Here is a 100,829-nt window from a genome sequence, read left to right as displayed (position 1 = left end):
GCGTCAAGCATCTGCTGGGCTAAGTCGATACCGACCACACTGCCGTTGGCGCCGACTACCTGGGCGGCAAGAATGGCCGGATAGCCCGTTCCCGATCCGAGGTCCAATACGCGAAGACCAGCGCGAAGTCTAGCATCGCCGACGAGCCGATGATTGAGAAAGGCCATCTGCTCGTCGAAGAAACGATCCCATTTCTCCCAGCCACCGGCGACGCGGTTCCAGTCTTGGCGCTGGCCTTCGATGACTTGCTCAGGCGATAGTGATGCCACAGCAGTTACCTCAAGGTGTGTAACGTCTCGCGTAGCTCCGTGAGTTCCGATACGAGAAGGTCTAGATGCTGATCTCGTTGCGGTTGATCGTCTTTGAACTTCCACAGGCGCTTAAAGATCGCCGTGAGTTCCTTCTTGTGGGTGACGGCTAAGGCATAGCCTGGCCGTTCTCTCACGGATTTCTCAACGCAGCAGATGCTGTCGTTGATCGCATGAAACTGGTTATGGAGGTCGTCAAAAGCTTGATCGACGCCTATACCTCCCTTGGCGGCTTTTGCAGAAGCTTCGGCCATACCGGTCAGGTTAATGACCGTGTCGAGACCGGTTGCCCCCTTTGCTTTCTCGGTAAAGTCCTTCGCATGGGGATAAAATAGATAGCTGCAGCCGCTGGTGCTGAGCAAGAGAATCGCTGCTAGTGGGAGTAATGTCTTCCAACCCATATGCCCTCCTTGGTCCGGTCTGTCAGCCCTCGGCTTGCAGCGACGCAGGGGCCCTCCCTTTGTTGTCGGAGAGGAGAGGGCTCCTGCCGCATACTCAGAGGCTCACTAAACAGCGATTGTGACGGTCTTGACCGCGGCTTGTACTGCGGACACCATCTCCGGTGGGATCGTGTCCAGTTTGTGGCACTGCTTGGCGTGGGTCGCGACCAACTGCATCAGTTCCGCTTCCGTCTCTGCCCGCACCTGGAATCCGCAGCCGCCTCCCGGTTGAACATCCAGACATCCCAGTTGCTTGTACTGTTTGTCCGCCATGAGTTCCTCCTCTTGTTGGGGGTGAAAAGTGAATACCGATCGCTGGTTGTACCAGAGCTTATCCGTACCGTTGAATCCTACAGACAGACCTGGAAAAGGCTTCTATCGGGTCAGACTGCAAGTCTTGTTATCCCAGCGCCTTCACGAACTGTCAGCGATCAGATCGTAGTCGATCGGTTCTGTCAGATCAACCCTCTTGTGTGAGTCGGTGTGCGAAGGGACGGATTCTGAAAAGGGATCGTTCTTATGCAATCGGTGCAGCCCGATGACTGAATTTGGTGAGGTGTCGGAAGATCAAAAATCAGAGGCGGAGGAGATCTTTGTAGTTGAACAACGAAGGAACGAGGAGACCGCACCATCTGTTGGGTCATTCAAAAGCAGATCGACACCAAAGAGGGGCAAGAAGAATTCCGTCAGACCTCTCTGCCGGTTTCACTGCGCTGCAACGAAAGAGGGCACACCTCAAACCCTGAGTTTCTGTCAAACCCAGATTGATGAGGATGTGGGGTCGTTCGTTACGCGCTCTGATTGCTGGCACTCGGCCAGATCGACAACGAGATAGCAACGACCAGGTATACGACACCCGCAACGATTGCTCCGAGATTGACCTCGTACCAGGCATTGATCCCGAGGAAGAGCTCGTTGAGAAAGAGACCGAGCACCAACATCGCGACTCCGAGCCAATTCCAAAAACTCATACCCATGGGTGATCTCCTTTCTTCAGATGGCCTTCTCACTTCAGTGGATGACCTATATCGATCAAGGGAACGGCACCATGAAAACGACCAGAAAAAGGAAGCTTGCCTGTGACGCTCGATTCAGGTCATGGATTGCCATGTGCAGAATGTCAAGCTTCCTGGAGGCGTGAACCTCCCCAGAGTGAAAGCCATACCGCACCTATGTAATAAACAGCCGCAACAAAACCCAGGAAATAGTTGGCACCGTACCAGATATTCAGAAAGACGAGCTCATTGAGAAAGAGGCCAGCAAATAACATCAGAAATCCGACAAAATTAAACCAACGTAAACTCACGATTGGCTCCCTTCACTTAATGATGACGAGTGTTGGATCTATGAACCTCTTGAATGGTTACCTTTCGAGGATTACCCTCGGATTCTACGCGGTCTCTGTCATGAAAATCTACTGGCAATTCTGGACGAAGTGCAGGAGGTTGTTCCGTTTCTTACAATCAGCCTCAGCGGGTAATCGGTAGGCCATTTCGATAGGCTCGAAGGTAAATATGTCTCGAATTATTGCTCACTTAGATATGGATGCGTTCTTCGCGGCCGTTGAGGAACGTGACACTCCTGCGTTTCGTGGGGTTCCGCTGGTTGTGGGGGCAGACCCGCTCGGTGGCAAGGGGCGTGGAGTCGCCTCCACATCGAACTATCTCGCACGGGCCTATGGGATTCACTCGGCCACTCCGATTTCCACGGCGTGGCGCTTGTCGGAAGCGGCTCGTCGTGCCGGCAAGCCTCCGGTGACCTTCGTGTCGGTCGATATGCCAAAGTATGCACGGGTGTCTGAGGAGGTGATGCAGATTGTGCGGCGCTTTATCGCGAAAGTCGAACAAGCCAGCATCGACGAAGTGTACGGTGATCTCAGCGAGACGGAATCCTACGAAGAAGCGGAACGGATCTGTCGCCGCTTGAAAGAGGCGATTGTCTCAGACGTGCGGCTGACGGCTTCTGTCGGGATCGGACCGAATAAATTGATCGCCAAGATTGCTTCGGGATGGCAGAAACCCAATGGGCTCATGGTTGTGCGTGAGGAGGAGGTCGAAGCCTTTCTGTCTCCGCTGTCGGTCCGCGTCGTTCCTGGTATCGGTCCTAAGACGGAGGCAGTACTCCGAGAAAAGGAGATCAGGGTCGTCAAGGATCTGCGGGATGCATCTCTCCAACAACTCACGCATCTGTTGGGAAAGCGGGGGGCGGTCTTCTATGACAAGGCTCGCGGGTACGATGACTCGCCAGTCGAAGAATACTCCGAGCCACAATCGATCGGTGAACAGGAAACGTTCGAGTCCGATACGCTCGACAGCCACACACTCTTCACTCAGCTCGACAGCCTGGCTCGAGGGGCAATGGACCGTCTGACCCTCGAAGGGTTTAAGGCGTTTCGCACCGTTGTGCTCACGGTTCGTTTTGCGGACTTTGAAACGAAGTCGCGTGCCCACACGTTGGCTACCGCAACGGGTGATCCGGGCGTATTACAGCGTGAGGGGTTGAAATTGCTGATGCCGTTTCTCGACCGCCGTGAAAACCCACACCGAAAACGTATCCGCTTACTTGGCGTCCGCTTGGAAAAGTTGGTGTGATTAGCCTGGCTGATGAGCCGATTGCCAGGATCGTAGGGAAGGAAGCCGTGGCGTTTGCTCGACCTATATGTGTCTATGGGAGGTGGAGAATGTGCCTGGTGTAGGTTTCTGCGAGGAGAAACCGCTCCGAACCGTATGCTTTTGAATACACATTTGGAATTCCTGTGAAATTAACGACATACAGTATTTATCCATCGGAGGAGTGAATCAATCTCCCTTCGCTTACCAAATTCATCGGAATACTGGCTTGAAGTAGTGGAAGCATATTCCTAAGGAATTCGTATAGGTGCGGGGAGGGTAGCCCAAGGGCATGACCCTTGCTGTCATCTTATCCATAACTCGATTTCAATATAATATATGGATGGCGGAGGAACACATGGAACCAAGTACCGGCACAAAAGTTGTTCGTGGTGAGATTTCTCGATACCGACCGGGAAATCTCAAAACCCAGAGAACCATGGCTGGTATAGCCCATCAAAACGTGATTCCATTTCCTTCTCGCCGACGCGAAGCTCGGTGCGAGGAACAAAAGGTCTGTGCCTATGGGCTCTGTGAATCAACCGACAAACAGGCACTCACCATTGAACAGGGTGAGGCCTACTGTCTTAACCGAAGTGAGCACGGGATCTTGATTCTGATGGGGCGACAACCGCGATTCCGGCAATATATCGAGCTGGATGTCGCGGAAACTCGGTGGGAACATTCCTTGAACCTCTACGAGGTGCAGTGGACAAGGACCATACCTGTTGAATCGCAGGGCGAGCTCTTTCTGGTCGGATGTCGGCTTGTGTTGGGAGCGTCGCGATACTGGTCGTTCTAGAGGGTGGTTCAAGGGCGATAGCTCGATCTCATTCATCCCGGTTTTGTCCACTCGCATCTCATCTCCTTCCTATACAGGATTATGAATACTAATTGATTGTAGGCCGGGTTGGCTTTATCCTGCCTCGCGTGGTCCTCTGGTTCGTCATTCTCTATCTCATCCTGTCGGTCGGTATCGGACTTTTCGCCGCGACTCGTGTACGGAATTCAAAGGACTTTGCCGTCGCCGGAAGGTCCCTCCCACTTGCCATCGTGATAGCCACGGTATTCGCCACCTGGTTCGGCGCTGAGGCCGTCCTTGGCATCTCGGCGACCTTTGTGAAAGAAGGTCTGCGAGGCGTCGTGGCCGACCCCTTCGGATCGAGCATGTGCCTGATGCTTGCCGGACTGTTTTTCGCGCCACGATTGTACCGACTCAACATGCTGACGGTGGGCGATTACTACCGGTATCGCTATAACCGCACCATCGAGGTTCTCTGCACGCTCTGCATCGTCGCCTCGTATCTCGGTTGGGTTGCCGCCCAATTCAAAGTGCTCGGTCTGGTGCTCAATGTCGTGACGGAGGGGATGATCAGTCAGTCGGTGGGCATCGTGATCGGCGCCGCCATTGTGCTGACCTATACGACGTTCGGAGGCATGTTCTCAGTCGCGATTCTCGATTTTGTACAGATTTCGGTGATCATGGGAGGACTGCTCTATATCGCCTCAATCGTCGGGGAGATGGCCGGCGGAGTTCCTGCCGTCATCTCACACGCGGCCGCAGCCGGGAAATTGGACTTGTTTCCACCGCCCACCGTTGCGGCATGGATTCCCTTTATCGGAGCATGGATGACCATGATGCTCGGGTCGATCCCACAGCAAGATGTGTTCCAACGGATTACCTCTGCGAAGAACGAACAGACAGCTGTCAGGGGTTCGTTACTGGGGGCAATACTCTATTTTGCGTTCTGTTTTGTCCCGATGTTTCTTGCGTACGCCGCGACACTGATTGATCCAGCCAAGTTTGGAGCGCTGTTGGAGCAGGATTCCCAGCTCATTTTGCCGACACTTATCCTGGAGCACACACCGCTCCTGGCACAGGTTATCTTTTTTGGAGCGGTGCTGTCTGCGGTGATGAGTTGTTCCAGTGCCACTCTACTCGCTCCGTCGGTCGCGTTGAGTGAGAACGTCATTCGGCCGATGTGCGCACCTGTCAATGATGCGGAGTTCCTCCGTTTGATGCGAGTGGTCCTGCTGGTATTTGCTTCGGTGGTGTTGACCATCGCATTGTGGTCGGAAGCCACCATCTATACGCTCGTGGTGAGTACCTATAAGGTGACTCTTGTGGCGGCCTTTATTCCGTTGGTCGCAGGGCTCTATTGGAAGAAGGCCACAACACAAGGAGCGCTGGTCGCCATTATCTCCGGCCTGACGAGCTGGTTGGTGGGGGAATTATTCTATCAGCCAACCGATGTCTGGCCACCTCAACTCATTGGGTTTCTGATGGCTGGAATCGGTATGCTGGTAGGGTCGTTATGGCCGTTACAAGCCTCAGAACCTAAAAGGCCAACGGAGAAGTAAAGGCGGTAGGACGTTCTCTCTCCCCCGGACGAGACCTAGAAGGTCTTGCAACTCAGGTCTATGCATGTGGCCTGCTTAATGGTCGAGCGTGTACTGTACGGCTCGACGGATGTCGTCCGGTGTGAAGGGCTTCCGAAGCACGCGTCGTGCGCCGAAGAGTTTCGCGACGTTGAGAAAGTTCTGATCACCCGTGGCCCCTGTGATGGCAATGACTCTGGCATCGAGAAATTCCTGTGTCAGGGCGAGCGTGACTTCCATCCCGTCTCGCTCCGGCATCAAGATGTCGGTGATGACGAGGTCGGCAGGGGCTTCCCGGTAGAGCGTAAGACCGACTTCACCGTTCGGGGCCTCCCGAATTTGATGGCCATCCTCTTCAAGGATGTGACGCAATAGGGTTCGAATTGGGGCGTCATCATCGACGAGCAAAATGGAAGCCATAGTTCTCCTTTTCTTGATCACTGCAGTTGTGACAACGGTGTCCCCACGGCCCACTCAGGCCGCACGCAGAATGACGGTTTCAGAATCAGGGATGGATTCATCCTCTTCGGCTTCGTGTTCGCTATGCTGGAGGGTCAGCGCCTGGTGTCTTCTGGCTCGGCGATGTTGTTCGATGACCGGATCGTGCACATTTCCGCAGTTCATGCAACGGTATCCATTGGCCCACATATGGCCAATGGTACCATCAAAGTCCATCAAGTGATCTTGGATCATCAGGCCTTGGCAACGTGAGCAACTCATGTCGGTTCTCCTTGCGAAAGGTTTGTGGCTTCATGCGTACAGTGAGAAAGATAGCCGCAGAATTGAAGATGAGCTACATCTGGAGGAGGTAACTCTGAAGGAGGGGAGCCAGGTCTGCGAGGCGAGTATCCCGCCTGTTTCTGCTCTGTGAAGAGCTCACCCACAGCATGAGGCCTCTATTCATACCTCCAGAGGTCAGCCCTCATTCCTTTTCGTGTGGAGGAGTCCGGCCCGAAGGTGGGCGAAGACCCCGGGGTCCGTCTCCGTACTAACTCCGCATGGTTTAGCCCTGTTCATGCTCATTTGATCAAGTTCTTCCTCACCTCAGCCGATACTGGTACCGGTAAACCTTGTGTGAGGAACGGAGTCTGCCATAGGGGCCATGATTGTACTCAGGCATAGGCAAAATGTGACGGCAGTCGTGGTGTTGCGGGTTGTCGCGGTTTCGGTATCGCTGCTCGCGCTGAGTGGGTGTCTCATTAAACCGCATGCCTTGAGCAAACAGGAAGTAGTGGCTCGAGCGGTGAAAGATTTTCAAGCCATTTCATCCATTGAAGAGCCGGTCACGGGGCCGATTGATATCTACGAGGCCGTCGCGCGTACCTTGAAGTACAATCTGGATGCGAAGGTCAGTGCGATTCAGGTGCAACTGGCTCATCAGCAGCTCAACATTGCACACTATTCTTTACTCCCCCAAGCGTCCGCCAACGCCGGGTTCGACGGGCGTAACAATTTCAGCGGCGGTGTGGGGCGATCCCTCGTCACTGGACGTCAAGCGGTAGAACCCTTTACGTCGTCAGAAAAAAACGTCTATTCCAGCAACCTGGCGCTGAGTTGGGATGTGCTGGACTTTGGATTGTCGTTCGTGCGTGCGCAGCAGGCAGCCGACAACGTCATGATTGCAGAGGAAGAAAAACGGCGGATTGCCGTTCGTCTGGTTCAGGAGGTCCGAAGCGCCTACTGGAAAGCAGTGAGTGCGGAACGAGTACTCCCGCGGATCCAGTTCTTGAACGACTCGGTGGCAAAGGCGTTGGTTAGTACCCAGCAGATCGTCGATCGCAAACTGCAGGCTCCGTTGACGCCACTGAACTACCAACGAGACCTCCTGAATGTCCAACGGGAGGTGCGCCGGATCTATCGAGAACTCAGCACGGCGAAAACACAACTGGCCTCTATGATGGGACTGCCTCCTGGAACGCTGTTCGACCTGGTCATGCCACCGCAGGAGACCGCTATCCCGGTGGGTAACTTCGATACGCAGAAAATGGAGGAGCTGGCACTGCTGTTGAGGCCTGAGCTGCGAACGATCGATTACAAAAAGCGGATTAATGCTAAGGAGGCGAAGGCCGTGTTTCTGGAGTTGTTCCCCAGTCTCAAACTCTCATTCGGCGGATATTATAACAGCAACAGCTTCTTGCTCTATCAAAACTGGCTCACCTATGCCGCCCAAGTGAGTTGGAACCTGCTCTCGGTCTTTCGAACACCGGCCAAGCTTAAAGCAATCGACGCGCACGGTCAGATGTTGGATGCGCAAAGTTTGGCGTTGAGCCTCTCCATCTTGACGGAAGTGCATGTCAGTGCGGTGCAGTTCGTTCAGGCTCGGGAAGAATATCAGGAGGCTCTGAACTACCAGCGAGCACAGGCGGAGATCGTAAAGCAGACCAAGAATTTGTGGCTGACACGCAGTGCGACGGATCTTACGATGATCCGAGAAAGAGTGCACGACGTCGCGGCAGAGGTACGCTTGGATGCCGCACGTTCAGGGCTGGAAACAGCCTATGCCACGATGCTGTCGTCACAGGGAGAGGAAACGCTTCCCGTCAGCGTGGGTGAGCAAAGCGTCGCGCAACTGGCGAAGTCGATTAGAACCTATTGGGAATCCAGTCAGCTCACAATGTCGAATGCAGAAAGGGGGGTCGGAGCTCATGCGACATTGGTGGCGCAGTAAAGAATTGGTGCTGATGACTTTCATGGCTTTCGTGGTGGGAGCCTCTTCCGCTGGTTGGGCGAAGGCCGAGCGGGCGGCCCAAATCGTCCCAGTACAAGCTGGTCTTGTGCGCGGAATCGTCAAGCCGGCGGCGCAGGCGGTCCTGCATGCTCAGGTTCAGGGCCGGATCAGCGAGCTGCCGTACAAGGAAGGGCAACGATTCAAAAAAGGGCAGATGCTGGTCCAGCTCGACTGCGACAAGTACCGCGCAGAACTCGCGGCTGCGGTGGCCGAGCATGAGGTGAGAGACAAAGTGTATAGGAACAACCTCGAACTCGGCAAACTCAACGCGATCAGTAAGGTTGAACTGGACACGTCGGGAGCCGAAGCCAAGAAGGCCGCCGCTGCGATCCGTGTCGCCACGGTCAACGTGAAAGGGTGCACGATTGCCGCCCCATTCGGCGGTCGTGTGGTCGGCGTGATGGTCAATGCGCATGAGAATGTGTTCCCGAACGACAAGCTCATCAGCCTCCTCGATGACAGTAGCCTCGAAATCGAGCTGGTGGTGCCCTCCTCGTCCCTGTCCTGGCTCAAGCGAAGATCCCCGTTCACGTTCAGGGTGGATGAGACCGGCCTGAATTATCCAGCCCTGGTCAAAGAAATCGGAGCCGAGGTGGATGCGGCGAGTCAGACGATCAAGGTGATGGGGAGGTTTGAAAAGTTACCGCCGGAAGTCTTGGCGGGTATGAGCGGGACGGCACAATTTGAAAAGTAGTCGGACACGATGACAACGACGGTTGAACCCACGGCACAACAGATCCCCACGTTGATCCATTTAGCGGCCCTCACGCATCTGGAAGGGCAGATCCGCGCCGCAAAAACCATCCAAGAGCTGCAATTTCTGTCCGTCAATGAAACCAGACGGCTGATTCCCTACGAACAGGCCTTCCTGTTGAGCAGTGCCGGACAGCAGGATGAGGCCTATCGCGTATTGAATGCGTCGAGTGTGGCGGTCGTCGATCGTGATGCGCCGATGATCGTGTGGCTCGAGCAGGCGGTTCAGGCCTTACGCCAAGCTGGAGCCGCCAGTGAACAGCCGATGGTCGTCACAGAAGACCTACTCCCCAGTTCGCTGCGCAGTGGCTGGCGAGAGTTTGTGAAGGGGCATGTGTTTTGGTGCCCGTTGCAACATCCAGACGAAACGCTCCTTGGAGTGTGGTGGTTCGAGCGGGACTTTCCCTGGCAGGAAAATGATGTCGCCATCGTCCATCGGTTGGCCGGCAGCTATGCCTATGCGTGGAAGGCACTGTCGAAGAAGGAGCGCAAATGGTCGAAGACGATCAAGAAACCGACCTGGTGGCTGCTCCCGGCGGCCCTCGTCGCAGCACTCTGTTTCCCGATCCGGATTTCCTCCGTCGCGCCGGTCAAGGTCATGGCCACAGACCCTGTCGTCGTGAGCGCACCGATCGATGGAGTCATTGCCGACGTGCTCGTGCACCCCAACCAAATAGTGCAGGCCGGGACGGCGCTCTTCCGCTATGAAGACACCACCCTTCGCAACCAATTCCTTGTCGCAGAGAAGCAATTGACGGTCGCCCGAGCCGAGCACAGCCAAGCCATCCAAGCGGGATTCGGCGATCCGCAACGAAAGGCGGACGTCCCACTGAAAGATGCCGAGGTCGATCTCCGACAGACCGAACTGAACTACGCAAAGGACATGCTCGACCAGGTGGAAGTCATCGCGCCCCAGTCGGGCTTGCTGCTCTATTCGGACAAGGCCGATTGGATCGGTCGACCGGTCACCGTCGGGGAGCGGATCATGGAGATCGCCGACCCTAAACGGATCGAACTCCGCATCGATCTGCCGGTTGCGGATGCCATTGTGCTCAAGGAGGGAGCCGAGGCCCTCGTCTTTCTCAATGCGCTGGCGCTGGAGTCATTTCCAGCGACCATCACGCATGCCAGCTACAATGCGGAAGTATTGCCCGGTGACGTCATCGCCTACCGCGTGACGGCGCAACTTACGCAACCGGATCCTCGCATCCGGATCGGATGGCAAGGCACCGCCAAGGTGTACGGCGAGCAGGGCCCGCTCGCCTACCTGTTGTTGCGCCGTCCCTTGACCGCGCTTCGCCAATGGGTGGGGTGGTAGGCGATGAGACCGCCGGGCGGACCGGGCGCCAAACCGCAGGAACGCCAACTCCCACCGCTTCGAACAAACCTCCAATTCAACCGAGGCACGCCCACCCCCGAGGGTATCCCGACGTGGACCATCGTCGATCCGGTTCGGAATCGCTATTTCCAGATCGAATGGCCGGTCTATCAGATGATCCAACGATGGAAAGCCGGGTCGATGGAAAAGCTCCATGCCGCGATGGAGCGAGAGACGACCTGTCGTACGACTCTCGAAGACGTGGAAGACCTGGTGAAGTTTCTCTACACGAACAATTTAACCGAACAATCCGCCAGCGGGAAGCACACCGACTATCAGACCCAGGCCCAGGCCGGCAACCAGAACTGGCTGATGTGGTTGGTCCATCACTATCTGTTCGTGAAGATCCCGCTCGTGCATCCACATCACTTCCTGCAATCCACCTTGCCGCTCGTGGCTCCGCTGTATACGGCAGCCGCCGGTATGGCGTTCGGAGCCCTCGGACTCATTGGGATGATGCACGTCATTCGCCAATGGGATGCCTTCGTCTCGACCTTTCTCTACTTCTTCACCTGGCGTGGAGCCATCCTTTATAGCCTCTCGCTCGGGACGGTGAAGGTGGTCCATGAGCTGGGGCACGCCTACACCGCGACGAGGTTCGGGTGTCGTGTGCCGACCATGGGTCTCGCCTTCATGGTGATGATGCCGGTGCTCTATTCCGACGTCTCAGATTCCTATCGCCTGACGTCAAAGCGCAAACGGTTGTTGATCGCCGCAGGCGGTGTCATCGCCGAGCTGGGGCTGGCCGCGGTCGCCCTCTTTGCCTGGGGCTATCTGCCGGAGGGCACCCTGCGCAGCATCGCATTCATCGTCGCCACGACCAGTTTGGCCATGAGCCTCGTCGTCAACCTGAACCCGCTCATGCGCTTCGACGGCTACTATGTGCTCGCGGATGGGTTAGGGATCCCCAATCTCCAGGACCGATCGTTTGCGTTTGGACAATGGAAGCTGCGGGTCCTCTTGTTCGGCCACCAGAACGCACCACCCGAGGCGGTGTCGGCCGGTATGCGGCAGACAATGGTCGTCTATGCATGGGCGGTCTGGGCCTACCGCCTCATCCTGTTTACCGGCATCGCGCTCATGGTCTATCACTACTTTTTCAAAGCGCTGGGCATCATCCTCTTTCTCGTTGAGATCGTGTGGTTCATTGCGCTCCCGATCGTGCGCGAAGTGTCGGCCTGGTGGCAGAATCGAACGGTCTATGCCGCTTCGCCACGGACGTGGGTAACGACCGCGTGCGTGAGCCTGGTACTGGCACTCGGCTTTGTGCCGTTGCACATCAGTATCTCGATCCCTGCCGTACTCCAAGCCTCCTCCTATGCCACGATCTTCGCGCCGACTCCTGGACGGATCCAACAGGTGCTCATCCATGATGGGCAGATGGTGAAGGCAGGAGAAGCGCTCCTCGTGTTGGAGAACCCGGCATTGGAGAAGGAGGTACGGTTGGCGGAAACCAAAGTGGCGATGTGGGACTATCGGCTTGGCCGCCAAGCGGGCTATGGGCAGGACCGGGATCAGCGGCAAGTCATCGGGGAATCACTACGGGCGGGCCTGGCTGAGCTCCAGGGGTTGGAGGCCAAACGAGACACCATGGCCTTGAAGGCACCCATCACAGGAATCGTACGGGATCGAGCCGATTCGCTGACCGTCGGGCGGTGGATCGATCAGAAAGTCCCCCTTGCCTATCTGGTCGATGAGCGCCACGCTGAGATCGACAGCTTCGTTCCGGTCGATGAGCTTGCCTACGTTGAGGTGGGACAGGCCGCACAATTTATCCCCTTGGACCTCACCAGACCCTCGGTGAGGGCCCATGTGACCCACATTGCAGAGGTCGATGAGCGGGAGTTCATGGTGCCGTACCTGGCCTCCGTCTACGGAGGTGACGTGCCGGTGCGAAAAGACGACAAGGGGCGGCTCAAACCGGAGGTCTCTGTCTATCGCGTGCGGTTGAGTCTGGATGACCCCTTGCAGCCTGATCAGGTCTTGGCTGGTCACGTCCACATCGAAGCACAACCCTCCAGCATGGCTAAACGGGCCTGGGACCAGGTGGTCGCCACCTTGGTGAGGGAGAGCGGGTTCTGACCAGTAGAGAGGTCGGTTCCTTAGGTTGCCGCTTTGTGTCGTCAAAACGCATTCCGCACCTACATCACAGGCTCACGAGCCGCGTTCTGGTCGTTGATAGTGGTTCGTGCCCATTCGTGCCGTCTCTAGAGTTTCCTCACAGGACCAATACCTGCAAGCGTTGAATCGGATCTCCAGCCCTTGCCGTGAAAAACCGATGAAGACCTGAAGCGCCATCTCTGCCATAAAGACGGGCCACGCATGTTTGGACGAAAAAACGACAAGCCCCACAACAAGATCGCAAGCCCAAGGCGACCCCACCGGCTCCGAGGGCGTCTCGAGTCAAGGCGTCGCTCCTCTCCCTTGAATCCCGCCTCATGTTTGACGCCGCGGCTGCCGCCACGGCAGCAGAAGTGAATCAAGAACAGGTTGCGCAGGAGCAAGCCGAGTCAGCTGTCTCCTCAGAGGGGAGCGGAGGCGAGCCGACTGCAGCGGAGACGGAGTCGCAAGACCTGCTCCAAGCCATTGCCTCCTACAGCCCGGGTGAGTCGACGACCGAAGTGGTCTTCGTCGATCCCACCGTGCCGAACTATCAGGAGCTCCTCAGCGGATTGGATTCGAATATCGAAGTCATCATGCTCGACAGCGGGCAGGATGGGGTCGAGCAGATCGCGGCAGCTCTCTCTGGGCGCACCGGCATCGATGCAATCCACCTCATCAGCCACGGAGCGGAAGGCCAACTGAATCTCGGCACCGGCACACTCACACAGGAGTCCATGACGGGCGAGTATGCTGACGAACTTGCAACCATCCAGCAGGCCCTCTCCCAGAAGGCCGATATTCTCGTCTATGGGTGCGACTTTGCCGAAGGCCAAGTCGGACAAGACGCAGCCACGCTGCTCAGTCAGCTGACTGGCGCCGATGTCGCAGCCAGCACCGATGACACCGGCTATGCCGAGTTTGGAGGCGACTGGGTTCTGGAGACGCATATCGGCACTATCGAAACCACGATCGTGGTGACGGATGAGGTTCAAGCCAACTGGAAAGGGTTGCTGGCAGAAACATGGAGGGATGCTGCGACCGGGGCCATTATCAGCGGTCCATCATCGGGCAACCAGATCTACATCGGAGATTCTGCCAACAACTCTCCCAGTTCTGCGGGTGGTGGAACCGACACGATGTACGGCGGTGCGGGAAACGATGTCTTCTATGGAGGGTCCGGGAACGATACGCTCATCGGAGGCGAAGGCAACGACACGCTGACCGGAGATAGCGGGGATGATGTCATCCTCGGTGGGACGGGAGACGATCAATTGTTTGGAGGGAGTGCGACGATCGCCAACGTCCTCATCAGTGGCGGCGGGAACGACACGATGACCGGTGGCACAGGGTCCGATATTTTCCGGTTCACCGGTGCGCAGAGTGGAGACGTGATCACGGTAAATGGAGACGCTGGGACGGATACCATCGACCTGTCAGAGTTTGCCTCAGCGACGATTACGAATAATGGCAGCACCATCACGGTCGATCGTGGTGGAGGGGATGTCTTCACCATCAACTATTCCAATATAGAGAACGTTATTACCTCGGTCAGCGGCGGGAACCACGGACCCATCGCCGATGCGGGGCCTGATCAAACCGTCGGGACCAGTTCTCTGGTGACGTTATCGGCGGCCGCGAGTTCGGACCAGGATGGGAACACGCTGACGTATCAATGGACTCAAGTTGACGGAAGTACCTGGGTCACATTGAATAACGCCAATACGGCGAACCCAACGTTCACCGCCCCGACTGCGACCGGGACATTGAGCTTTGTGGTGGTGGTGTCCGACGGTACGACGAGTCATGCCGATACCGTGACAATAACTGTCGGCGATGGTCCGATAAATGTGGTGCCGAGTGGTCAGACGACGAACGAGGACACGAATCTGGTCTTCTCGTCGGGAAATGGCAATCAGATCTCCATCACTGATCCTAATGGCAGTAGTGTAACCACTGAGGTCACTCTCTCGGTCACGAGCGGGACGTTCACCCTAGCGGGGACGACCGGCCTGACGTTTGTTGTTGGCGATGGGACAGCCGATACGACGATGACCCTACGCGGCACCGTGACCAACATCAATAACGCGTTGAACGGGGCCAGTTTTACTCCCACTGCCGACAGCAGCGGGAATGTGACCCTGACGATTGGCACTCGTGACAGTACGCTGGTTTCGCTGGATATCGATGCCAATCTCCAAGGGCGCTACACCTTCGAAGGAAATGCCAACGATGTGGCGTCCGGTACAGCCCAAAACGGGACACTGGGGGGCAATGCGACCTACGTGACAGACACCACTCGCGGCCAGGTGCTCAGCCTTGATGGCGCGTGATTATCGAAGATTTCCGGAAAATTCAGTAACCCGGCGAATGTGACGCTGGCTGCCTGGGTGAATGTGACGGGGACGGATACCACGGGTTCGGAGGTGATCTCCCTCGGTGACAGCGTGAGCTTGCGCGTCAGCAGCGGGGGCAATCTTGAGGCGTTCATGTACAACGGGAGTAGCTGGAACTTCACCACATCCAGCGTTTCATTAACCGGCACGGGTTGGCATCACGTGGCGTACGCGTTCAATGACGCTGCCAACAGCGCCACGTTGTATCTGGATGGCGTCGTTGTCGCAAGCAGTACGAACACGAGTTCGATCGCATACACCCTGGGTGCGAACACATTCATTGGTAAACATGGCAACGGCAGCACGACGGCCGACTTCGCCGGGAATATCGACGACGCGCGCATCTACAACCGCGCGCTCAGTGCGACGGAGGTTGCGACTTTAGCCAATGATGTGAATTTGACTGATTCGGACACCGTAGCCATAACGGTCACGGCGGTGAATGATGAGCCGACAGATCTGACGCTCTCGGCAAATACTGTGGCGGAGAACGCAGCGAACGGCACGGTGGTGGGGACGGTCAGTGGCACCGATCCCGACAGCGGCGACACGAAAAGCTACAGCTTTACCGACAGTGCGGGAGGCCGGTTTGCGATCAACAGCAGCACGGGCCAGATCACCGTGGCCGATGGCAGCCTGCTGAACTATGAGAGCGCCACCAGTCATATGGTGACGGCCAGAATTACTGATTCGGGAGGCCTGACCTATGACGAGACGTTTACGATTAATCTGACGGACCTTAATGAATTGCAAGCCAACGATGATTCAGCGATCACGATGGTGAACACTCCAGTGACCATCGGCGTAGCTGCAAATGACACCGACGCAGAGGGCGACGCCATTACGGTGTTGGATTACACCGTTCCAGCGAATGGGACGGTGACGGACAATCTCGATGGGACGGTGACCTACACTCCTGATACCAACTACCAAGGCGCTGACAGTTTTAACTATCTCATTGCCGACTCATCTGAGGCTCCAACACACTACTGGCGACTCGACGGCGATGCCACGGACCTCATCGGAGGTTCGACTGGGGTGGTCAACGGGGCAACAACGGTGGAAGGCCGTTACGGTAGTGCGTTGTCATTTGATGAAGTCAACGACTACGTAACGCTTCCGGATGTCACCTATACCTCGGACTTTTCTCTATCCTTCATGCTCAAAGTCGATGATTTGAGCGGTACATCGTATCAGTACCTCTACAGCCATGGCGTGTTTAATACACAGAACAGCATCAATGTCTTTCTTGGTGAAACGGGAGGCACGGGGCCACTGCTCTACACGCGCGTACTTGATACCAATGATTCTGCACCAGCGACGACGAGCTTCGATGTCAGCAGTATCGTTGGTGACGGACAATGGCACACCTACACGCTGACGATAAGTGCGAGTGCCGGTATGAATGTCTATCTCGATGGCGACTTAAAATTATCGGATTCAGCACGTGGAAAGGACGGTATCAATCCGAGTGGGGATGCCTATCTCGGTGCGAGACAGGACCTGGAATCTACCCGATTTTTCGGCGGATCCTTGGACTCAGTTGCCGTCTATGATTATGCGCTGAGTGCTTCCCAGGTTACGAATCTGCATAGTCCTGGAGACGCGCTGGCTACAGTCACTGTGACGGTGGAGCCAAACAGCGCTCCCACCGATTTGAGTCTCTCAGCCAACACGGTGGCAGAGAACGCGGCCAACGGGACCATCGTCGGCACAGTCACCGGGACAGACCCCAATGTAAGCGATACGAAGAGCTACAGTTTCACGGATAGCGCGGGCGGCCGGTTTGCGATCAACAGCAGCACAGGCCAGATCACCGTGGCCAACGGTAGCTTACTGAACTATGAAGCGGCGATCAGCCACACGGTGACCGTGCGGGTGACGGATAGCGGCGGGCTCACCTACGACGAGACGTTTACGATCAATCTGACCAACGTGAATGAAGCCCCGACCGGGGCCGATGCCACCGTGACGATCAACGAAGACTCGTCACACATCCTCACCACCGCCAACTTCGGGTTCAGTGACGTGGATGCGGGTGACAGCCTGAACGCCGTGCGGATCGATGCGCTGCCGGGGGCCGGAACCCTGACCCTCTCGGGTGTGGCCGTGACAGCGGGGCAAGTGGTGACCGTGGCGGATCTTACAGCGGGCAACCTCGTGTTCACCCCGGCGGCGAATGCCAACGGTACCGGCTACACCAGCTTCACGTTCTCCGTGCGCGACAGCAACAGCACGTACGATAGTGCTCAATACCCTCACCGATCACCGTGACGGCGGTCAACGATGCCCCGACGGATCTGTCTACCGGTATCGAACTCAATACGGATGGCGGAAATGATGCCTATCTGATCTCGGATACCGGGTTATCACAGTCGCTGAACGCAACAACGGTAGAGATTCGTTTCGCCGCAACTGATACGCCGCTTGAGACGGTGCTCATGTCCTTCAACAACCCCGCCGGCGATGAGCTCAGCATTCAGCTTGACGACCCGTCAAATAACCTTGAGATCGATTTTGGTGCCGGTACCGTGGCCTATGCGAGTGCGATCGATTACCGGGCAGCCCTGGTGGACGGTACCGTCCACACGCTGTCGGTGACGTGGGATAACACCGCCGGTAATTGGTCTGTTTACATCGACGGCGCACACATCGAATCGGGTACCGGGCTCAGTGTGGGAACCGCGCTGGACACGACCAATGGTCAGTTCGTCTTTGGTCAAGAGCAGGATGGCCTCGATAGCGGGTATGATTCGTCTCAATGCTTCTCCGGCACCATCTATGACGTCCGCATCTGGAACGATGTGCGATCCGCCGGTGAGATCGCCCAGCACTATCAGCAACAGCTCGACCTGACACCGGCCGAAGCCGCTGCCGTCGGCCTGGTGGCCAACTGGCAAATGGATGGCTTCGATGGCTCTAGTCAGGTCGTCGATATCGTCAGTGGCAATAACCTCAGCATCGCGCATGCCAGCGGGACGGGATTCACCGCAGGTACCGTGAATGCGCAACTGTCGATTGATGAAAATAGCACCAACGGCAGCTACGTTGGTTTTGTGACGGCACAAGACCCCGATGCCGGTGAGACGTTCAGCTTCAGCCTCACCGATTCTGCCGGCGGACGGTTTGCCGTCAATACGTCCACAGGGGAAATCACGGTGGCGAATAGTTCACTGCTCGACTACGAATCGTCCGCGACTCACAACATTACCGTGCGGGTGACCGATTCCGGCGGGCTGACCTATGATGAGGTCCTGACGATTCAAGTCAATAATCTCGAGGACGTGCCGGTCAACCAGGTGCCGGGGGCGCAGAGCACCAACGAAGACACGACGCTCACCTTCAATGCCGCCAACGGCAATCTGATCTCCATTGCCGACGATGCCGGTGAACCCTTGGTCGTCACCGTAGCTGTCAATAACGGCACTGTGACGTTGTCGGGCACGACCGGCCTGACCTTCACAGCCGGTGACGGGACGGGCGATGCCACCATGACCTTCTCAGGCACGGTAGAAGACATCAATGCTGCGCTGGATGGTCTGCAATATGATCCTACAGCCGACTACAGCGGGAGCGATACGTTCACCATCACGAGTTACGATCAAACACTCTACTCCTTGGATCTTGATGCCAATCTCCAAGGCCCTCTACACCTTCGACGGCAACCCTGCAATGACGCAGCCCGGGCACGCGCAGGACGGCACCTTGGATCAATGCGGCCTTGATCACGGATCCCACTCGAGGGCAGGTTTTCAGTCTGGATGGGGTCAATGACTACGATCACTCTCGCGCATTACGGGGACTGCTGCCCGATTCTCAGACACGATTAGCGGCTGGGAATCAAGGCTACGGGCGCGTCAAACCATTTGATCCATCTCCGGCTTCCAATGTATCCTTACGCCGCCCTGGTTCACCAGGGCGTTCAGGGTATCTGACTAGGTCTGGGAAACGGCGTGCTGCAACTAGCGGTCTACAAGAGTGATGTCGCCATCAACGACGGGAATTGGCATCACGTCGCAGTGACGATCGGCTCCTCCGGTAACAGTCTCTACGTCGATGGAGTTCTCGCTACGGCTGGGCAGTTGAGCTACGACACCGGAAATGCTTCGACACAGGGCTTCTTCAACAGTGTGTCAGGCCTTGACTCCATGGCCATCGGGCGTAACCAGGATTCCTCAGGCGGCAAATGGTACGCGACGGGCAGTCTCGACGATGTTCGGCTCTACGATAGAGTACTGACCACGAACGAGGTCGCCAATCTTGCTAATGACCTGACACTCGTCGACACCGATACGGTGGCCATTACCGTGACTCCCATCAATGATGCGCCGACGATTACAAACCTGAGCGGCGATAGCCTGAGCTACAGCGAAGGTGACGGGGCCGTGGTGATCGAGCAAGGCGGCAATGTGTTGGTAGCGGATGTGGATTCAACCAACCTCGATACCGGCACCCTCACTGTGTCGATTTCCTCCGGTGGGGACAGTGCCGAAGACGTGCTGAGCATTCGGAATCAGGGGACCGGGGTGGGCCAGATCGGCGTGAGTGGATCGAACATGACCTATGAGGGCGTGACCATCGGGACCTTCACCGGCGGCAGCGGCGGGAGCAATCTCGTCATCACGTTGAACAGCAATGCGACGCCCACGGCGGTGACAGCGCTGGTGAAAAACATTACATACGAGAACACGGATACCGACGCCCCCACGACTGGAGCCAGGACCGTGCGGTTTGTGCTGACTGATGGCGACGGTGGGACCAGCCCTAATTATGACACGACTGTCACGGTAACCGGCGTCAACGATGCACCGACGGACTTGGCGTTGTCGGCGAACACCGTGGCGGAGAACGCGGCCAATGGGACTGTGGTGGGCATCGTGAACGGAACGGACCCGGAACGCCAAGCCAAGATCACGGAACTACTCGCGGCCGATCCTTCACTGCACTTCAATGCCACGACTGACAAGTTTTATAAGGCAGTCACCGGCAACTTTACCTGGGCTGCTGCCAAATCCGGCGCTGAATCGACAGCGCTCAATGGCACCACCGGCCAGCTGGTCGTCGTTCGCTCTGCATTCGAAAACGACTTAGTCAAGACGATTGGATTGGTGACGGGAGACGATAGCGTTTGGCTGGGAGCAACCGATCAAACGCTCGAAGGCGATTGGCGGTGGGGGTCTAATGGAACCGACGGGGACTTGTTTTATCAAGGGATGGCCGGAGGAACGAGCGTCAACGGTGCCTGTACTAATTGGGGAGTCCACACAACCCAACGACAATGGCGGGAATAATGAGGATGCGGCGAGGCTTAACCTCTCCACAGGGCTCTGGTGGGACTCGGCAACAACAGGTCGACTGGAAAGCTATGTCATCGAATGGGATGCCACTGAGGTGCTCGACCAGACCGACCTTCTAAGCTATTCGATCCAATCGCAGACCGCCACAGGTGCGTTTGCGATCAATGCGAGCACGGGCGAACTCACCGTCGCCAATGGCAGCCTGTTGAATTACGAAAGCGCGACCAGCCACAGCGTCACGGTGCGGGTGACGGATAGCGGCGGGCTGACGTATGACGAGACGTTTACCATCAATCTGACGAATGTGAATGAGGCTCCGACCGGGGCCGATGCCACGGTGACGCTCACCGAAGACACGGCCCAGGCCCTTACCCCCGCGAACTTCGGCTTCAGCGACGTGGATGCTGGGGATAGTCTGAGTGCCGTGCGCATCGACACCCTCCCCGGAGCGGGGACCTTGACCCTCTCCGGCGCAGCGGTCACGGCAGGCCAAGTGGTGAGTGTGGCGGACCTCACCGCGGGCAATCTGGTTTTTACCCCGGCGGCCAACGCCGCTGGGACGGGGTATGCGAACCTTACCTTCTCCGTACGCGACAGCAACAATGCGTATGATGCGGCCCCCAACACCCTGACCATTGATGTGACGGCGGTGAACGACGAGCCGGTCGTGACAGTCGATCCAAGTGATGTGAACTTCACGGAACAGTCACCGGTTGGCATCGATGTCAACTTGACGATCAGCGACATCGATAGTGGCACAATGACCGGTGCAACCGTCCGGATCAGTACCAACTATGAGTCGGGTGCCGATGAATTGACCTTCACCGACCAAAACGGAATCAGTGGGACCTGGAACAGTACAACCGGCACGTTGACACTCTCCGGCACGGCCACAGTGGCCGACTACCAGACCGCATTGCGGTCGATCGCGTTTTACAACGGCAGCGATACCCCCTCCACCCTCACGCGTACCATTGAGTGGATCGTCACCGACGGCACAGATCCCAGCGCCGCCGCATACAGGAATATCACCGTGAGCGGGGTGAACGATGCCCCGGTGAACACGGTGCCGGGGGCGCAAACGGTGAACGAAGACACCTCCTTTCCCGTGAGTGGGATCAGCGTCACCGATGTGGATGGTAACCTCTCGACGGTCCAGCTGGGCGTGCTGAACGGGACCGTGACGGTCACGCTCCAAGGCGCGGCCAGCATCAGCGCGGGCAGCAACGGGACGAATACCCTGACGCTCTCTGGTAGCCAAGTCGACATCAACGCCACCTTGGCTACGTTGGTCTATCAAGGGACATCGAACTATAGCGGCAGTGACACGCTCACGGTGACCAGCACCGACAGCAATGCCGTGACCGATGTGGACACGGTCGCGATCACCGTCAACGCGGTGAATGATCCGACCGTGGTGACGGGGGGCACGAGCGGGACGGGCAATGAGGATACGACCATCACCAACACCTTGACGGCGACGGATGTGGACGGGCTCGCCGACGGGACGGTCTTCACGGTAAGCACCGCGGCGACGAACGGCGTGGCGAGCATTGATCCGGCGACGGGCCTGTGGAGCTACCAGCCGACGGCGGACTGGAATGGGACGGACAGCTTCACCGTGACGATTACCGATGATGCGGGCAACAGTACGACGCAAGTGATCAGCGTGACGGGGACGCCGGTTGTGGACCTCACCGACGATAGCCTGACCACGAACGAAGACACGGCGATCAGTGCGAACGTGCTGACGGGGACGAATGGCGCCACCGCGGATAGCTTTGAGGGCACCCCGGTGCTGACGGGGGTGACGCAAGGGGCGAACGGGAGCGTGACGTTTCTGGCCGACGGGACCGTGACCTACACGCCGAACGCCAATTTCAATGGCACCGACAGCTTTACCTACACCATCACGAGCGGGGGCGTCACCGAGACGGCGACGGTGACCGTGACGGTTAATGCGGTGAACGATGCGACGGTGGTGACGGGGGGGACGAGCGGGAGCGGCACTGAAGACACAACCATCACGGGCACCCTGACGGCGACGGATGCCGAGGGGTTGAGCGACGGCACGGTGTTTAGCGTGACGGGGGCGGCGACGCAGGGGACGGCGAGCATCGATCCGGCGACGGGCCTGTGGAGCTATACCCCGACGGCGGACTGGAATGGGACGGACAGCTTCACCGTGACCATCACCGACGACGCGGGCAACACCACGACCCAAGTCATCACCGTGACGGTGACGGCGGTCAATGATGCCTCGGTCAATACCGTCCCTGGCGCCCAGACGGTGAACGAAGACACTGCGCTTCCCGTGAGTGGCATCAGCGTCACCGACGTCGACGGTAATTTGAGCACGGTGCAGCTGGGCGTGCTGAACGGGACCGTGACGGTCACGCTCCAAGGCGCGGCCAGCATCAGCGCGGGCAGCAACGGGACAGCACCCTCACGCTCTCCGGCAGCCAAGCCGACATCAACGCCACCTTGGCTACGTTGGTCTATCAAGGGACATCGAACTATAGCGGCAGTGACACGCTCACGGTGACCAGCACCGACACGAACAGCGGGACCGACGTGGATACGGTCGCGATCACTGTGACGGGGGTCAACGATGCGCCGGTGGTGACGGCCGTCGGACCGACGGTGACATTTGTAGAAGGGGGATCGCCGCAAGTCATCGGTCCTCTGATGACGGTGACTGATGTGGACTCAACGAATTTCGACACTGGTGTGCTCACCATCTCGTTGACGCAGAACGGCACAGCCGACGATCGTCTTCTTGTTGGTAACTTTGGTACTGGCCTCGGTCAAGTCGGCACCTCCGGCAGCAATGTCAGCTATGAAGGCGTCGTGATCGGAACCTTTACCGGAGGAACGAGCGATAGCGATCCTTTGGTGATCACGTTCAATGCCAACGCTACCGTGGCTGCCGTGCAGGAGGTTGTGACGAGCATTCAATTCCGGAATGTCAGCGAGAGCCCGTCCACCGCGACTCGGCAGGTCACCTTCGAGCTGACCGATGGAGATGGGGGAACCGCGACACCAGCGACAAAACTCGTCAACGTTCAAGCGACGAACGATGCACCGACGGACCTCTCCCTCTCATCGAATACCGTCGCGGAGAATGCGGCAAACGGGACCGTAGTGGGGATCGTGAGCGGGACGGACCCGGACAGTGGCGACACGAAGACGTATAGCCTCACAGATACCGCAGGTGGACGGTTTGCGATCAACAGCAGCACAGGCCAGATCACCGTGGCCGATGGCAGCTTGTTCAATTACGAAAGCGGCGACCAACCATACGGTGACGGTTCGGGTCACCGATAGTGGCGGTCTGACCTACGACGAAACGTTCACGATCAATCTGACCAATGTGAATGAGGCCCCGACGGGCGTGGATGCCACGGTTACGATCAACGAAGATACCGCTCATACCTTGAGCACGGCGAACTTTGGCTTCAGCGACGTGGATGCGGGCGACAGTCTGAGCGCCGTGCGGATCGACACGCTGCCCGCAGCCGGGACCTTGACCCTCTCCGGCGTAGCGGTGACGGCGGGGCAAGTCATCACGGTGGTCGATATCACCGCTGGCAATCTGGTCTTTACCCCGGCGGCGAACGCGACCGGGACGGGGTATGCGAACCTCACCTTCTCCGTACGCGACAGCGGCAATGTCTATGATGCGGCCCCCAACATCCTGACCATCGATGTGACTGCCGTGAATGACGCGCCGGTGAACGCCGTGCCGGGGCGCAGAGCGTGGCGGAAGACACGCCCTTGGCGCTGAGCGGCATCAGCGTCAACGACGTCGACGGCAATCTGAGCACCGTGCAGCTCGGCGTGTTGAACGGGACCGTGTCAGTCACACTCCAGGGTGGAGCGACGATCAGTGCGGGCAGCAACGGCACGAATACCCTGACCCTCTCCGGTAGCCAGGTCGACATCAACGCGACGTTGGCTACGTTAGTCTATCAAGGGACATCGAACTATAGCGGCAGTGACACGCTCACCGTGACCAGCACCGACACGAACAGCGGGACCGACGTGGATACGGTCGCGATCACCGTCAACGCGGTGAATGATCCGACCGTGGTGACGGGGGGCACGAGCGGGAGCGGCACTGAAGACACGACGATCACCGGGACCCTAACGGCGACCGATGTGGACGGGCTCGCCGACGGGACGGTCTTCACGGTGAGCACCGCGGCGACGAACGGCGTGGCGAGCATTGATCCGGCGACCGGGCTGTGGAGCTATACCCCGACGGCGGACTGGAATGGGACGGACAGCTTCACCGTGACGATTACCGATGATGCGGGCAACAGTACGACGCAAGTCATCAGCGTGACCGTGACGCCGGTGGTGGATCTCACCAACGATAGCCTGACCACGAACGAAGACACGGCGATCAGTGCGAACGTGCTGACGGGGACGAATGGCGCCACCGCGGATAGCTTTGAGGGCACGCCGGTGCTGACGGGGGTGACGCAAGGGGCGAACGGGAGCGTGACGTTTCTGGCCGACGGGACCGTGACCTACACGCCGAACGCCAATTTCAATGGCACCGACAGCTTTACCTACACCATCACGAGCGGGGGCGTCACCGAGACGGCGACGGTGACCGTGACGGTTAATGCGGTGAACGATGCGACGGTGGTGACGGGGGACGAGCGGGAGCGGCACTGAAGACACAACCATCACGGGCACCCTGACGGCGACGGATGCCGAGGGTTGAGCGACGGCACGGTGTTTAGCGTGACGGGGGCGGCGACGCAGGGGACGGCGAGCATCGATCCGGCGACGGGCCTGTGGAGCTATACCCCGACGGCGGACTGGAATGGGACGGACAGCTTCACCGTGACCATCACCGACGACGCGGGCAACACCACGACCCAAGTCATCACCGTGACGGTGACGGCGGTCAATGATGCTCCTGTCCTGACTGCTAACACCGGCAGCACTGTTGCCGAGGGTGATACGGACACGATTGTAGCGAGCGAACTGGCTGTTACAGACGTGGATACCACCGATGCTCAGCTGACCTATACCATCGGCACAGGACCAATACATGGACAATTGGAGTTGATATCGGCGCCGGGTGTTCCTACCACCACCTTCGCCCAAGCCGATATCGCCGGCAATCGTGTGGTCTACGTACATGACGGGTCGGAAACTACCAGTGACAGCTTCACCTTTACCATGAGCGATGGGGCTGGTGGTTCGTTAGGAGCCACCACCGTGACCTTGACGATCACGCCGGTCAATGATGCGCCCACCATTACCAGCAACGGAGGCGGGTCGGCGGCCTCGATCAATGTCGCGGAAAATGTCAGTGCGGTGACGATCGTGACCGGTGCGGATGTGGATTTGCCGAGTCAGGTCCTCACGTACAGTCTCAACGGTGGGGCGGATCAGGCGCTCTTCACGATCGATGCTTCAACCGGTGTGTTGAATTTTGCGGCTCCTCCAGATTTTGAAGTGGCGACCGATGCGAATGGCGACCATGTCTATGTGGTTCAGGTCCGAGTAATCGACAGTCAGGGAGCCAGCACTACGCAGATGATCCAAGTGACGGTCACCGATGTGGCCGAGACGGTTGTTGCACCATCGAATGTTCTGACGATTCCCCCTGTGCTTCTCTCACCCTCGTTGCGTGAATCTGAGAAACGCAGCCAACCTGTGGTCATTGAGCGGAATGAACTACCGGCAAACCTCAGTACGACGACCACTGAACAGCCAAGCAAGCCAGCTGAAACAGCGGTCCATCGAAGTGGCGAGATGATGCCGTCGGCCACGCCTATTGAATCTCCCATTTTTATCAAGCAGGAAGACATTCGACGGTATGATACGGCCAAGCTTGAGCCGGTGATGTCTCGTTGGGATGAGTCGTCAGCTGCGTCACCGTTCACCATCATGCCCGTGGAACCGGAGCAGCCAGTTGATTCGAAGGTACCGGAAGACCAGCCTTCCGTTAGTGATGTTCTGTTGGCCAAACTCGATGCGATGGCCAAGTCCCTAGAAGAGGAGGTCGGCGTCGAGCAGGAACACGAGATGATGGTGGCCCGAGTGGCTGCCCTGGGTGGGACGACCCTATCGGTGGGATTCGTGGCCTGGGCGGTTCGAAGCAGCGCGATTCTGGCCAGCTGCTTGACCACCCTTCCAGTCTGGAAGAGCTTCGACCCGCTTCCTGTCACCAAATTGAGCCGACAAGAGCGGGACAGCCGCCGGAAGGCGACCGATGCGGCCCAGCGTCAGGAGCAGGACGAATTCGACGGACTCGAGAAGTTCTTTTAACTCACCCCTGGTTCTCATGTCTGCATCTGAACCGTCCGATAAGTAGAGAAGCATGAATCGGGTTTCGCCTACTGTCTTGATCAGCTTGTGCCTGGTCTGCGTCACGATCGGCGCCATGCTGGCCGGACAAGCCATCGTCGGATTGACCCCTGATAAGGGGAAAGAAGTATTCGAGGCGCGGAAGACCCTCAGTGAGAACTTGGCGGTGCAGTATTCCTTGCTGGCGGCTTCGGGACAGACGACGACGATTGAAACCGCGATGCGCGCCTTGGTTGAACGTAACGCCGAGATCCTTTCGGCAGCGCTTCAGACAGCGGAGGGGGAGCCACTCGCTGCTGCGGGCGATCATCTCCGCCATTGGGTGCAACCAAGCGGGCAACGATCGACGCCCACTCACATCCAAGTCCCCATTTATAAAGGAGCCACGCATTGGGGAACTCTCCAGCTGTCATTTCGCGCGTTGGGAGATGTGTCGGGCAAGAAATTCTATGAAGACGCGTGGGTGCGATATGTGCTGTTGGTCGCGGTCCTGGGATTCATCGGATACTTCACGTTTATGAAACGTACCCTGCGACATCTCGATCCATCCGAAATGATTCCGCCTCGAGTCAAATCCACACTCGACAGTCTGACGGATGGCGTGGTGATGGTCGATTTGTCCGGCTCGATCGTGCTGGCCAACGACACGTTCTGTCGACTGACTGAACGATCACTCTCCTCGCTCTTGGGCGTATCCTTGTCCCACCTGCCGTGGGTTCACGATCAGGGAATGCCATTGGCAGCAGATTATCAGTTTCCATGGCAAGCGGCCGCTGATCACCCGCGCGGGCGACAGGGAATCCGGTTTGGGTATCGCACCAAAGAACAGGCGCTTCAGACGCTCTCCGTGACCACCACGCCGATTCAGGACCAGGATGGCCGCTCGCGCGGTGTGTTGGTGTCGTTCCACGATGTCACGGCCGTTGATCGTGCAAACTCGCAACTCCGAGAAGCGATTACCCAGCTCGAGCAATCCCGCACACAGGTCTTGTCGCAAAACGAACAGCTTGAACACACGAACGAAGTGCTCCAGATCGAGATCGAAGAACGCAAGCGTATCCAGTTGGAACGGGAGCAGCTCAATAAACAGCTTCTAGAAAGTTCACGGCTGGTGGGCATGGCGGACGTCGCGTCGACGGTCTTGCATAACGTGGGGAACGTACTGAATAGCGTGAATGTGTCCGTGGACGTGGTGACCAATCTGCTCAAGCAGACGCCGATGAACGACGTGGCGTTGATCGCCTCGATGCTCCAGGAGCACAAGCATCATCTCGGGGCCTATCTCTCTGAGACCCAGGAGGGGAAACAAATCCCATCGTATCTCTCCATGCTGGCGGAAGCCGTCACGCAAAACCAAACGCTCGTTCAAAAAGAGCTGGACGGGCTCGGTCGTAATATCGAGCATATTCGGCAGGTTGTGGATCGACAGGTTGACCTGGCCAGGCCAGGCGGTACCATCTTGGAGCCTGTGAATTTCCAAGACCTCATGGAGCAGGCGCTGGCCATTCATGTATCGGCGTTCGAGAGTCGTGGGTATGAGATCGAGCGACGTGCTGATGCGATTCCGGAGGGCATGTGTGATCGTCATCAAGTCTTGCAGATTCTGGTGAACCTGATCAGCAACGCAAAGAATGCTATGGATATGATGCCGGGTACGCGGCATCGATTGACGGTGCAATTCGGCCGTGCAGAGGATCGCACCGGCTTTGTGCGGTTTCAGGTGTCTGATACCGGTGTCGGGATTGCGCCGGAGCATCTCGGGCGACTCTTCACGCAGGGTTTTACCACCAGGCCGGAGGGGCATGGGATCGGACTCCATAGCGCCGCACTCGCTGCCAAGAACCTTGGTGGGACGTTGCACGGACGAAGCGAGGGGCAGGGACAAGGGGCCGTCTTCGTATTGGATTTGCCGTTTATTCCGATTGAGGTGCCGGCATGACGATGCCATCGACAGAACGGAATCGCCGGATCCTCATTATCGACGACAACCGGACGATTCACGAAGATTTTCAAAAAATTCTCGTTCCCCAGTCCACCCTGGCTGGGTTGCAACAAGCGCGCGCCGCACTGTTCAAGCGTGGAACGGGTGATCCGCTGGCGATCGATCCCTTTCAGTTGGATTTCGCCGATCAGGGGCAGCAAGGCTATGACAAGATCGTCTCGGCGCGGACAGACAATCACCCCTATGCTGTGGCCATTGTCGACATGCGAATGCCACCTGGTTGGGATGGCCTGACGACCATTGAACACATCTTGAAGGCGGACTCGGAGATCCAAGTCGTCATCTGTACCGCGTATTCGGACTACTCGTGGGTGCAAATTGTTGAACGTTTGGGTGTCAACGATCGGGTCCTCATTTTGAGAAAGCCGTTCGATTCCATTGAGGTGCAACAGATCGCCAGCGCCCTCACGAGAAAATGGGAGCTGGGGCGAAAGGTCGCTGCCCACACGATCGAGATGCAGCGTCGCAATGAAGACCTCGAGCGAATGAATACCGTCTTGCAAGCGGCAAAAGTAGCAGCTGAGAGCGCCAACCAAGCCAAGTCGGAATTCCTCGCGCACATGAGCCATGAAATTCGCACGCCGATGAACGGCATGATCGGGATGGTGGAGTTACTGCTGTCCGGCGACTTATCGGACAAGCAGCGACATTTTGCCGGCACGGCTCGACAGTCAGGACTCGCGCTGCTTCAAGTGATTAACGATATTCTGGACCTGTCGAAGATCGAGGCCGATAAACTCGATCTCGAACCAGTGGAGTTCGATCTCCGCGAAAGCGTCCAGAATGTCGTGACGCTATTTGCGGTATCGGCGGAGCAGAAGAACCTTCATCTCCATTGCGAGATCGCGCCGGAACTTCCGTCTCGTTTGCGCGGAGATGTCGGACGATTACGGCAGATTCTGATGAATCTGATCGGGAATGCGGTGAAATTCACCGAACGGGGACAGATTGCCGTGTGCATTCAGCCTTGCGGCGATGGGAGAGGGCACACGACGATGAAGGTCCTGGTTCGCGATACCGGAATCGGGATCCCGCGTGAGGCCCAGCCGCACATCTTTGAACCGTTTACTCAAGCCGACGGGTCAATGACTCGACGATTCGGTGGAACGGGGCTGGGTCTGACAATCGTGAAGCGGCTGGTTGAGATGATGGGAGGGACGATCGGGGTCGACAGTGTTCCGGGAACCGGCTCTACCTTCTGGTTCACGGCCCGATTCGAATTGGTCGCTGCAAGCAATGGGTCAGCAGCGGCCGCTGGTCGATCATCGGCCAACAGCAGTCGGGCCGGGTGTGCGTCTAGTATGCCCATCTATGGACCGGATATCCGAATCCCAGCGCGTATTCTGCTTGCCGATGACGATCCCGTCAATCGGGAGGTGTTGCTCGGCATGCTCGAGGTCTGTGGAGAATCGGCTGTCGCGGTCGAGACCGGACGGCAAGTGCTGGACGTGGTGGACCAGTCGCCCTTCGATCTCGTGTTTATGGATTGCGAGATGCCGGAAATGGACGGCCTCACCGCGACAAGAGAAATCCGCCGGCAAGGCATTACCCGATCTGATGGGACCCCCATCCGTATCGTTGCACTGACGGCCCATGCCTTGGAGACGCACCGAATCGCGTGTACTGCCGCCGGGATGGATGATTACATCTCAAAACCTGTCTCACTTGAACAAATTGCTCACGCCCTCAAGCGATGGATGCCCCTTGCGTCATCCCGCGCTGCCTAAGTCGTCTTCTCCCTTTCCAATCTTCAGATCGCGCTGACCTCCGTCTGGTCTCATTTATCCAGTTCACTTGTTCGATAACTCCAGGTAAGCTGTGGGCATGTCAGCCCAGCTATCATCCCAGCCTGTCTTCTCGGCGCGACGCCTTGTGATGGTGTTCCTCATCGTCTGTGGGGTCGCACTCGCCTTACTGGCAGGATATGGATTTGTCCTTTCCACGAGTTTGGCCCTACCGAAGAGCGACGAGCATCCACCGTTGCTGATCTACGGCGCGCCGTTCTTTCTTACACCGGGACTCCATCCCGTAGAAGAGGGCTTATTCGACCGTCTCCAGCGGTTGGAGTATCGACCGGTCACAACCCATCCGAAGGTGCCCGGGGAGTATGTTGCGACTCAGAACTCGATTGAAATTTTTTTGCATGCCCAGGAAGAACATCGGCTTCCTGCTCGTCTAATCAAACTCACGTTGGCTGACGGGATCGTGACGCGGGTGTTGTCCGCCATCGATGGCCAACCCCTCTCGCTCGTGAGGCTTGAACCGGTATTGATCAGTGGTATGCGCGGCGGCACCAAGCAGCTTCGGGAATGGACCCCACTGGAGCAAATGCCTCCCGCCTTGATTGATACGCTGTTGGCCATCGAAGATCGGCGCTTTTTCTCTCATTTCGGATTCGATCCGATTGCCGTCGGACGCGCGCTGTGGACCAATATCACTCGCGGGGCGCTCGTGCAGGGCGGGAGCACCCTCACGCAGCAATTGGCCAAGAATCTGTTCTACACCCCTCGACGTACGCTTGGACGGAAGCTCCAAGAATTCGCGGCTGCGCTGGCGCTTGAGTTTAAGTACCGGAAGCAGGACATTCTAGAAAGCTATATGAACGAGATCTATCTGGGCCAAGCGGGTCCGGTCTCCATCTACGGGGTCGGAGAAGCCGCCCATCGGTATTTCGGGAAACCGCTCAATCAACTCTCGATTGAAGAAATTGCGCTGATCGTCGGCCTCATCAAAGGCCCCAATACCTATTCGCCGGTGAAAAACATTGATGCGGCGACGAAGCGTCGAAACGTGGTGCTCCACCGTCAGCGGGAGGAAGGCATCATAACCGAGGAAGTACTGACCGCCACGTTAACGCAGCCGGTGAAGGTGTCATTGACCGATGACGCGCTCACGGATGCTCCCTACTTTGTCGATTATCTGCTGAGGGAAATCGAGCAGGGGACTGGTGCGATCACTCCGGAGGGAGCACGAATCTATTCAACGCTCGACTCTCGAGCACAGCAGATTACGGCACAGGTCTTACAGAACGGTCTCATGAAGCTGGGGAGGAACCATCCTTCGTTGGCCGAGGCTGACCCGCCGCTCCAAGCCGCCGCCGTGGTGTTGGATGTCAGGCATGGCCATGTGTTGGCGATGGTTGGCGGGCGTGACTATCGAGTGAGTCAGTTCAACCGTGCGGTGCAGGCCCATCGATCTGCGGGCTCTTTGTTCAAACCGTTTGTGTATTTGGCCGGATTCGAAGCGGCCCGTGGGCAGGGAGCCGATGGGCTCACACCGGCGACCTTGTTGGCAGACGAGCCCATCACCTTGGATTCAGGCACTGGTTCCTGGTCGCCTCAAAACCATGACCGGCAGTATCGGGGGCCGGTGACCGTGCGATCTGCCCTTGAGCAGTCCTTGAATGTGCCAGTCGTGAGGACGGCTCACCGGACCGGGATGACGGCCCTCACGCACCAACTCCAAGCCTTCGGGATCACCACGCCTTTGGCGGATAACCTTTCCCTCGCGCTTGGGAGTTCGTCGGTGTCGCTGCTTGAAATTACTGCTGCGTATGCGGGCCTTGCCAATGGCGGGGTGGTGATCCGTCCGGTGGCGCTGTCGAACATCACCCGTGAAGGAGGAGAGACCATCTGGAGTCCACCGCTTGATCGACGACAGGCCGCGACTCCGCAAGGTGCCTTTCTTGTCACGTCCCTCCTGAAAGGGGTGGTGGATCACGGGACCGCTTCCAAGGCCCGAGCTCTCGGGGTGCAGGGGCCGATCGCAGGAAAAACTGGGACGACCGATGGATCTCGAGACGCCTGGTTTGTCGGATATTCACCGGATATTGCTATTGGAGTGTGGGTTGGATTTGATGATGAACGATCCATCAAGCTGAGCGGTTCGCAGGCTGCGCTTCCCATCTGGAGCGAGCTGGCGATTCGGCTCATGCCTCGAGATCTCCCCGATTTTGAGATGCCGACCGGGATCGTTCAGCGTCGGATCGATCCCAGAACTGGTCAACTGGCGACCACACGATGTCCAGAGAACAGGCCGGAGTTCTTCATCGCAGGAACCGAGCCCACGACGTATTGCGAGGTGCACGGAGGAGGGGTGTGGGAACGAGTAAAGGAGACGTTTGGGTTGTCCTCATAGAGGTCGGCCCTCCCATACCGGAGTGCTGAATTCCATAAACTGTTAGGCAGATCCCTTGTCCTACGATACCCTTGAGGGAGATTAGCCTCTACAGAGGAGTTCTCATGAAGAAAACCGGCTATGCGGACGACGGCAATATTACGCTGTTGGCAAAGGGCGTCGAGCTGAAAGGCGAGATCAAAGTCGAAGGTACGGTGCGTATCGATGGGCGCCTGGAAGGTGATGTGCATACGAAGGGCGAAGTGATTGTCGGTGAAGATGGGATGGTGAGGGGATCGATTCATGCGGATTCGTTGATCAGTAGCGGACGCATCAAAGCCACCGTCACGGCCACGGGGAAAATCCAGCTCTTAAAAAACGCGATTCTGATCGGAGAAGTTCATTGTCCTACGATGCTCATGGAGGAAGGGGCGAAGTTTCAAGGTGTGAGTGACATGGGTGTCACCGGATGGCCCGAGGAAGGCCAGAAGCTGCCTCCCAATGTTCGAGATATGAACGCCTCTCGTGGGAAAGCGGTTGCCTTAATCGGAAAAGAAGTCGACCTCTAGGCGAATCGCACCGTTCTTCTTTCACGGTCGCGTCGCCTTCCGTCGCCTCTCAGGTTTCTGCCAAGTCTGCCCACCGTGACAGAACTCGCTGGATCTGCTATCTACTCGGGGTATCTCGTAAGGAAACGCCACGTTATTTATGACTCGACAGCAGATCTTTTCCATCGTGTTCTTCGCCCTAGTGGTCTTGTTGCTCTACCAAATCGGGTTGATGTTCAAGCCGTTTGTGTTTTCTGCGCTCTGGGCCGGGCTGCTTGCCCATTGGGCCTTTCCGCTTCATCTTCGTCTGACGCGGTTGTGTGCCGGGAGGGAGATGGTATCCGCCGCGCTACTGACCGTTGGGGCGATGGCGATCGTGGTCGTTCCGCTGGTCGTGATGGGGGTCATGCTGGTGCGTGAGGCCGGTGTGGCGGAGCAGGAGATCCGAGCCTGGATTTCAGGAGGAGGGCTTCAAAGACTGCCCGAGGAGCTGGCGACCATCCCGATCATCGGCGGCTGGTTAAAGTCGGCCCTGGCAGGGAGTGCGACGCCCACTTTTTCCTTGGAACAGTCGGTTCTGACTGGCGTGAAGGAGCTCAGCCAGTTTTTGATCGGGGGAATGGGCGGCCTGCTGAAAAATACCTTTGCGCTCATCATGAATTTTTTCATGATGTTGTTGATCCTCTTTTTCCTCTTCAAGGATGGCCAGCAGTGGCTTTCGGTTCTGTATGATCTCATTCCGATGGAGGAGTCTCACAAGTCCAAAATCCTGGTCCGGTCGGATCAGACGATTCGAGCGGTGGTGAAAGGGGTCTTGGTGACGGCGATCGTGCAGGGGCTACTGGCTGGTATGGCCTATTTGGCCCTCGGTGTCCCGTTTCCCATGGGACTCACGGCGTTGACTATCGTCTTAGCCCCGATTCCCTTCGGTGGAACCGGGTTGGTGTGGTTGCCGGTGGCCCTGTATCTCTTTTGGATCGGGATGGCCGGGAAAGCACTGACCATGCTGGTGTGGGGAATTGGTGTCGTGTCGATGGTCGATCAATTCCTTCGACCGTGGTTGATCGGACAAGATGTACAGATTCCTGTGCTCCTACTTGTCTTGAGCGTGTTAGGAGGATTGGCGCTGTATGGCCTGCTCGGCCTCTTTATCGGTCCTATCCTCGTCAGCTTGTTGATGACCGCCGTGCAGATTTATCGAGAGGAATACCACCTCAAGCAGTTGGCTCACTCCGCGAACCCACCCGCTTCTCCATAGCCGTCTCGAGCCGTCTCGCAATCTGTCGGCGACTCACGCGGCACGCCAGTGGCTACTCCAATGGAATGGTAATCGCGATCCCACCCATCACATCATTCACCTGAAAGTCCTGCTTCGGACTCAACGGGTGACTGTTGTGGCAGGTGACGCAGGCGGAGGAGACAGCCCGGTCTGCATAGATCGCTTGGAAATATTGCTTTTTGCCGCTCGACACAATCCCGGTCACAGGACGATCCGGCTTTTGCCTCAGCATGTCCAATGCGGTGCGTTCAAATTCGGTTGCTGGTGCATTGCGCTGATAGATCGGGGAAAACCCAATCAGCCTGTAGCGGATTCCCCGCCCGCTCTCCGCGACCAACCGACCGGAGTGTTGAAGGAACTGAGCCGGTAACGGAAGCGTGTTGTCCTGTTCCCAATGTTCGGTCGAGGTGACGATACCCCTTTGCTGTAACCGGTCGACGATGTGTGAGGTATAAAAGGTGCGATCCGCTTCGAGGATGGCATGAATGTAGTCGGCGACCTTCTCTGGTGAGATGGACACGGTTTTGGGGCTCTCTTTCGCGGCATGGAGCGCAGCCGTGGTCCAGAAGGCTGCTAAGAGGAATGTGACGGTTATGGTTTGGAACGCGACGCGGCGGTAGCCCATGGGCCTCCTTGCGAGGACGATGATGCAGTGATCGGGAGCGTGACGAGACACGCTGTCCCTTGAGCTTCGGCACACGCTATCCGGATATCGCCTCCGAACTTTCGGACAATTCGTCGTGCGACGGTGAGTCCGAGGCCTGAACCCTCTCCCTGCTCTTTCGTCGTAAAGAACGGGTCGAAGACTTTTGAGAGGTGTTGTTTAGAGATACCCGGCCCAGAATCGGCGATGGTGATCGTGACGGCTTGATCTGAAACGACCGTCGTCAGTGCGAGTGTTCCGGTGCCCTTCATGGCATGGGCGGCGTTGGTCAGCAGATTCACGAATGCCTGCCGGAGTTGGTCTGGGAGCACGAGCACCGGAGTGTTCCCAGCATAGGTTTTGCGGATCACGATATTCTTCATCTCTGCAGTGCTGTGTGCGGTGGCCAGCGCGTCATCTAAGACCTGCTCGACATACACTGCGCTCGGCTGATCCGCGTTCTCACGATCGATCACACCGGTAAAGTCACGGATGATCGTGGCCATGCGACGGCCGTGAGCCACGATGTCTCGGGCATAGCTCTTGATATGCTCCATGTCCTGTTCATCCTGAATGACTTCCCCCAATCCGATGATGCCGAACAGGGGATTGTTGAGCTCGTGGCCGATTCCTGCCGTCAATCGCCCAAGGCTTCCTGATTTTTCCGCCTGAACAACCTGGTCCTGCAGCCGGCTTTCGTCCGTGATGTCACGAAGCACCAGACCGATCGTGTCGTCCTCACCTGGCTTTGCCGGTAACCTAAACCATTGGTAATGGTAGATGCGCGAGCCGATGCTGAGCTCAGCAGGATGACCGGCTGGCTTATGGTCGGGACAAGGCTGGAGTGGATCTCTCGGGATCGTTTCACGCTCAAAATCGGTGGTGGTGTTCGACGCATCGCCGTTCATCTGGAATTCTGCCTGAAGCTGTTTCTGAACGTCGGGCGTCAGTGACAGGATTGAAAACAGCGAGACGTCAGACAACGGCTCTCGCACTGTGAACGCATCACGAGTTGCCTGATTGATATACCGTACGACGTGGTGCCGATCAATGAGGAGGATGGGAGTCGGAACGGCGTCCAAGATCTGATCCGTGGATTGCTGTAGGACCTGAACCTCTTGGGTTTTCAACTTGACCTGGTCGGTCAGCCCGGAAAATGCAGCTTTCACCTGCGCATTCATGCGAGTGAATTCCCGGGCCAGGTCTTCCAGCTCGTCGCCGGTGTTGATCTGTATCGGTGTCTCGAGCTCGCCACGACCGATGGCCTGTGCCGCCTGTTGCAGTTGGCGGACCGGTGTGACGATCCGTCCGGCCGCGACGTAGCCCAGCGAGACGAGCAACGCCGTGGCGACCGCTCCAAAGACCATCACCCAGGTGAGCAAGTGCTGGATCGGCGCGAAGAGTTCGTCGGAGGATTGCCAGACGAACGTGTGCCAGGATCCGTTGTCGAGTGAGCCGTTGGTTGCTCGACTGGTCTCAGGAAGCGGTGCAAACCCGATAACGGAGGTCGAGTCTCCGCCATGACCATCGCCGGGTGCTTGGACCCAGCCGGGATGTTGGGGGGTGACGAGCGGCGTCAGGTTTCGATCGGACAGGGGAACGCCGGTCGGAAGAATGGGGCAGCTAATGACGATGCCGTTGCTGTCGATCAGCATGACATGGCCGGTTTTGCCGAAGCGAATGGCCTGAGTCGAGGGAGAAAAGAACTCCTTGGCATCGATGACGTGATGCAGCACACCAACCGCCTCGTAGCGCAAGCTGTCCATAATCGGCAGGGAGATCGTGAAGACATACGCATGTACCTGGTCGTCGAAATGGATGTCCTCGATGTAGAGTTTGCCCACCGCCCTGTTGAACGCCCCTTGCCACCAACCCGTGTTGCCGTGCTTGAACGCGGGATGGTCGGTCATGCTGGCGACCAATCTCCCTTCCACATCGGTCACAAACAGCATCTTGGTCGATGCCCTGACCACCTGCGGCAGCAACTGGCCGGGTGGACTGTAGACCCCGGCATAGTATTCGCGGAGTAATGCACTGAGTCTATTGTCGGTCAGCGATTTGAGTGCAGCAGGATCTCGGTCAGCCCAGCGTCGTTCGAGATCCGTGGTTCCTCCAGTCGAATGTGTTGGGTCGCGTGAGGCGTCTCGGCGGTGTTCGAGCTCTCGAATAATGGTCTGATCATGGGCGATGCGGGCGGTGTGCGAGATTTCTTCAACCACGAGCAAATCCAGTTTGCGGGCCGCTTCCGTTGCCAGTGCCTCAAAGCTTTCCCCGCTGATGTCTCGGATTTCCTGCGAGCCTTGCCAGAACGCCATACTCAAACCAATGACGAGGGGGACGATCCCGACGAAGAGCATGGACAGAATGACTTTGGTCTTGAGCCCCCATCTGGCGCCTGCCGGTGAGGTTGTCGATCCCGTCGTCATGACTAAACGGTTCCCTCGCTGAGTGATGAATCACACGGAAATGTCAGGGTAAACGTGGAGCCTTGACCGCTATGACTTTCGACCTCGATGGTACCGTGCATGAGTTGGATCACGTTCTTGATGTTATAGAGACCCAATCCGGTGCCCTTCCCCGGCGGCTTGGTGGTGTAGAACGGCTCAAAAATTCTGGTCACGAGCTCCGGTGCGATACCGCAGCCGGTGTCCGACACACGAACCTGTGTGGTGTCGGCTGTGCTGATGGTTTCCAAGGTGAGGGTGCCGTGATGTTCCATCGCCTGAACCGCATTCGTAATAAGATTGACGAACACATGGAGAAGTTTATCAGGGTTTCCCTTCACGACAGCGTCAGGCTGGTACTGCTTGCGAATTTCAATATCTTGAAGCGCCACGGCATAGCGGGCGATCTTCAAGGCCTCATCGAGCTTGCTGTTGACTTGAATAAGGCCGTCTTGCTGCACGGATGTGCGGCGAGAGTAGGAGGTGAGGTCCCGGCAAATGGCGGTCGTTCGTTTGACGGCGTCGATGATGTCCAGAGCTTGAGCGTGGACGGCCTCGAGGTCTGTTTCTTCCGCCAGATTTTCGGCCATGCCGAGAATCAGCTGAAGCGGATTGTTCATGTCATGGGCGATACCGGCCGCGAACGAGCCGAAGCCGGCCATCTTTTCTGCCTGGAGCAACTCGGTTTGCAATGTCGATTCATGTTGTACGAGCAGCCAGAACAGCCGGGAAGCCTGTCCACTAATGATATCGGCCCCTGTCGGCTTCTGTTGCCGAAGGGCTGATTCTATGGCCGGTTCGCCCGTAACGTCCATCAGCAGGGTAAGCGGTTGGTCATGGAGTAGATCGTCTGTGCGACCATATACCGGCACGTTCAGCTCTTGGGCTCGTTTGAGCCCTGGTGCCGATGGATCCTTGTCGGTCATGCCGACGATTTCAATTGTCGGGATCTGATGCAGCACTTCGAGGAGAGCGGTTCCTCCACGACCGGCACCGATAATGGCCACCCTCATCGGACGCTGGGCAGCCGAAGGGTTGCTCCGTTCGCTCCCCACCTTGGTGTGAGCGCTGGCTGGAGTCGTCGCTGCTGCACCCGCTCCCTCCGATTTTGCGCAGTCCATCATAGAGGTGCCAATTCTCGTCGTTCCATGGCGCGCCCGACGGCAGCCTTCAAGATCTCGCCTTCCACCGGCTTCACGAGATAATCCACCACCCCCTGTCTAAGAAGAGAGGTTGCCATATCGGTGTCAGGGAACCCGGTGAGGACAATCAAAGGAACGCGCGGATAGTTCTGACGGAAGTAGGCGATGGCTTCGATACCATTGACCTTCGGCATTCGGATATCGCAGATCATGACATCCAATAACAGGCGATTTTCGCCTGAGTTGATGACTTCAATCGCCTTCTCCCCATTCTCTGCTTCAAGCACATCATACCCGGCTTTTTGCAGAGTCATTCGGACGACCTTCCGGATATCCGGTTCGTCATCGACGATCAGGACCCGACCATTGGTGCTCGCACCTCCGACAAAAAACCCTGACGTGAACTCACTCATGGCAACCTCCTTGAGACTAAGGGGTGGTCTGATTTCGTTGATGTCCAAGCCAAACGCAAGGTCGATGCCGAAGAGGAACGAAGACAGGTGTAAGGCATTTCAATGGCTTGCCTGATCGGGATTGAGAGCCCTGCCTAGAGTTGGTTCACATGCACCACCACTAGGCTGAAAACCACCACCGACGACATGCATTGCGTTTCAGAACCAATTTCGGCTAGGGTATTGAAAATCAAGGAGTGGAGGCCGGTGATTACACCAGACGTACTGACCGAATATATCCGAAAAAGTCTGCCGGATGCCGTGGTGACGGTGACTGATCGTACGGGAACGATGGACCATCTCAAAGTTCTGATCGTCTCAGATGGATTTCAGGGGAAAAATCTCTTGGACCGCCACCGGATGATCTACCAGGCCTTGGATATACCGATGAAGGATGGACGTATCCATGCGCTGGAATTGACTGCACGTACCAGAGATGAAGCATAGGAGGAGACATGGCTGATCCCATTGAAGAAGAAATTCAAAACGAAGTCAAAGCCCATAAAATTTTGATCTATGGTAAGGGTACCAAAATGATGCCGATGTGTGGGTTTACGCGGGAGACCATGCAGTTTTTCGACAAATATGGCTACCCCTACGAGCTCATCGATGTGCTGTCGCAACCGGCTAAGCGCGAAGCGCTGACGAAAATCACGAATTGGCCGACGCTTCCTAAAGTATTTATCGACGGCACCTTCTACGGCGATACCGACGTGCTCGATCCGATGGCCGCCAAGGGCGAGATTGAACCGCTGCTCAAAAAGGCATTCGGGAAGTAAGCAGGGCATCCCTGCTAGTCTCTTGCTCCCCGAGCGCGCAGGCAGGAGCAATAATAATCCACAATTTATGGGCGGCGCTCGCTCGACGGGCGCAGTGAGACCAGCAGGAACGCCCTGCTTAGGGCGTGGGGAGGTGTGCGCGCCTCGTCGGCAATGTGAAGCCGCATCAAATTCCCTCGCCGCGTATTCGTTCCATCCGAGACTTAGAAAGTGAGTATGGAGACTTCTATGATGAGAGGACTCCCATATCTGGCAGGGACGTTGGCCCTAGCGCTATGTTCAACTACCGCAGTGGGTTGTGTCGCTGATCGTCAGCATGGTCAATTGGTTTGGGAACACTCCCGGATTGTCGATCTGACTCACTCGTTTGGATCGGATACGGTTGTCTGGCCTACTGAACAGGATTTCAAACTTATCGGTCAACATGCCGAAGATACGTCTGGTGGCTACTACTATACGTCGAACCGTGTGGAGCTGCCGGAGCATGGGGGCACCCACATCGATGCGCCCATTCACTTCTCCAAAGGAAAGCCGACGCTGGACCAGATTCCCATCGAACGGATGATCGGAGCCGCGGTTCGGATTAATGTTGCTGAGCAATGCGCCGAGAACCGGGATTACCGTTGTTGCGATCTTGGATTTCAAACGATGGGAGGAAGAACACGGTCGGATACCAAACGGATCCATTGTTCTACTGGACACGGGCTTCGCCAACTTCTGGCCAGGTCGGAAGGACTACCTGGGAACGGAGCTGAGAGGGGAGGAAGGGGTGCGAGCATTGCATTTCCCAGGGCTTCATCCTGAAGCGGCAGCTTGGCTGGTACGTGAACGATACGTCAAAGCAGTTGGGATCGACACGGCATCGATCGATTATGGGCAGTCGACCAAGTTCGAGACACATGTAGCGTTACTTTCAGCAAATGTTCCAGTGTTTGAGAATCTTGCCAATCTTGGCGACTTGCCTGATCGAGGCTTTGACGTGGTCGCATTGCCCATGAAAATCGCCGGTGGGACGGGCGGGCCACTGCGGATTATTGCGATAGTGCCGCGTTCTTAGTCATCGAATCTTCTCTACTACAGTGTAGCGGCTTCCTTCTTCGCCTTTTTCGGTTCCGGCAGAGCCATGTATACTCGTACACATGAAACCTCGGCAACAGCCTAGCTTTCAGGAGTCACAACGGCGACCAAGCAAGCTGAGTCAGCAGCTTGCTGACGAGAAGATTGAACGGGCTAGGCGTCAGACTCCGGAAGAACGGCTGGCCATTGCATTGAACCTCTCTGATATCTGCTACGAATTGAACCGGTGTTCTCCGAGGGGGTATCGGCTCCTTCCTTCTGATATCTCGACTTGATGTTTTCTTGACCCTGGTTGGCACGCAGAGGATAATCTGCGTTACAGGGGGGCATGGCAATGTCCCTAGAACATTTAAGGGAATCGCTTCACCCAGAGACGTGGTCCCCATAGTATCCGATGGGTATTCGATGAGTGGGAAAGCACATATTAGCATCTCCAAAGAAGGGCTTGAAGCGTTCTGCCGACAATATCATATTCGCAAGTTATCCCTCTTCGGGTCCGTGCTCCGGGATGATTTTCGATCGGATAGTGATGTGGATGTGCTTGTCGAGTTTGAGTCCGATCATGGACCAGGCTTCATTGCCCTCTTCCGGATGGAGCAGGAGTTGTCTCGCCTCTTGAGTGGACGGAAGGTAGACCTGATCACGGAAAAATTTCTGAACCGTCGAATTAAAGATCGGGTGCTGGCCGCTGCCGAGGTCCAGTATGCCGAAGGATGACCTGGTCTATGTCGGCCACATGCTGGACAAAGCCCAGGAAACACTCTCGCTAGTTCACGAGAAAACTCGCCAAGATTACGATCGTGATACCGTCCTCCGCTTAGCTCTCACACATCTGATCCAAGTAATAGGAGAAGCAGCCCGCCGTGTCTCTCCCCCATTCCGTGAGAGGTACCCAGAGATTCCGTGGGACGCCATCGCGGGTATGAGGAACAAGATCGTGCACGATTACATGGATGTGGACGAAGACATCGTCTGGGATTCCGTGGCCCATGAATTGCCTTTGCTGGTGGAAGAATTGAAACGGATCGTTCCAAGCGAGAACTTGTAACGCTGAGGACCGAATGTCTGACCCTAAACAATATTTCCCGAAAAATCAGCTTATGTCTCCATTCACACTCTTGGCTGGATCCTCACCATCCTTGATAGAAATCAAATCCATCATTATTTTGGCTCCTTCGCTCTAGCTCAATACGAAGCCTCGATCGCGTCGACCTTAGCCATAAGCCATAGGTGAAATGCAAATGCCTGCCAATGAAGAGCAGCGTATCGCTATTGCAGAGGAGAAGTTGCGTCGATTTCTAGCTCTTGCAGATGATGTACTTGCGCTCCGAACGCAAATCCAGCGGCAACTAGATCAGCAAGTCAGGCACCTTAGCCATACCCTTCGTAACCGAGTTCTAGTGGCGCTCTATCTGAAGACCCTAGACTCTTTTGATCGCCTTATTGTCGATGCAAGGGAGAAGAGATCTGAGTGCTCACACCATCTTAAAACCATGGCGGAAAGTTTTATCTATTCTGGATGGGTGGGTAAGGATCAGGGAGACACCAGGGCAAAGCTCATCTTGGCGGATGGTTATCGATCAAAGGTTGTTTACTACGGACTTCTTGAAGAGCAAGAACTCGCAGCCCAGTGGGGCAGTCTACAAAGTCAGGTGCTTGAAGGGATAAGGACTGAATGGAAAGATTTTCACCGTAGCTCCCTCGAACAAATTGCTGATGAGGGGAATCGGTCGGATCACTATCGGCAAGTCTACCGTCTTGCATGTGAAGCAGCCCATTTGGGAGATCTTTTTATGTATATGCCTCCACAGCCGGAAGGGCAAGGGATTGGATTTTCTGACCAGTCAATGATGAGAGCATATGTTTGCCTAAAATTTGGCCTCATCTTGGCTTGCGATATGCTTCATGATGCAACGGATTCGCTGGGTATTCATTTTGATGCGCAGCTTGAAGACTTCCGGGGGCGGTGGCGAGCAGTAATTGATTTGCATCCTTAGATGGCATGATGCTGAGGAGAGACCGAATTCAGATGAATAGTGAAAGGATAGTTGTCGGTCGCTGGGTAACCTCGGTGTCTCAAATGAGGCTGCACTGAGCTTTGGCTTAGCCTGCGATGGTCTGTTTCGTTTCGTCTAAATGTTTTTGCAGATAGGTCATGAACGGTGTGCCGCCGGTACCGACAGCCGTGGGATTGGTCGCACTGGTTTGATGTTGGCGATGGATGTAGCTGTCAGCGTAGCCGATATGGATTTCCCGGAACTGGGCCAGCAGATCAACACACGCAGAGTAGGCAGACCACAGTTTGGGGTGACTCTGCCTTCGATCATGGATACAGCCAGACAGCCGGGCACGTCCCTGATCATCGGTCTGGCTTTCAAGGGCCTGAAGAAAGGCACGGTGGCGGGGAGGCATGTACTCGCGCATCTCTTGCAGATACACCGTCAACAGATCGGGCTCATGGTGGATGCCCAGTCCGGCGTCTAGGCAAGGCACGATTGTGCTCTGTGCGCCGGTTTCACCACGAAACAGTTGTGGCCGTTGAGCATAGGCTTCCACTTTGTCATAGATGAGCCCATCGGGCAGGGACGGACTATTCTTCCAGCCATGGATGTAGGGTCTCACGCGGGTGTAGTACACATAGGGGTCGCAGCGCTCTTTCATGCGGAGCAGCGTGTCCCGCATGGCGGTTTGCGCGGACGCCAAGGCTTGCAGACCCAACAGCACCTCATCATCCTTTCCTTCCGATGCTCCATTGATCGCCCGCACTAGACCCTCTAGGCCAGGCCCCGCCTGCTGTTCGATCTGGATGTGGACGACGACGAACCACTCTTCATCCAGCCCGCCGAGAAAATTCTGCAGCAGCACGATGTTGTCGAGCTGAATTGGCTTGGTCCCATCAAGCCGACGCCAGTTGTCCAGGGCGTAGGAGGCATAGGACAGGACGGGCGGACGACCGAGCTTCTGCGCGATTTCATACCAGGGCTGTGCGACTTGGGAGGGGAGCTTGGTGGCGGGATGACCGGGTGTTTCCCACACATACGCGTGACCGGCAAAGGAAAGAATTCGCATCGCAGCTCTGCACTCGTCGTCACGCCAACCAGATGGAACTGATGGGAGCAACGACGGTTGTTCGTCGATAAACCGTCGAACCCGCCGCGCACTCAACAGCTTCGGTAGCTTCTGACCCAAATGATTCAGCGACGGACTGTCGGGAAGAGATTCACATGGATCAGACGGCAGGAATCCACGTTCAGGAGATATTCCAAAGGTTGAGAGCGACAGCGGCTGAGACGTGCCTGAATCCACAGAGGCCTCCTGGCCTCACTCTACCACTCCTGGAAGAGATTGCAATCGATGTCTGTCGCGACAAGCTCGATTCCGGGTCTGCCATGCCGTTGCCTAACGGGGAAGCGGAAGCAGGATCAAAACAAAAAGGCCGCCTCAATTGAGGCGGCCTTTTCTATTTCTTTTCCCTTGCAGGTGTGATGCGGGTGCTCTCAACTGCGCGCATTCACCGAGCATCGCCCGTTATTTATAGTATGATCGATCTTGCATGCGCGGTGAGCGAGCACTGAGAGTACCCGCACCGCGCCTTGCTCCCTATGTCCCCATTTCCCAGGATGCGAGATACTTCTTCTGTTCCTTCGTCAGCGTATCGATCGCCACGCCCATCCCTGCCAGCTTCAGGCGAGCAATTTCCTTGTCGATCACTGCCGGCACCGGATAGACCTTCTTCTCCAACATCTTGTAGTTCTTCACGAGATATTCTGCGCCCAGTGCTTGGTTGGCAAAACTCATATCCATGACGCTGGAGGGGTGCCCTTCTGCGGTGGCGAGGTTGACCAGTCGACCTTCGCCGAGCAAGCTGACCCGGTGGCCGCTTTTCTTGAGCGTAAACTGTTCGACGCCGGTACGCACCACCCGTCGTTTGCTGGCCATCTTCTCCAGGGCCGGGATATCCAACTCCACGTTGAAGTGCCCGCTGTTGCACACGATGGCGCCGTCTTTCATGGCGGCGAAATGTTCGCCGCGGATCACGTGAATGTTACCGGTCACGGTCACAAAGAAATCGCCGACCGGGGCGGCCAGTTCCATGGGCATGACGCGGAACCCGTCCATGAGGGCTTCGAGACCTTTCAACGGATCCACTTCGGTCACGATGACATCTGCTCCCATACCCTTGGCACGCATCGCGATACCGCGTCCGCACCAGCCATAGCCCACGACGACGACGACGGAGCCGCAGACCAACCGGTTTGTCGCGCGCACAATGCCGTCCATAGTGGATTGTCCGGTGCCGTACCGGTTATCGAACATATGCTTTGTGTCGGCGTCGTTGACGGAGATGACTGGGAACTTGAGGACCTTCTTCTCCGCCATGCTGCGCAACCGGATCACGCCGGTGGTCGTTTCCTCCGTACCGCCGATCACGTTTTTTAGCAGCTCCTTCCGCTTGGAATGGAGGTGTGACACCACGTCGGCGCCGTCATCCATGGTGACGTGCGGACGATGGGCGATGGCCGATTCGATATGCCGATAGTAGGTGGGATTGTCTTCACCTTTGATGGCAAACGTCGGAACACCTTCGTGTTGAACCAGGGCAGCGGCCACATCGTCTTGAGTGCTGAGTGGATTCGACGCGCACAGACGCACGTCCGCTCCGCCGGCCTTGAGTGTAATCGCAAGATTGGCGGTTTCTGTGGTCACGTGTAGGCAGGCTGTGACTCGCACACCCTTCAATGGTTGCTCGCGCTTGAATCGTTTACGAATCAACCGCAACACGGGCATGGTGGCTTCAGCCCATTCGATCTTTAATTTACCTTGGTCCGCGAGCTTGATATCTCTGACATCGTAATCCACAAAAATCCTCCTTCTTGGTGAGTGCGAATCGCCATCATGAAAAGGGGGGCGGGTAGAGCACCCGTCCCCCTTGCCGATGCGCTTGGGAACGATCCGGTTATAGCCCAGCGTCTTTACGCAGCGCTTTGGCTTTGTCGGTTTTTTCCCATGTAAACTCTGGTTCGCTCCGTCCAAAATGCCCGTACGCGGCAGTCTTTCGGAAGATCGGTCGCCGGAGCTTGAGATGATCGATAATGCCCCGAGGGGTCAGGGGAAAATGCTTACGCACGAGTTTGTCGAGCAGATCGACCGACACCTTTTCGGTATTCTTCGTATCAACCAGCACTGATACCGGATCGGCTACTCCGATGGCGTAGGCCAGCTGTACCTCGCACTTGTCGGTCAATCGGGCAGCGACGAGATTTTTCGCGATATACCGAGCCATGTAGGACGCAGAGCGGTCCACCTTCGTGGGGTCCTTGCCGGAGAACGCTCCCCCGCCATGACTGCCATGTCCGCCGTAGGTGTCGACGATGATTTTCCGGCCGGTGAGGCCGGTATCACCCATCGGGCCACCCACCACGAAGCGGCCGGTTGGATTGATATGATGCTTCACGCTGGTTGGGTCATAGAGCCCCTTCGGCATCACGGGCTTGATCACCTTTTCCATGAGGTCGCGTTCGAGTTGCTTATTGGTGACATCGGGACTGTGTTGTGTGGAAACGACAATCGTATCGATCCGCACAGGTTTGCCGTTCTTGTACTCGACGGTCACCTGGGATTTGCCGTCCGGGCGTACCCACTTGAGAATGTTCTTCTTCCGTACCTCTGCCAAACGCTTCGTCAGCCGGTGAGCCAACACGATCGGCATCGGCATGAGCTCGTCAGTTTCATTCGTGGCATATCCGAACATCAAGCCCTGATCACCGGCTCCCCCGGAATCCACGCCCATCGCGATATCGCCGGATTGTTGGTGAATGGCAGTCAGAACTGAGCAGGTATGATAGTCGAATCCCCACGAAGCATCACAATATCCGACATCCTTAATGACTTCGCGGATAATATCAGGGATCTCAACATACGCCTTTGTGGAAATTTCACCCGCAACCAGCGCGATACCGGTGGTCAGGATGGTTTCGCAGGCAACACGGGAATATTTGTCCTGAGCAATGATGGCGTCCAAGATGCCATCAGAAATTTGGTCCGCGATCTTGTCCGGATGGCCTTCAGTGACCGATTCCGACGTGAACAGATAATTGTCTCTCATATGCCCTCGTGGGTTTAGGTTATGAAAAGCAGCCGCGATTCTGTCTGTCGTTACTTATGAAAATGTGAGGATGTGGTGCTGAATGACGAGCCACGCACAAGCCCGGCTAATTCTAGAGACATCAATCGAGTTTGTCTATCACTTCGGCGATAGGCGTTTGAAAAAGTGTCACAAGTTGTTAGCTTGACGCAGGTTTTCGGAGACTTGTAACATGGATAAGATTATCAGAAATTACTGGGATGCCGGGCATGCTGTCACATTCGAGCATCCGTCACGATCCGTAAGATCGTAACTCTGCCGCGTCTGAGCACGTATTATTTAAAGCAATTATGGGACATCCTCTCGCTGCACCGTTCTTCGCCCTTGTGGTTACTGGTGGGATCCTTCTGGGGTCTTTCTCCGGAGCGGAGCCAGTCCGGTCTGGGAAACGATCAGCTCTTGAACGGGGTGTGGTTCAAGTCGGTGACCAAGCGCCCAACTTTACCCTGCGCGATCTGACCGGACAGGTGAGGAGCCTGTCACAATTCAGAGGCAAAGTCGTTCTCCTGAATTTCTGGGCGACCTGGTGTGGGCCATGTCGCGTCGAGATGCCAGCCATGGAACAGCTGTATCAAGCGTTTCCACGACCGGAATTTGAAATTCTTGCGGTGTCAACCGACGCACAGGGGCCGGCTGTGACAGGCCCATTTCAACAGCGAATGGGATTGACCTTTCCCATTCTCCATGACTCGGAGTACCGCACTGGGTTGGTGTATGGAGCTCGCACATTGCCGATCACCTTCATGCTTGACCGCCAAGGGGTTGTGCGGCAGAAAATCTTTGGCGCTCGCGATTGGGCGTCACCTGAAGCCCGTGAATTGATACAGGAGCTGATGAAATCATAGCGATGACACAATCAATCCCACAGATCTCTCTGATCGCCGCATTTTCTGCAGGGCTGCTCTCGTTCGTTTCTCCATGTGTGCTGCCGTTGGTGCCAAGTTATATCTCGTACATCACGGGGCTCTCGGTCGAGCAGCTCACCGACGCGTCCGAGCGCATGAAATTCAGGAAGGCGATCGTCGTGAACTCCCTCCTGTTCATTGCAGGGTTTTCCTCGGTTTTCATTGCCTTTGGGGCATCGGCGAGCTTTCTGGGCCAGATCTTGATCACCCATCAGGACCTCATCCGCCGAATAGGGGGGGGCTTGATCATCGTGTTCGGTCTGTATCTGCTTGGGATTCTGAATCTCAAGTTCCTGAAGATGGAGCATCGGTATCAGTTTCGTAACAGACCGGCTGGATACCTGGGGTCGTTCCTGATCGGAGTGGCCTTTGCCGCGGGATGGACACCCTGTGTCGGACCGGTGCTGGGATCCATTCTCCTCTACGCAAGTACCACTGATTCACTGCTCAACGGCGTCGTGCTGTTGACCTTTTACTCGCTCGGCTTGGGCTTGCCGCTATTCCTTACGGCGTTGGGGGTGGATCGATTTCTCGCCTATTTCAAAGAAGTGCGCGCCTATTTGTGGGGAGTGTCAATGGTGAGCGGAGTCATGCTGATTCTCGTCGGGGTGATGATCTACGCGAATTCGCTCACCATGGTGACGAGTTTCTTGGAACGCTATGGGATCGGTTGGTATTTAGGGCAGTAGCGAGCCTTGTGAATGCTTGATTAGCACCAGGCGCCAAGCCGACAGGCTGTGAAGGCGTTTCCGAACGTCGTCTCCGTAGGAGGGGTATGTGGCTGGCTGAGCGCTTGGGGAACACCAAGTGTCCCGATTGGCGAAGTGGGCGACGAAAAAACCGATGATTGGTGAGGAATCCGTGATGGACTGTTTGGAATAGCCGTCGGAGCGGCATCGGACAGAGAAACTGGGTCCGATTTCTGTGCAAGGAACGTTTTAGAGGGAGCCCCACCGATTTTTTCCAACAACGTGCTCCCGGCATCGGCGACCGTACTATGTGGATGTTTGTCCAGGAGGGCGACGAGATTATCTTTTGCCCAATCGTCGGCCCCCATTTCATGGTACGCCTTGGCTTGATGATACAAGGCATCTGAGGCGGCGGGTTTATCGGGATAGGTTTTGATGACCTGTCCGAACCGGTGTGCGGCGGCAAGATATGAACCTCGCCGGTAGTAGAATTGTCCTACGAAGAGGTGCATTTGGGCGATCCAATCATGGCACTCTTCGAGTTTTTGCTGAGCTTGCATGTCGTAGCGGCTACCGGGGAAATCTCTTCTCATCTGTTCGAATGCGGCGATGGCCTTGTGCATCGGTTCAGGGTCTCGGTCGATCGTCTTTGCCATCATGACATGAATTTCACCGATTCTGAATGCCGCATAAGGAGCCAGTACGTGATTGCGATGAAGGTCCATGAAGTGGTTGTACTCGACGAGGGCCTCCGCATATTCTTCCTTCTCAAAATACGCTTCCCCCCGCTTCATGATGACATTGGGATGGTAGTGGTTGTCGAGGGTATCGCCGATGAAAATTTGTTCATCTGTGCCACTGATGACTTTCTTGAGCCCACTCCGCACGTCGCCGGCAGTGATATCACCGGCACAAGAGACCAAGAAGACGGATCCCACAGTGAGGCACCCGACCAGCCGAAGGCGTGACAACGTTGATGACGAAAGGGCCCCAAGAGGAGAACCTAATCGATTCATACCTAATACACATAGCAAGGAAAGCGGTAAAAATCAATCACACGGTTAGTTCGGTTGACCCGTCTGCTGATGCTCCCTATAATCCCCTCGCCGCGACAGCAGCGTGAACAATTTTGAAAAACATGCTCATGGCTTAGAGGATGATCCGACCCCGACTCATTGGCACAGGCAGCTATGTACCGTCCCGTGTGGTTACCAACGATGAGCTTGCCGGGCTGACCGGGGTCCCTCCGGCTGATATTGAACGCCTCACTGGTATTCGGACGCGTCGGTGGGCTGCAGCGCATGAAGCGTCTTCCGACATGGCCATTGCCGCCGGGCGTCAAGCGCTGGAGGCTGCGGAGTGTACACCTTCCTCTATCGATGTCATTATCGTGTCCACAACGTCCCCTGATATGGCGTTTCCATCGACCGCGTGCGCGGTCCAGCGAGGCTTGGGATGTAAACAGATTGGCGCGTTTGACATATCCGCCTCCTGCTCGGGTTTTTTGTACGCCCTTTCCATGGCGCGGGCCATGATTCAGAGCACCCAGGTTCGGACCTGCTTGGTGATTGGGTCGGAGGTGAAGTCCCGATCCCTGGATTATCAGGATAAAGCGACAACCCTGCTGTTCGGAGACGGAGCCGGAGCCGTTATCGTCCGAGGCGAAGACGATCGCAGCCCTGAGTGGCGAGGGATTCTCGGCGTCAAGTTATATGCTGATGGGGCGCACCATGGACTTATCCGCGTTCCTGGCGGTGGGTCAAGGATGCCGCTGACATCCGAGGCGTTCAGAACAAAAGGGCATGCGCTTCGCATGCGTGGGGCGCCGCTCTTCCGTTTGGCCGTGCGACGAGTCGAACATGCGGTACAGGAAATCTTGAAGGAATTCGGCGTTCGTTCTGAGGATATCCGGCAGGTGGTCCTCCATCAGGCGAACGGGAGGATCTTGTCTCACATCGCTGGTCGCTTGGGAGTCGGCCGCGATTATCTGGCATCGGTGATCGAACGATACGGCAACACGTCCTCAGCATCTCTGCCGATCGCGCTCGACGACGCGGTTCGCCGTGGAAACGTTTCACCCGGAGATCTGGTGCTGCTCGGCAGTTTTGGCGGGGGGCTGACGTGGGCCACGAGCCTCATCCGCTGGTAGAACCTAAGGAGTCTCTGTCTTACTCAACCCCCACCCCCACCCCCCCACCAAACCCCCCCCCACCCCCCACCCCCCCCCCCCCCACCCCCCCCCCCCCCCCAACAAACCCTTCGCCATCCCATTGAGCCAGGAGATGGCGTTCGGGGTTGATGGGGAGGCGAACAACAAATCGACTTCCCCGCGGCTGGTTCGCCTCCACCCAGACCTGTCCTCCGTGTCCTTCAACGATGTGTTTCACGATGGCTAATCCCAATCCGGTTCCTCCTAGCTCGCGAGATCGTGCTCTGTCAACACGGTAAAAGCGCTCGAACACGCGTGGCCTGTCCTGTTCAGGGATGCCGATTCCAGTATCAGCCACGCTGATATCGATCGCATTTATGGGGAGCTCGATCTTTCCTTGAGGAGAAACCAGCGTGGCGCTGACCGCAATCGTCCCGCCCACCGGGGTATACTTGATTGCGTTATCGAGGAGGTTGGTGAGCACCTGGACAAGGCGCCCTTCGTCTCCTGCTATTGCCGGGAGCCCTGAATCGATTGTCGTGGAAAGGTGATGACGATTTTTGTCGGCGATCGGTTTGACGACGGCAAGCGCGCGCTCCAGCAAAGGCATGAGCTCGATTGGTTCTTCCTTGAATGAAATGCTACCTGACTCGATCTTTGACAATTCGAGCAAGTCTTGGATGATCAGATTCAATCGATCGCTTTGTTTGAGAATGATATCCAAAAAATTCGAGGAAGCCACCGGGTCGTCTTTAGCTCCATCGAGAAGGGCTTCCACATAACCCTTGATGGACGTGAGCGGCGTGCGAAGCTCGTGCGAGACGTTCGCGACGAAATCTTTCCGGATCTTCTCCAACCGACGAAGGTCCGTAATATCGTGAAAGACCAACACGACACATGCTTCGTTTTCTCGTTTGCCTCCCGCGGGGGAGGCTTCGATCTGGAGGCATCGTGCCGTCAGAGGCAGTATGATTTCATCCTGATGATGGGCTGGCGAGTGCAGGATGCCGGCCACCAGTTCATTGAGCTGCTGATGGCGAAATAGGTCGGTGCACGGTCGACCGCGTGCCTCAACGCGGGAGATGCCGAACATCCGCTCCAGTGCCGGATTGACCTGCAGGACGTGGCCTCGATAGTCCAAGACCATGACGCCTTCAACCATTGACGTCAGGACTGCCAAGAGTTGAGCTCGATCCTCAGACAGCTCATCGATTTTGGTTTGAAGCTGGTCGGCTACATGATTCAGCGTGGAGGCCAAGAGGCCGACTTCATCCTGTGCAGTTGTCCGGATGTGGAGCGCATGGATGCCGGTATCCAGTTGTCGAGCAGCCGACACGATATCGGAAAGTGGCTTGGTAATGCTGCGCGCCAACCACACACTAAGCGTAAGGGCCACGAGGAATGCTACTCCCAGCGCGAGAATGATCTGCTCCCGCGTCTTTGATAGCTCGCGGTCAAGCACAACCATCGGCAGCCCCACCCGTACGACAAGCGGTGACGTGTCCTGGGTCGTCTTCAGGAGGACGGCCCGATACATCGTCCGTTCACCGGTGGTATGGCTCGAGCGGATATCCTGTCCCTGTCCCAGAGACAACGCCTGATCGACTTCAGGTCGAGACGTGTGGCTCTCGAGTGTCGAGAGTTCCGTATCTCGTACCGCACTGTCGGCAAGGACGGTTCCATCGGCGGCAATGAGGGTCACCCGGGCCATAGTCCGACTGCTGAGGTCGCGTGTGGTGTCCTGGAGGTGAGTGGAGGGGAGGAATGACCGATCTGTGTCAAAGAGGGACTGGAACCCGTACTCGACGAGCTTTGTTTTGGCCTCAAGTACCTCGCCCAGTTGTGCCAGGTGTTGCCTTTCGAGAGCCTGAATCGTCATCACGCCGGCAATGAGCAGGCCACAGGCCACTGCTGCCAGCGTTCCGGTCATGATCTTCCAGCGGATCGACCACGTCATCCTGGCTCGTCGACGTCTTTCAGTTTGTACCCAAGTGATTTGACCGAGACGATAGCTTCTTCAAGAAGCGGTAGCTTCTGTTTCAACCGTCGGATATGCACGTCGACCGTCCTGGTTGTTCCATAGTAGTCGTAACCCCAAACGGCATTGAGCAATACCTCGCGGGTAAGTACCCGGCCTCGATGACGCAGCAAGTGTTCGAGCAAACCGAATTCCTTGGCCGTTAACGTCACCTCTTGTTTGCCGACGGTGACCTCATGCCGGGAGAGATTCATGGTGAGCGTCTCATACCGATAGAGGTCAGGCTCGGTCTCTGGTGTACGGTCGACCCGACGCAGGAGGGCTTTCACACGAGCGACCAGTGTCTTGGGGCTGAAGGGCTTGGTGACGTAGTCGTCTGCGCCCAGTTCCAGCCCGACGATCGTGTCCGATTCCTCCGCTTTCGCCGTCAACATGATGATCGGGAGCATGGCGGTATCCGGAGCGGAACGGAGACGCTTGCAGACTTCCAGCCCGCCCATCTCGGGTAACATGAGATCGAGGACGACTAAATCAGGGGTCCCTTCAGAGACTTGCTTCAGGGCTTCGAGTCCAGTGGTTGCGATGATGGTTCGAAACCCTTCTTTTTCAACGTAGTGCTTGACGAGCTGCAGGATATCGCGCTCATCTTCGACGATCAGAATTTTCTTGTGAGTCAGGTTACCCATGCGGTTCTCTCAGCGTACGGAGGGTGGAAAAAGTTGTCAAGTAACTGTCGGAAGGCGAGAGTGAGAGTCGTCTGCTGCCGGACCGACTATTTGTAGGCCACTGCCGCGCTCGACGGGCCTGCAAGATGAATGATCTCGAACCGCTTGAATCCAACCTCGCCGCACCATCGGCGAAAATCTGCGCCTGAATAATCGAACGCATCGCCGAATTCGATGAGCATGTTGAGGGACATGAGCAACCCCTGTACGTTCTCACGCCGGGCATCATCAATCAGTGCTTCGATGGCCACCAACGCTCCGCCGACGGGTAGCGCGTCGTAGGCTGAACGAATCAGGTGCATCTTCTTCTCAAGATTCCAGTCGTGCAGGATCATACCCATCGTGATGAGATCCGCCTTTGGAAGCCGGTCCTCGAAGAAGTCGCCAGATGCGGTGCGCACCCGACCGTCTAGCCCGGCATCAGCGATGTGTCTCTTCGCAATCGGTTCAACGACCGGCAGATCAAAACTCGTACACGTGAGATGTGGATGTCGTTTCGCGACCTCGATGCTGAGCAGACCAGTCGCGCCGCCGATGTCGCAAAGGGTTTTGAATTGTGAAAAGTCGAATGTTTCTGCGAATGCCTCGAAGTTGACACGGGAGAGGCCGGTCATGGCGCCCATGAATTGTTCAAGTCCGGGCAGGTCGGAGTAGAGCTCTTCAAACATTCCTTTCTGCCCGTGCTTGACTTCATTCTGTGGCAGGCCTGTCTGCAAGGCTTCGGGCAGATCGTTCCAAAACTTGAACAGTCGTGCGTTGAGCATCACCAGAATGCCGCCGATATACCGTGGGCTCGCGGCATCGAGGAACAGTGCGCCCTCGGGTGTGTTGAAATATCTTGCCTGTGGGCCGTCGTTCTCACGGTCGAGGAACTTCATTGCCACGAGGGTATCAAAGAAATCAGGATTCGCGCGCGGGTGCAATCGCAATTCGTTCCCCAACTCCGCCCCTGTAAGACGACGGTTGCCGAGCGTCGTGAATAGTCCAAGTTCGACGGCCGTGAGGAGGGCCTTTGAGCTCCAAAAGCCGAAGGCGGTGTCTAAGATCGCGGAAGGATTCAGAGGCGCATTCATGTGACGGCATTTCCCTTGCGTGTACAGACGAATGGCTCACTGCTCCTGATCAGTGATCTGTTTGGCGCCTGGCTCTAACGTCGGCGAGAATCCCGCAGAGCTCGATGAACACCCTCACATTCCCAGTGGTGTCCTTACGAGCGACCGTGACGAGCAGGTCTGATCCGGGGTCGGCATAGAGCATGACTTCCTGGCTTCCGAAATATCTTGCTGGAAATTCGGGCTCAGCTATTTCAGCCACGCCAGAGGGCGCAATTGGATAGATACCGAGTCTCGAGCCCGTCGTCACCTGAATTGCGTAAAAGACTGATTGATTCGGTTGCCCGAAACCGTTGATACCAAGAAACTTCACGTGGAACCGCTTGTTGGCGGGAACGGTGCAGATGACGACATCCTTGCTGCTCTCTCCGCTCCTCAAGTTGACGATCGCTCCGGTTTGAAAAGGTCGTTGAGCCATGTGAAGCGCCTCCTTCTCTCAGCCATCAGTAGTGCCGGCAATCGGTATGAGCTCCCCGCTCGTGATGCGATGTCATTCGACGATGAGGGTACGGGGCAGGACAGAGCGAGTCAAGCGGATGGCAACGTTCCCAGATGGTTAGTGACGCACGGTAATTGTCCCACCCAGCTCGTCGTCTGCCCGATGAAGGGGGCAGTAGAAGCGGTAGGTCATGGTCTCGCTCTCGGCGGTGACCACATCGCTCGACATCCGATTTCTGTCGATCACGATTTGCTCGGTTTCCTCTGGTGCGATGGTTACGCGAACCGGTCGTGTGACCTGAGCGCCACTCTCATCAACCGATTCGAATAACCCTGGGGCTTCAAAGGGGCCGGGGGGGTGGCGGGCGGGCCCCCCCGCGGCGGCAGCGGGGCCCAAGGGAGGGGGGGCGGGGGGCGGGGCCGGCCCCGGGGGGGGACGCGGCGGGGGGGGGGGGGGCGCCGCGCCCGACCCCCCCCCCGTTCCCCTCCGCACCCCCCCCCCCCCCTCACCCACCTCCGATATCCCCACGGGTTTCAATGACAAAGATCTCACCCTTCACCTCAGGATGGATGTCGCACCACAGGGCATGGTGCACGCTTTCGGCGCCACCGGTGAGCGGATCAAAGTTTGTGGGTGCTGTGGAGAAACGGAGCGTCATGGTCTTTCCGGCATCGATATGAAACGACTTAAATTTCTTCGCTCGTACCTCCGTCCCTCCTTCTACCTTGACGGGAATGTCTTTGAACAACGTCGACGCTAATCCGTGAGTGACGGAATCCTCGTTTTTCACCACAATGATCGTATCTTGCGATGGCATTGTAATCCCCACCGTCTCATAGCCGTGCTGGCGATCCTTGATGGTGATCTCCACCTTTGAAGGCGGCGCTTCCATCCCAGGGGTCTGCGCACAGGCAATCGTGGAACCACTGTTCCAGATTGTCCAAGCAGCGACAGCACAAAGAATGGATGACTTCACTACACTACATCGATGCACTCTCATGCCTTACCTCCTTTTTGATATGGACACACACACTTTCCTCACTCGTTATGAGCCAAACTCCTGATATAGCGAATCAGCTGCCAGACCTGCTCATCCGGCAACCCGGGAAAGGCCATCATGCCGGTCCCCGGCGACCCGTTCTTGATGATCCAAAACAGCTGCCCATCGGGTAAGGCTTTCATCATCGGGCCACAGGTAAAATTCCGTGGCGGCGGGACGAAGGCCGCCCCCATCACGCCCTTCCCATCGCCCAGCTCGCCGTGACACATCACGCAGGCGACCGGTTGCGCACCCTTCAGGAACAACTCTTTTCCGGCGTTGATGGAACCGGATGACGACGGCAGCGGATTCGCTTTAGTGAGGAAGTCTGCAGGAGCTTGAGCTGTCTTGCGTGGCTGTACACAGGTACTCCCTGCAAGGCTTTCGGTTGCCGCCTCGATATCCGGGACCCCTTTGAAGGTCACCTTCAAATAGGCGATGACATCCGCCACACCCTGCTGGCCGATTGTTAGGCCCCAGTAGGGCATGTTCGGCGACTTCCCGATCGCTACACCGCCGTGATTGATTACATTATAGAGATACTCCATCGGGAGTTTGTCGAACGGCATGTTGGCATGGATGGCGGGCTTGGGCTCCAGGCCCGAGGCCGCAGGGCCGTCGCCCTTACCGGTGAACCCGTGGCACTGCGCACAATATTCTTTGTAAACCACTTTCCCTCGCTCCGCGTCCGCCTTGCTGAACTCAGGACTCGTCCAGGGCTCGTAATACTGAAAGTCGGGCACCCCTTGAACCATCAGATAGCCGATCACGGCGCGCAGTTGCGCATCGGTCGCATCGGCCAGAAATTCTCCATTGTGGACGGTGAAGTCATGTGGGTTTTGCCCGAATTGGTATAGCCAATCCGGGTTGTACCGTTGCCCGGCCTTCTGTAAGGCGGCGCTTTGGGGGCCCCCAATGAGCTTTCCATTCTCCTCGATCGTGTGGCAGCCGAGGCAGGCATGCGCTTTATAGGCGACTGCCCCAAACGCCACGTCGAACTTCGTCACTTTTGAGAGGTCGAATGCACCCACCGTCACACGTGGATCTGTGTTGTGCTCGGCAAAGTAGTCGGCGATCGCGTTCGCTTCAGCGTCCGTCATTTTTGGGTGTTGCTTCGGGACGCTCGTCATATCCCACAGATACCCCTTCGCATACAGTGGGGCTTCCGTGCCGGTCAGCCATCGAATGAGCCATGACCGTTGATATTTGCTACCGGCCCAGATGAGGTCAGGCGCGTGAAGCTTAAATCTCGATCCAGCCTTCCCTTCTAACCGATGACATTGCACGCAGGTCTGTTGGATCAGTTCTTCCGCACGAGGCTGCTCACTTGCGTAGAGCCACGTCGGTGCAGACAGCACGCCGACCAGCGTCAACATTCCCACTCCAACGGCAACGCCCTTCTGCAGACTCATGACCACTCCTTTCGTTCTCATGCCGTGAGCCCATCGACCGTTCTCATGTTCCAAACCAGGGATGCGAATCGGTCATCTCGTGGTAGCTCGGCGTCGGCCCCGAATCTTTTACTGTTGTCCTGCTCTCTTTTGAGACCGTATAAGGAAAATGGATTCAGAATATTTTGCAACAAGCTTGAAGAGCCGGCCAAGCGCGTAAGGATCAAGCATATGGAACGCGTTTTAGAATCAAGGCAAAAGATTCCCGCCGAACGTCTCTTTAGAAAAGACGAGGCGAGAGTTGCTCCAGGGGATATCGTCCCCGGTGAAAGAATGAACAAAAGCCGAATCCGGCTTACGACCATAATCATCCCGTCAGGCAATTCTGTTGACGGACCCTATGGATCTGACGTATCGTGAGCGGTACCCCTGACATATACATCGTGTTCTAGCACTGAGCCAAGGAGCCGCGACTACTATGAAGATCTATCTCGCTAATCCCCGTGGTTTTTGTGCCGGTGTCGATCGGGCGATCGAAATCGTGGAGCTGTCGCTCAAGAAATATGGCGCCCCGATCTATGTGCGCCATGAAATCGTCCATAGCCGCCATGTCGTGAAGTCGCTCAGGCAAAAGGGCGCGGTTTTTGTGGAGGAATTGAACGAAGTCCCGGAAGGGTCAGTCGTTATCTTCAGTGCGCACGGGGTGGCTAAGTCAGTCTGGGAGGAGGCCAATCGTCGGCGCTTGCACGTGATCGATGCGACCTGCCCGCTGGTGATCAAAGTGCATAACGAGGTGAACCGCGATTATACGCAGGGGTATGAGCTGATCCTCATCGGGCATGCCGGGCACCCGGAGGTCATCGGGACGCTGGGCCAAGTTCCCGACAAGTTTCACCTGGTGTCGTCGGTCAGCGATGTAGAAAAGCTCCAAGTCGAGAGCACGGTCAATTTGTCGTATGTCACACAAACGACGCTGAGTGTCGATGAATGCCGAGATATCGTCGGTGCGCTGCATGAACGGTTTCCGAATATCAAGGGGCCCCATCAGGAAGATATCTGTTATGCAACGCAGAACCGGCAGAATGCAGTCAAAGAACTGTCTCGCCGTGTGGATGTCATTCTCGTCATCGGCTCGCCGAACAGCTCTAACTCCAATCGGTTGAGGGAATTAGGGGAACAGTGCGGCATCCCGTCCTATCTTATCGATTCAGCCGCGGACATCGATCCCGCCTGGCTCCAGGGAGCCAAAGCGGTCGGGATTGCTGCCGGTGCGTCGGCACCGGAAATTCTTGTGACCGAAGTGGTGGCATTCTTAAAAATGTCGGAATCGTCTGAGGTTGAAGAGCTCACAGTTATTGAGGAGGATGTCGAGTTTCTTCTCCCGAAGGAACTGGTCCAGATCGAATCTTCCAGGAACTCCGTTCCCACGATGGCTCGCTGATCCGGTGCGCGGGTCATACTCTCTCGAATTCGGGGCCATGACCGTAGTGGATATGGTCCCTTGTCCTCGTCAGGTCCACGTCTTTCCCCAAAGCACCCTATGAATTGTAGGGGTGCTATTGGATCTACCCTATGGGCTGTGTTTTGTTTTGATTTCTCAAAACCCCTGTGGTACAAGGGCCGGAAATTTTCTATTTCCTCATGAGGATCTTCTACGTGCCCAAGAATAGGTGAATGGATGCACTTGAAATCGCTGAATATGTTGGGTTTTAAGTCGTTCGCGGAGGCCAAGATTGAATTCCCGGAAGGAGTTACCGCGGTCGTGGGACCCAATGGAAGCGGGAAGAGCAATGTCGTTGATGCCATCCTATGGGTCTTGGGGGAGCAGAGCACCAAGACGCTCAGAAGTGAAAAGATGGAAGATGTCATTTTTAACGGCACGGAGGTCCGTAAGCCGTTGGGAATGGCTGAGGTCTCGCTGGTGATCGGTGGGTTGGATCAGGCGGCGATGAAGCTGGATGGCAACTCGGGGCTTCCGAATGAATTGACCGAAGTGCAGGAGTTGATGATTACCCGCCGCTTGTATCGCAATGGGGAGAGTGAGTATCTCATCAACAAGGTTCACTGCCGTCTGAAAGATATCCGCAGTCTGCTGCTCGATACCCGTGCTGGAAGTAAAGGACACACGGTGATTGCCCAGGGGCAGATTGATCAGATCTTGAACGCCTCGCCACAAGATCGGCGCGAGCTCATTGAAGAAACGGCGGGGATTATTCGTTACAAGAAGCAGAAAGCAGAGGCGTTGCGCAAACTCGAAACGACGCAGCAAAATCTCCTGCGTGTTCGAGACATCGTGGCTGAGGTCAAGAAGCAGCTTAATTCTTTGGAACGTCAGGCCCGCCAGGCGCGCACCTATCAGACCTTGCAAGGTGAAGCCCGTGAGATGGAAGTAACCTTGTTAACGAGAGAGTTTAGGGCACTGCGACAAACGTTGCAGGAGGTCGAAAGTGAGCTTTTGAGTCTGGATCAGCAAGAGTCTGAGAAAGCGGCTGAACAGGCCCGTTTGGCCACGGATCTCGAACAAGCGCGTCTCGAATCGATTGCCACGGCCGACTCCATTGGGAAGATCCGTGAGCAGCTGGCAGGGGTCGAACAACAGCAGGCGCAGGCTCTGACGGCGGCGGAGGTTGAGCGTAATCGGGGTCAGTTGTTCAGCCAACAGCAAGTCCAGGAGTCGGCTGAGCTGGAAGAGCTCGTCCGCTCGCAGGAACAAGTGGTCGGCACCCTCCAAGCCATTGAGTCGTCATTGGTTGGGCTTGAGGAGGAAGTCACGGTTCGAACCCAGGCACTCGAGGAGCTGGATCGTGACATGACGCGATTACGCGATCAGCGTGCTGCGGCAGTCGCAGAAGAGGAGCGAGGGCGAAAAGATGTGTTGCAACTGGCCGTGCTGGTCGCCAACACCGAGCAGAGTATCTCGCAGTTTGCGAAGCGGATAGAGGATTTCACTAACCGCGCAACCCGGTTGACTGCGGAGCGTGACGAGCTGCATGGCCAACGGGAGTCCTCGGTTGCTCGTCGGGATACCTTGCGCGAAGAGTACGGACAGGCTGACCGCCTGGTTGCGACGTTGCAAGCGGACCAACGTGCTGTGAAAGAAGAAGTGGCGCAAGCGATCGGGCTCGTCCAGTCGTTAGATCAGGTTATTTTGCGGCGTTCTGAAGAACTTGCCGGGCTTGAGTCACGCCTCGAGGCGTTGCAAAGCGTCGTCCAGGAGGAGATGGGGTACGGCCGGCAAGGAGCCACCCAAGGACCGGCCCTGAAGTCGTGTGAAGGAGTGCGGGAGGCCGTCGCCGAATGGTTGACGATTCCTTCTGGGATGGAGCGAGCAGTCGAAGCGGTCCTCGGGGAACGTGTCCGGGGGTGGTTTGTCGATGAACCGTCCGTGGGTCGGCGACTGGTCCGGTTTCTCCAGGAGGAGACGTTGGGGCGAGGCAGTTTTATCCCGCAGCAGCCACGCTGGGAAGGGAATCAGGCGTATGAGTGGTGGGCGGCCATTGCGTCAGAGCCGGGAGTTGTGGGGAGAGCGGTAGACCTGGTGCAGACTGATGCTGCCAGAACGGTGGCTCGCGACTCGCTGTTCGATCGAGTCGTGATCGTCCGCTCGTTGGACCACGCCATCGAGCTGTGGGAACGCCACGCCTGGAGTGCTCCGAACGGTCCAATTCTGGCGACTCTGGACGGTGAAGTGGTGGACGCGTCCGGTATCGTGACGGGTGGGCACGTGGAAGGCACGCCCGGTTTGCTGGAGCGGCGGCGGGAGGTGCTCGATCTTGAAACTAAACGACAAACCCTCGTCGTAGAACTTGATCAGAATAAGCAACAGCGGGATGTCGTGCAGGCCCAGATTCAAGAGTTGACCGAGCGAGACCGCCAGCTTGGTGATTCGTTGCGCGAGGCCGAAATGCAAAACCTGTCGTTGCGTAAAGACCAAGAAAAACTCCAGCACGTACTGGACGATCTTGATCACAGACTCAACGCGGTGGAGGCCGAGATCCAGGAAGGTCGGACTGAGCGTGAGCACTTGGAACAAGAATCTCAGTCGGTCCAAGCCCAATTGAGTCAGTGGATCGCAGAAAAAACCGGCCAAGACACGTTGCTATCGAGGGTACGCGAGGGACTTGGCCTGCTTGATCAAAATCTGCGGGCGCATCAGGATCGTGTCACGGAAGCGAGGTTAGCCGCCGAGGGGTTGCGCGCGAAGCGCGAGCATGAGCAACTGAATCGGGCTCGGGTGACGCTTCAGATTCAAGAAACGGAAGATCGGCGACGGGTTTTGGGGGAACATCTCGACAGCCTGAAAGGCCTGATCGAGCAGAGCCACGATGAGCAGACTCGTCAAGAAACGCTGTGTCGAGAACTCGGTGAGGCGGCAGGGCAAGTCAAGGGCGAATTGGTTGCCGCCCAAGAGCGACAAGCACAACAGATGACGAACAGCCGGGCAATGGAAGGCCATCTCGAGGAAGCACGGCGAGGGATGTCCGCGATTCGTGATGCGCGCATGACGGTCGAGGTCCGGCGTGCGGAGATTCGTACGCAGTTGGGTACGGTCGAAAGCACCTTGGCAGGAACCTATCAACTGGATCCGTCGACGTTGATCGAGGTGTCTTCGGCGGCGAGCGAGCCGGCCCTAGAGTCCGAAGCTGCCGTCGATCAAGAGATGGTTGAACGATCTGATACTGAGTTGAAAGAGCAGTTGCAGAAACTCCGTGATCGGCTTGATCGTATGGGGCCGATTAATTTGGCCGCGATCAGTGAGCACCAGGAACTGGAGGAGCGCCACACGTTCCTCTCCGCTCAAGAACAAGATTTATCCAATTCGATCAGCTCGCTCAAGGAGATCATTCAGAGGATTCATCGGACGACGAAAGAAATGTTCGCGGCGACCTATGATGAACTGCAGCGCAAGTTTACCGAAGTGTTCGGTCAGTTCTTCCCTGGTGGGCGTGCGGAGTTGCAGTTGGTCGAGGAACCTCCGTCGGAAAACGGTGAGTCCTCCGGCAGTGACGAACCGGGCATTGAAATCGTCGCGCAACCACCTGGGAAACGGCTGAAAAGCATTACCATGCTATCGGGCGGCGAAAAGACACTCACGGCGATGGCGCTGCTCTTTGCCAGTTTTCTCATCAGACCGACACCGTTCTGTCTATTGGATGAAATCGATGCGCCGCTCGACGAGGAAAACATCGGGCGATTTACGGCGGTGCTGAAGGATCTGGCTCAGAATGCCCAGTTCCTCGTCATCACTCATAACAAGCGAACGATGAGCATTGCGGATTCCCTGTTCGGCGTCACGATGGAAGAACCGGGTGTTTCCAAGCTTGTGTCTGTGAGACTCGGGGATCTGCAACCGGCCTAGCGGATTAGTCGAACCTAATCTATCACGTACCTGTCCTCCCTGCTTGATGCCAGGAGGGAGTAGTGGGTCCTCTGATTCTGGCTCGATGGGTGGGGTACCCTCTCCTTTATGCTTCTTCGAGCTGAATCGTCTCGATCTGCACCTTGGCGACGCCTTGGTCGGCAAATCCTAGTTGCTCGGCAGCACCCCGACTCAAGTCGATGATCCTTTTCCCGGAATCTGGGTTGTGCCGGCTGGGGAAGGGGCCACGATCATTCACTCGCACGATAATCGACCGTCCGTTTTCTAGATTCGTCACCTGGACGTGAATCGGAAGCGGTAGATATTTATGAGCCGCCGTTAGCGCACTGGGGTTGAACAGCTCGCCGTTGGCCGTCATATGCCCACCTTTCTGCCGCCTGGTTTCTTCCCCATACCATGATGCCAGACCCACCTCCTTATAGATTCGTGCGCTCGCGAGTGTCATCGGCACATAATGATGGCCGTTGACCGTGTACGGTGCGGCTTTGACTCGCCCGAGACGAATCGCCTCTTTGACCGGGAGCCCATCGATAGTCTGGATATCGTCGCTCATCAAGGGGTACTCCAAAGGAGCACGAACGACCTCAAAGGTGAACTTGCCGATTCGATACGCGAGTTTGGTCGTCCCCTTCGTAAATTGATAGGCTCCTTTGACCACCCATATCGTGCCTTTAACCGTCTTTTTGGCGACCCGATAGGTCGTCTTCATTGCGGAGAAGGTTGTCTTGATCGCGGAATAGGTGGTTTCGATGACTGAACAGGAGGCAAGGGCCAGAAAAGTTGGGAGGAGGAGAAAAGAAGGGGCGAACACATTCGTTCGACCCTTCCCATGACGATTCTCCAAGAATGACGCACGCGGATGCACGGACTTCATTTTTTGCGCACCGTCGTCGGAGGATTACATCTTCATCCCACCCATCATGTGCATATCATGTCCTGACTCCTGCAGGTAGTCGGGAGGTGGGGGCATGATTTCCTGTTCCTGATTCAATTGATCCACTTGTTGCGTCACGAACTCGATATCGTTCCAGTCGGCCGCATCGGTTTCCGGAATCCACCGAGCCCGCAAGTATCCGAAGCGGTCGAATAGGAACTCCATATGCTTTGGTACCGTTGCCGGACCCATCAGATCGGGATGAGAGATCGTCCTGCGAAACAGCGAATATGTGCGGGCGATCTCGGCTGCCTCCTTTTCAATCAAGGGGAAGGGGATGTCCTTCCCAAGATCGGCGATCTGCTGCGCGGTGAGCTCCGTCAGTGGTACAGCTAACACCTCGGCCTTGTGGTCTCGTAACGCCGGGTAGGTCAGCCGGAGTTGATCGAGTCGCTCACGTGAGTCCGGCCACGAAAACAGGACGAGGAGGACGGCTTTTTCCCCACGGAAGTCTTTCAATCTGCCGGTGGTTCCGTCATGCGTGGTATAGGAGAAGCCCGGAGGTGCAAGAAATGGTTGGTTGGGCAGGATCCGAGTAGTCATGATGCGCGATTGATAGCCCCGGTTAGTGGCATGAATGAGATTGACGAGATCCCAGCGTTCTTTGTCTGAAAATTTTTCACCCCATGCAGGCATGCCCGTTCCAGGAACGCCATTGGTGAGCCAGTGGAAGAAATCACCTGGAGTATGCATGGTCGCGTGAGGTTCCGTAAGTAAATCGATCGGTTTTTTCGGTAAAGTTTTGGCCAAAATGCCGTCACCTTTCGCTTGGTGTCCATGGCAGGGGACACAGTTTTCGGCGAAGATGGTCATGGCGTGAGCGACGGATTCCGACTTAAACGGGACCGGGGTATCACGGTAGGTTTCTGGATAGGCCTTAATAGACAGGGCGTATGCCCCAACGGCGAGGCCCAACATTACAAGCACGGTCGGTAGGCCAAACCGCCAGCTCGATCGCCCGCCCTTCATGAGAGTACGCAATGCGATGGCTCCTGCTACGATGAACAGAGTAATCGCAACCCATACGCCGATCACGGCGTCCAGCATGGCCATACCCCATGTGTTCATGATGGAGAAGCGGAAGGGATATGGCCAGGTGTAGATGACTGCGTGATTTGGCGGGTGCTCGTTTGCCACTACGTGTCCTGCCCATACCAGCGCAAGGGTAAAGACCGCCTCGATGATGACCCAGATTCGGAGTGTGCGTTTCACGGCTGCAGCTGATTCCGTAGGCATCATGAGCGCTGGTAGCGAGACGAAGTGAATGCGCAACGCAATGGCGAGAAGCAGACAGACAATTACCACTTTCCCTACGAGGAACCAACCGGAGGTTGTCACGAACACAGCCGCATAGTTCTTGTCGATCAAGGGATGCGCCGCCTTCAAACCCGTGACAAAACCCGTGGCTAAAACCAGCAACCCCACGATGGATAGCCACTTCAGGGTCTGGACTCCGAACCCTTTGGTCCCTTCCGGGGAACGTCTCCCTGTAGAGGCGAAGACGATGGCAAGAAAAGCGAGCAACACTCCGACCCAGAGGATTGCCAGAGTGGGGTGGACGGAGCTAGATGTCATCATGTTAAAGCAACCTCCTCAGTAACAATTTACCGCCGGGACACATGCAGCGATTGCTGAGATGAGCATGTGTCCCGGCATAACCCATCACCGAAATTCATCTGAAGATACGAACGTGATACTAGAAGTGTATCGAACAGCCTATTACTTTCTGATGGGGAGGTGATCGCTGTGGCTCGCTCACAACTGGTTCTCCTAATGATCTACAGGGGCGATTTCAAGGCAAGTTGCGTCGGTCGCATAGCCTTCTGTCTAACACCATTGGCTGGTCTTATACCAGTATCTTGTTTGGAAGGGCTACCCGGTGTTGCCAGCCAATGGTAGACCCAAATGAACGGATGGATGACCCACTGGCTCCTGCAAGAGGAATTGTCAATGAACTATGCATCTCGCTCATATTGTGGGGCTTAATCGCACTCGTTCTCTTCCTCATAAGATAACCACTTCTCTATCCAAATCCAATTGAAGCTCCCGCCTATGGTTTGAAAGGGATAGTCCTGTCGTGATGTATCACGACAGGAAGTCCGTACTCCGGACTCAGAGGGTGTCTTCACTCTCAGGTACCCGAAAATACATATGTACATCAGGCACTTCCCGTCCACCTTGCTTGACTCGGTTTTAGGTGTCTGTTATATAGAGCTGTGCTGTGTAGAAGCATGTTGTGTAGAACCATAGTAAGGGAGACCTTCTATAGATGTCGGTCTTTCGCCTGCCGCAGTTATTTCTTTTGAGTCCTAACTATTCATGAACATCATCAAGGCGATTTTCAGCCGCCTCTCCGATAGTCTTCTTGCGAACGCGCGCGGGGGATTCGATCCTGCGAGGGAGTACACCGCGATGGCGTCGCTTCGGTTGGTCTCCGAAAAACCAGTGGCTCTACCGGTATTAGATTCTTCGACGGCTCGCAGGCCAAGCGGGCATACGGTCAGCCAACCTGATGCGGTCGATGATGCGATCAGGCGGAGTCAGTCGTGGTTCTTCAGCAGGCAGCATCCTGAGGGGTACTGGGTTGCCGAACTGGAGGCGGATACGACGCTGACCTCCGAGTATTTGATGCTGCGCCGATTCCTCGATCGCGTGGATCCTGAACGGGAGCAGAAAGCCGTCCTATACCTCAAGTCGACGCAATTACCCGACGGGGCTGGCCGATCTATTACGGCGGCCCGGCCGAAATCAGCGCCTCGGTCAAGGCTTATTTTGCACTCAAGTTGAGCGGCGTCTCAGCGGATGAACCGTTCATGGTTCGAGCCAAAGAGCGAATCTTGGCGATGGGTGGGGTGCTGCAAGCCAACGTGTTTACAAAAATCACGCTGGCGTTGTTCGATCAGTATGATTGGGAAGGCGTCCCGCACATGCCCGTTGAAATCATGCTGCTCCCGAAGAAGTTCTACTTCAGTCTCTATGCGATCTCGTATTGGTCTCGGGCGGTCTTGATTCCCTTACTGATCGTCTTTGCCCATAGACCGGTTTGCCAGATCCCTCGCGAACAAGGCATCGATGAGTTATACCCCATCCCTCGTGGGGAAGTTCGGTATTGGAAGTATCCTCCTTTCAACAAGGATCAGGCCTGGCTCACACCGCACAACTTCTTTGTGGCGCTGGATGCCATGTTGAAGTTGTATGACCGGATGCCCATGCGGGTCTTACGGGAAAAGGCACTCCATAAGGCTGCGGCCTGGATGTTGGATCACATCAAGGGGTCAGGCGGGCTCGGTGCAATCTATCCGGCGATGGCGAACTCCATCATGGCGCTCGAGTGTCTTGGATACGATGCGGACGATCCCTTGGTCGTCAAGGCGCTGCGTGAAATCGAAGAGTTGGAAGTCTATGATTCCGTGATGATCGACGGGGAGATGCTTCCCACGCTTCACCTACAGCCGTGTTTTTCTCCTATCTGGGATACGGCGTTACTGACGAATGCGCTGGTCGAGGCGGGAGTTGCGCAAGATCATCCTGCTCTCCAAAAGGCTGGTCGCTATTTGGTGTCTCGGCAAACAAAGACGGTGGGTGACTGGGTCATCTCTTCGCCGCATGCGGAACCAGGTGGCTGGTACTTCCAGTTCGAGAATGAGCTCTATCCCGATGTGGATGACTCTGCGGTCGTCATTATGGCCTTGTCCAAACTGAAGATCCCCGGTCAAGAGTCAGAGGTCAACGACTCCATTGGTCGCGGAATGCGATGGGTGCTGGCCATGCAGGGTTCCGATGGAGGCTGGGGCGCATACGATAAAGACAATAACCGTGTGGTCTTCAACTATATCCCGTTCGCCGATCATAAGGCGTTGTTGGACCCTAGCACCGCAGACTTAGCCGGACGCTGTTTGGAGATGCTTGGTGCGCTTGGGTACGACAGGACGCATCCATCTGCTGGGCCGGCGCTGGCCTTCCTGAGAAAGGAGCAAGAAGAAGATGGCAGCTGGTATGGGCGGTGGGGCGTTAACTACATTTATGGTACATGGTCAGTTCTGGCAGGGCTACGAGCAATCGGGGAAGATCTGTCGGCACCCTATATTCGTCGGGCCGTATCCTGGCTGGAGTCACGACAGAATGCTGACGGTGGCTGGGGTGAGTCCTGTCTTTCATACAAGGATACGCAGCATCAAGGACGAGGAGAAAGCACGCCCTCGCAAACCGCATGGGCGTTGATGGCCCTCATGTCGGCCGGCGCAATCGATTCGTTGAGTGTGGCGCGTGGGGTGCAGTTCCTGCTTCGGCACCAGAAGAATGACGGATCGTGGGAGGAGATTATGCACACCGGTACGGGATTCCCACGAGTGTTTTATCTTCGGTACCACTGGTATTGCCAGTATTTCCCGTTGTGGGCTCTGGCGATGTGTCGCAATCTTCGCTCTCGAGGGAAGATGCGGGCCGATGAACTGCGTCATCACATTCCAGAGACCGCTTCATATCGGTCCGAGCATTGACCTCTCCTGGTTCTCTTCCCTTGCTCCCTTCAGGGGGTGTGCTGCCTAAACGTACCGTCATTTTTGCCGCCACCCCGTGGGAAATGAAGGCCGTTCAGGCTGCGTTTCCACCCGGGGTGGAGCGATGCCATGCCGGTATCTCAGTTCACGTGCACTCGGTCGGAGCTGGAGAATACTGGCTGGCTCAAACAGGTATGGGTTTGGAGAAAGCGAGGCGAAGTGCCAACCAACTGCTCGTCGAACAACCCATTGACCTTGTGGTATCAACCGGATTTGCTTGTGCACTCATCGAAGCCAACATTGGGGCGCTGTTAGTGGGACTCGAAGTCGTGCAGAAAACTGAGCAAGGTTCAAAGTCTGTCCAAACACCGTCTTTAGCAGTACGGGGAAATGAACGGAACCTTGCGGTGGCCGTTATTAAAACAATGGTGCCACCGGAGCGCATCGGACGGTTTGTCTCCACGGATCGTGTGATCGGCAGTGCCAAGGAAAAACGTGAGTTTGCAAAGAGTACTGCGGCGATCGGTCTTGATATGGAGAGTGCGGCGTTGGCTGCCGAGGCCGGCCGGGCACGCGTCCCGTTCATCGTGATTCGATCTGTGTCGGATCGTCTCGACGAAGATCTCCCGCTTGACTTCAATTTATTTCTTAATCCCACTGGCTGGGTCAAGGGTGTTGTCGCTATCTTAACGACTCCGTCAAGCCTCTTGGGGCTAGGCCGCCTTCGTCGCCAGAGTACCATTGCGGCACAGGCGTTGACGAATTTTTTCCGGCAGTACGTTGCAACCATGACAATCGAAACACAACGGCAAGAACTTTCATTGATGTGACTATGGCGCTGCTTGAATCCATGGGCCGTTGGGCCCTCACCTACATCAGCGAAATGGGTCGGATGCTGATCTTTGTCGCATCCTCCTTTGCGTGGTTGGCACGTCCGCCGTTACGATTCAGTCAGATCGTCAAGCAGCTCCACTTCATCGGATACAAGTCGACGTTTGTTGTCGTATTGACCGCAGCCTTTACCGGAATGGTTTTGGCGCTGCAGGGTTACTACACGCTCAGAAAGTTCGGATCGGAAGGGTTGTTAGGTTCCGCGGTCGCACTCAGTATGATTCGTGAACTGGGGCCAGTATTAGCTGCGCTCATGGTGACGGCTCGAGCCGGTTCGGCTATGACGGCGGAGATCGGGATTATGCGGATTACAGAACAGATTGATGCGCTCGATACCATGGCCATCAACCCTCTCCAATACCTGATCGCTCCGAAACTCGTCGCAGGTTTAATCGGGGTTCCGTTGCTCGTCGCGATCTTCGATGTAGTGGGAATCTATGGCGGGCACCTGGTAGGGGTCGACTTGCTGGGAGTGAACGCCGGCTCGTATTGGAACTCCATCGAGTCTGCGGTGGAATGGAAAGATGTCTACGGCGGCATCCTCAAGTCCATCAGTTTCGGGCTGATTATCAGCTGGGTTTGTTGTTATAAAGGGTTCTATACCAGGATGAGTGCCGAGGGTCTCGGCACTGCCACGACCGAGGCCGTCGTGTTGTCGTCGGTCGTGATTCTCGTCTGGGACTATTTTTTAACGTCGGTTCTGTTGTAGCCATGTTGAAGCTCGTCGGTGTGACGAAGACGCTCGGGGGGCAACCTGTGTTGCGAGGGGTCGATCTGACCGTTCCTCAAGGGAAGCTCACGACGATCATCGGTCGAAGCGGAGAAGGGAAGAGCGTCTTGCTGAAACACATGATCGGCTTGTTTCAGCCGGACTCCGGAGAAGTCTGGGTGGATGGAGTCGAGATCTCGCGACTCCGCGGCCAGGCCCTCAACGAAGTCCGGAAACGGTTTGCGATGTTGTTTCAGGGGGCGGCGTTATTCGATTCGTTGACGGTCTTTGAAAATGTCGCGTTTCCCCTCCGGGAAAAACTTCGCATGAAGGGCGAAGAGGTGACTCACCGGGTGGAAGAGAAGCTTGAACAGGTTGGATTGGCGGGTATGGGGCACAAGTTTCCCGCTGAACTGAGCGGGGGTATGCGCAAGCGCGCCGGTCTGGCTCGCGCGTTGGTGATGCAACCGGAAATCATCCTCTTTGATGAACCGACAACCGGTCTCGATCCGCTGATGGCTAAGTCGATCCATGACCTTATCACGGGTATGCAGCGGAAGTTCGGGTTTACTGCTGTGATGGTGAGCCATGAAATTCCCGAGATCTTCGGCATTTCCGATTATGTGGCAATGTTGAAGCAGGGGAAGATTGCAGCGATGGCCGCGCCATTCGAGTTTCAACGAACACCGGATCCGGAAATCAGAGAATTCATCTCGGTGGGTGGGACACTGCCGCTGACCAGCGCGGTTCCCGCAAGGTAGAGGAGTCCCAAGATGGACAAGGGCAAACTGGAATTGGTCGTTGGCGTGTTTGTCTTGGTAGGAATCGTCTCCCTCGGGTATCTCTCCATCAAGCTCGGCAAATTGGAAATTATCGGCGGAGATCTCTACGAAGTGGATGCGCTGTTTAATTCAGCCTCGGGCTTGAAGTCTGGAGCGACGATAGAAATAGCCGGTGTGGAGGTCGGTCGTGTGAAGGGTATCAATCTCAAAGGCGATCGGGCGGTCGTAAGGCTGGCGGTTCAAAAGGGAACCTCGTTGTATACCGATACCATCGCGTCGATTAAGACTCGAGGGATCATCGGAGAGAAATTTCTTGCGCTTTCACCTGGTGGCGGCGGCGATCCTCTGAAACCGGGAGATACCATCCGTGATACCGAATCAGGCCTTGATCTCGAGGAGCTGGTGAGTCAATACGTCCACGGAAAAGTCAATTAACGCAGGCTGACCGGTCTGTCAGCTGAATGGGTGGGAATTCAGCAGAGGGGATGGTGTAATGATGATCATGCGCATTCTTGAGAACCTACGGACCGGTATCCGCCGGAGAACAATCGTGCTCCTGACAATGAGCATAGTTGGGTTGTCGAGTGTCCCAGGTTACGCGGGCCCTCCCACGGAAGCCATGAAAACGACCATTGACGAAGTGCTTCGTATTGTTCGCGATCAAGACCTCAAGCATAAAGACAAAGCGGATGAGCGTCGGCAATTGCTTGAAAGAGTGGTGGAGGCTCGATTTGACTATGCGGAAATGTCTCGACGGGCCCTGGGCGCTCCGTGGAATCAACTGACCGATCAACAGAAGCACGAATTCGTCGATTTGTTTCGAACGGTACTGACAAATTCGTACGCGGACAAGATTGAAACCTACTCAGGTGAAGGGGTGCAATATCTGAACGAACGTACAGAGAAGGAATATGCGGAAGTGCGGACCAAAGTCCTCTCAGGGAAAACGGAGATTCCGCTCGACTATCGGTTGATTAATAGAGCAGAAGACTGGCGGGTCTACGATGTCGTTGTGGATAATATCAGCTTGGTGAATAATTATCGCGGACAGTTTACGAAAATTCTTCGAGCTTCCTCGTATTCAGATCTCGTTGATCAGCTCCGTAAGAAATCGGACAAGCTCAAGGCGCCATAACGTTGGTTTGTGAGACCACGAGAACGTGTATGCGTAGCCTTGCCCTCAGTCTGACAGTTCTCTTGCTTGGGAGCTTGTGCCCATTCTCCCCAAATCCTGCCCGTGCCGAGGTAAAGTTTTTCCCGATTCCTGCCATCAGCACAAGTAAAAACGACGGTAACGATATTGGGATGATCGTCCCGGCGCTCATCACAGGACCGGACGGGGACCTCAAATATTTGGTTGCGCCGATGGTGGTCTACAACTCGATCGTCGGCACTCGTGGGACCGTCAACCTATTCCGTTACGAACCAGGCGGCAAAGAACTCCGAGGCATTGCCTCTTGGACGGAGCGGATCGAGCGGAAATTCCTCATCAGTTATGTCGACCCAGGTTTTAGTAATGGGCGATACAGCATCGGATTCAGCGCGATGCACTTTAAGAACGCGACCGTGCGATTTTTCGGACTTGGTCCGACAACCGTCAAAGAGCAGGAGACCAACTATACGGCCTCCGAGACGAGGTTGAACTGGAAGTTCGGCATCTATGCAAATGAGGTTACGCAGATTGCAGTCAGTCAGCGATTGCGGCACATGCAATCGATCCAGGAGGGAGGCACGGAGCTTCCGTTCACGGGAGAGGTCTTCCCCTCGGCTCCTGGCTCGGACGGGTCGACGGTGCTCGGTCAACGGGTAAGTTTTCATTATGACACTCGAAACAATTTAGTGACGCCGACCGATGGGACGGCGATCACCGCCTACGCCGAGCTAAACTACAACTTCAAGAATGCTGCGGATCCGTGGTATTCGAGATATGGACTTGAGGTGAAGCGGATGTTCGCCAGCGAGTCCAAGCGAGCTATCCTGGTCGTGCGTGGAGAACTGCAGGCCACGCTGGGATCGGACGTTCCCTTCTATGAACAAAGCTCGTTGGGGGGACAAAACAATCTACGTGGCTTCGGTGTGGACCGCTATATCGATAAGCAATTGATTGCGTTCAGCATCGAGGAACGAATTCACATCTTACGGACGCGTCTCGCCGGGGTCATGGCGGACTTCGAGATCGCGCCTTTTATCGATACCGGCCAAGTGTTCAACTCTTTTAAGAATGTGAGCTTCAGAGACTACCGTATTACGCCGGGCATCGGATTTCGGGGAATCATCCGGCCTAACGTCGTGGGACGAATCGACTACGGATTCAGCAAGGAAGGTGGAGCCATCTTTGCGGGGCTTGATTTTCCTTACTAGCGCAACCATCAAGTCTCTATATGGTTGCTTGACATCGCCTCTTCTTGGGGCGTCCGTCTTAGTTAAGTTTAACCGCAAAGATCTTTGGTAAGTACTTGACATCATACGATTCCTGTGTGAGACTCCCCTCAAATTAAGCGCCTCTGTGGGGCGAGGTCCGTTCGCGAATATTGTTGACGTATGCGCCAACGGAAGAAGAAAGAAGGAGACCAAATCCATGTCCATTCTCAAGACGATCCATAGTCCGGCTGATCTGAAGCGGTTGTCTCCTGATCGTTTTCCGGTGTTGTGCCAGGAGATTCGCGAGCAGATTATCGGAGCGGTTTCGAACGTCGGGGGACATCTGGCCTCGAATTTGGGTGTGGTCGAACTCACCGTCGCTTTACAGTATCTCCTGGATACACCGAACGACAAGATCGTTTGGGATACAAGCAACCAGTCCTACACGCATAAACTTCTCACCGGTCGGCGAGAGCAATTTCATACTTTGCGGCAGTACGGCGGACTGAGTGGGTTTTGTAAGCGGGAAGAGAGTGAGTACGATACGTTCAATGCGGGACATGCCGGTACCGGTGTGTCGGCCGCCTTCGGCATGGTGGAGGCTCGTGAGCAGTTGAAGCAGAAGAACAAGGTCGTCTGCGTCGTGGGTGACGGTGCCATGACGGCGGGGATGACGCTCGAAGGACTGCATCATGCAGGAGGACTCGGAAAAGACTTTCTCGTGATCTTGAACGACAACCAGATGTCGATCTCGAAAAACGTCGGTGCTATTTCTGCGTATCTCAGTCGAACGATCACAGGGGAGTTCTACGGAAAGATGCGGGAAGAGACCGGGCAGTTGTTAGGCAAGATTCCCCACATTGGCTCTGATATGCAAAAACTCGCTCGCCGAGCCGAGGAACTCGCCAAAGGTGTGATTCTGCCGGGCTTGCTCTTTGAGGAATTGGGTTTCCAATACAGTGGTCCGATCGACGGTCACAACTTTGAACATCTGCTACCGACGCTTGAGAATGTGTTGAAGATGAAGGGGCCCGTCTTGCTTCACGTCATCACTAAAAAGGGGCTTGGCTACGAACCGGCTATGAAGAATCCTGTGTGGTTCCATGCCTGCCCTCCGTTTGTTTTGGAGACAGGTGCACCGGCGAAGAAGGCCGCACGTCCCTCCTACACGGCGATCGCCATGGATGCGCTGGTCAAATTGGCTCGCGAGGATAAGCGCGTCGTGGCCATTACGGCGGCCATGTGCGAAGGTACGGGGCTGACGGCTTTTGAAAAGGAATTCCCGGACCGGTTGTACGACGTCGGCATTGCCGAGCAGCATGCCGTGACGTTTGCAGCAGGGCTAGCAGCGCAGGGGATGAAGCCGGTGGTTGTGATGTACGCGACGTTTCTCCAACGGGCCTACGACCAGGTCGTGCACGATGTCGCCACACAGAATCTTCCCGTGACATTCTGCATTGACCGTGGAGGGCTTGTTGCCGAGGACGGAACAACCCATCATGGCGCGTTTGACTATGCCTATCTGCGTCACGTTCCCAATATGGTCGTGATGGCCCCCAAAGATGAAAACGAACTTCAGCATATGATGAAAACCTGTCTGGAATTTAACGGACCGATTTCCGTGCGGTATCCACGTGGGGTGAGCCTTGGCGTAAAGATGGATCCGGTTCCCCAGGCGCTCCCGATTGGCAAGGGCGAGCTCCTGAACCCAGGAACAGATGTTGCGATTATCGCGATCGGTGTCTCTGTATGGCAGGCCGTCGAGGCAGCTAAGCGGTTGGAGAAGGAAGGGGTCTCCACGGCTGTGGTGAATGGACGATTCGTGAAACCGCTTGATCAAGATCTGATCGTGGATGTAGCCCGGCAAGCGCGATATGTCGTGACAGTAGAGGAAGGTTGCAAGATCGGCGGATTTGGCTCGGCAGTATTGGAAGCCCTTTCGGACGCCGGAGTGACGGACGTCAAGACCAAGGTCCTGGGCTTGCCCGATTGGTACATCGAGCAGGGACCTCAAGATCTCTTACGTGAGCGATACGGGTTAACCGCCGAGGGCATTTATCAAAGCGTGAAGGAACTGATCGGCAACGCGCCGGTGGAAAAATCACAATTCACAGGCGCCACACTCGGCAGCCATCTCCCTCATGGCGACGAACAGGGTAGCTGACGTGCGTCATGCGTGAAGCGCCGTTCGTGAAGCGTCAGTAGCGAAAGACCACATGCATATTGCGAGAAGAAAAACTCGGCAGATTCACGTTGGTAACGTAAAAATCGGCGGCGGTGCTTCCGTCTCCGTGCAGTCGATGTGTTCGACGGACACCCGTGATGTTGCTGCGACCGTTGCGCAGATTCACCAGCTTGAAGCCGCCGGCTGCGAACTCATTCGTGTGGCGGTTCCAGATGATGAGGCTGCGCAAGTGCTTCCGCAAATTAAAGCGGCTATGACGGTGCCGCTGATCGCCGATATCCACTTCGATCATCGATTGGCTTTAAAGGCCGCGCAGGTTGTGGATTGTGTCCGTATCAACCCCGGCAATATCGGGGCTTGGTGGAAAGTGGAAGAAGTGATCAAGGCCGTGAATGAACGCGGTATTCCCCTTCGAGTTGGTGTGAACGGAGGGTCTCTCGAGCGTCATTTGCTGGAGAAGTATGGGTGGCCTTCCCCTGAGGCACTGGCAGAGTCGGCACTCAATGCTGTCCATGCGTTGGAAGACGTTGGTTTTACCAATATGAAAGTGTCGCTAAAAGCCTCGGACGTACATCATGCCATCGATGCATATTGGCTCTTCGCCCATCAGTCGGATTATCCGCTGCATATTGGAATCACGGAAGCCGGGACGACTATGACAGGGGCGGTGAAGTCTTCGATCGGCCTTGGGTACTTGCTTTCACAGGGTATCGGAGATACGTTGCGTGTGTCGTTGGCCGCCGATCCTGTCGACGAAGTCAAAGTCGGCTTTGAAATTTTAAAGTCGCTCGAATTGCGTCATCGGGGGATTAATGTCATTGCCTGCCCGACCTGCGGGCGCGTCGAAATCGATGTCGTCCGTATGGCGAATGAGTTAGAGAAGAAACTCGGCCATATCAAGACTCCGTTGAATGTGTCAGTGCTTGGATGTGTTGTGAATGGAATCGGGGAAGGGAAAGAGGCGGATATCGGGATCGCCGGCGGCGAAGGGAAAGGCATCCTGTTTAAGAAGGGGAAGCTGGTTCGGAAGGTTCCGATGGATGAATTGATGGACACGTTGATCGAAGAAGTTGAACTCCTCGCCAAGGAAAAGGAAGCCGAAGGGAGCGGTGATGCTGGTGCCCCCGTCCCTTCAACTGGATGGGAATCGTTGGTACCTCAGTCGGAGCATCCTTCAACACTCGGGAAAGAGATTCCAGTATTGCCTCACCGATAAGCGTGCCTGGAGTAACGCCGTTCAACTCGCTCCATCCACTAAATCGTTCTTGCTAAAGAAGTGATTGACGCACTCTTGGCGCGTCATGTATGGGTGCAGTCTCGCAATGGATTCGAACTCCTTCATGCAACAGCTTCACTCCTTCGTGCGGTCGACGTTAGTCGTACGAGTGGTACAGGTCGGACTTGTCGCGGCCGCGGTCGTGCACGGCTACATTATTTCCTTTGGTCGATCCTTTCACTTTCGTGACATCGATATCCACCGTGAGATTGGGAGGCGTTTTCTCTCCGGCGAATATTTGTATGCCAACGATTACTGCTATATGTATTTGCCGACCACAGGCATCTATTTTGCCCCCTTGCTGGCGCTCGATAGAAATCCCAGTCTGGCGTTACGCTACGCGGCGGCAGTGGTCTGTTTGGTGGTCACGATCGTTCTGTTCCAACGTATGATCGTTGGCTTGTCGGACTCGAATAGGTGGGGAGGGCTGTGGGTCGGCATAGGCGCCGGAGCATTGACCCTGCAATTTATGTTGAATGATCTCGACGATGGTGGGCCGCATCTTATGCTGCTCGGCATTCTTGCGGGAGGTCTTTACGCGATATGGGTGGGTAGAGAATGGCTGGGTGCAGCGCTGGTTGGACTTGGCATCGTTCTTAAAGTTACGCCGGCTCTTTTTGTGCTGCTGTTCCTATGGAAGCGGCAGTGGCGGGTTGCTCTGTATACGGTCGCTGCTACACTGCTCTGGATCGTGCTCCCTGTTCTGTACATGGGCCCCACTGGATGGTGGGACCATCATGCAGAATGGACAAGAAACGCGGTGCTCTCCGTGCTCGATCGACAGGTAGAAGGACGGCAAGAGAACGAACTGCAAAAGGCCAATCTCTCACTCCGCCACACCATGCTTCGATATCTTATCACCTACCCACCGACTCATCGGCTGCGGCAAGTCGATCCTGGCTACCAGCCGGTCCTCGATCTTCCGTCGCCGGTTGCCAATGGAATCGTCGGCGTTGCAGCAGTTTCCCTGTTCGGTCTATTTGCATGGTACAGTCGGCGGCCATTTCAAGGGCCTGGAGATTCCCACTGGGCGCAAGACTGTGCCGCAACCTTCATTTTAGCGTTGCTATTTTCTCCCATTACCTGGGATCAGCATCTAGTCTGGATGATCCCGGCGGCCTGTGTTGTCGTCACGGCTGCTACGCAGATGAACGGCGGATTGAGCCGTGTCGGGTATGGGATGTTGGCCGTTTATATTGTGTTAGCTATTGTCTTGAACTATGAGGTCGTGGGTTCCGCAAGATGGGAAGCGCTGAAGAGTTACCACCACCTTGGCATCGCCATGGTGATTCTGTACGCACTGCTCCTGAGTACGACGCGTGGTGGCAGGAGTTCTCCAAATCTCTATTCGAATAAGATACTTCGTGCGGCATCTCGTGTGGTTGGTCAAGTCTAGGATACGTAACGCAGGATTTCTGCGCCCTCAAAGGCTCTTCACAAAAAAAGTGTTGTTCAATTGGTAGTTGTGCGGTCTTGTATTGAGTTCCAGGAAAAGAAGCGACTATAATGCCGCCCTCCGAGGCGCCGTACCCAAGTGGTAAGGGAGCAGTCTGCAAAACTGCGATGCAGCGGTTCGAACCCGCTCGGCGCCTCCATACAGAGCTCGCTCGACCCGGAGCCTCTATGATTGTTCATGGCGACGGGATAAGGCACCGCCAGTAGCCTAACCCACGTACATTTCATGAGTTCAGGGGCAGATGGCAACGAAGGTATCAACCGCAGTAAGAGAGCGTTGGGAGCACAGATTCCCTGGTCTCACAGGAAGATGGACTCATTGGAAGGTAACAGGGGATGGCGCGATTTTGGCGGTTGTTGAAGGATCACGGCTAACGGATGCTCTGGATTTGATCGAAAAACACTATGGACAGTTTTCATCGATTAAAGCATCTCGTGCAACCGTGAATGAAAATTCTGAATTAACCGACGAAGAAGATCATTTTTCTGAAATTTCGAATTTCATAAAAGACGAAAAGATCATGAGTCAGGAGACAATGAGGACAATTCAGGAAACTGATTACTAGGATGCCTTTAGAAGTTGATCAAATTGACGAGTCCCGTGCTTGATGTTAGAATCTGCCACATTATTGTGCCTCCACGTATAGCTGCGATGAGCGGCTAATCATATATAAGGGCTAGACAATAAAGCAGCATAGATAAGGAGAACGGAATGGCTGTTCCGATTTCCCAGATGTATACCGTGGCGACGTACGTCCTCTCCCAGAAGGTCAAGGGAGTGAAACGATATCCCTTAGTGCTCATGTTGGAGCCGCTCTTCCGTTGTAATTTGGCCTGCGCAGGTTGCGGAAAGATTCAATATCCCGATCACATCCTCGATAAGCGGTTGACGCCTGAGCAATGCTGGGCGGCAGCGGAGGAATGCGGAGCGCCGATGGTCAGCATTCCGGGTGGTGAGCCGCTCATTCATCCTGAAATAGCTACGATCGTGCAGGGCCTGGTGGATCGGAAGAAATATATTTATCTGTGTACTAATGCGATTCTCTTGGAACGTAAACTGGATGAGTACAAACCGTCGAAATATCTCACGTTCAGCGTCCATATGGACGGACTGAAAGATGAGCACGATTTGGCCGTTTGCCGAGACGGCGTGTATGAGGTCGCCGTGAAAGCCATTAAAGCGGCGGTTAAGCGTGGACATCGCGTCACGACGAACACGACATTGTTTGACGACGCCAATCCTGAACGGGTGAGGAAGTTTTTCGATGAGATGATGGCGCTGGGCGTGGAGGGCATGACCATCTCGCCTGGCTATAGCTATCAAAAGGCCCCGGATCAACAGCATTTCTTGAAACGGACTCGAACTCAGGAGCTCTTTTCCAAGATCCTGGCTCAGCCAAAGGCAGGCTGGCAGTTTAACCAATCTCCGTTGTTTTTGGATTTTCTCATGGGCCAGCGGCAATACCAGTGCACGCCTTGGGGTAATCCAACCTACAACGTCTTTGGGTGGCAAAAGCCCTGCTACTTACTTCAGGAAGGCTATGTCAAAACATTCCGTGAGTTGATGGAGTCGACGGAGTGGGATCAGTACGGCACCGGTCGAAATGAAAAATGCGCCGATTGTATGGTTCATTGTGGCTATGAGGCATCCGCCGTTGAGGATACATTCAGCACCGTCTCCGGATTTGCGCGAACCGCTAAATTGACGTTGTTGCCCACGTCTCGGTAAGCGCCAATCATTCACGGGTATCATTGTCGGTTTGCTCTTCCGCCGAACAAATCAAGTTTGCCCGCCAGAGGTTTAAGAAATGACCGATACGAAAAATCATAATCCGGGTGAGACGAGCTCTCTTGAAGGTCGGGTGTTCACCCCAGGATCAGCAGCAGAGACAGGAGAGGCGATCGAGCTGGCCTTCGATTACCGCGGTGACGTAACCCTGACGCTGCGGGGTGGTGAATCTGTGGCCGGCTACATTTTTAATCGCCAGAGTGCCGAGACTGATCCATATCTCGAGCTTTTCCCAGCAGACCGCGAGGATCCGCGGCGCGTTGTATACCAAGATATTATCGCGATAGCGTTTACAGGTGCAGACACAGCAAATGGAAAGTCGTGGGAAGCGTGGGTCTCAAAAAAAGAGTCTGACCGTCGAGCAGAAGCTGAACAGATTGAGACGATCGCGCGAACCAAAGGCTATCTCTAGCCTGCGTATCTCCACCATTGAATTTTCAAACAGAGAATACACTCCCCGCATCTCAAAAAAGTCGGCTGTTTCGTTGACAAAGATTTTCCTCTGTGCTAGAAACCCCTGCCCGTAATTAGTACGCTCGTTGTGATGGAGAGTGCGTGTTTTTGAAAGAGTCAACGACGAGCCAGCAAATGAATCTAACCCATAGCCGGCGGAACGCGGTAGGGCTGTTTGTCCTGGTTTGTGGTGTACTTCTAAGCGCTGCATTTCCACCAGTGGCGCGACCTACTCATGAAGCTGATCATCGCTTCATGGTTGAAGGGTATGTGTGCGGGACAGACGGGAGAGCGGTCTCAAGCGTAGATGTCCTCGTTAAGGACACAAAGATTTCGTATGGCCAGGTTGTAAAGACTGATGGAGATGGCTATTACAAAGCGACCTTCCATCTCCATAATGATAATCTTGGTGATCCCCTGCTTGTTGAAGTAAGGGGTGAGCAGCAGAATTTGAAGGTTGAATTCGATCCGAAGGATCTTGAAAGTGAACGGAAGGTTTTGGTGAATTTTGGAACCGGTTGTGATGCGAGTGGCTCTCCCGTTTGGCTTTGGTGGGGAGGTGGCGCGATGGTCGCAGCGGTTGGTAGTATTCTTGGTATGAAGCTTGTCCGTTCTCAGCGGAGGCAGGAGCGAGGCAAGGGAAAATCGCAGAAAAAGCGAAAATCATAATCGCCGATGACGGGACTTAGAGGGCAGCGGAGTACCTCGCCGGATCGGTTGATGGATGGGCGAGGGCCTGTGTGCAGAGTTATTAAGGTGTGGGCGACCGGGGCGCTTTTGTTAGGGGTGTAGACCTCTCGGCAGAAGCGTTTTTTTGTGCGGGCTTCCCGCGCATGGCTCGGCATCCGTGTTTGAGCGTTTCTCGGGTATGTAGGCTATGAGGGGTGATTGCGCAATGGTCGTGAACATGAATTTGGTTCGAATCGTGTTGATCTTGAGTAGTGGATTGCTGGTCGGTTGCACTGGTGAGGAGGGAGAAGGGCCGATTGTTCCGCCACCCCCGGCTCCGGCAGAATATGTCGACAAGCATATGCCACCACAGTGGTGGGACGATCCTCAAAAATTGGAAGAGGGGCGAAAGCTCTATCTGGGTGAAGCTAATCCAGACGTGAAATGTGGCAGTTGTCATGGAAACGACGGGAAGCCTGTGAAGGCAGGGGCTACGGACTTCCGAAATTCTGGACGCATGCAGCTCTATTCGGACTCCGTGTGGTTTTGGCGGATCTCTGAGGGGGTGCCCAATACGAAGATGAAGGGCTGGAAAAGTAAGCTCTCTGAGGAGGACCGCTGGAAACTGGTGCTGTATGAGCGGACTTTTGGGCTTCCTGGAAAGATGTGGAGCGAAGAACAGAAGCAGTGGGTGGATCAAGGCGCTAAGTGAGGTTCTTGGCTAGCTTCGGAATGAAAGTAAGGGGGCATCGAGGTATCGTGAAAAAACTGTGGCACAGTCTGCCGACTCTTGTTACGATTTTTGCGCTCTGCGTGTGTGTTGCGCCCGCTGTCTACGCCCAGGAACTTGGGGCCTCCTCGGTGAATCTTCCCTACACGGGTAATCGGACAGCCGTCTGGGTTGTTGCGCAGCTTCACATCTTGTTCGCCGCGTTCATTCTAGGCGCCCCGATCTTTGTGGTCATCGCTGAATGGCTCGGGTATCGAAAACAAGACCCGCGTTACGATCGCATGGCCAGGGAAATTACCAAAGTCACGGTCATCCTGTTCAGCTTGACGGCTGTGACTGGAGGGTTCTTCATTTTTATCCTCCTTGCCGCCTATCCGGAATTCACCACTTGGTTCATCAATCAATTTTATATCGTGTTCGCGGTCCTCTATCCGGCACTGTTCATCATCGAGACAATCCTGATGTATGCGTACCTCTACACCTGGGATGTCTGGAAGGGTGAAAAGAAGGGGCGGCACATCGCGCTGGGCATCGTCTTGAATCTGGTGTGCCTGCTGATTCTCTTTGTGATCAATGGTCCGACGTCCTTTATGAACACTCCGCCAAAGGCCGAAGGGGTTTCACCGCAGGATTTCCTTGCAGCCGCGACTTTATGGGACAAAATTGCAAACCAAAGTTGGTTTCCTCTGAGTTTGCATCGCATCGACGGCAACGTGGCGTTCGGGGGGTTTATCGCCGGTATGATCGCCAGCTATATGTATATGGGCTCCAAGACTCAGGAGGAACGAGCCTACTACGATTGGATGGGTTTCGTCGCCATATGGATTGCGGTGGGAGGGTCACTCCTGCAGCCCTTCACAGGGTTATTGCTGGCCTATGAAATGTGTGATTACGACTTCTCGTTTTGCCCCTATATGATGGCCGATCAGCTCTCCATGTTTTTCGAGGTGCAGGGGATGATGATCGGGTTGCTTTTCTTGGCCATTAACTATTACAGCTGGCTCAGCGTCAAGCGAATCGAAGGCGCTGAAACCGTCAGGATGACGATCTTGGCTCCCATTGTCTTGGTGGCCATCCTTCCCGTCACGATGTGGGTCATGAACGTCTATTGGATCCCGGACCCGATGTCGTTGGCCATCTTGCTGCCCTTAGTCTTGTCCCCATTCCTGTTGGCAAAGCTTGTTCCCATGACCGTCTCCGCACGGACCGTCATTAAGATCGGCTTTATTGTGATGCTCGTCAGTGATGCCGTGTGGCTTACCCCGGCGGGGTTTGTTGCGACTGGTACGGATATGCCGGATGAACTGAGCCTGCCGGAAGGGTGGGACTATTTGGCCTCCATGCCGGCTAAGTTGTCGGCGATTATCGTATTGGTGTTTGTCACGGTCGTCAATTATGTCCTTTACAACAGAACCATCAAGCAAGGCACCATTCATTGGGGGAAAATCGATTTTGCGGCCCAGTTCGTTCTGGTTTTTCTCGCATTCGTTTCGACATGGATCATGAGTTTGATGGGTGCGGTCCGGTCTTTGCTGAAGAAATATTTCCACGCGTATAGTTTGGTCTCGGACTTTACGGTCGAGTCGTTTACACCGACGCTCTCATATTCGGCTTGGTGGATAACCGGCATTACCGTCAGTTTCCTCATCATTGTGACGCTGGCTGCCATGGTGGCCCTCCGCCCATCGGTGTCGAAGGTGCGAGAGGTTGAAGGGAGTGCCGTGCCTGTAGGCTTAAAGTGAGCGGGGACGCGATAGATATTTGACGATCACGAAAATCCGAAAGAGGGATCGTGTTTAAAAAACTTATAATTGCACTCATGGTTGGTGGGGCGGTCATGGTGGTTGCCCATTCGCAGGAGGTGCCGTCCGATTTTCAGGTGCTCTGGGGCGTCTTTGCGATGATTGGGGCTCTGGTCTTTATGTTATTGGATGCGCCACCACTCAAGACCATGAGCGGTGGGAAATCTTTTTTTGCTGTCCTGGCATTCTGGTTTGTCGTGATCGCAGTCTGTATTGCGGGTGCGTCTCTGTTACCTCAGTTCGATCCGGAGGATGAGCGGGAGAAAATCAATAAGCTTCTGGAGAAACAAAGAGCTGCCTCGCAGCAAGGGAAGGCAGAGGAGCTCATTGCTCGGGCGAAAGCCCTTGATGAGCAGGTTAAGGCCCTCGAAGACAGGTTAAAGGCGTTAGGAACGGGTCAGGCAGCCGTGGCTTCGGCAGCACCACCGCCGGCAGACGCAAAACCATCAGCAGCCTCTGGTGGTGCGGGTGATGTGATGAAGGTGGGAGAAGAGCAGTGGCAGCTGCAGGAATGTTACAACTGTCATAAGCTCAGGGGTGAAGGTGGAAAGAAGCGAGGTCCCGAGCTGGATAACATCGGCACGTTGATGACCGTTGAGGAGATCGAACAAAAAATTGCGAACCCTAAAGCTTTTATGGCTGAGGGATTTGAGAAGGAATGGAAGAAGGGCGTCATGCCCGATAAGTTCAAGGATCTCATGGATCCCAAAGAAATGCAGGCGCTCGCCATCTGGTTGGGCAGCTTCAAGAACACCTCGGTGAACACTCCAAAGCCTATCAAGCAATAGTCATGCTGCAACCAAAGCTGAAATCCAAGGTCCGCTGTACAGACCTCGACATCGGTGAAGTCTCCAAGGTGGTGCTCGATCCACTCTCTCATGAGATCAGCCATATCGTGGTCTCGATGAATGGGAGCGGTGAGCGCCAGATCGATATGGGGCAGGTGCAAGATGTCACGGAAGATTCTGTGCATCTGAGGTTGCCATCACGCGATATCCTGGCACTTCCGCCGTTCAAGCGGGACGACTATGTCACCACGCACGAAGTAGAAATCTCCCATCTCGAAGACAATATTCATGTCACACCGGGCGAAGTGTTGGTGCCGTTGCCTGATTTGGAAAAGAATGTCAAGCGGCGCACCTTCTTTATGAATTTCACCCACGTGATCGGCTTCTTGATCGGACTTCCCCTCGCGTATCCCATTCTTCGCTTTCTCATGAAGCCCATGTATGCGGAATTTGACAACCAATGGTTGACCGTGGGAAACGTGGGCAAAATCAAGAATGAGGATGTTGGGGTGCAGTTCGAGTACAAGAAAAAGGTGAAGGAAGCGTACATGCCTGAGTATGAGGTGGAGAAGAACGTGTGGGTCGTAAAAGCGACTCCCAATCTTCTTGAAAAAGTCTATCAGGGGAAAGATGAAGAATTCCGTGATGCCCAGGGGAAAGTGATCTGGACCAATAAGACGGATGTTCCGTATCTCGCATTTTCAGGGAAGTGTCCACACCTTGGATGTGCATTCAAATGGAGAAACCACAAGGCTCTCGGACCGGTATTCCTCTGTCCATGTCACTTGAGCATCTACGATGCGGCAGGGAAAGTACTGGATGGCCCTGCTCCGCGTGCTCTTGATCCGTTGCCTATTCGGGTCTCCGCGAGCGGTGAGGTAGAAATTATCGACATGGAGTTTAAGGCTGGTACGAAATCTCAAATACGGATCGTCTGAAGCTTAGCAATATGGACATCAAACATTCCTCTCCTGCAGTGATTCCTGATCATCAGCCGAGCGCGATCGAAAAGCTTGTTGCTTTTCTGGACGAAAGGGTTGGCCTCAAGGAGATGCAGGCCAAGATGCTCAATGAACCGATACCTGGCGGTTCTCGTTGGGCTTACGTCTTCGGCTCGATTCTATTGTTCATCTTTGCCATGCAGGCGCTGACCGGCATCCTTCTGATGTTCTATTATGTCCCCACCGCCGATCATGCCTATGACAGCACGCAATACATCATTCATGACGTCGACTACGGCTGGTTCTTGCTCAGTTATCATTTCTGGGGATCCAGTGCGATGGTCGTGTGTGTGGTGGCTCATATGTCCCAAGTGTTCTTGTGGGGCGCCTACAAGAAACCAAGAGAATTGCTCTGGCTCGTGGGTTTGGCATTATTCGGTATCGTGATCACGTTTGGCTTCACAGGATATCTGCTGCCTTGGGATCAGCGCGCGTTCTGGGCGACGACGGTGGGTGTCGAGATTTTGGATAAGACGCCAGTCATTGGCGATTTCATCGCCCGGTTTCTAAAAGGCGGACCGACTCCTGGGCAGATGACATTAAGCCGTTTCTTTGTACTGCATGTGATGATTCTTCCAGCAGCTCTCATGGCCTTAGCTGGTCTGCATCTGTTTTTGTTTCGGGTGGCCGCTCCAGCCGGTCCGTACAGTGGGACGAAGGAGGAGATTAAGGCCAAGACCGACTACTTTTTCCCGCGTCAAATTTGGAAGGATATGGTCGGGATGGCCTTTGTCTTCGTCGGGACCTGTGTGCTTGCGCTCTGGGAACCAGTCGTCCTCTTAGACCAAGCTGCTCCTGATCCAGGTGACTATCATCCTGAACCGGAATGGTATTTCCTCTTCTACTTCCAACTCTTGAGGTTGAAAATTTTCTCGGGGGAGTTTGGGCAGTTCTTGGGAGCCGTTGCGCTACCGGTCCTGTTTATGATCTTGTTGGTGGTACTCCCATTTTTCGACAAAGATCCGGAACGCAATATTTTTAAACGACCCATCGCCTTGATCAGTTGGATCGCGATTATGGTGGTCATTGTGTTATTCACAGTGGCCTCAGTGATTAACCGAGAGTTCTTAGACTAATTCTGGTATCTCTTAGCTATGGCTGAAGAACGCGAATCGATGTCACCCACCAAGATAGGGTTCGGTATCTTGTGGCCTGCCTGCTGGACTGCCATGGTTGTGAAATCGGCTTTCGCCGTCCTTCTCTTAACGATGGGGTTGGTGCATTTTGAGGGACGATTCGGGCTCGCCGTCATCATGCTCTTTATCAGTCCCGTCACGGTCTTTGCGATTCCGATCATCATGGCGTTGTTTGGAACACATTTTGGTGAAGGAATTGGCCTTGAGTTTCTATTCTGGCTCTCTATACCCGTGGATATTTGGGCGCTTGGGGTAGTTGCCCGTACGTTCTTTCTGGAGCGACTTCGAAAAGAACCTCCTGACGGACTTGGGCTGGCCATTTGGTGGAGATCGGCGCTTATTGGAGCCTTCTTTGTCCCTCTCCTCTGGTGGATCGTGAGTTTCGTGACGGACAATGCCATCACGGCATCTCACTCCATGGCTGAGATGGAAGCTTTCCGGCATCTGACGGACACCGGGTTGCCCGTGGCGGAACGAATCGGTCTGGAGTTGACGATCTGGGGATCAATCTCTTCGGCTGTCTTGGCCGCGCTCTCCTTGATCGGAGTATCAATTCTTGGCCAAATCATTCGGCGGATGGCAGAAGAGTCCAGGACGGCTTCTGAAAATTATCAGGGGCTCATCACTCGCTGGGACCTGATGCGGGTGCCGGCCGACCAAGGGCTGCTCTTAACATCATTGGCGGGCGTAGGTGTCGTGTGTTCGTTGATGTTTTGGGCCATTCTTCCGGTAACGACTCCTCATCCCCACGAGTGCTGTAAGAAGCCGGATGTAGAGGTCGAACAAGTATTCAAGCCCAATCAATCATTGAATAGCACCGCACAACGTGTTGTGTCCCTCACGGCGCAAATTGATGCGCTGGAACAGCAAAACTCTGACAAGAAGAACCAAAAAGCAAAGAGCAAGGGGAAGACCAGCGGCAAAACAACCGAGGATTCCCCTGCCAAGGCGAAACCGTAACTTACGAGGTGATGTGGTGAGTGCCATACGACAAGAGACCCAAACGATTCAACCAGCTCTCCGAACCGTCAAAAACCACGGCGGATGGTTTGCAGGTCTCTTGTTGACGGCGGCCTGGTTGGCTCTCCCTTCGATCGGCCTCGCCGCAGAAGGTACGGCAACAGGTCCAACGGAATATCGTGATATTCCCTATATCGGCAGTCGGAATCTTGTCTGGATCGTCGCGCAATTACATCTCTTGCTTGCCGGTTTCGTCTTAGGGGTGCCGATCTTCGCGTGGCTCTGTGAAGTCATTGCTTGGCGGGGAGGGGAAAAACGCTACGACAAGCTTGCCAAGGAGTTTACCAAGCTCCTAACATCAGCCTATGCCACGACCGCCTTGTTCGGCGGTATTCTCTTGTTTTTGTTGGTGGCCTTCTATCCCAAGCTGATGAATTATCTGACAGATGTTTTCTTTCCGTCTTTTTTACTGTACTGCCTGCTATTTTTGTTCGAAACGGCGACCCTCTATCTCTATTGGTATGGGTGGGATGCCATGCAGGATGGCAAGAAGAAAACCTTGCATATCTTCCTCGGGTTTCTCCTGAATTTCTTTGCCTTGTTCATTATGATTGTACCCAACGCCTGGGCCACCTTCCAATCTAGCCCGGTTGTCCTTTCGGAAGGGACTGCCTTTGAGCGGGCCTGGGCCGCAACCTGGAATCCGACGTGGTGGCCCATCAACATCCATCGACTCATCGCCAACGTTGTGCTTGGCGGATACATCTGTGGCGCCTATGCAGGCGTTCGGTACCTATCAGTCAAGAGCAAGGAAGATCGAGAGCATTATGATTGGATGGGATATGTCGGGAACTTCATCGGGGTCTTCGGTCTCTTGGCCCTGCCGTTTGCCGGGTATTGGCTTATGCGGGAAATCTATCAATACAACCAGCAGATGGGCATTACGCTGATGGGAGGATTTCTCTCTTGGCTCTTCATTATCCAGGCCATGCTCATCGGGGTTTTGTTCCTTGGATCGAACTATTATTTCTGGCTTGGGATTACCTATCGCATTCCAGGATCTGAAGCGAAGTATCGTCGAGCCATGTTGATGATGTTAGTCAGCCTGTTGCTGTGCCTCGCCGTGTGGATGACCCCACACTCACTTGTGGCCAGCATCGAAGAGGCTCAAAAAATGGGAGGTGCTCACCATCCATTACTTGGAGTCCTCGGTGTGATGTCGGCCAAAATGACGGTCTCGAACCTCATGATTCTTATTACCTTCATGAGCTTCGTGATGTATTGGCGGGCTGGGAAACAGGATACAGCGGGGTGGGCAAAATTTGGAAAAGCAGTGATGGGTGCCGTGTTAGTGGTGGCGAGCCTGGCTGTCATTGTTCTTGGGGTGTGGGGGTATTTTGTCCCGGCGATCGTTCGCATTAATTATTTTTCTACCTCTCAGGTGGCGATCGTCGGATTCGTCATTCTCACGATCACGCCGTTGACAGCGCTGTTGCTCAAGAGTGCCAAGACGACAACGGAGATGGTTTGGGGCAGCATGCCTCCACGCGCCGGGTATGCGTTGGTCCTCAATGCGGTTATGGTTATCTTGCTCATGACGCTTATGGGGTATGCGCGATCATCGTCTCGCGTCCATTGGCATGTGTATGGCGTCATGCGGGATACGTCGCCGTATGCCTATTCGCCGGCTCTCGGCAGCGCCTCGCTGATTATGGCATTCTGTACGTTTTTCTTCTGTATCCTCGTCGCATTTATCTTCTGGGTTGCGACCATGGGTGATAAGTACAAAACCGCTTCAGGAGCGGGAAAAGGAGACCTGCCGCACGGCATTCCGGCGATGGCCGGAGGAGCTCCAGAAGAGCGGCAGTAGTAAGCAGTAGTAATAGGTGAGCGTCATGCATCAGCCAGATAGAGAACGCCACACTTACGAGTTGGAGAGCTATGAGTGAAGTCGCACAACTACAATTAATCGCATTGTCTATCGTCGGGATCGGGATTCTGATCCTGCTTTTCATCAAAGCGGTGTTTATCCGGGTCACGGGGTTTGTTGCCATCGTATTGGGGCTGTTCGCGCTCATGTCCCTCGCCGTACCGCAATTGGCGTCACTTCCTCCGGCAGAGGAAAAGATCGACATTGCGAGTATCAAGACCCCAACGGATATCGCTGCCATTGGGCAAACGGTCTTCTTCAGCAAGGGACAATGTGCATTGTGCCATTCCATCGGTCCAAGCGAATCCGCCCGTTGTCCGGATTTAAAGGGAATCGGCGCCAAACTCAGCAAGGATTTTCTCTATGAAAGCCTGACCGATCCTCAGGCGTTCGTGTATCAGGACTACCGCCACGGAGGTGTGCCGAAGGAATACCCAGCGACGATGCCTGCCATTGATAGGGATCCGATCGGGCTTTCAAAGAGTGAAGTCTTGGCGGTTATTGCTTTTCTTCAGCAAATGAGCGGTGAGCCGATTTCGGTTACCACGTCGGAACTCGAAGTGCCGGGCCAGGCATCGACCGCTCCGGCAACAGCGGCCGAATCTGCTCCATTGGCTATGGCACAAGCGCACTAGGGAGGAACGTATGGGCGTGTTAGGTAAGCCAATCATACTCATGGTAGCCATGTATGTGTTCCTGAAGTTTGTGCTGCCCTATATCCCAGGTTCAGCGCCACTACCCTCCAGCCTGATATTCCTCTACCTCCTGCTGACTGCATCCGGTATCGTGATCTTTGAAACCTTGAGTGGAGAATCGAAAGAAGCCTTTTGGGGACCGATGCAGCGGTTCCTGACCGGAGAAAATATCGGAGGGTTGCAGGCACTTCGCTATGGAATCCTTGTTTTGTTTCCTCTCCTAGTGGGCTGGCAAACCTATGGCAGCACGGCCACGAGCGATGCTCCGCCGGCGGAGAGTCGAACAATCCATCCCGCACCGCCGGGAGAGTATACGGGGTTGTCAAACCCCGTCCCCAAGACTCCGGAGAATATTATGCAGGGGAAGGGGTTTTATGCTGCCTTTTGTTCCCCTTGCCACGGTGGAAATTTTGATGGCAAAGGGCCTGCTGCACGAGGATACAATCCTCCCCCCGCCAATTTTGCCGATCCGACGACGATCGCGATGCTGCAAGAGAGCTATTTGTTCTGGCGTATCAAGAAGGGTGGGGTCGGCCTGCCGATCGAAGGGGCGCCATGGAAGTCCGCCATGCCGCGGTGGGAGTTGGAATTGCCTGATGAATGGATTTGGAAAATCATCATGGGTGAATACGATGGGGCGCATCAATCCCCACGGACCTGGGAGTAGGAGCACGGTCATCCAGGTATACGGGCCTAGTTGCATACGGAGAATGAGGACAGTATGAAACCGGCGAATCACGCGGTAAAACGTGTTCTGTGGGGTGGGTTGGCAACGATCGCGGCTCTGGCTATGGGGGCAGGCTCCCTCAGTTTTGCACAGGAAAGCGTTTCGGTGAGGGCAGCGATTGTCACGGGTGGGTTACCTGTTGACGATCCGAATGCTGCAGTCTGGACGAGCGCGATCGCGGCGACGTTTCCCATGTCGCCACAAGTCCACTGGCCGGACCGCATACAGGAAGTAACCGTTAAGGATGTGATCGTGCGTGCGTTGCACGATGATCAACAGGTGGCGTTTCTCTTAGAGTATAGTGATCCGACTGAGGATCCTGATGACGGAGCTGCATTGGAATTTATGGTCGGAGACAAAAAGGCCCACTTCGCCCACGGGCAACCAATGCTCCAGGTCGAGGGGGGACCGGTCAATATTTGGTTTTGGAGACATAAGGACGACAAGGCTGTTGATATGAGTGCGAAGGGCTTCGGGACATTGAAGCCGCAGACTCATCAGGATGTGAAGGCAACAGCTGCGTACTCGAATGGGACATGGAAAATTGTCTTCTCTCGCCCTCTTTCGACCGACCATCCCGAGGAAGATGTGCAGATTACGCCGGGGGAATTCATCAGCATTGCCTTCGCGGTTTGGGATGGCCGAAAAGACGCGGTTGGAGAACTGGTTGAAAAAGGTTCGCAGAAGGCCGTCTCCTCTTGGTGGTATTTTCGAGCCGACGCGCCACCGGACTATTCCAGCTATATGTACGCAGCCGTGGCCGCGGCCTTGGCCCTGGGATTTCAATTTGTCCTGATCCGAAAACTGAAGAAAGGGCAGTGAGCATGAAGGCGGCAAGGCTGAGTGTCATTGGATTGGCAGTAGGTGTGTTGGGCGGGGGAATCTTGATTGCCGGCGGCTGCGCGACCGAGCAAGAAAAGCGGGGTCACGAGCTGTATACCCACTACTGCAGCGATTGTCACGGCCAAAGCGGCAAGCAGAACGAAGGGTTTAATTGGTCATTCATGCCTGATCCCAAACCGAAAGATTTGTCCAATAAATCTGAAATGGGGACGTTCACGGATCAAGAAATCTTCGACACCATTTCACGGGATATGCTGGATACAAACGAAGATGGTGGCGATGAAATCGGAGACGACGACTTCGCTGTTCCGACTATGCCGACGTTCAAATACACGCTCTCTGAGGATGAAATATGGGCGATCGTTGGGCATGTGCGTACGCTTCATGGCATGAAGATGGAATTCAATGTTGAAGCACGAAAGACCTCGCTCGAGGAAGGGTTGAAGGCTGCCGAAGCGAAGTTTGGCACGGCTAAGCAGGCCTACGAGGAGGCAGAGAAAAAAGCGAGTGACGAAGCGGAGCGGAAGAGCGAAGAGCTGAACAAGGATGTCGATGTGGATGAATCCGCCTATGCGGTCGAGCAGGAGGCCATGGCGGTAGCTAAGAAAGAGCTCGATGCAGCGCAGGTTGCCGTGAATAACTTTTCGACCAGGCCTGGCAGGGGCGTCAGTGTTCCAAGACCGGACTTAACGGTTAAACCAGCAGAAGCTGCTGGATTGATTGTTCGCGGGAAACGATTGTATGAAGATAAATATGGATGCAATGGTTGCCATAATCTTGAGGGTGAGGGCGGGAAGATCGGCCCGGCTCTCGATCGTGCGGGATTTCGGCTGAACGCCACCTGGGTCTATCGGTGGCTGAAGAACCCGCAGGCCATGGATTCAGCGACACGCATGCCGGCGCTGGGTTTGAATGATGCAGACGCAAAAGCCGTGACGATGTATGTTGATACGTTGCGCGCCAAGAAATCCGAGCCAGAGGAAGAAAAGCCGGTAGAGACTCCTTAAAACAGCACGCCGCCAAGGAGTCCGACAAGGAGCGTGACGCCGACCCAGATATGCGCCTGAAACATCTCAAAGGCATGCACTGGCGTTATGGCCTTCTGTAGTTGACGAACCTGAACGTAGAAGAATATGACTACCCCAAGGAGCGTTGCGTAGTACGGCCATCCTAGCTGGGCCAGCCATCCTGCCACGGTCAAGAGGGCTACCATGACGCTGAATGCCAAGCCCACTCCTAGGTGAATCGAAGTCCCGAAGTAGAGTGCGGCTGATTTCACTCCGATGCGGCGATCATCCTCCAGATCCTGAATGGCATAGATCGTATCGTACGCGACGGCCCAGGCGGCGGTCGCTCCGAAGAGACACCAAACTGGTGCCTCCAGCCGCCCTTGCACCGCTGCCCAGGCCATGACGGTTCCCCAGCCGAAGGCGATGCCCAGCATGGCCTGTGGGATATGGACCCAGCGCTTGCAGTAGGGATAGAGAGCTGCAAGAAACACTGCGACTGGGGAAAGCCATGCAACGAGAGGTGGGAGCAAAATCAACAGACCCGCCGCCAACAGCAACAATAGGATCAATAGGACGACGGCATGGCGACTGGTCAGTTCACCTGATGCCAACGGCCGGGCTCGAGTGCGAGTGACTTGCCAATCGAAGCCTTGATCTGCAAGATCGTTCAAGATCACGCCTGCGCTCCTCATCAAAAACGATCCACCAAGAAAAATAGCCAGGAGAAACAGGGGTGGGAATCCACGCGTTGCGAGGACAAGGGCCCACAAGGTAGGCAGGAGCAATAAGTAGGTGCCGGTTTGATTCTGTAGGCGAATCAGTCGTGCAAGCGCAGACCAGGGAATACCTGGCGCGGCGGGAGACGAGAAATTTTCCGGAGCCGACATGGCTCGACCATATCGGAGAGGAAAAGAGGCTGTCAATGTGCCTTGACCGGTTGTGACGTCTTGAGGAATTGGGTATAACCACAACGTGACTCAACAACACACAGGACAACGTAGGAAGTGTTCGCAGGGGCTATCTCTTCAGAGAGGTTGTGCCATTATGCTGGTAGCTCTGTCGGCGACCGGCTGTTCCATGCTGACGCAAGAGAAGCCGCCCATCGACACAAAACCCATCCCGCTGACGCCTGCCATATGGTTTTCCCCAAGCGGTATGACGGCGGATGTTTCCTATCAGAATGCCTGTCAGGAGAGCGTGGCCATGCCTATGGCTGACCTTCTTCGTGCGTCTGTTCCGAATAAGCTCACTCGAGTGTTCAGCGGTGTGACCACAGCGAATGGAGCGGAAGATGTTCTGGGGTCTGACGGTGTCGTCGAAGTCGGGCTGAGCGTAAGGCGAGTGGAAGTCATCATTCCAGAACAACGGTCCGGAGAGTATCCAGCCAGTGCGACGATAGGGCTTGAAATGGTGTTTTTAGCTCGAGATGGCACCATGCTCTTCAGTAAAAAGCTTGAAGATACAGGCCACGGGACGGTCGTCGTGCCTGATCAATCGTGTGAAGTCACGGGATTGGAAGCCATTGTTGAAGACGCGATTGGTTCGGTGGCCGAAGGCCTGGCTCAACAGCTCGCGCAATCAGGCCAGATCCGCGAATATGCGGATCAGCGAGATAGCTGGGTTCCGCTGGCTTCTTATCCGGTGCCGCGATCTGAGAAGGCACCCGATCTGGATTCTTCAGCGGGTTCGGGAGCGACGGAGGAACCGCCGACTGTTATCACGAAGGTCGTTGAACCAGCGCATCTCAGTTATCGCGCCATTATACGAGATGAAAGCCGCAATCGGGTGCTTGAGCCGGATGAGGCTCTCACGCTCCACCTCGAGGTGAAAAACGAAGGCCCTGTAGAAGCCGAAGATGTGGTGGTGCTGGTCAATGGGAAGGCAGGATTGGATCAAGTATTTCCGCCTGAAGTCCTCCTGGGCTCCATCCAACCAGGGGAAATCAAACGCCTCTCGGTGACAAAGCAGGTCACGGTGCCGAAAACAGACCTCCCTGGTGAGTTGACCTTGAATTTGCGTGCTGCCAGTCAGATGGCCTCCATTCCACCACCCAAGGTATTTAGTCTGGTGATCCAGTCCACGCGTAATGACGTCACGGCGCTACCGGATGTGGACGAGATACCACCGTCGCTGGCGTCGGATCGGCAGTCGAAGGCTGTCATCATCGCGATTGGAATCGGAACGTTTCGCGATGAACACCTGCCGCCGATGAAGTATGCCAGCCATGATGCAGCAGTAATGGCGGAGTATCTGCATGCGATTGGTGGTGTTCCCCGTGAGAGGATGCGTATTGTGCTCGATCGTCAAGGGGTCCAGGAGGCGTTGGACGAGACGTTTGAGCACTGGCTTCGCAAACGCGCGGATGCACAGACCGTGCTGTATGTGTTTTTTTCAGGACGAGCGGTCGTGGATAGCCGTAACGGGGAAGTTCTACTGGTTCCCTACGATGGAACACCGTTCGAGCCGGGGCGTCTCTATTCCCTGACGCGGTTAAAGGAAGCGGTCTCCCGGCTCCCGCTTCGACAGGCAATCTTCATGTTCGACGCATCGCTGGATCCCTCCCCAGGTGCCGAGCTGAGCACCATGCCTTCGCCCGATTGGACCTCGGGGCTCGATGAACAACGGAAAGATGTGGAGATGTGGATGGTTGGCAATCAACATTTGCAAGAGGCCCACGTATCTGAGCAAGGGAAGCACGGTTTGTTTACGTATCAACTGCTGAGAGGGCTGCAGGGTCTTGCCGATCTTGACCGAGATGGGATGGTCGTTGCCGGTGAATTATGTTTATACGCTCGTGGTGAAGTGGCGCGAGTAACTCGTCAACAATCCGGCAACAAGCAAGACCCGCTGTGTCTGCCCCCGGTCGGGCGTGGTGCAATGGTTCGTATCCATCCGATTGCCAAGGGAAATAATCCAAAGCCGCCACCGACCGCACAGCAATCCGAAGAATCGGCCACTGGCTCAACTCCTACGGCTCCAAGCCCAATGCTTGTTGGCCCGTAGCCGCGTCTTTCATGCGGATTCCGTTTATTGACAGGCCAGGCAGTGGCCGTTATCATGCCGCTCTACAGTCGATCGTGTCGCGTGTAGGTCTCGCCAAGGTGCCGGCGTAGCTCAGTTGGTAGAGCAGCGGTTTCGTAAACCGCAGGTCGCCCGTTCAATCCGGGTCGCCGGCTCCATTACCTTCCATGGAATTTCAGGTAGTTGCGGAGTCGATCCGGTCTGTGGATTCTGTGCAAAAGTCCTTTCTGCTACCACTTTGCTACCACGAGCTACCGCCCTCTCTGATTGAGCCGGTATGGCGTCGAGGCGATCCAATGCACCGGGTGCTTTCTTCTTCAGCCATCTCCCATATGTACTCACCGTTAATTCAATCGTCGCGTGACCCAATTGCTCTTGCACGTAAGGGGCTGGGACACCCTCGGAAAGCAGGATCGAGGCATAGGTGTGCCTGAGACAATGGGGTGTGAAGTGGAGCGGAAGCTTGGCTTGCTTCAGCACGCTGGTCATCGCGCGACGCACATTGGCAGGATCTAACGGAGTCCCGTTCATCGTCACAAACAGCCAGGGCGTCTGATCTGTCCAGCCGTGTTTGAGCCGATCTTGCTTCAGGGTCATGAGATGGCGAGCGAGCACCGCCGTGAGGGCCTGCGAGAGATCCACGGTTCGACCATGGCCGCTCTTCGGCGTGTCGAGGGTTCCATCCTCTGAAAAGGCACGGGCAATGCGGATCGTTTGGGCGTTCAGGTCGAGATCACCATCTTGAAGCGCCAAGGCTTCCCCCAATCGCTCTCCGGTTCCGGCCAACACGAAGAAGAGAGGATAGTAGCGCGGAGCATACTGCAAGACCGTCGCAAGGAAGTGTTGCCGCTGGGCCTTGGTCATCGCCTTGATCTCTTCTTGTCGCGTCGTCTTTGAGATCGTGAGCTTCAGCGCCCGTCCCAGGTTCGCAGCAGGATTGGCAGCGATCAGTCCATCTTCAATCGCAGCGTTGAGCATCACACGTATCACGGCCTGAATGTTGCGAATGGTTCGCTTCTGAAGCCCCAAGGACGACTTCTCCGTCAAGAAAAGCTTGAGTTGCCCGCGGTTCAGGTCCCGAACCCGCAGTTTCCCGAATCTCGGAAGAACGTGCAGCGTCAGGATCTCGCTATACCGGGCCAACGTGCGCGGTTTCACCGTCTGGCCGATCAACCGCTTCCAGTGCTCCGCGTACTCTGTCATGGTACTAGATACCGGAATCGTCGGTGTGACTCGTTGACGGGCTTCCTGGCCGACGTGATCGCGGAAGGTGTCGGCATCACCTTTCTTGTCGAAAGATTTCCAATGGCGAACACCGGCTCCATCGCGCCAATCCACCACGTATTTGCCACGCCGTTTTCGTACACAAGCCATACGTCACCGGTGGTTGTGGGACCTCAGTAACCGAATCACATGCTGTATCGGTTCATGAATCGCCAATTCATTGCGTTCTCATCGGGCCACGAGGACAGGATACGATTCGTATACTGCTATGTTCAACTGCCATGTTGCGCCACATAGGCTTGCAAGTCGGACGGTTTCACCCTAACCGATTTTCCCAGTCGAATGGCTTTCAGCTCTCCTTGACGGCACAATTCATAGGCGCGATATTGACTGAGATTCAGCCTTGCCGCGACTTGATCGATCGTGAGCAAATCCTCCTCCCCTACTTTGTCAGATGATCCCATCAGCGCACGCTGAACCAGCAATGGCTGAAGCGACGCGAGTCCGATCAACAGTGCCTGCGCGATCTCCGGTGGCAAGATCGCCGCTTTTGCGGGATCCTGGATCAATTGATCAAGGCTCGGTGGTGTCATGATCTGCCTCCACTTTTCCTCTGTACCGTCATGCTTTTTGCCTAAGTCAGGAGCAGCAGAAAGCATGTGTCACCGTGGCACTTATGAGAGGGTTCAGAAGTTTTGACCATACCGAAAAAGTAGGGGAGGCCTGCGTCACGAGGGATCACTTACCTGGGTCCGCAGAAAGGCAGAGTGTCAGACGAGTTTCAGGTGAGGCGCCGCCGGCCTGCGCTAGGTGAGATGCTTCGGCAGCCACGTATCTGAGGCACCGCGTCCGGAGACGCCGTGCCAGCTCGGCGCACCGTCGTTTCGCGCGACGCGGCTCGACCGTGCGGAGAGCACATCCGTCGCCCATCAAGGAGTGTGGCACGCCCGTGGCAACCGCGCCACCGAGGACGGTGTCACGCGTGCAGTCGTGCGTGGCCACAGATTCAGAAGATGTGTTGCGGCCCCGTGTGGTGAGGGGCACAACACCTGTGTGTGAAAGAGGGTGGTGGGTGGGTTAAGTCGGTGTATCCGTTGGTCTCGTGTGGGGCGGTTCTTCTGGCGTGGGAGCTGACCGGGACAGGAGAGGCACGATGGAAAAGGAGATAGCCGCAGACTCCTGGCTGATTTGAGGAGTTGAGAATCTGAATGGTTGCGGCTTGAACGATCACGTGTCGTGGGTATTCGGTCTTCAGGACGTGCACGGTTCCGGTGAGACCTCTCATTCCTGAGTGCAAAGGAGTTCGTGACAATGAGAGCCAAAATTCTCAAATAGGAAAAGGCGGTCAAACTTCCCCTTAAACGGGTGTGCAATGAGTTCAGGAGTAATCTTGGCAATCGAGGATATTGCAAACCCATCTAAAACGATGAGTAGCCATTGCGAGGTCACTTCCTTTGGATAACAGCGAATCCGGTTTGTTTTTCGATCAACTATTCTCTGAATCTCTTCTGTGGTCGCATTAGGGAGGTAGTTGCCATCTGGCGCAACCCATTCGCTCTTCATGTTGTCTGGATAGCCACTAATCGTTAGTGCGTCGAGTTCAGGTAGGGTAGAAAGTCCGTCTTCCCATTGAACATCGATTTGTTCCCAGAGCGCTGGTCGATAGTTCGAGACGAGAGTCGCGAGTCTGCTTGCGATGTCACAAATTATGTTCTTGCGAAGCGGTGAAAATTCATTAAAGAAAGCTGAGACACGGATTGGGCTACTCACCAATCCAAGATGCAGTTCTTTGGCTTTCTCAAGACTTGGGACCTAAGGGATTCTTGCTCCTGACGAGGCCGGCGATTTGTCGGAGCTGGAATGTAGTAATTAGTGACCTCAAGCCCGAGAATCCTCGATGGTGTTCGGACAATGAAGTCGGGCACCTCATGCAGTCCGATTTCAGATTGTGCCAAAAGGCCTGAGGCTGTCCGAAATCGATTCAAATAAAAGAGTTCTTCGTCCTTCCGTGATTGGAGCGTCATGACCTGAAAACTTCTGCCAATTATAGTGGCCCGTCAGATCTTAATCGAGATGCACGCGAGATCACCGTACAGGGGAAAGAAGCCGGAGGTTCTGGCCTCTGAAGAGGGTGAGGCGAGATCGAATGTTCATCCTGACTCAGGCACGATTCAGAATCCGACCCTGACCGTGTTCTCTCACGACAGCGTGATCCTGATCCATCAGGTTTTGCTGCCTAACCTAACGAGATGCTTCATAAAGGAGGAAGTTATCTCTATGACAAATTCCATTTCTGCACCTGGAACAGCATCATCGTGTTTCACGTATGTGTTCTGGTACTTCGTGAAATAATCCACCAGCTTTTCAAACATGTTGGCGAGTTCTTTTGATCCGCCGTTCGCTTTAATGAACCCTCCGATTGCGGAAATCTGATTTTCAAGGGATTTGCCGTTGCAAAACAAGTTCTGTGTAAGTTTTTCGAGTGCAAGACGAAGGTCGTCTAAGCTATTTCTTCTGAACAAGCCATGTTCATGCTTTTGGATGGCCTCATTGTAGAGCTTTTGTACTTTAGGGTAGACATCTAACCAATGACGCACTTCAACTACTAGACTCGGATCCAATTTTCCCGCTTCATTCTCTGATGCAAGATGCCCATACTGCGCTAGCAACTTGATTTTTAGATCTATGATCCTGGGGGAGTCTCCGCGAGATGTAGCATGCTCACATAGTTCTCGAATAATCTGATACTGCCTCTGCGGTGGAAAAGCCTTTAGATTCTGAAAAAGAGCTGTTCTCTTATTCGGAGCTGTGAATGGATAGGTAGGATGCGGCAGTTCCACACCGTAGTCCACTGCATAGGCCGCTGTGAACTTAATGATTTCCGATCCACTTAACTGTTCAGCGAGAATATCAGCTGCATGACTCACGAAGACTGTCGAAATCTCGCCAAGCACAGTTAGCTCATACCCCTATACGAATGACAGATCCTATGGTCTACCCTGAAGCAATTCATGGGTCAGCCACCATATCCAGCGTCCGGAGAGTTGTCAAACAAGCATTATCTGGTCTTAAGCTACGATAAAATGTATCCAGAGACAATTCGCAAACTCTCGTTCAAGCACACGGCTTTCTACAGACAAGCACCGGCCAGCAGGATTTTTGAAACCGGCAGGTAGGAGAAAATGGTGTCAGGACACTTGGTTACGCTGAGACGCCGCACGATCGATAGCGCCAGCATCTTGTCGCGCGTTGAGGCGTCATATTTCTGGCCATTGAACCGGAGAAACAGCCCTTTGCGGATGATCGACTCTGTGCGCGAGTCTCATGTGAGGCATGACCATTGACTAACCGCCTTTTGTGGAGGTCTGTATTCGCTCTGGGCTCATTGCTGTCGCCAGCAAATCCTCCAAGCTTTTCCTTTCCTTGGCATATGCGGATTGGATAACTTGATTCGAGGTAATCAGGTTTAGTCCGACGATTTCAGAATCATTTCCGCTGAATAGGGTTTTCCTCCATAGTTTCTTTCCACTTCTCTTGTCTGGAAAACGACACACGATAAAGATCTCAGGAGTTAGAGGAAAATAATGTGTCCTCTCGATAAAGGTGGGCCCGTAAAACCTAGTCTTTTTAGGAAGAACGACGGTGATGAGGTTATCTGAGGTCGTAAACTTCTCATTTGATCTTGAAATGTATACAAGCCAGTCCTGTGCGTGAAACAAATTTGCAAATCCTTGCAACTCGCGGAACATCTCCAGATGCGAGATATTACTGAAGCTCAGAGAGTAATCGCCCTCTATGAACATA

At 55.4% G+C, this 100,829-nt stretch carries 85 protein-coding genes, 2 tRNA genes and 4 pseudogenes; 62 read left to right on the top strand and 29 right to left on the bottom strand.

What is annotated here, in order from left to right; translation table 11 throughout:
- The 4 genes from IPM58_16005 to IPM58_15990 form a co-directional block, all read right to left on the bottom strand.
- The coding region (locus IPM58_16005) for a methyltransferase domain-containing protein (protein MBK9308542.1) at positions 1-269 on the bottom strand (269 nt) is incomplete at its 3' end.
- Positions 270-274: 5 nt separating this feature from the next.
- Positions 275-709: a hypothetical protein gene (locus tag IPM58_16000; protein MBK9308541.1), complete on the bottom strand. Its 435-nt coding sequence runs from the start codon at positions 707-709 to the stop codon at positions 275-277.
- A gap of 105 nt (positions 710-814) precedes the next feature.
- Positions 815-1,021 carry a DUF1059 domain-containing protein gene (locus IPM58_15995; protein ID MBK9308540.1) on the bottom strand — a complete coding sequence of 69 codons (207 nt, stop codon included), beginning with the start codon at positions 1,019-1,021 and terminating at the stop codon, positions 815-817.
- 515 nt (positions 1,022-1,536) lie between these two features.
- Positions 1,537-1,725, bottom strand: a complete 189-nt coding sequence (locus IPM58_15990; GenBank protein ID MBK9308539.1) for a hypothetical protein — start codon at positions 1,723-1,725, stop codon at positions 1,537-1,539.
- Positions 1,726-2,262: 537 nt separating this feature from the next.
- Here IPM58_15990 and dinB point away from each other — a divergent pair.
- The 3 genes from dinB (at position 2,263) to IPM58_15975 (ending at position 5,718) form a co-directional block, all read left to right on the top strand.
- Positions 2,263-3,339 (top strand): DNA polymerase IV, encoded by a 1,077-nt coding sequence (dinB, locus tag IPM58_15985; GenBank protein MBK9308538.1) that lies wholly within the window; start codon positions 2,263-2,265, stop codon positions 3,337-3,339.
- A 376-nt stretch (positions 3,340-3,715) separates the two neighbouring features.
- Positions 3,716-4,159, top strand: a complete 444-nt coding sequence (locus IPM58_15980; protein ID MBK9308537.1) for a hypothetical protein — start codon at positions 3,716-3,718, stop codon at positions 4,157-4,159.
- Between the two features lie 128 nt (positions 4,160-4,287).
- Positions 4,288-5,718 (top strand): sodium:solute symporter family protein, encoded by a 1,431-nt coding sequence (locus IPM58_15975; GenBank protein ID MBK9308536.1) that lies wholly within the window; start codon positions 4,288-4,290, stop codon positions 5,716-5,718.
- 75 nt (positions 5,719-5,793) lie between these two features.
- Here IPM58_15975 and IPM58_15970 read toward each other — a convergent pair whose 3' ends face one another.
- Together IPM58_15970 and IPM58_15965 are read right to left on the bottom strand one after the other, a co-directional pair.
- A complete protein-coding gene (locus IPM58_15970; protein MBK9308535.1) occupies positions 5,794-6,156 on the bottom strand; it encodes a response regulator in 363 nt (120 codons plus the stop codon).
- Positions 6,157-6,210: 54 nt separating this feature from the next.
- The gene (locus IPM58_15965; GenBank protein ID MBK9308534.1) at positions 6,211-6,456 is read right to left on the bottom strand and encodes a hypothetical protein; all 246 of its coding nucleotides are present in this window, start codon (positions 6,454-6,456) and stop codon (positions 6,211-6,213) included.
- A gap of 382 nt (positions 6,457-6,838) precedes the next feature.
- Here IPM58_15965 and IPM58_15960 point away from each other — a divergent pair, with 382 nt between their 5' ends.
- The 18 genes from IPM58_15960 to IPM58_15875 all read left to right on the top strand — a co-directional run bounded on the left by IPM58_15960 (position 6,839) and on the right by IPM58_15875 (position 34,645).
- Positions 6,839-8,404, top strand: a complete 1,566-nt coding sequence (locus IPM58_15960) for a TolC family protein (GenBank protein MBK9308533.1) — start codon at positions 6,839-6,841, stop codon at positions 8,402-8,404.
- The gene (locus IPM58_15955) at positions 8,382-9,158 is read left to right on the top strand and encodes an efflux RND transporter periplasmic adaptor subunit (protein ID MBK9308532.1); all 777 of its coding nucleotides are present in this window, start codon (positions 8,382-8,384) and stop codon (positions 9,156-9,158) included. Before IPM58_15960 ends, IPM58_15955 begins: the two co-directional genes overlap by 23 nt.
- Positions 9,159-9,167: 9 nt before the next feature.
- Complete coding sequence (locus IPM58_15950; GenBank protein ID MBK9308531.1) at positions 9,168-10,535, top strand: HlyD family efflux transporter periplasmic adaptor subunit; 1,368 nt, start codon at positions 9,168-9,170, stop codon at positions 10,533-10,535.
- A 3-nt stretch (positions 10,536-10,538) separates the two neighbouring features.
- Positions 10,539-12,677, top strand: coding sequence for an HlyD family efflux transporter periplasmic adaptor subunit (locus IPM58_15945; protein ID MBK9308530.1), 2,139 nt, complete (start codon positions 10,539-10,541; stop codon positions 12,675-12,677).
- Positions 12,678-13,033: 356 nt separating this feature from the next.
- On the top strand, positions 13,034-15,028 hold the full coding sequence (locus tag IPM58_15940) for a DUF4347 domain-containing protein (protein MBK9308529.1): 1,995 nt from the start codon (positions 13,034-13,036) through the stop codon (positions 15,026-15,028).
- A 39-nt stretch (positions 15,029-15,067) separates the two neighbouring features.
- On the top strand, positions 15,068-17,365 hold the full coding sequence (locus IPM58_15935) for a cadherin domain-containing protein (GenBank protein MBK9308528.1): 2,298 nt from the start codon (positions 15,068-15,070) through the stop codon (positions 17,363-17,365).
- Positions 17,362-18,816 carry a cadherin domain-containing protein gene (locus IPM58_15930; GenBank protein ID MBK9308527.1) on the top strand — a complete coding sequence of 485 codons (1,455 nt, stop codon included), beginning with the start codon at positions 17,362-17,364 and terminating at the stop codon, positions 18,814-18,816. The genes IPM58_15935 and IPM58_15930 overlap by 4 nt, the downstream gene beginning before the upstream one ends.
- 228 nt (positions 18,817-19,044) lie before the next feature.
- Positions 19,045-20,382 carry a hypothetical protein gene (locus IPM58_15925; GenBank protein MBK9308526.1) on the top strand — a complete coding sequence of 446 codons (1,338 nt, stop codon included), beginning with the start codon at positions 19,045-19,047 and terminating at the stop codon, positions 20,380-20,382.
- A complete protein-coding gene (locus tag IPM58_15920) occupies positions 20,330-22,933 on the top strand; it encodes a tandem-95 repeat protein (protein MBK9308525.1) in 2,604 nt (867 codons plus the stop codon). The genes IPM58_15925 and IPM58_15920 overlap by 53 nt, the downstream gene beginning before the upstream one ends.
- Positions 22,873-23,715: a hypothetical protein gene (locus IPM58_15915; GenBank protein MBK9308524.1), complete on the top strand. Its 843-nt coding sequence runs from the start codon at positions 22,873-22,875 to the stop codon at positions 23,713-23,715. The genes IPM58_15920 and IPM58_15915 overlap by 61 nt, the downstream gene beginning before the upstream one ends.
- On the top strand, positions 23,651-24,175 hold the full coding sequence (locus tag IPM58_15910) for a cadherin-like domain-containing protein (GenBank protein ID MBK9308523.1): 525 nt from the start codon (positions 23,651-23,653) through the stop codon (positions 24,173-24,175). Before IPM58_15915 ends, IPM58_15910 begins: the two co-directional genes overlap by 65 nt.
- Complete coding sequence (locus IPM58_15905; protein ID MBK9308522.1) at positions 24,148-25,074, top strand: tandem-95 repeat protein; 927 nt, start codon at positions 24,148-24,150, stop codon at positions 25,072-25,074. Before IPM58_15910 ends, IPM58_15905 begins: the two co-directional genes overlap by 28 nt.
- Before the next feature lie 45 nt (positions 25,075-25,119).
- Positions 25,120-26,682: a cadherin-like domain-containing protein gene (locus IPM58_15900; GenBank protein MBK9308521.1), complete on the top strand. Its 1,563-nt coding sequence runs from the start codon at positions 25,120-25,122 to the stop codon at positions 26,680-26,682.
- A 52-nt stretch (positions 26,683-26,734) separates the two neighbouring features.
- Entirely contained in the window at positions 26,735-28,660 is a 1,926-nt protein-coding gene (locus tag IPM58_15895; GenBank protein ID MBK9308520.1) for a PAS domain-containing protein, read from the top strand.
- Positions 28,657-30,450 carry a response regulator gene (locus IPM58_15890; protein MBK9308519.1) on the top strand — a complete coding sequence of 598 codons (1,794 nt, stop codon included), beginning with the start codon at positions 28,657-28,659 and terminating at the stop codon, positions 30,448-30,450. The genes IPM58_15895 and IPM58_15890 overlap by 4 nt, the downstream gene beginning before the upstream one ends.
- 97 nt (positions 30,451-30,547) lie before the next feature.
- Complete coding sequence (locus IPM58_15885; protein ID MBK9308518.1) at positions 30,548-32,860, top strand: PBP1A family penicillin-binding protein; 2,313 nt, start codon at positions 30,548-30,550, stop codon at positions 32,858-32,860.
- 104 nt (positions 32,861-32,964) lie between these two features.
- The gene (locus tag IPM58_15880; protein MBK9308517.1) at positions 32,965-33,408 is read left to right on the top strand and encodes a polymer-forming cytoskeletal protein; all 444 of its coding nucleotides are present in this window, start codon (positions 32,965-32,967) and stop codon (positions 33,406-33,408) included.
- Positions 33,409-33,547: 139 nt separating this feature from the next.
- Positions 33,548-34,645: an AI-2E family transporter gene (locus IPM58_15875; protein ID MBK9308516.1), complete on the top strand. Its 1,098-nt coding sequence runs from the start codon at positions 33,548-33,550 to the stop codon at positions 34,643-34,645.
- 52 nt (positions 34,646-34,697) lie between these two features.
- Here IPM58_15875 and IPM58_15870 read toward each other — a convergent pair whose 3' ends face one another.
- From IPM58_15870 to IPM58_15855, 4 genes are read right to left on the bottom strand one after another with little or no spacing between them, the layout of a single operon-like run.
- Positions 34,698-35,291, bottom strand: coding sequence for a DUF3365 domain-containing protein (locus IPM58_15870; GenBank protein ID MBK9308515.1), 594 nt, complete (start codon positions 35,289-35,291; stop codon positions 34,698-34,700).
- Entirely contained in the window at positions 35,258-37,735 is a 2,478-nt protein-coding gene (locus IPM58_15865; GenBank protein MBK9308514.1) for a HAMP domain-containing protein, read from the bottom strand. Before IPM58_15865 ends, IPM58_15870 begins: the two co-directional genes overlap by 34 nt.
- Before the next feature lie 2 nt (positions 37,736-37,737).
- Entirely contained in the window at positions 37,738-38,877 is a 1,140-nt protein-coding gene (locus tag IPM58_15860) for a GHKL domain-containing protein (protein ID MBK9308513.1), read from the bottom strand.
- Complete coding sequence (locus tag IPM58_15855; GenBank protein MBK9308512.1) at positions 38,874-39,308, bottom strand: response regulator; 435 nt, start codon at positions 39,306-39,308, stop codon at positions 38,874-38,876. The genes IPM58_15860 and IPM58_15855 overlap by 4 nt, the downstream gene beginning before the upstream one ends.
- A 246-nt stretch (positions 39,309-39,554) precedes the next feature.
- On the opposite strand from IPM58_15855, the gene IPM58_15850 reads away from it, so the two are divergent.
- The 6 genes and pseudogenes from IPM58_15850 (at position 39,555) to IPM58_15825 (ending at position 43,200) form a co-directional block, all read left to right on the top strand.
- Positions 39,555-39,794, top strand: a complete 240-nt coding sequence (locus IPM58_15850; protein MBK9308511.1) for a BolA family transcriptional regulator — start codon at positions 39,555-39,557, stop codon at positions 39,792-39,794.
- Positions 39,795-39,802: 8 nt separating this feature from the next.
- Positions 39,803-40,126 carry a glutaredoxin gene (locus IPM58_15845; protein ID MBK9308510.1) on the top strand — a complete coding sequence of 108 codons (324 nt, stop codon included), beginning with the start codon at positions 39,803-39,805 and terminating at the stop codon, positions 40,124-40,126.
- Between the two features lie 231 nt (positions 40,127-40,357).
- A pseudogene (locus IPM58_15840) lies at positions 40,358-41,183 on the top strand (cyclase family protein).
- Positions 41,184-41,608: 425 nt separating this feature from the next.
- Entirely contained in the window at positions 41,609-41,920 is a 312-nt protein-coding gene (locus IPM58_15835) for a nucleotidyltransferase family protein (GenBank protein MBK9308509.1), read from the top strand.
- On the top strand, positions 41,907-42,251 hold the full coding sequence (locus IPM58_15830; GenBank protein ID MBK9308508.1) for a DUF86 domain-containing protein: 345 nt from the start codon (positions 41,907-41,909) through the stop codon (positions 42,249-42,251). Before IPM58_15835 ends, IPM58_15830 begins: the two co-directional genes overlap by 14 nt.
- A 193-nt stretch (positions 42,252-42,444) precedes the next feature.
- Entirely contained in the window at positions 42,445-43,200 is a 756-nt protein-coding gene (locus tag IPM58_15825) for a hypothetical protein (protein ID MBK9308507.1), read from the top strand.
- A 106-nt stretch (positions 43,201-43,306) separates the two neighbouring features.
- On the opposite strand, the gene IPM58_15820 is transcribed toward IPM58_15825, so the two are convergent.
- From IPM58_15820 to IPM58_15810, 3 genes are all read right to left on the bottom strand, one after another.
- The gene (locus IPM58_15820) at positions 43,307-44,509 is read right to left on the bottom strand and encodes a hypothetical protein (protein MBK9308506.1); all 1,203 of its coding nucleotides are present in this window, start codon (positions 44,507-44,509) and stop codon (positions 43,307-43,309) included.
- 294 nt (positions 44,510-44,803) lie between these two features.
- The gene (locus tag IPM58_15815; GenBank protein MBK9308505.1) at positions 44,804-46,063 is read right to left on the bottom strand and encodes an adenosylhomocysteinase; all 1,260 of its coding nucleotides are present in this window, start codon (positions 46,061-46,063) and stop codon (positions 44,804-44,806) included.
- Between the two features lie 97 nt (positions 46,064-46,160).
- On the bottom strand, positions 46,161-47,309 hold the full coding sequence (locus IPM58_15810; GenBank protein MBK9308504.1) for a methionine adenosyltransferase: 1,149 nt from the start codon (positions 47,307-47,309) through the stop codon (positions 46,161-46,163).
- Positions 47,310-47,638: 329 nt separating this feature from the next.
- Here IPM58_15810 and IPM58_15805 point away from each other — a divergent pair, with 329 nt between their 5' ends.
- A complete protein-coding gene (locus IPM58_15805; protein MBK9308503.1) occupies positions 47,639-48,193 on the top strand; it encodes a TlpA family protein disulfide reductase in 555 nt (184 codons plus the stop codon).
- Between the two features lie 2 nt (positions 48,194-48,195).
- Positions 48,196-48,942 (top strand): sulfite exporter TauE/SafE family protein, encoded by a 747-nt coding sequence (locus tag IPM58_15800; GenBank protein ID MBK9308502.1) that lies wholly within the window; start codon positions 48,196-48,198, stop codon positions 48,940-48,942.
- Positions 48,943-48,962: 20 nt separating this feature from the next.
- Here the strand turns inward: IPM58_15800 and bamD are convergent, their stop codons facing one another.
- A complete protein-coding gene (gene bamD, locus IPM58_15795; protein MBK9308501.1) occupies positions 48,963-49,958 on the bottom strand; it encodes an outer membrane protein assembly factor BamD in 996 nt (331 codons plus the stop codon).
- Between the two features lie 140 nt (positions 49,959-50,098).
- Between bamD and IPM58_15790 the strand changes: the two genes are divergently transcribed.
- Complete coding sequence (locus IPM58_15790; protein MBK9308500.1) at positions 50,099-51,091, top strand: ketoacyl-ACP synthase III; 993 nt, start codon at positions 50,099-50,101, stop codon at positions 51,089-51,091.
- Positions 51,092-51,110: 19 nt separating this feature from the next.
- Here the strand turns inward: IPM58_15790 and IPM58_15785 are convergent, their stop codons facing one another.
- The 4 genes from IPM58_15785 to IPM58_15770 all read right to left on the bottom strand — a co-directional run bounded on the left by IPM58_15785 (position 51,111) and on the right by IPM58_15770 (position 55,324).
- Positions 51,111-53,048, bottom strand: a complete 1,938-nt coding sequence (locus IPM58_15785) for a PAS domain-containing protein (protein ID MBK9308499.1) — start codon at positions 53,046-53,048, stop codon at positions 51,111-51,113.
- Positions 53,045-53,746 carry a response regulator transcription factor gene (locus IPM58_15780; protein ID MBK9308498.1) on the bottom strand — a complete coding sequence of 234 codons (702 nt, stop codon included), beginning with the start codon at positions 53,744-53,746 and terminating at the stop codon, positions 53,045-53,047. Before IPM58_15780 ends, IPM58_15785 begins: the two co-directional genes overlap by 4 nt.
- A 95-nt stretch (positions 53,747-53,841) precedes the next feature.
- Positions 53,842-54,867, bottom strand: coding sequence for a methyltransferase (locus IPM58_15775; GenBank protein ID MBK9308497.1), 1,026 nt, complete (start codon positions 54,865-54,867; stop codon positions 53,842-53,844).
- Positions 54,868-54,916: 49 nt separating this feature from the next.
- A complete protein-coding gene (locus IPM58_15770; GenBank protein MBK9308496.1) occupies positions 54,917-55,324 on the bottom strand; it encodes a hypothetical protein in 408 nt (135 codons plus the stop codon).
- On the opposite strand from IPM58_15770, the gene IPM58_15765 reads away from it, so the two are divergent.
- Entirely contained in the window at positions 55,325-55,675 is a 351-nt protein-coding gene (locus IPM58_15765; protein MBK9308495.1) for a hypothetical protein, read from the top strand.
- Between the two features lie 175 nt (positions 55,676-55,850).
- Here IPM58_15765 and IPM58_15760 read toward each other — a convergent pair whose 3' ends face one another.
- Complete coding sequence (locus IPM58_15760; protein MBK9308494.1) at positions 55,851-56,345, bottom strand: hypothetical protein; 495 nt, start codon at positions 56,343-56,345, stop codon at positions 55,851-55,853.
- 38 nt (positions 56,346-56,383) lie between these two features.
- Positions 56,384-57,796, bottom strand: a complete 1,413-nt coding sequence (locus tag IPM58_15755) for a c-type cytochrome (GenBank protein ID MBK9308493.1) — start codon at positions 57,794-57,796, stop codon at positions 56,384-56,386.
- A gap of 457 nt (positions 57,797-58,253) precedes the next feature.
- On the opposite strand from IPM58_15755, the gene ispH reads away from it, so the two are divergent.
- Both ispH and smc read left to right on the top strand, forming a co-directional pair.
- Complete coding sequence (gene ispH / locus IPM58_15750) at positions 58,254-59,216, top strand: 4-hydroxy-3-methylbut-2-enyl diphosphate reductase (protein MBK9308492.1); 963 nt, start codon at positions 58,254-58,256, stop codon at positions 59,214-59,216.
- A gap of 237 nt (positions 59,217-59,453) precedes the next feature.
- Positions 59,454-63,134 (top strand): chromosome segregation protein SMC, encoded by a 3,681-nt coding sequence (smc, locus tag IPM58_15745; GenBank protein ID MBK9308491.1) that lies wholly within the window; start codon positions 59,454-59,456, stop codon positions 63,132-63,134.
- A 106-nt stretch (positions 63,135-63,240) separates the two neighbouring features.
- Here the strand turns inward: smc and IPM58_15740 are convergent, their stop codons facing one another.
- Together IPM58_15740 and IPM58_15735 are read right to left on the bottom strand one after the other, a co-directional pair.
- Positions 63,241-63,864, bottom strand: coding sequence for a septal ring lytic transglycosylase RlpA family protein (locus IPM58_15740; GenBank protein ID MBK9308490.1), 624 nt, complete (start codon positions 63,862-63,864; stop codon positions 63,241-63,243).
- Positions 63,865-64,053: 189 nt separating this feature from the next.
- The gene (locus IPM58_15735) at positions 64,054-65,667 is read right to left on the bottom strand and encodes a c-type cytochrome (GenBank protein ID MBK9308489.1); all 1,614 of its coding nucleotides are present in this window, start codon (positions 65,665-65,667) and stop codon (positions 64,054-64,056) included.
- Positions 65,668-66,408: 741 nt separating this feature from the next.
- Here IPM58_15735 and IPM58_15730 point away from each other — a divergent pair.
- The 27 genes and pseudogenes from IPM58_15730 (at position 66,409) to IPM58_15600 (ending at position 92,777) form a co-directional block, all read left to right on the top strand.
- Positions 66,409-66,876 (top strand): hypothetical protein, encoded by a 468-nt coding sequence (locus IPM58_15730; GenBank protein ID MBK9308488.1) that lies wholly within the window; start codon positions 66,409-66,411, stop codon positions 66,874-66,876.
- Positions 66,774-68,588 (top strand): squalene--hopene cyclase, encoded by a 1,815-nt coding sequence (shc, locus tag IPM58_15725; GenBank protein MBK9308487.1) that lies wholly within the window; start codon positions 66,774-66,776, stop codon positions 68,586-68,588. Before IPM58_15730 ends, shc begins: the two co-directional genes overlap by 103 nt.
- 38 nt (positions 68,589-68,626) lie before the next feature.
- Positions 68,627-69,418 (top strand): hypothetical protein, encoded by a 792-nt coding sequence (locus IPM58_15720; GenBank protein MBK9308486.1) that lies wholly within the window; start codon positions 68,627-68,629, stop codon positions 69,416-69,418.
- A gap of 2 nt (positions 69,419-69,420) precedes the next feature.
- On the top strand, positions 69,421-70,188 hold the full coding sequence (locus tag IPM58_15715) for an ABC transporter permease (protein MBK9308485.1): 768 nt from the start codon (positions 69,421-69,423) through the stop codon (positions 70,186-70,188).
- Positions 70,189-70,190: 2 nt separating this feature from the next.
- The gene (locus IPM58_15710) at positions 70,191-70,949 is read left to right on the top strand and encodes an ABC transporter ATP-binding protein (protein ID MBK9308484.1); all 759 of its coding nucleotides are present in this window, start codon (positions 70,191-70,193) and stop codon (positions 70,947-70,949) included.
- Positions 70,950-70,961: 12 nt separating this feature from the next.
- Complete coding sequence (locus IPM58_15705; protein MBK9308483.1) at positions 70,962-71,405, top strand: MCE family protein; 444 nt, start codon at positions 70,962-70,964, stop codon at positions 71,403-71,405.
- Between the two features lie 67 nt (positions 71,406-71,472).
- On the top strand, positions 71,473-72,105 hold the full coding sequence (locus IPM58_15700; protein MBK9308482.1) for an ABC transporter substrate-binding protein: 633 nt from the start codon (positions 71,473-71,475) through the stop codon (positions 72,103-72,105).
- Between the two features lie 29 nt (positions 72,106-72,134).
- Complete coding sequence (locus IPM58_15695; protein ID MBK9308481.1) at positions 72,135-73,331, top strand: BamA/TamA family outer membrane protein; 1,197 nt, start codon at positions 72,135-72,137, stop codon at positions 73,329-73,331.
- 217 nt (positions 73,332-73,548) lie between these two features.
- On the top strand, positions 73,549-75,495 hold the full coding sequence (locus IPM58_15690; protein ID MBK9308480.1) for a 1-deoxy-D-xylulose-5-phosphate synthase: 1,947 nt from the start codon (positions 73,549-73,551) through the stop codon (positions 75,493-75,495).
- Between the two features lie 52 nt (positions 75,496-75,547).
- Positions 75,548-76,609, top strand: a pseudogene (ispG, locus tag IPM58_15685) (flavodoxin-dependent (E)-4-hydroxy-3-methylbut-2-enyl-diphosphate synthase).
- Between the two features lie 247 nt (positions 76,610-76,856).
- Positions 76,857-78,188, top strand: a complete 1,332-nt coding sequence (locus tag IPM58_15680; protein MBK9308479.1) for a DUF2029 domain-containing protein — start codon at positions 76,857-76,859, stop codon at positions 78,186-78,188.
- 124 nt (positions 78,189-78,312) lie between these two features.
- Positions 78,313-78,387 (top strand) — tRNA-Cys (locus tag IPM58_15675).
- Between the two features lie 102 nt (positions 78,388-78,489).
- Positions 78,490-78,813 (top strand): hypothetical protein, encoded by a 324-nt coding sequence (locus tag IPM58_15670; protein MBK9308478.1) that lies wholly within the window; start codon positions 78,490-78,492, stop codon positions 78,811-78,813.
- 146 nt (positions 78,814-78,959) lie between these two features.
- A complete protein-coding gene (hpnH, locus tag IPM58_15665; protein MBK9308477.1) occupies positions 78,960-79,976 on the top strand; it encodes an adenosyl-hopene transferase HpnH in 1,017 nt (338 codons plus the stop codon).
- Between the two features lie 79 nt (positions 79,977-80,055).
- Positions 80,056-80,448, top strand: a complete 393-nt coding sequence (locus IPM58_15660; protein ID MBK9308476.1) for a hypothetical protein — start codon at positions 80,056-80,058, stop codon at positions 80,446-80,448.
- Positions 80,449-80,624: 176 nt separating this feature from the next.
- Positions 80,625-81,158: a hypothetical protein gene (locus tag IPM58_15655; GenBank protein ID MBK9308475.1), complete on the top strand. Its 534-nt coding sequence runs from the start codon at positions 80,625-80,627 to the stop codon at positions 81,156-81,158.
- Positions 81,159-81,396: 238 nt separating this feature from the next.
- A complete protein-coding gene (locus tag IPM58_15650; protein MBK9308474.1) occupies positions 81,397-81,870 on the top strand; it encodes a cytochrome c in 474 nt (157 codons plus the stop codon).
- A 47-nt stretch (positions 81,871-81,917) separates the two neighbouring features.
- A complete protein-coding gene (locus IPM58_15645) occupies positions 81,918-83,630 on the top strand; it encodes a cytochrome ubiquinol oxidase subunit I (GenBank protein ID MBK9308473.1) in 1,713 nt (570 codons plus the stop codon).
- A 50-nt stretch (positions 83,631-83,680) separates the two neighbouring features.
- On the top strand, positions 83,681-84,478 hold the full coding sequence (locus IPM58_15640; protein ID MBK9308472.1) for a c-type cytochrome: 798 nt from the start codon (positions 83,681-83,683) through the stop codon (positions 84,476-84,478).
- A 2-nt stretch (positions 84,479-84,480) separates the two neighbouring features.
- Positions 84,481-85,416: a ubiquinol-cytochrome c reductase iron-sulfur subunit gene (locus tag IPM58_15635; protein MBK9308471.1), complete on the top strand. Its 936-nt coding sequence runs from the start codon at positions 84,481-84,483 to the stop codon at positions 85,414-85,416.
- An 11-nt stretch (positions 85,417-85,427) separates the two neighbouring features.
- On the top strand, positions 85,428-86,555 hold the full coding sequence (locus tag IPM58_15630; GenBank protein ID MBK9308470.1) for a cytochrome bc complex cytochrome b subunit: 1,128 nt from the start codon (positions 85,428-85,430) through the stop codon (positions 86,553-86,555).
- 39 nt (positions 86,556-86,594) lie between these two features.
- Positions 86,595-87,575: a hypothetical protein gene (locus tag IPM58_15625; GenBank protein MBK9308469.1), complete on the top strand. Its 981-nt coding sequence runs from the start codon at positions 86,595-86,597 to the stop codon at positions 87,573-87,575.
- A gap of 16 nt (positions 87,576-87,591) precedes the next feature.
- Positions 87,592-89,445 carry a cytochrome ubiquinol oxidase subunit I gene (locus IPM58_15620; protein ID MBK9308468.1) on the top strand — a complete coding sequence of 618 codons (1,854 nt, stop codon included), beginning with the start codon at positions 87,592-87,594 and terminating at the stop codon, positions 89,443-89,445.
- 71 nt (positions 89,446-89,516) lie between these two features.
- Positions 89,517-90,140 (top strand): cytochrome c, encoded by a 624-nt coding sequence (locus tag IPM58_15615; protein MBK9308467.1) that lies wholly within the window; start codon positions 89,517-89,519, stop codon positions 90,138-90,140.
- 10 nt (positions 90,141-90,150) lie between these two features.
- Complete coding sequence (locus IPM58_15610) at positions 90,151-90,867, top strand: cytochrome c (GenBank protein MBK9308466.1); 717 nt, start codon at positions 90,151-90,153, stop codon at positions 90,865-90,867.
- Between the two features lie 54 nt (positions 90,868-90,921).
- Positions 90,922-91,749 (top strand): hypothetical protein, encoded by an 828-nt coding sequence (locus tag IPM58_15605; protein MBK9308465.1) that lies wholly within the window; start codon positions 90,922-90,924, stop codon positions 91,747-91,749.
- A gap of 2 nt (positions 91,750-91,751) precedes the next feature.
- The gene (locus IPM58_15600) at positions 91,752-92,777 is read left to right on the top strand and encodes a c-type cytochrome (protein MBK9308464.1); all 1,026 of its coding nucleotides are present in this window, start codon (positions 91,752-91,754) and stop codon (positions 92,775-92,777) included.
- On the opposite strand, the gene IPM58_15595 is transcribed toward IPM58_15600, so the two are convergent.
- Entirely contained in the window at positions 92,774-93,667 is an 894-nt protein-coding gene (locus IPM58_15595) for a 4-hydroxybenzoate octaprenyltransferase (protein MBK9308463.1), read from the bottom strand. The two genes, IPM58_15600 and IPM58_15595, sit on opposite strands and share 4 nt — an antisense overlap.
- Before the next feature lie 157 nt (positions 93,668-93,824).
- Between IPM58_15595 and IPM58_15590 the strand changes: the two genes are divergently transcribed.
- Together IPM58_15590 and IPM58_15585 are read left to right on the top strand one after the other, a co-directional pair.
- Entirely contained in the window at positions 93,825-95,783 is a 1,959-nt protein-coding gene (locus IPM58_15590) for a hypothetical protein (protein ID MBK9308462.1), read from the top strand.
- 100 nt (positions 95,784-95,883) lie between these two features.
- Positions 95,884-95,959 (top strand) — tRNA-Thr (locus tag IPM58_15585).
- Positions 95,960-96,128: 169 nt separating this feature from the next.
- Here IPM58_15585 and IPM58_15580 read toward each other — a convergent pair.
- The 6 genes and pseudogenes from IPM58_15580 to IPM58_15555 form a co-directional block, all read right to left on the bottom strand.
- Positions 96,129-96,779 (bottom strand): annotated as a pseudogene (locus tag IPM58_15580) (site-specific integrase).
- A 57-nt stretch (positions 96,780-96,836) separates the two neighbouring features.
- Positions 96,837-97,175 (bottom strand): annotated as a pseudogene (locus tag IPM58_15575) (hypothetical protein).
- A gap of 122 nt (positions 97,176-97,297) precedes the next feature.
- Positions 97,298-97,618 (bottom strand): helix-turn-helix domain-containing protein, encoded by a 321-nt coding sequence (locus IPM58_15570; protein MBK9308461.1) that lies wholly within the window; start codon positions 97,616-97,618, stop codon positions 97,298-97,300.
- A 688-nt stretch (positions 97,619-98,306) separates the two neighbouring features.
- On the bottom strand, positions 98,307-98,795 hold the full coding sequence (locus tag IPM58_15565) for a hypothetical protein (protein ID MBK9308460.1): 489 nt from the start codon (positions 98,793-98,795) through the stop codon (positions 98,307-98,309).
- Positions 98,796-99,247: 452 nt separating this feature from the next.
- Complete coding sequence (locus tag IPM58_15560; protein MBK9308459.1) at positions 99,248-99,967, bottom strand: hypothetical protein; 720 nt, start codon at positions 99,965-99,967, stop codon at positions 99,248-99,250.
- Positions 99,968-100,369: 402 nt separating this feature from the next.
- On the bottom strand, positions 100,370-100,829 hold a 460-nt coding region (locus IPM58_15555), incomplete at its 5' end, for a DUF4238 domain-containing protein (protein MBK9308458.1).

Origin of the sequence: Nitrospira sp. (assembly GCA_016715825.1) — a bacterium.
In the GTDB taxonomy this organism is placed as follows: Bacteria; Nitrospirota; Nitrospiria; order Nitrospirales; family Nitrospiraceae; genus Nitrospira_D.
The sequence above is the reverse complement of the archived record's forward strand: the minus strand, read 5'-3'. Positions and strand labels throughout refer to the sequence as shown.

What these genes read in the sequence shown, in the direction of transcription:
- IPM58_16000 (MBK9308541.1), bottom strand. Translation starts at nt 709, where the DNA reads ATGGGTTGGAAGACATTACTCCCACTAGCAGCGATTCTCTTGCTCAGC.
- IPM58_15995 (MBK9308540.1), bottom strand. Translation starts at nt 1,021, where the DNA reads ATGGCGGACAAACAGTACAAGCAACTGGGATGTCTGGATGTTCAACCG.
- IPM58_15990 (MBK9308539.1), bottom strand. Translation starts at nt 1,725, where the DNA reads ATGGGTATGAGTTTTTGGAATTGGCTCGGAGTCGCGATGTTGGTGCTC.
- dinB (MBK9308538.1), top strand. Translation starts at nt 2,263, where the DNA reads ATGTCTCGAATTATTGCTCACTTAGATATGGATGCGTTCTTCGCGGCC.
- IPM58_15980 (MBK9308537.1), top strand. Translation starts at nt 3,716, where the DNA reads ATGGAACCAAGTACCGGCACAAAAGTTGTTCGTGGTGAGATTTCTCGA.
- IPM58_15970 (MBK9308535.1), bottom strand. Translation starts at nt 6,156, where the DNA reads ATGGCTTCCATTTTGCTCGTCGATGATGACGCCCCAATTCGAACCCTA.
- IPM58_15965 (MBK9308534.1), bottom strand. Translation starts at nt 6,456, where the DNA reads ATGAGTTGCTCACGTTGCCAAGGCCTGATGATCCAAGATCACTTGATG.
- IPM58_15960 (MBK9308533.1), top strand. Translation starts at nt 6,839, where the DNA reads ATGATTGTACTCAGGCATAGGCAAAATGTGACGGCAGTCGTGGTGTTG.
- IPM58_15955 (MBK9308532.1), top strand. Translation starts at nt 8,382, where the DNA reads ATGCGACATTGGTGGCGCAGTAAAGAATTGGTGCTGATGACTTTCATG.
- IPM58_15950 (MBK9308531.1), top strand. Translation starts at nt 9,168, where the DNA reads ATGACAACGACGGTTGAACCCACGGCACAACAGATCCCCACGTTGATC.
- IPM58_15945 (MBK9308530.1), top strand. Translation starts at nt 10,539, where the DNA reads ATGAGACCGCCGGGCGGACCGGGCGCCAAACCGCAGGAACGCCAACTC.
- IPM58_15940 (MBK9308529.1), top strand. Translation starts at nt 13,034, where the DNA reads ATGTTTGACGCCGCGGCTGCCGCCACGGCAGCAGAAGTGAATCAAGAA.
- IPM58_15910 (MBK9308523.1), top strand. Translation starts at nt 23,651, where the DNA reads ATGGCAGCTTGTTCAATTACGAAAGCGGCGACCAACCATACGGTGACG.
- IPM58_15895 (MBK9308520.1), top strand. Translation starts at nt 26,735, where the DNA reads ATGAATCGGGTTTCGCCTACTGTCTTGATCAGCTTGTGCCTGGTCTGC.
- IPM58_15890 (MBK9308519.1), top strand. Translation starts at nt 28,657, where the DNA reads ATGACGATGCCATCGACAGAACGGAATCGCCGGATCCTCATTATCGAC.
- IPM58_15885 (MBK9308518.1), top strand. Translation starts at nt 30,548, where the DNA reads ATGTCAGCCCAGCTATCATCCCAGCCTGTCTTCTCGGCGCGACGCCTT.
- IPM58_15880 (MBK9308517.1), top strand. Translation starts at nt 32,965, where the DNA reads ATGAAGAAAACCGGCTATGCGGACGACGGCAATATTACGCTGTTGGCA.
- IPM58_15875 (MBK9308516.1), top strand. Translation starts at nt 33,548, where the DNA reads ATGACTCGACAGCAGATCTTTTCCATCGTGTTCTTCGCCCTAGTGGTC.
- IPM58_15870 (MBK9308515.1), bottom strand. Translation starts at nt 35,291, where the DNA reads ATGGGCTACCGCCGCGTCGCGTTCCAAACCATAACCGTCACATTCCTC.
- IPM58_15865 (MBK9308514.1), bottom strand. Translation starts at nt 37,735, where the DNA reads ATGACGACGGGATCGACAACCTCACCGGCAGGCGCCAGATGGGGGCTC.
- IPM58_15860 (MBK9308513.1), bottom strand. Translation starts at nt 38,877, where the DNA reads ATGATGGACTGCGCAAAATCGGAGGGAGCGGGTGCAGCAGCGACGACT.
- IPM58_15855 (MBK9308512.1), bottom strand. Translation starts at nt 39,308, where the DNA reads ATGAGTGAGTTCACGTCAGGGTTTTTTGTCGGAGGTGCGAGCACCAAT.
- IPM58_15845 (MBK9308510.1), top strand. Translation starts at nt 39,803, where the DNA reads ATGGCTGATCCCATTGAAGAAGAAATTCAAAACGAAGTCAAAGCCCAT.
- IPM58_15835 (MBK9308509.1), top strand. Translation starts at nt 41,609, where the DNA reads ATGAGTGGGAAAGCACATATTAGCATCTCCAAAGAAGGGCTTGAAGCG.
- IPM58_15830 (MBK9308508.1), top strand. Translation starts at nt 41,907, where the DNA reads ATGCCGAAGGATGACCTGGTCTATGTCGGCCACATGCTGGACAAAGCC.
- IPM58_15825 (MBK9308507.1), top strand. Translation starts at nt 42,445, where the DNA reads ATGCCTGCCAATGAAGAGCAGCGTATCGCTATTGCAGAGGAGAAGTTG.
- IPM58_15810 (MBK9308504.1), bottom strand. Translation starts at nt 47,309, where the DNA reads ATGAGAGACAATTATCTGTTCACGTCGGAATCGGTCACTGAAGGCCAT.
- IPM58_15805 (MBK9308503.1), top strand. Translation starts at nt 47,639, where the DNA reads ATGGGACATCCTCTCGCTGCACCGTTCTTCGCCCTTGTGGTTACTGGT.
- IPM58_15800 (MBK9308502.1), top strand. Translation starts at nt 48,196, where the DNA reads ATGACACAATCAATCCCACAGATCTCTCTGATCGCCGCATTTTCTGCA.
- bamD (MBK9308501.1), bottom strand. Translation starts at nt 49,958, where the DNA reads ATGAATCGATTAGGTTCTCCTCTTGGGGCCCTTTCGTCATCAACGTTG.
- IPM58_15790 (MBK9308500.1), top strand. Translation starts at nt 50,099, where the DNA reads ATGATCCGACCCCGACTCATTGGCACAGGCAGCTATGTACCGTCCCGT.
- IPM58_15785 (MBK9308499.1), bottom strand. Translation starts at nt 53,048, where the DNA reads ATGACGTGGTCGATCCGCTGGAAGATCATGACCGGAACGCTGGCAGCA.
- IPM58_15775 (MBK9308497.1), bottom strand. Translation starts at nt 54,867, where the DNA reads ATGAATGCGCCTCTGAATCCTTCCGCGATCTTAGACACCGCCTTCGGC.
- IPM58_15770 (MBK9308496.1), bottom strand. Translation starts at nt 55,324, where the DNA reads ATGGCTCAACGACCTTTTCAAACCGGAGCGATCGTCAACTTGAGGAGC.
- IPM58_15760 (MBK9308494.1), bottom strand. Translation starts at nt 56,345, where the DNA reads ATGAGAGTGCATCGATGTAGTGTAGTGAAGTCATCCATTCTTTGTGCT.
- IPM58_15755 (MBK9308493.1), bottom strand. Translation starts at nt 57,796, where the DNA reads ATGAGTCTGCAGAAGGGCGTTGCCGTTGGAGTGGGAATGTTGACGCTG.
- ispH (MBK9308492.1), top strand. Translation starts at nt 58,254, where the DNA reads ATGAAGATCTATCTCGCTAATCCCCGTGGTTTTTGTGCCGGTGTCGAT.
- smc (MBK9308491.1), top strand. Translation starts at nt 59,454, where the DNA reads ATGCACTTGAAATCGCTGAATATGTTGGGTTTTAAGTCGTTCGCGGAG.
- IPM58_15740 (MBK9308490.1), bottom strand. Translation starts at nt 63,864, where the DNA reads ATGAAGACGACCTATCGGGTCGCCAAAAAGACGGTTAAAGGCACGATA.
- IPM58_15735 (MBK9308489.1), bottom strand. Translation starts at nt 65,667, where the DNA reads ATGATGACATCTAGCTCCGTCCACCCCACTCTGGCAATCCTCTGGGTC.
- IPM58_15730 (MBK9308488.1), top strand. Translation starts at nt 66,409, where the DNA reads ATGAACATCATCAAGGCGATTTTCAGCCGCCTCTCCGATAGTCTTCTT.
- IPM58_15715 (MBK9308485.1), top strand. Translation starts at nt 69,421, where the DNA reads ATGGCGCTGCTTGAATCCATGGGCCGTTGGGCCCTCACCTACATCAGC.
- IPM58_15710 (MBK9308484.1), top strand. Translation starts at nt 70,191, where the DNA reads ATGTTGAAGCTCGTCGGTGTGACGAAGACGCTCGGGGGGCAACCTGTG.
- IPM58_15705 (MBK9308483.1), top strand. Translation starts at nt 70,962, where the DNA reads ATGGACAAGGGCAAACTGGAATTGGTCGTTGGCGTGTTTGTCTTGGTA.
- IPM58_15700 (MBK9308482.1), top strand. Translation starts at nt 71,473, where the DNA reads ATGCGCATTCTTGAGAACCTACGGACCGGTATCCGCCGGAGAACAATC.
- IPM58_15695 (MBK9308481.1), top strand. Translation starts at nt 72,135, where the DNA reads ATGCGTAGCCTTGCCCTCAGTCTGACAGTTCTCTTGCTTGGGAGCTTG.
- IPM58_15690 (MBK9308480.1), top strand. Translation starts at nt 73,549, where the DNA reads ATGTCCATTCTCAAGACGATCCATAGTCCGGCTGATCTGAAGCGGTTG.
- IPM58_15680 (MBK9308479.1), top strand. Translation starts at nt 76,857, where the DNA reads ATGCAACAGCTTCACTCCTTCGTGCGGTCGACGTTAGTCGTACGAGTG.
- IPM58_15670 (MBK9308478.1), top strand. Translation starts at nt 78,490, where the DNA reads ATGGCAACGAAGGTATCAACCGCAGTAAGAGAGCGTTGGGAGCACAGA.
- hpnH (MBK9308477.1), top strand. Translation starts at nt 78,960, where the DNA reads ATGGCTGTTCCGATTTCCCAGATGTATACCGTGGCGACGTACGTCCTC.
- IPM58_15660 (MBK9308476.1), top strand. Translation starts at nt 80,056, where the DNA reads ATGACCGATACGAAAAATCATAATCCGGGTGAGACGAGCTCTCTTGAA.
- IPM58_15655 (MBK9308475.1), top strand. Translation starts at nt 80,625, where the DNA reads ATGAATCTAACCCATAGCCGGCGGAACGCGGTAGGGCTGTTTGTCCTG.
- IPM58_15650 (MBK9308474.1), top strand. Translation starts at nt 81,397, where the DNA reads ATGAATTTGGTTCGAATCGTGTTGATCTTGAGTAGTGGATTGCTGGTC.
- IPM58_15635 (MBK9308471.1), top strand. Translation starts at nt 84,481, where the DNA reads ATGCTGCAACCAAAGCTGAAATCCAAGGTCCGCTGTACAGACCTCGAC.
- IPM58_15630 (MBK9308470.1), top strand. Translation starts at nt 85,428, where the DNA reads ATGGACATCAAACATTCCTCTCCTGCAGTGATTCCTGATCATCAGCCG.
- IPM58_15625 (MBK9308469.1), top strand. Translation starts at nt 86,595, where the DNA reads ATGTCACCCACCAAGATAGGGTTCGGTATCTTGTGGCCTGCCTGCTGG.
- IPM58_15615 (MBK9308467.1), top strand. Translation starts at nt 89,517, where the DNA reads ATGAGTGAAGTCGCACAACTACAATTAATCGCATTGTCTATCGTCGGG.
- IPM58_15610 (MBK9308466.1), top strand. Translation starts at nt 90,151, where the DNA reads ATGGGCGTGTTAGGTAAGCCAATCATACTCATGGTAGCCATGTATGTG.
- IPM58_15605 (MBK9308465.1), top strand. Translation starts at nt 90,922, where the DNA reads ATGAAACCGGCGAATCACGCGGTAAAACGTGTTCTGTGGGGTGGGTTG.
- IPM58_15600 (MBK9308464.1), top strand. Translation starts at nt 91,752, where the DNA reads ATGAAGGCGGCAAGGCTGAGTGTCATTGGATTGGCAGTAGGTGTGTTG.
- IPM58_15595 (MBK9308463.1), bottom strand. Translation starts at nt 93,667, where the DNA reads ATGTCGGCTCCGGAAAATTTCTCGTCTCCCGCCGCGCCAGGTATTCCC.
- IPM58_15590 (MBK9308462.1), top strand. Translation starts at nt 93,825, where the DNA reads ATGCTGGTAGCTCTGTCGGCGACCGGCTGTTCCATGCTGACGCAAGAG.
- IPM58_15570 (MBK9308461.1), bottom strand. Translation starts at nt 97,618, where the DNA reads ATGACACCACCGAGCCTTGATCAATTGATCCAGGATCCCGCAAAAGCG.